Origin of the sequence: Streptomyces sp. NPDC017940, assembly GCF_044328435.1 — a bacterium.
Taxonomy (GTDB): Bacteria; Actinomycetota; Actinomycetes; order Streptomycetales; family Streptomycetaceae; genus Streptomyces.
In genome coordinates this window covers 360,474-475,816 of the sequence record NZ_JBIRHJ010000009.1, presented here as the reverse complement: position 1 = coordinate 475,816, position 115,343 = coordinate 360,474, and the positions used below count along the sequence as shown (strand labels likewise).

Annotated in this window: 96 protein-coding genes, 3 pseudogenes and 1 riboswitch (1 of these 100 only partly in view); of the genes and pseudogenes, 37 read left to right on the top strand and 62 right to left on the bottom strand. The window is 72.7% G+C overall.

Annotated elements, in window-relative coordinates:
* From ACH4DX_RS30675 to glpK, 4 genes are all read left to right on the top strand, one after another.
* Positions 1-57: the final stretch of a Zn-ribbon domain-containing OB-fold protein gene (locus ACH4DX_RS30675; protein ID WP_398157521.1), read on the top strand. The gene continues 369 nt to the left of window position 1, outside the view; 57 of the gene's 426 nt are visible here — the last part of the coding sequence; its start codon lies beyond the left edge, outside the window; it ends in the stop codon at positions 55-57.
* Entirely contained in the window at positions 54-1,244 is a 1,191-nt protein-coding gene (locus ACH4DX_RS30670) for a lipid-transfer protein (protein ID WP_398157520.1), read from the top strand. The genes ACH4DX_RS30675 and ACH4DX_RS30670 overlap by 4 nt, the downstream gene beginning before the upstream one ends.
* Before the next feature lie 530 nt (positions 1,245-1,774).
* Entirely contained in the window at positions 1,775-2,527 is a 753-nt protein-coding gene (locus ACH4DX_RS30665) for an MIP/aquaporin family protein (RefSeq protein WP_398121882.1), read from the top strand.
* Between the two features lie 96 nt (positions 2,528-2,623).
* Positions 2,624-4,141: a glycerol kinase GlpK gene (gene glpK / locus ACH4DX_RS30660; protein WP_398157493.1), complete on the top strand. Its 1,518-nt coding sequence runs from the start codon at positions 2,624-2,626 to the stop codon at positions 4,139-4,141.
* 62 nt (positions 4,142-4,203) lie between these two features.
* Here glpK and ACH4DX_RS30655 read toward each other — a convergent pair whose 3' ends face one another.
* From ACH4DX_RS30655 to ACH4DX_RS30635, 5 genes and pseudogenes are all read right to left on the bottom strand, one after another.
* Entirely contained in the window at positions 4,204-4,809 is a 606-nt protein-coding gene (locus tag ACH4DX_RS30655) for a GTP-binding protein (protein WP_398121880.1), read from the bottom strand.
* Between the two features lie 272 nt (positions 4,810-5,081).
* Positions 5,082-5,345, bottom strand: a pseudogene (locus ACH4DX_RS30650) (hydantoinase/oxoprolinase N-terminal domain-containing protein); the annotation flags it as partial.
* A gap of 25 nt (positions 5,346-5,370) precedes the next feature.
* On the bottom strand, positions 5,371-5,772 hold the full coding sequence (locus ACH4DX_RS30645; protein WP_398121879.1) for a DUF742 domain-containing protein: 402 nt from the start codon (positions 5,770-5,772) through the stop codon (positions 5,371-5,373).
* 9 nt (positions 5,773-5,781) lie between these two features.
* Entirely contained in the window at positions 5,782-6,222 is a 441-nt protein-coding gene (locus ACH4DX_RS30640; protein WP_398121878.1) for a roadblock/LC7 domain-containing protein, read from the bottom strand.
* Entirely contained in the window at positions 6,219-9,329 is a 3,111-nt protein-coding gene (locus ACH4DX_RS30635) for a nitrate- and nitrite sensing domain-containing protein (RefSeq protein WP_398157492.1), read from the bottom strand. The genes ACH4DX_RS30640 and ACH4DX_RS30635 overlap by 4 nt, the downstream gene beginning before the upstream one ends.
* A gap of 787 nt (positions 9,330-10,116) precedes the next feature.
* Between ACH4DX_RS30635 and ACH4DX_RS30630 the strand changes: the two genes are divergently transcribed.
* Positions 10,117-10,704 carry a hypothetical protein gene (locus tag ACH4DX_RS30630; RefSeq protein WP_398157519.1) on the top strand — a complete coding sequence of 196 codons (588 nt, stop codon included), beginning with the start codon at positions 10,117-10,119 and terminating at the stop codon, positions 10,702-10,704.
* Here ACH4DX_RS30630 and ACH4DX_RS30625 read toward each other — a convergent pair.
* The 3 genes from ACH4DX_RS30625 to ACH4DX_RS30615 all read right to left on the bottom strand — a co-directional run bounded on the left by ACH4DX_RS30625 (position 10,679) and on the right by ACH4DX_RS30615 (position 11,914).
* Positions 10,679-11,131, bottom strand: a complete 453-nt coding sequence (locus ACH4DX_RS30625; protein ID WP_398157491.1) for an oxidoreductase C-terminal domain-containing protein — start codon at positions 11,129-11,131, stop codon at positions 10,679-10,681. The two genes, ACH4DX_RS30630 and ACH4DX_RS30625, sit on opposite strands and share 26 nt — an antisense overlap.
* A gap of 109 nt (positions 11,132-11,240) precedes the next feature.
* Positions 11,241-11,519, bottom strand: coding sequence for an FAD-dependent oxidoreductase (locus tag ACH4DX_RS30620; RefSeq protein ID WP_398157490.1), 279 nt, complete (start codon positions 11,517-11,519; stop codon positions 11,241-11,243).
* Entirely contained in the window at positions 11,516-11,914 is a 399-nt protein-coding gene (locus ACH4DX_RS30615) for a bifunctional 3-phenylpropionate/cinnamic acid dioxygenase ferredoxin subunit (protein ID WP_398157489.1), read from the bottom strand. The genes ACH4DX_RS30620 and ACH4DX_RS30615 overlap by 4 nt, the downstream gene beginning before the upstream one ends.
* A 188-nt stretch (positions 11,915-12,102) precedes the next feature.
* On the opposite strand from ACH4DX_RS30615, the gene ACH4DX_RS30610 reads away from it, so the two are divergent.
* From ACH4DX_RS30610 to ACH4DX_RS30590, 5 genes are all read left to right on the top strand, one after another.
* Positions 12,103-12,975: an IclR family transcriptional regulator gene (locus ACH4DX_RS30610; protein ID WP_398157488.1), complete on the top strand. Its 873-nt coding sequence runs from the start codon at positions 12,103-12,105 to the stop codon at positions 12,973-12,975.
* A gap of 531 nt (positions 12,976-13,506) precedes the next feature.
* A complete protein-coding gene (locus tag ACH4DX_RS30605) occupies positions 13,507-14,592 on the top strand; it encodes an S-(hydroxymethyl)mycothiol dehydrogenase (protein WP_398157487.1) in 1,086 nt (361 codons plus the stop codon).
* Positions 14,589-17,078, top strand: a complete 2,490-nt coding sequence (locus ACH4DX_RS30600) for an FAD-dependent oxidoreductase (RefSeq protein ID WP_398157486.1) — start codon at positions 14,589-14,591, stop codon at positions 17,076-17,078. Before ACH4DX_RS30605 ends, ACH4DX_RS30600 begins: the two co-directional genes overlap by 4 nt.
* Positions 17,079-17,193: 115 nt before the next feature.
* Positions 17,194-18,396: an N-methyl-L-tryptophan oxidase gene (solA, locus tag ACH4DX_RS30595; protein ID WP_398157485.1), complete on the top strand. Its 1,203-nt coding sequence runs from the start codon at positions 17,194-17,196 to the stop codon at positions 18,394-18,396.
* The gene (locus ACH4DX_RS30590) at positions 18,393-19,511 is read left to right on the top strand and encodes an aromatic ring-hydroxylating dioxygenase subunit alpha (RefSeq protein WP_398157484.1); all 1,119 of its coding nucleotides are present in this window, start codon (positions 18,393-18,395) and stop codon (positions 19,509-19,511) included. The genes solA and ACH4DX_RS30590 overlap by 4 nt, the downstream gene beginning before the upstream one ends.
* Before the next feature lie 52 nt (positions 19,512-19,563).
* On the opposite strand, the gene ACH4DX_RS30585 is transcribed toward ACH4DX_RS30590, so the two are convergent.
* The 5 genes from ACH4DX_RS30585 to ACH4DX_RS30565 all read right to left on the bottom strand — a co-directional run bounded on the left by ACH4DX_RS30585 (position 19,564) and on the right by ACH4DX_RS30565 (position 28,144).
* Positions 19,564-24,426: a hypothetical protein gene (locus tag ACH4DX_RS30585; protein WP_398157483.1), complete on the bottom strand. Its 4,863-nt coding sequence runs from the start codon at positions 24,424-24,426 to the stop codon at positions 19,564-19,566.
* Positions 24,427-24,574: 148 nt separating this feature from the next.
* On the bottom strand, positions 24,575-25,486 hold the full coding sequence (locus ACH4DX_RS30580) for a hypothetical protein (protein ID WP_398121868.1): 912 nt from the start codon (positions 25,484-25,486) through the stop codon (positions 24,575-24,577).
* On the bottom strand, positions 25,483-25,821 hold the full coding sequence (locus tag ACH4DX_RS30575) for a hypothetical protein (RefSeq protein WP_398157482.1): 339 nt from the start codon (positions 25,819-25,821) through the stop codon (positions 25,483-25,485). Before ACH4DX_RS30575 ends, ACH4DX_RS30580 begins: the two co-directional genes overlap by 4 nt.
* Positions 25,821-27,347 (bottom strand): hypothetical protein, encoded by a 1,527-nt coding sequence (locus ACH4DX_RS30570; protein ID WP_398157481.1) that lies wholly within the window; start codon positions 27,345-27,347, stop codon positions 25,821-25,823. Before ACH4DX_RS30570 ends, ACH4DX_RS30575 begins: the two co-directional genes overlap by 1 nt.
* Before the next feature lie 86 nt (positions 27,348-27,433).
* Positions 27,434-28,144 (bottom strand): GntR family transcriptional regulator, encoded by a 711-nt coding sequence (locus ACH4DX_RS30565; RefSeq protein WP_398121865.1) that lies wholly within the window; start codon positions 28,142-28,144, stop codon positions 27,434-27,436.
* Between the two features lie 247 nt (positions 28,145-28,391).
* On the opposite strand from ACH4DX_RS30565, the gene ACH4DX_RS30560 reads away from it, so the two are divergent.
* From ACH4DX_RS30560 to ACH4DX_RS30540, 5 genes are all read left to right on the top strand, one after another.
* Positions 28,392-29,693, top strand: a complete 1,302-nt coding sequence (locus ACH4DX_RS30560) for an MFS transporter (protein WP_398121864.1) — start codon at positions 28,392-28,394, stop codon at positions 29,691-29,693.
* 56 nt (positions 29,694-29,749) lie between these two features.
* Positions 29,750-30,517 carry a putative hydro-lyase gene (locus ACH4DX_RS30555; RefSeq protein ID WP_398157518.1) on the top strand — a complete coding sequence of 256 codons (768 nt, stop codon included), beginning with the start codon at positions 29,750-29,752 and terminating at the stop codon, positions 30,515-30,517.
* 107 nt (positions 30,518-30,624) lie between these two features.
* Positions 30,625-31,389: a LamB/YcsF family protein gene (locus ACH4DX_RS30550; protein ID WP_398157480.1), complete on the top strand. Its 765-nt coding sequence runs from the start codon at positions 30,625-30,627 to the stop codon at positions 31,387-31,389.
* Positions 31,386-32,009 carry an allophanate hydrolase subunit 1 gene (locus ACH4DX_RS30545; RefSeq protein WP_398157479.1) on the top strand — a complete coding sequence of 208 codons (624 nt, stop codon included), beginning with the start codon at positions 31,386-31,388 and terminating at the stop codon, positions 32,007-32,009. Before ACH4DX_RS30550 ends, ACH4DX_RS30545 begins: the two co-directional genes overlap by 4 nt.
* Positions 32,006-32,884, top strand: a complete 879-nt coding sequence (locus ACH4DX_RS30540; RefSeq protein WP_398157478.1) for a biotin-dependent carboxyltransferase family protein — start codon at positions 32,006-32,008, stop codon at positions 32,882-32,884. The genes ACH4DX_RS30545 and ACH4DX_RS30540 overlap by 4 nt, the downstream gene beginning before the upstream one ends.
* 194 nt (positions 32,885-33,078) lie before the next feature.
* Here ACH4DX_RS30540 and ACH4DX_RS30535 read toward each other — a convergent pair.
* The 4 genes and pseudogenes from ACH4DX_RS30535 to ACH4DX_RS30520 all read right to left on the bottom strand — a co-directional run.
* A pseudogene (locus tag ACH4DX_RS30535) lies at positions 33,079-34,341 on the bottom strand (glycosyltransferase); the annotation flags it as partial.
* A 239-nt stretch (positions 34,342-34,580) separates the two neighbouring features.
* Positions 34,581-35,705, bottom strand: coding sequence for a glycosyltransferase family 4 protein (locus ACH4DX_RS30530; protein ID WP_398157477.1), 1,125 nt, complete (start codon positions 35,703-35,705; stop codon positions 34,581-34,583).
* 302 nt (positions 35,706-36,007) lie between these two features.
* Complete coding sequence (locus ACH4DX_RS30525; RefSeq protein ID WP_398157476.1) at positions 36,008-37,426, bottom strand: HEAT repeat domain-containing protein; 1,419 nt, start codon at positions 37,424-37,426, stop codon at positions 36,008-36,010.
* 302 nt (positions 37,427-37,728) lie between these two features.
* Positions 37,729-38,121 (bottom strand): ankyrin repeat domain-containing protein, encoded by a 393-nt coding sequence (locus tag ACH4DX_RS30520; protein ID WP_398121857.1) that lies wholly within the window; start codon positions 38,119-38,121, stop codon positions 37,729-37,731.
* Between the two features lie 323 nt (positions 38,122-38,444).
* Between ACH4DX_RS30520 and ACH4DX_RS30515 the strand changes: the two genes are divergently transcribed.
* Positions 38,445-38,639 carry a hypothetical protein gene (locus tag ACH4DX_RS30515; RefSeq protein ID WP_030560547.1) on the top strand — a complete coding sequence of 65 codons (195 nt, stop codon included), beginning with the start codon at positions 38,445-38,447 and terminating at the stop codon, positions 38,637-38,639.
* A gap of 37 nt (positions 38,640-38,676) precedes the next feature.
* A complete protein-coding gene (locus ACH4DX_RS30510) occupies positions 38,677-40,251 on the top strand; it encodes a hypothetical protein (protein WP_398157475.1) in 1,575 nt (524 codons plus the stop codon).
* A 411-nt stretch (positions 40,252-40,662) separates the two neighbouring features.
* On the opposite strand, the gene ACH4DX_RS30505 is transcribed toward ACH4DX_RS30510, so the two are convergent.
* Positions 40,663-42,168, bottom strand: coding sequence for a PLP-dependent aminotransferase family protein (locus tag ACH4DX_RS30505; protein ID WP_398157474.1), 1,506 nt, complete (start codon positions 42,166-42,168; stop codon positions 40,663-40,665).
* Between the two features lie 97 nt (positions 42,169-42,265).
* Here ACH4DX_RS30505 and ACH4DX_RS30500 point away from each other — a divergent pair, with 97 nt between their 5' ends.
* The 3 genes from ACH4DX_RS30500 (at position 42,266) to ACH4DX_RS30490 (ending at position 44,398) form a co-directional block, all read left to right on the top strand.
* Positions 42,266-42,943: a YitT family protein gene (locus ACH4DX_RS30500; protein WP_398157473.1), complete on the top strand. Its 678-nt coding sequence runs from the start codon at positions 42,266-42,268 to the stop codon at positions 42,941-42,943.
* Complete coding sequence (locus ACH4DX_RS30495; protein ID WP_398157472.1) at positions 42,940-43,707, top strand: glycerophosphodiester phosphodiesterase; 768 nt, start codon at positions 42,940-42,942, stop codon at positions 43,705-43,707. The genes ACH4DX_RS30500 and ACH4DX_RS30495 overlap by 4 nt, the downstream gene beginning before the upstream one ends.
* A 316-nt stretch (positions 43,708-44,023) precedes the next feature.
* Positions 44,024-44,398 (top strand): RNA polymerase-binding protein RbpA, encoded by a 375-nt coding sequence (locus ACH4DX_RS30490; protein ID WP_030360404.1) that lies wholly within the window; start codon positions 44,024-44,026, stop codon positions 44,396-44,398.
* Between the two features lie 296 nt (positions 44,399-44,694).
* Here the strand turns inward: ACH4DX_RS30490 and fxsA are convergent, their stop codons facing one another.
* The 4 genes from fxsA to ACH4DX_RS30470 form a co-directional block, all read right to left on the bottom strand.
* Positions 44,695-45,291 (bottom strand): FxsA family membrane protein, encoded by a 597-nt coding sequence (fxsA, locus tag ACH4DX_RS30485; protein WP_398157471.1) that lies wholly within the window; start codon positions 45,289-45,291, stop codon positions 44,695-44,697.
* Positions 45,292-45,340: 49 nt separating this feature from the next.
* Complete coding sequence (locus ACH4DX_RS30480) at positions 45,341-46,171, bottom strand: polyprenol monophosphomannose synthase (RefSeq protein ID WP_398157470.1); 831 nt, start codon at positions 46,169-46,171, stop codon at positions 45,341-45,343.
* Positions 46,172-46,690: 519 nt separating this feature from the next.
* Positions 46,691-48,388 (bottom strand): amidohydrolase, encoded by a 1,698-nt coding sequence (locus ACH4DX_RS30475; protein WP_398157469.1) that lies wholly within the window; start codon positions 48,386-48,388, stop codon positions 46,691-46,693.
* A 64-nt stretch (positions 48,389-48,452) separates the two neighbouring features.
* Positions 48,453-48,893 carry an Lrp/AsnC family transcriptional regulator gene (locus ACH4DX_RS30470; RefSeq protein ID WP_030560539.1) on the bottom strand — a complete coding sequence of 147 codons (441 nt, stop codon included), beginning with the start codon at positions 48,891-48,893 and terminating at the stop codon, positions 48,453-48,455.
* Positions 48,894-49,171: 278 nt separating this feature from the next.
* On the opposite strand from ACH4DX_RS30470, the gene ACH4DX_RS30465 reads away from it, so the two are divergent.
* Both ACH4DX_RS30465 and ACH4DX_RS30460 read left to right on the top strand, forming a co-directional pair.
* Complete coding sequence (locus ACH4DX_RS30465) at positions 49,172-49,615, top strand: hypothetical protein (protein WP_398157468.1); 444 nt, start codon at positions 49,172-49,174, stop codon at positions 49,613-49,615.
* Positions 49,616-50,274: 659 nt separating this feature from the next.
* Positions 50,275-51,243, top strand: a complete 969-nt coding sequence (locus ACH4DX_RS30460) for a hypothetical protein (RefSeq protein ID WP_398157467.1) — start codon at positions 50,275-50,277, stop codon at positions 51,241-51,243.
* Here ACH4DX_RS30460 and ACH4DX_RS30455 read toward each other — a convergent pair.
* Positions 51,206-52,378, bottom strand: coding sequence for an acyl-CoA dehydrogenase family protein (locus tag ACH4DX_RS30455; RefSeq protein WP_398157466.1), 1,173 nt, complete (start codon positions 52,376-52,378; stop codon positions 51,206-51,208). The two genes, ACH4DX_RS30460 and ACH4DX_RS30455, sit on opposite strands and share 38 nt — an antisense overlap.
* Positions 52,379-52,829: 451 nt before the next feature.
* On the opposite strand from ACH4DX_RS30455, the gene ACH4DX_RS30450 reads away from it, so the two are divergent.
* Positions 52,830-54,092 carry a glycoside hydrolase family 18 protein gene (locus ACH4DX_RS30450; protein ID WP_398121847.1) on the top strand — a complete coding sequence of 421 codons (1,263 nt, stop codon included), beginning with the start codon at positions 52,830-52,832 and terminating at the stop codon, positions 54,090-54,092.
* 54 nt (positions 54,093-54,146) lie between these two features.
* Here ACH4DX_RS30450 and ACH4DX_RS30445 read toward each other — a convergent pair whose 3' ends face one another.
* Complete coding sequence (locus ACH4DX_RS30445; protein WP_398157465.1) at positions 54,147-54,926, bottom strand: TetR/AcrR family transcriptional regulator; 780 nt, start codon at positions 54,924-54,926, stop codon at positions 54,147-54,149.
* A gap of 187 nt (positions 54,927-55,113) precedes the next feature.
* On the opposite strand from ACH4DX_RS30445, the gene ACH4DX_RS30440 reads away from it, so the two are divergent.
* Genes ACH4DX_RS30440 through ACH4DX_RS30430 form a run of 3 tightly spaced genes read left to right on the top strand, consistent with a single transcriptional unit; the run spans position 55,114 to position 57,619 of the window.
* The gene (locus tag ACH4DX_RS30440; RefSeq protein WP_398121845.1) at positions 55,114-55,728 is read left to right on the top strand and encodes a DUF6230 family protein; all 615 of its coding nucleotides are present in this window, start codon (positions 55,114-55,116) and stop codon (positions 55,726-55,728) included.
* Positions 55,719-56,681 (top strand): DUF6114 domain-containing protein, encoded by a 963-nt coding sequence (locus tag ACH4DX_RS30435; RefSeq protein WP_398121844.1) that lies wholly within the window; start codon positions 55,719-55,721, stop codon positions 56,679-56,681. The genes ACH4DX_RS30440 and ACH4DX_RS30435 overlap by 10 nt, the downstream gene beginning before the upstream one ends.
* Positions 56,678-57,619, top strand: coding sequence for a hypothetical protein (locus ACH4DX_RS30430; RefSeq protein WP_398121843.1), 942 nt, complete (start codon positions 56,678-56,680; stop codon positions 57,617-57,619). The genes ACH4DX_RS30435 and ACH4DX_RS30430 overlap by 4 nt, the downstream gene beginning before the upstream one ends.
* Here ACH4DX_RS30430 and ACH4DX_RS30425 read toward each other — a convergent pair.
* Entirely contained in the window at positions 57,597-57,740 is a 144-nt protein-coding gene (locus tag ACH4DX_RS30425; protein ID WP_398121842.1) for an SCO1431 family membrane protein, read from the bottom strand. The two genes, ACH4DX_RS30430 and ACH4DX_RS30425, sit on opposite strands and share 23 nt — an antisense overlap.
* Before the next feature lie 207 nt (positions 57,741-57,947).
* Between ACH4DX_RS30425 and ACH4DX_RS30420 the strand changes: the two genes are divergently transcribed.
* Entirely contained in the window at positions 57,948-59,423 is a 1,476-nt protein-coding gene (locus ACH4DX_RS30420; protein WP_398121841.1) for a M1 family metallopeptidase, read from the top strand.
* Between the two features lie 63 nt (positions 59,424-59,486).
* Here the strand turns inward: ACH4DX_RS30420 and ACH4DX_RS30415 are convergent, their stop codons facing one another.
* The gene (locus ACH4DX_RS30415) at positions 59,487-60,899 is read right to left on the bottom strand and encodes a peptidase C39 family protein (protein ID WP_398157464.1); all 1,413 of its coding nucleotides are present in this window, start codon (positions 60,897-60,899) and stop codon (positions 59,487-59,489) included.
* A 231-nt stretch (positions 60,900-61,130) separates the two neighbouring features.
* Here ACH4DX_RS30415 and ACH4DX_RS30410 point away from each other — a divergent pair, with 231 nt between their 5' ends.
* The gene (locus ACH4DX_RS30410) at positions 61,131-61,799 is read left to right on the top strand and encodes a uridine kinase (protein ID WP_398157463.1); all 669 of its coding nucleotides are present in this window, start codon (positions 61,131-61,133) and stop codon (positions 61,797-61,799) included.
* Between the two features lie 452 nt (positions 61,800-62,251).
* Positions 62,252-64,123 carry an AAA family ATPase gene (locus ACH4DX_RS30405; RefSeq protein WP_398157462.1) on the top strand — a complete coding sequence of 624 codons (1,872 nt, stop codon included), beginning with the start codon at positions 62,252-62,254 and terminating at the stop codon, positions 64,121-64,123.
* A 110-nt stretch (positions 64,124-64,233) separates the two neighbouring features.
* On the opposite strand, the gene ACH4DX_RS30400 is transcribed toward ACH4DX_RS30405, so the two are convergent.
* The 10 genes from ACH4DX_RS30400 to ribD all read right to left on the bottom strand — a co-directional run bounded on the left by ACH4DX_RS30400 (position 64,234) and on the right by ribD (position 73,358).
* Positions 64,234-65,322 (bottom strand): hemolysin family protein, encoded by a 1,089-nt coding sequence (locus tag ACH4DX_RS30400; RefSeq protein ID WP_398121838.1) that lies wholly within the window; start codon positions 65,320-65,322, stop codon positions 64,234-64,236.
* The gene (locus ACH4DX_RS30395; RefSeq protein ID WP_398157461.1) at positions 65,319-66,797 is read right to left on the bottom strand and encodes a hemolysin family protein; all 1,479 of its coding nucleotides are present in this window, start codon (positions 66,795-66,797) and stop codon (positions 65,319-65,321) included. The genes ACH4DX_RS30400 and ACH4DX_RS30395 overlap by 4 nt, the downstream gene beginning before the upstream one ends.
* Positions 66,798-67,071: 274 nt before the next feature.
* Complete coding sequence (locus tag ACH4DX_RS30390; RefSeq protein WP_398157460.1) at positions 67,072-67,575, bottom strand: PH domain-containing protein; 504 nt, start codon at positions 67,573-67,575, stop codon at positions 67,072-67,074.
* 20 nt (positions 67,576-67,595) lie between these two features.
* The gene (hisG, locus tag ACH4DX_RS30385) at positions 67,596-68,444 is read right to left on the bottom strand and encodes an ATP phosphoribosyltransferase (protein WP_398121835.1); all 849 of its coding nucleotides are present in this window, start codon (positions 68,442-68,444) and stop codon (positions 67,596-67,598) included.
* 67 nt (positions 68,445-68,511) lie between these two features.
* A complete protein-coding gene (locus ACH4DX_RS30380) occupies positions 68,512-68,784 on the bottom strand; it encodes a phosphoribosyl-ATP diphosphatase (RefSeq protein ID WP_030951748.1) in 273 nt (90 codons plus the stop codon).
* 34 nt (positions 68,785-68,818) lie between these two features.
* The gene (ribH, locus tag ACH4DX_RS30375; protein ID WP_398121834.1) at positions 68,819-69,304 is read right to left on the bottom strand and encodes a 6,7-dimethyl-8-ribityllumazine synthase; all 486 of its coding nucleotides are present in this window, start codon (positions 69,302-69,304) and stop codon (positions 68,819-68,821) included.
* Between the two features lie 78 nt (positions 69,305-69,382).
* Entirely contained in the window at positions 69,383-70,606 is a 1,224-nt protein-coding gene (locus ACH4DX_RS30370) for a bifunctional 3,4-dihydroxy-2-butanone-4-phosphate synthase/GTP cyclohydrolase II (protein ID WP_398157517.1), read from the bottom strand.
* Positions 70,607-70,710: 104 nt separating this feature from the next.
* The gene (locus tag ACH4DX_RS30365; RefSeq protein ID WP_398157459.1) at positions 70,711-71,373 is read right to left on the bottom strand and encodes a nicotinamide riboside transporter PnuC; all 663 of its coding nucleotides are present in this window, start codon (positions 71,371-71,373) and stop codon (positions 70,711-70,713) included.
* Positions 71,370-72,020 carry a riboflavin synthase gene (locus ACH4DX_RS30360; RefSeq protein ID WP_398157458.1) on the bottom strand — a complete coding sequence of 217 codons (651 nt, stop codon included), beginning with the start codon at positions 72,018-72,020 and terminating at the stop codon, positions 71,370-71,372. Before ACH4DX_RS30360 ends, ACH4DX_RS30365 begins: the two co-directional genes overlap by 4 nt.
* Complete coding sequence (gene ribD / locus ACH4DX_RS30355; RefSeq protein WP_398157516.1) at positions 72,021-73,358, bottom strand: bifunctional diaminohydroxyphosphoribosylaminopyrimidine deaminase/5-amino-6-(5-phosphoribosylamino)uracil reductase RibD; 1,338 nt, start codon at positions 73,356-73,358, stop codon at positions 72,021-72,023. It abuts the gene before it with no gap.
* Between the two features lie 232 nt (positions 73,359-73,590).
* A riboswitch (FMN riboswitch) is annotated at positions 73,591-73,721 on the bottom strand.
* A gap of 243 nt (positions 73,722-73,964) precedes the next feature.
* On the opposite strand from ribD, the gene ACH4DX_RS30350 reads away from it, so the two are divergent.
* Positions 73,965-76,295, top strand: coding sequence for a chitinase C-terminal domain-containing protein (locus ACH4DX_RS30350; protein ID WP_398157457.1), 2,331 nt, complete (start codon positions 73,965-73,967; stop codon positions 76,293-76,295).
* Positions 76,296-76,552: 257 nt separating this feature from the next.
* Here the strand turns inward: ACH4DX_RS30350 and ACH4DX_RS30345 are convergent, their stop codons facing one another.
* Positions 76,553-77,722, bottom strand: a complete 1,170-nt coding sequence (locus tag ACH4DX_RS30345) for an ROK family protein (protein WP_398157456.1) — start codon at positions 77,720-77,722, stop codon at positions 76,553-76,555.
* A gap of 167 nt (positions 77,723-77,889) precedes the next feature.
* On the opposite strand from ACH4DX_RS30345, the gene ACH4DX_RS30340 reads away from it, so the two are divergent.
* From ACH4DX_RS30340 to ACH4DX_RS30330, 3 genes are all read left to right on the top strand, one after another.
* On the top strand, positions 77,890-79,122 hold the full coding sequence (locus ACH4DX_RS30340; protein ID WP_398121829.1) for an MFS transporter: 1,233 nt from the start codon (positions 77,890-77,892) through the stop codon (positions 79,120-79,122).
* Between the two features lie 217 nt (positions 79,123-79,339).
* Complete coding sequence (locus tag ACH4DX_RS30335) at positions 79,340-80,734, top strand: uracil-xanthine permease family protein (protein ID WP_398121828.1); 1,395 nt, start codon at positions 79,340-79,342, stop codon at positions 80,732-80,734.
* A gap of 89 nt (positions 80,735-80,823) precedes the next feature.
* Positions 80,824-81,558: a DUF5995 family protein gene (locus ACH4DX_RS30330; RefSeq protein ID WP_398121827.1), complete on the top strand. Its 735-nt coding sequence runs from the start codon at positions 80,824-80,826 to the stop codon at positions 81,556-81,558.
* A gap of 41 nt (positions 81,559-81,599) precedes the next feature.
* Here ACH4DX_RS30330 and ACH4DX_RS30325 read toward each other — a convergent pair whose 3' ends face one another.
* The 9 genes from ACH4DX_RS30325 to rpe all read right to left on the bottom strand — a co-directional run bounded on the left by ACH4DX_RS30325 (position 81,600) and on the right by rpe (position 91,141).
* Entirely contained in the window at positions 81,600-83,294 is a 1,695-nt protein-coding gene (locus ACH4DX_RS30325; RefSeq protein ID WP_398121826.1) for a flavin monoamine oxidase family protein, read from the bottom strand.
* Positions 83,295-83,373: 79 nt separating this feature from the next.
* Positions 83,374-84,177 (bottom strand): carbon-nitrogen hydrolase family protein, encoded by an 804-nt coding sequence (locus tag ACH4DX_RS30320; protein ID WP_398157455.1) that lies wholly within the window; start codon positions 84,175-84,177, stop codon positions 83,374-83,376.
* Between the two features lie 229 nt (positions 84,178-84,406).
* On the bottom strand, positions 84,407-84,862 hold the full coding sequence (locus ACH4DX_RS30315; RefSeq protein ID WP_030360443.1) for an Lrp/AsnC family transcriptional regulator: 456 nt from the start codon (positions 84,860-84,862) through the stop codon (positions 84,407-84,409).
* A 25-nt stretch (positions 84,863-84,887) separates the two neighbouring features.
* Positions 84,888-86,381, bottom strand: coding sequence for an amino acid permease (locus tag ACH4DX_RS30310; protein ID WP_398121824.1), 1,494 nt, complete (start codon positions 86,379-86,381; stop codon positions 84,888-84,890).
* Positions 86,382-86,705: 324 nt separating this feature from the next.
* Positions 86,706-88,148 (bottom strand): GuaB1 family IMP dehydrogenase-related protein, encoded by a 1,443-nt coding sequence (locus tag ACH4DX_RS30305; RefSeq protein ID WP_398121823.1) that lies wholly within the window; start codon positions 88,146-88,148, stop codon positions 86,706-86,708.
* Between the two features lie 210 nt (positions 88,149-88,358).
* Positions 88,359-88,775, bottom strand: a complete 417-nt coding sequence (locus ACH4DX_RS30300; protein WP_398121822.1) for a barstar family protein — start codon at positions 88,773-88,775, stop codon at positions 88,359-88,361.
* Entirely contained in the window at positions 88,772-89,188 is a 417-nt protein-coding gene (locus tag ACH4DX_RS30295) for a ribonuclease domain-containing protein (RefSeq protein WP_398157454.1), read from the bottom strand. The genes ACH4DX_RS30300 and ACH4DX_RS30295 overlap by 4 nt, the downstream gene beginning before the upstream one ends.
* A 66-nt stretch (positions 89,189-89,254) precedes the next feature.
* Positions 89,255-90,307 carry a sugar-binding transcriptional regulator gene (locus ACH4DX_RS30290; RefSeq protein ID WP_398121908.1) on the bottom strand — a complete coding sequence of 351 codons (1,053 nt, stop codon included), beginning with the start codon at positions 90,305-90,307 and terminating at the stop codon, positions 89,255-89,257.
* Between the two features lie 147 nt (positions 90,308-90,454).
* Positions 90,455-91,141: a ribulose-phosphate 3-epimerase gene (rpe, locus tag ACH4DX_RS30285; protein WP_398157453.1), complete on the bottom strand. Its 687-nt coding sequence runs from the start codon at positions 91,139-91,141 to the stop codon at positions 90,455-90,457.
* 210 nt (positions 91,142-91,351) lie between these two features.
* Between rpe and ACH4DX_RS30280 the strand changes: the two are divergent.
* Both ACH4DX_RS30280 and ACH4DX_RS30275 read left to right on the top strand, forming a co-directional pair.
* Positions 91,352-92,764, top strand: a pseudogene (locus tag ACH4DX_RS30280) (MMPL family transporter); the annotation flags it as partial.
* Positions 92,765-92,778: 14 nt separating this feature from the next.
* Complete coding sequence (locus ACH4DX_RS30275; protein ID WP_398157515.1) at positions 92,779-92,928, top strand: MMPL family transporter; 150 nt, start codon at positions 92,779-92,781, stop codon at positions 92,926-92,928.
* A gap of 414 nt (positions 92,929-93,342) precedes the next feature.
* Here ACH4DX_RS30275 and ACH4DX_RS30270 read toward each other — a convergent pair whose 3' ends face one another.
* Positions 93,343-94,887 (bottom strand): transcription antitermination factor NusB, encoded by a 1,545-nt coding sequence (locus ACH4DX_RS30270; protein ID WP_398157452.1) that lies wholly within the window; start codon positions 94,885-94,887, stop codon positions 93,343-93,345.
* 87 nt (positions 94,888-94,974) lie between these two features.
* The gene (gene fmt / locus ACH4DX_RS30265; RefSeq protein ID WP_398157451.1) at positions 94,975-95,907 is read right to left on the bottom strand and encodes a methionyl-tRNA formyltransferase; all 933 of its coding nucleotides are present in this window, start codon (positions 95,905-95,907) and stop codon (positions 94,975-94,977) included.
* Between the two features lie 527 nt (positions 95,908-96,434).
* On the opposite strand from fmt, the gene ACH4DX_RS30260 reads away from it, so the two are divergent.
* Complete coding sequence (locus tag ACH4DX_RS30260) at positions 96,435-96,977, top strand: hypothetical protein (protein ID WP_398121817.1); 543 nt, start codon at positions 96,435-96,437, stop codon at positions 96,975-96,977.
* 386 nt (positions 96,978-97,363) lie between these two features.
* Here the strand turns inward: ACH4DX_RS30260 and ACH4DX_RS30255 are convergent, their stop codons facing one another.
* From ACH4DX_RS30255 to pyrR, 14 genes are all read right to left on the bottom strand, one after another.
* Positions 97,364-99,514, bottom strand: a complete 2,151-nt coding sequence (locus ACH4DX_RS30255) for a primosomal protein N' (RefSeq protein ID WP_398157450.1) — start codon at positions 99,512-99,514, stop codon at positions 97,364-97,366.
* Positions 99,515-99,716: 202 nt separating this feature from the next.
* Positions 99,717-100,925, bottom strand: coding sequence for a methionine adenosyltransferase (metK, locus tag ACH4DX_RS30250; RefSeq protein ID WP_398121815.1), 1,209 nt, complete (start codon positions 100,923-100,925; stop codon positions 99,717-99,719).
* A 289-nt stretch (positions 100,926-101,214) separates the two neighbouring features.
* Positions 101,215-102,420 (bottom strand): bifunctional phosphopantothenoylcysteine decarboxylase/phosphopantothenate--cysteine ligase CoaBC, encoded by a 1,206-nt coding sequence (gene coaBC, locus ACH4DX_RS30245; RefSeq protein WP_398157449.1) that lies wholly within the window; start codon positions 102,418-102,420, stop codon positions 101,215-101,217.
* 189 nt (positions 102,421-102,609) lie between these two features.
* On the bottom strand, positions 102,610-102,882 hold the full coding sequence (gene rpoZ / locus ACH4DX_RS30240; protein ID WP_003982715.1) for a DNA-directed RNA polymerase subunit omega: 273 nt from the start codon (positions 102,880-102,882) through the stop codon (positions 102,610-102,612).
* Positions 102,883-102,921: 39 nt separating this feature from the next.
* Positions 102,922-103,515, bottom strand: a complete 594-nt coding sequence (gene gmk / locus ACH4DX_RS30235) for a guanylate kinase (RefSeq protein WP_398121814.1) — start codon at positions 103,513-103,515, stop codon at positions 102,922-102,924.
* Positions 103,516-103,553: 38 nt separating this feature from the next.
* Positions 103,554-103,877, bottom strand: coding sequence for an integration host factor (locus ACH4DX_RS30230; RefSeq protein WP_030560492.1), 324 nt, complete (start codon positions 103,875-103,877; stop codon positions 103,554-103,556).
* A 381-nt stretch (positions 103,878-104,258) separates the two neighbouring features.
* Complete coding sequence (gene pyrF / locus ACH4DX_RS30225; protein ID WP_398157448.1) at positions 104,259-105,104, bottom strand: orotidine-5'-phosphate decarboxylase; 846 nt, start codon at positions 105,102-105,104, stop codon at positions 104,259-104,261.
* Positions 105,101-106,213 carry a quinone-dependent dihydroorotate dehydrogenase gene (locus ACH4DX_RS30220; protein WP_398121812.1) on the bottom strand — a complete coding sequence of 371 codons (1,113 nt, stop codon included), beginning with the start codon at positions 106,211-106,213 and terminating at the stop codon, positions 105,101-105,103. Before ACH4DX_RS30220 ends, pyrF begins: the two co-directional genes overlap by 4 nt.
* 65 nt (positions 106,214-106,278) lie before the next feature.
* Positions 106,279-109,587 (bottom strand): carbamoyl-phosphate synthase large subunit, encoded by a 3,309-nt coding sequence (carB, locus tag ACH4DX_RS30215; protein WP_398121811.1) that lies wholly within the window; start codon positions 109,585-109,587, stop codon positions 106,279-106,281.
* On the bottom strand, positions 109,580-110,764 hold the full coding sequence (gene carA / locus ACH4DX_RS30210; protein ID WP_398121810.1) for a glutamine-hydrolyzing carbamoyl-phosphate synthase small subunit: 1,185 nt from the start codon (positions 110,762-110,764) through the stop codon (positions 109,580-109,582). The genes carB and carA overlap by 8 nt, the downstream gene beginning before the upstream one ends.
* Positions 110,761-111,402 (bottom strand): hypothetical protein, encoded by a 642-nt coding sequence (locus tag ACH4DX_RS30205; protein ID WP_398121809.1) that lies wholly within the window; start codon positions 111,400-111,402, stop codon positions 110,761-110,763. Before ACH4DX_RS30205 ends, carA begins: the two co-directional genes overlap by 4 nt.
* Positions 111,399-112,685 (bottom strand): dihydroorotase, encoded by a 1,287-nt coding sequence (locus tag ACH4DX_RS30200; RefSeq protein WP_398121808.1) that lies wholly within the window; start codon positions 112,683-112,685, stop codon positions 111,399-111,401. Before ACH4DX_RS30200 ends, ACH4DX_RS30205 begins: the two co-directional genes overlap by 4 nt.
* Positions 112,686-112,689: 4 nt before the next feature.
* Complete coding sequence (locus tag ACH4DX_RS30195; RefSeq protein WP_398121807.1) at positions 112,690-113,721, bottom strand: aspartate carbamoyltransferase catalytic subunit; 1,032 nt, start codon at positions 113,719-113,721, stop codon at positions 112,690-112,692.
* Between the two features lie 134 nt (positions 113,722-113,855).
* Positions 113,856-114,458 carry a bifunctional pyr operon transcriptional regulator/uracil phosphoribosyltransferase PyrR gene (gene pyrR, locus ACH4DX_RS30190; RefSeq protein ID WP_398121806.1) on the bottom strand — a complete coding sequence of 201 codons (603 nt, stop codon included), beginning with the start codon at positions 114,456-114,458 and terminating at the stop codon, positions 113,856-113,858.
* Between the two features lie 232 nt (positions 114,459-114,690).
* On the opposite strand from pyrR, the gene bldD reads away from it, so the two are divergent.
* Positions 114,691-115,191, top strand: coding sequence for a transcriptional regulator BldD (bldD, locus tag ACH4DX_RS30185; protein ID WP_016638847.1), 501 nt, complete (start codon positions 114,691-114,693; stop codon positions 115,189-115,191).
* Positions 115,192-115,343 lie beyond the last annotated feature (152 nt).

The following is a 115,343-nucleotide window of genomic DNA, read 5'->3' as shown; positions in this document are numbered from 1 at the left end:
GACGCGGAGACGACGTGGACGACGTGGCACTGGCGACCGGTGGGGGTGACGGCGTGACGGGCGATGTGGCGGTCATCGGTACGGGCATGCACCCCTGGGGCAAGTGGGGCCGCGGTTTCGTCGAGTACGGGACGGTCGCGGCACGCGCGGCCCTCGCGGACGCCGGGGTCGACTGGCGGGACATCACGTCCGTGGTGGGCGCGGACACCGTGCGCGGCGGCTACCCCGGGTACGTGGCAGGAGCGACGTTCGCCAAGGCTCTGGGCTGGCAGGGCGCACGCGTGTCGAGTGTGTACGCGGCATGCGCCTCCGGGGCCCAGGCGATCGGCACGGCACGCGCCCAGCTGCTCGCGGGCCTCGCCGACGTGGTCCTGGTGGTGGGTGCCGACGCCGCCCCCAAGGGGTTCTTCCGGCCCGCGGGAGGCGAGCGGCCCGACGACCCGGACTGGCTGCGCTTCCGCGTCCTCGGTGCCACGAACCCCACCTACTTCGGCCTGTACGCCCGCCGCAGAATGGCCGTGCACGGTGAGACCCTGGAGGATTTCGCCCAGGTCAAGGTGAAGAACGCGGCCCAGGGAGCACTGAACCCGTACGCCCGCTACCGCAGAGCCGTGACCGCCGGGGAGGTCGCCGCGTCCGCCGTGGTCGCCGACCCGCTGCGGCTGCTCGACATCTGCGCGACGTCCGACGGTGCCGCGGCGCTCGTGCTGTCCACCCTGGAATTCGCCCGCCGGCACGGCGCGAGCGCCCCGGTGCGCATCCGCGCTGTCGCCACGGTCACGCCCACGTACCCGAACACGGTCCTGGACCTGCCGGACATCGCGACGGACTCCGCGACGGCCGTGCCGCCCGCCGAGCACACCTTCCGGGAGTCCGTCGCCCGCGCCGCGTACGAGGAGGCGGGCATCGGCCCCGAGGACCTCTCCGTGGCGGAGGTGTACGACCTGTCGACGGCCCTGGAGCTCCAGTGGTACGAGGATCTCGGCCTGTGCGGCGCGGGCGAGGGAGCCAAGCTCCTGCGGGAGGGTGCCACCGCGCCCGGCGGACGCATACCGGTGAACACCAGTGGCGGCCTGGCCTCCTTCGGCGAGGCCGTCCCGGCACAGGCCATCGCCCAGGTCTGCGAGCTGACGTGGCAGTTGCGCGGCAGCGCGGGCGCACGGCAGATCGACGGGGCCCGCGTCGGGATCACCGCGAACCAGGGGCTCTTCGGGCACGGGTCGTCGGTGGTGGTGGTGCGCTGACCGCGACCTCCGCGACACGGTAGGCCCCGCGGGCTCGGGTGTTAGCTCCGGTGCGTCCTCCTGCTGAGCGCAAGCCGCGGCGGCGGCGCGGGGCCGCGGGACGGTGAACACGGCAGCGCGTGCTGCCGGGCTGGGGAACACGGTGGGTACACGCTGCCGCGGGGCGGGGAACGGCGCGTGGAGGCGAGGGGGACGGAAGGCGTCGCGCCGGTTGAGCCGGTGCCGTCCGCGACCTTGACGCTCCATCACCACCGGTGAACACTTCCCGGTGTCAGTCGGCATCGCCGCTCCTCGGCACTTGGCCGCTCAGGACCCGTGTGCTCCGAGGCTCCGCACAAAGGGCCAGTTCAACGGGTCGTCCCCCACAGGCGATGCGACTGTGACGGCACGCTCGTCGCCGCGCCCGGGCGGGGTACCGGACTCCCCCGCCCACAGCCGACGTGACAGGCAGTCGCCGGTCAGTAGTCGTGGGAACGCACCCTGCACGGAGTACCGGGGCCCACCACCCCGGCAAAGGCCTAGGAGCCGCCATGTACTCGAATGGGGACATCTTCGTCGGTGAGATCATCGGCACCGCGATCCTGATTCTCTTCGGCGCCGGCGTGTGCGCCGCCGTCACCTTGAACCACTCGAAGGCGAAGGCCTCGGGGTGGCTCGTCATCGCGTTCGGCTGGGGCTTCGGTGTGATGGCGGGCGCGTACACCGCCGCGCCGCTGTCCGGCGGGCATCTCAACCCCGCCGTCACCCTCGGCATCGCCATCGACACCGGCGAGTGGGACAAGACCTGGATCTATGTGGCGGGCCAGCTGATCGGCGCCATGCTGGGCGCGGTCCTCGCGTACCTGGTGTACCTCGCGCAGTTCAACGCCAACGTTCCGGGCGGTGCCAAGGACGCACCGGGGGCGCAGAGCCCCGTACCGACGCTCGGCGTCTTCTCCACCGTTCCGGAGATCAGGAACCCGGTCGCGAACGTCCTCACCGAAGTGATCGGGACCATCGGCCTGGTGCTTCCCATCCTCGCGTTCGGGCTCACCGAGGGCCTCGGCAAGTCCGGCACCCAGACCCTGATCGTGGCGTTCCTCGTGGTCGGCATCGGCCTTTCGCTCGGCGGCCCCACCGGCTATGCCATCAACCCCGCGCGCGACCTCGGTCCGCGCGTCGTGCACCACTTCCTCCCGATCCCCAACAAGGGTACGTCCGACTGGGGTTACGCATGGGTGCCGGTCGCGGGACCGCTGATCGGCGGGCTCCTCGCGGGTCTCATCTACAACGCAGCCTTCTGATCCACCGCAGTCTCCTGATCCACCGCAGTCTTGTGATCCACCACAGCCTTCCGATCCACCGCAGTCTTCTGAAGCGCCATCCTCCAAGGGGTAGCCATGACGGACAGCTCCGAGAAATTCGTCGCCGCGATCGACCAGGGCACCACCTCGAGCCGCTGCATCGTCTTCGACCAGGACGGCGCGATCGTCGCCGTGGACCAGCGCGAGCACCGGCAGATCTTCCCGAAGCCCGGCTGGGTGGAGCACGACGCCACCGAGATCTGGTCCAAGGTGCAGGCAGTGGTGGCGGGCGCGCTCGCCAAGGCGGGGTTGCGCGCCGACCAGCTGAGCGCCCTCGGCATCACCAATCAGCGGGAGACCACGGTCCTGTGGGACCGCTCCACGGGCAAGCCGGTGCACAACGCCATCGTCTGGCAGGACACGCGGACGTCGGCGCTCTGCAACGAACTGGGCGGCGCGGACGGCCAGGACCGCTTCCGCGAGCAGACCGGTCTGCCACTGGCCAGCTACTTCTCCGGGCCGAAGGCGTCCTGGCTCCTCGACAACGTCCCGGGCCTGCGGGCGCGTGCCGAACGCGGCGACATCGCTTTCGGCACCATCGACTCCTGGCTGATCTGGAACCTCACGGGTGGCACGGACGGAGGCGTGCACGTCACCGACGTCACCAACGCCGGGCGCACGATGCTGATGAACCTGGAGACCCTCCAGTGGGACCCCGCGATCCTGTCGGCGATGAACGTCCCGGAGGCGGTCCTGCCGGAGATCAGGTCGTCGGCCGAGGTCTACGGCACGGCCGTCGGACAGCTCTCGGGGGTGCCCGTGGCCTCCGCGCTCGGCGACCAGCAGGCCGCGGTCTTCGGGCAGGCCTGCTACGACACAGGGACGGCCAAGAACACCTACGGGACGGGCAGTTTCCTGCTCCTGAACACCGGCAACCGGCCCGTGCCCTCCAAGAGCGGCCTGCTCACGACCATGGGCTACAAGATCGGCTCCGAGGCTCCGGTCTACTGCCTCGAGGGCTCGATCGCGATCACCGGGGCGCTCGTGCAGTGGTTCCGCGACCAGCTCGGCATCATCCGTACGGCCGACGAGATCGAGACGCTCGCGGCGAGCGTGGACGACAACGGCGGCGCGTACATCGTGCCGGCGTTCTCCGGGCTGTTCGCGCCGTACTGGCGCTCCGACGCGCGGGGTGTCGTCACCGGCCTCACCCGGTACGTCACCAAGGCGCACCTCGCGCGTGCGGTCCTGGAGGCGACGAGCTGGCAGACGCGTGAGGTCGTGGACGCGATGTACCAGGACTCCGGAGTGCGCATCACCACGCTGAAGGTCGACGGCGGGATGACCAAGAACGGTCTGCTGATGCAGCACCAGGCGGATGTGCTCGGGGTGCCGGTGATCAGGCCGCGCGTGTCCGAGACGACGTGTCTGGGCGCCGCGTACGCCGCCGGGCTCGCGACAGGTGTGTGGAGCGACCTGGAGGAACTGAAGTCCCACTGGCGGCGCGACGTCGAGTGGACGCCGCGGATGGCGGAGGACGAGCGGGAGCGCGAGTACCGCAGTTGGCGCAAGGCCGTGGAGCGCAGCTTCGGCTGGCACGACGACGAGGGCTGACACACCCGCCCCTGAGCCCCGGCCCCTGTCCCGGCCGGGGCCACGCGCGCCGGTCGGCGGCGTCAGGTGGTGACCGGTTCCCTGGCCGCGGCCCCGATGGCCATCGCGTGTTCGACCACGTCGATCAGGACCTCCTTGACGGACTCCTTCCCGCGCGCGTCGCACAGCACGACGGGAGTGTTCTCGTCGAGGTCCAGGGCGTGGCGTACCGCGTCGGACGGGTAGCGGGTCGCCCCCTCGAAGCAGTTGACGCCGACGACGAAGGGTATGGAGCGGCGCTCGAAGTAGTCGACTGCGGCGAAGCAGTCCTCCAGGCGGCGGGTGTCGGCGAGCACGACGGCGCCGAGCGCCCCGGTCGCCAACTCGTCCCACAGGAACCAGAAGCGGTCCTGTCCGGGGGTGCCGAAGAGGTAGAGCACCAGGTCCTCGCGGAGGGTGATCCGGCCGAAGTCCATGGCGACGGTGGTGGTGTGCTTGCCCGGGACGCCGTCGGTGTCGTCGACGGGTCGCCCGGCCTCGCTGAGGGTCTCCTCCGTGCGCAGCGGTTTGATCTCGCTGACCGCGCCGACGAGGGTCGTCTTGCCCACGCCGAATCCGCCCGCCACCAGGATCTTCAGCGTGACCGGCTCTACGGGGGCCGTACCGCGCTCAGAACGCTTGAAGATCATTCGCCTTCTTCTCCTGCATCAGTCATCAGTGGTGTCGCCCGGGTGGGTCGGACGTGCCGCGCGGAGTGCGAGGCGGGTGGTGCGGCGGGGGCGGCGGACGGTGGCGGTCCGTATCCGCCGCCGCCAGGTGTTTCGATCACGAGTACGTCGCCGGGGCCCGCGTCGGCGCGGTCGCTGCCCGCGAGCCGCACGACGCCGCCGTCGGCACGCTCGACGCGACCCGGGCCGAGGCCGCCGGGCGCCGCCCGCCATGCCGACGGTGGGCTCGGCGTGCGCTCCAGGAGGGCGATGTTGGCGACGGTGGTGCCCATGCGGGCGGTGTCGATCGGTGCGCCGCCGAGTCCCGGGGGTATGTCTGTGCATGTGGCCGCGTCGGCCCGGGCGAGGGGTTCCCGGATGACGGTGACCGCGGCGTCCGCGTAGCAGGGCGGGTTGTCGGACAGGAGCTTGTGCGTGCACAGAGTGCCGTTCGGGCGGCGGGCGACGACGTTCGTGAACGTGCCGCCCCCGTCGACCCGGAACTGCCAGCCTGTCACGTCTCAATCCCCGCTCTCGCGCTGTTCAGAGCGCCCGGAGGCCGTTGATCACGTCGCGCAGAATACTCTCGTCCGGCAGTTCGGCGGGGGGAACGGGCCGGGTCACGTGCACCAGTCGGTCGTCGACCAGGTCACCGATGAGGACACGGACCACGCCGATCGGAAGGTCCAGTTCCGCCGCGAGTTCCGCGACGGACTGCGGGGTGTCGCGGCACAGGTCGACGATGTCCACGTGTTCCGGTGACAGCGTCTGGTCGGCCTCCGTCTCCTCGGCCCGCGACTCCGCGATCACGACCGCGATCAGGTCGAGGCGGTGCTGGGCCGCGCTGGTCGTGCGGCCGCGTGTCATCGCGTACGGGCGCACCACCGGGCCCGCGTCGTCGTCGAACCAGTGCGGCATCTCGACCTGACCGTCGTCGTCGCTCATGCCCTCCCACTACCCTCCCGCGGGCAGGTCGGTGCGCGGCGCCGACCCCAGGTGCACACCCACCCTCTTGACGAGCAGCGTCATCTCGTACGCCACCAGGCCGACGTCGGAGTCCGCGTCCGCGAGCACGGCGAGACAGCTGCCGTCGCCCGCGGCCGTCACGAAGAGGAAGGCGTCGTCCAGTTCGACGACCGTCTGCCGGACCTTGCCCGCTTCGAAGTGGCGTCCCACGCCCTTGGCGAGGCTGTGGAACCCGGACGCGACGGCGGCCAGGTGCTCGCTGTCCTCACGCGTCAGGTTCTTCGACACGCCCGTGGGCAGCCCGTCCCCGGACAGCACGAGCGCTTTGCGGATGCTGGCGACGCGCTCCACCAGGTCGTCGAGGAGCCAGTTCAGCTCTCCCGACCCCCCGGTCGCGGTGGTGCGTGCGTCGGCCTTCGGTGCGGTCATCGACCGTCCCCCTCAGATGTCGTTCCTGGTGCTGCGCCGTCCTGGACGTCGTCGCCCTCGGCGTTCTCTTCGCGACCGCGCTGCCAGCCACGCTGGAGCGAAGCCATCCGGCTGCGGACCTCGTCGGCGTCGCGCTCCTCCGTCCCGGCCCCGGCGGGAGCGGGGTCCGGCTCCGTACGGCGGTCCGGTCCATCCTTCAGCTGGGGGGCGAGGCTTGCCTGCCTGACCCGGCGCGGCAGCCCGCCCGGGGCGGGTGCGACGGGGTCGTCGGCGGCCGCGCGGAGCGGCGTTCCCGTGCTGCCTGCGGCCCGGTCCATGGATCCTCTGTCCGTCCTTGCCGCCCGGTCCGCACCGGGCGCCGTCTCCGTGCGGGTGGTGGCAGGCGGCACGTCCGTGACCGGGCGGCGCCGGGGCAGCAGCGGCTGCGTGCCGACCGCTGGGTCCGTGCTCAGCGGGCGCGGCGGGGTGAGGTCGGGCCAGCCGGTGTCCGAGCGTGGGCGGCGCGGCAGGTCGAGGCCCGCGCCTTCGGAGGAGTCGACGGTGTCCCGCGCGGGGGCGCCGAGACCGTCCCGTACGCGCCGGTCGGGGGTGCCGCGGGCGGGACCGAGGTCCTGACGGGGGTCCGCGGGTGCCCGGCCCGTGGCCCTGGTGTCCCGCGCGGGCCCGCGGCCGGGCCGTCCCGCGCCGGGCTCGCGGCGGGTGAAGGAGCCGTCGTCCGGGTCGTCCGCGTCCGTGTCGCGCGTCCGCGCGGGGCCCACGCGGCGTCCGTGCGAGGAGACCAGTTTCGGGGTGCGGCGGCGCGCGAGCGGGACCGTGCCGCCCGGCGTCAGTCCGTCGTCGAGTATCTCTTCGGAGTGCGGTGCCTCGTGTGCGGCGGAGTCGGTGGCGCGTACCGGTTCGACGAGGTCGGGCTCGCGCGTGTCACGTGCCTGCTGGTGCTGCTCCTTGGTGGTGTCCGTGGCGCGGCGGCGGGGGCGGAACAGGCCGCCGCGTTCGCTGTCCTCGTCCTCCAGGGCGCCCGGGAAACCGTCGAGCCCGGCCATGCCGACCGGTGCTTCCAGCTCGACCGGGCCGTCGAGGACGGACGCGGGCAGTCCGGGCAGTTCGACGGCCGTGCGGGCGAGGGCCGCCGACCGCTCCTTCGCCGGGTCGCCGCCGAGGGACTTCTGCGGGAGCGGCCGGTCGAGGCGGAAACCGACGCCTCCGGTGTCGGGAACGTCGTCGGTGAGCAGCGTGTCCGGTATGAACACGACGGCGGTGGTGCCACCGTACGGGGAGGGCTGGAGGGAAACCCGGACGCGCTGGCGCTGGGCCAGTCGGCTCACTACGAAGAGGCCGAGGCGGTCGGTGTCGGACAGTTCGAACTCGGGGGTCTCCGCGAGGCGGAGGTTGGCGTCCAGGAGGGCTTCGGAGGCCATGCCGAGGCCGCGGTCGTGGATCTCCAGGGTGAAGCCGTTGGCGACGTGCTCTCCGAGGACCTGCACCGCGGTGTGCGGGGGCGAGAACACCGTGGCGTTCTCCAGGAGTTCGGCGAGCAGGTGGGTGAGGTCGGCGACCGCGGGTCCCGTGACGGCGATGCGCGGCAGGCGGCGTACCTCGATGCGTTCGTAGTCCTCGACCTCGGCGACGGCGGCGCGGACGACGTCCATGAGCTGGACGGGCTTGCGCCACTGGCGTGACGGGGCGGCACCGGAGAGGATGACGAGGCCTTCGGCGTGCCGCCGCATGCGGGTCGTGAGGTGGTCGAGTCGGAACAGGTCCGCCAGCTCGTCGGTGTCCTCGGTCCTGCGTTCCATGGTGTCGAGGAGCGTGAGCTGCTTGTGCAGCAGCACCTGGCTGCGGCGCGCGAGGTTGACGAACACCTCGGAGACGCCGCGGCGCAGGTCGGCCTGCTTGACGGTGGCTTCGACGGCGGCGCGCTGCAAGGTGTTGAGCGCCTGGCCGACCTGGCCGATCTCGTCCTTGTCGTAGCTCAGGCGCGGGGCCTCGGTCTCCACGTCGACCTGTTCGCCCGCCGCGAGGCGGCGCAGCAGGCCGGGCAGCCGCACACCGGAGGCCTCGTGGGCCTCCAGACGCAGCCTGCGCAGGTCACGGATCAGGCTGCGGCCGACCCGGATGGAGAGGAAGAGGGAGAAGATCACCGCGAGCAGGCCGAGGACGCCGATGACGGCCAACTGGACGATGACGCTGACGGCTTCGGGGCGCGCCCGCTCGCGCAGGCGGTCGATGGCGGCGTCGCTGCGGTCGGCGAGGCCCGCGAGGACCTTGCGGGCCTCGCGGTTCCAGTCGCCGGTGCTGATCCCGCGCGGGGTACCGGAACCCGACTCCACCAGGGACTCCTCGGCGTCGCGCAGCCGGCTGGTCTCGGCGCCGTTCCAATAGCGCTCGAAGCGGGCGCGCTCGTCGTCGGGGAGCTGCGCGAGGCTGTTGTCCAGGAGCAGGCTGCGCTGCGCGGCCATATCGGTGACCTGGCGGATCTCTCCCCTGGTGACACTGCCCGCGACGAGGGCGGAGCCGATCAACGCGTCCTCGCGGGAGAGCAGTTCGCGTGCCTGCCCGACACCGACGAGCGCGCGGCCCTCCGCGGTGACACCCACGTCGTCGAGGGCGTTGAGCGTCATCAGGAAGCCGAAGCAGGGATCGGTCAGGCGCGTGTACATCTTCAGCGCCTTCTCGCGGCTGATCGTGCCTTCCTCGACCGTGCGGCGCAGCGCGTCGAGGCCCTTGAAGGCGTCGAGGGCCACGCTCAGCCGCTCCTCGGACTGGCCGTCGAGCGACCCGCGCGAGTCGGAGTGCTTGGCCCGGTACTCGACCCTGGCGACGCTCTTGTCGGTGGCCTCACGGCTGCGCCGCAGGGCGGCGAGTGCGTCGGAGGCCCGCGGGTCCGCCAGATAGACGAGGGTCTGGCGACGCTCCTCCTGGACCACTTCGGCGGCGTCCTGGACGGGGAAGGCCAGCTCATCGATGATCTTGGCGGTGCCGACCAGCTTGTTCGCCTCGCGTCCCGTGAGGAACGTGGCAAAGCCCCAGATCGCCGTGAGGGACACGAGCGGCACGAGCAGCAATGCCACGATCTTCCGGCGGATTGACTTCCCGCGAAAGCGCATGGCCTCCCCCAGATCGGGCCCCTCGCAGCCAGGTTTTGACCGGGGGCACGCATGTGCGTCAACAAACGGCGCGAGCCTACTACTGACACACGGGCAACTCGAAGGCACGTCCGGACGCTTTTCAGCCGTGACGCGAAAGAGGCGTCACCAGTTGTCCGGGCATTGGGGGAGATTGCCTCCCGCATGCGGCTCCTGCGCGGCGCGCCCATCCTCCGTACCGGAGTGCCCAGTTGGCCTGAAGTGTTCGCCACGTGGATCCCCTCGCGGCAGGAGGGGATCTCTGCCGCCGGGCGGGAATCTTTCGGGGCGGCCGTTCGTCCCTCAGTACGAGAGCAGTTGCCTGCGGGGATGTGGGGTAACCGGGGCCGTACAGGGGACGCGAAAGACAGTTGGGCACGCGTGGAACCCCCTGCACCGCCGCGTGAAGCGGCGTAAAGCGGGCAGCAAGTGGGGAGTCGGACATGAGAGCTCTCGACCGGCCGACCGCGCGGCACCCGGCAGGACGGCGGCGGCACCGGTGGAACAGCAGGTGCACGGGCACGGCAGCGGGGCGGGGAGTGACGAGTTGATGGGTACGAAGGAGTGCCGACGGACGTCGGACGACGAGCGGACGCCGGGCACCGGGGCGGTGCGCGGCGCGGGGTCGGTGGGCGGCGTGGAGCCGGTGCGCGGCGGCGGGCGGCCGTCGGACGGCGCGCGGGCTGCGGGCGGCGCGCGAGTGCCGGACGGCAGCCGGGCTTCCGGCACCGAGTTGGCTTCGGTCAGCGGGGCGGCTGCGAGCACCGAGATGGCCTCGGACAGCAGAGCGGCCGCGGGCGGCGAGGTGGCCTCGGGCGGCAGGGTGGCTGCGGGCGGCGCGCAGGGTTCGGGTAGCGGGGCGGGTAAGCGGGTCAGTGCGTACGCGGGTGTCGGCGCGGCGGGACCACGAGCCGCGGCATCCGTCGGGTACGACGACGGCGACGAGGACGACGGGCACTTCGAGCGGCGGGAGCTGTGGGTCGAGGAGGCCGCGACCCGGCGCAGACTGCCGGACCCCGTGCGGACGGCGGCGGTGCGGGCGGTGCTCATCGTGTCGCTGACGCTCATCCAGGCGATGACGGCGTTCTTCTGCGCGATGGCCGAGTCCTGGCTCGCCTTCCCCATGGTGCTGAGCAGTGTGGCCGGCACGATCGTGGCCACCTGGAGCGTGTGCGACGTCTGGGTGACCCGCCAGGTGTGGAACCAGCGCAACGGCGTGGTGTCGATGCCCAGCAGCTCGGCGCGTCAACTGCGCCGGGAGCGGCGCAGGGCCCGACGCGACGCCCGCGCCACCACCCGTTCGCAGGAGGACATACGGAGCCGCGGAGGGGCTAGGGGACAGCTGTCGCACTCCTAATGCCGAACGGCTCCGCCGACAGCCGTGCCCGCAGTTGCCGCCGTACCTTCATGAACGGCCGTGGACGATTGACGGCAAGAGCAGCCCGCACCCGGCCCGTCTGCTCGTAGACGGTCAGGAAGCTGCCGCTGTCGGGGTTGCCCTCCTCGATGCGTACGGTGGCGTCCGCGGGGCGGTGTCCGGCGAACTGGATGCGGGAGCCGTACTGGTCGGACCAGAAGTAGGGAAGTTCGCTGAAGGTCTCCACGGTCCGGGCGGCGAGCAGGTTGCGTACGGCCACGCGGGGTTGCCGCGTCGCGCCCGTCCAGTGCTCGGTGCGGACGCCGTCGACACGGGCCACGTCTCCCACGGCGACCACTTGGGGCAGGCTCGTGACGCAGCCGCCGTCGCAGCGGACACCGTCACGGTCGGCGAGTGGGCCGTCCACGGCGTCGCTAAGGAGTGCCCTGCCATGGGTTGCCGATCCAGAGGGTGCCCCGCCAGGGGATGCCGAGCCAGGGATCGCCTCACTAGGCGTCGCCCCGCTAGGCGTCGCTTCAACCAGCGACCGCCCCGCCGAGCATTGTCGAGCCAGGAGATGCCCCGCCCGGGGTCGCCCTGCCCGGGGTCGCCCCACCCGGGGCCCCGCCAGGAGACGCCGTCCCGACGGCTGCGCCCGCATTAGTCGGGAAGCCCTTCGTCAACGGAGGGCGGCCGTACGGAGGATGAGGCTCCGCTCCGATGATCACGAGGCGGCCGTCGTAGCCCTGGGCGCGCAGTTCGCGTGCCGCGTGGAGACCGGCGAGGGAGGCGCCCACGACGGTGACGGTCTTCATGCGGCGGAGCCTTCAGCGGTGAGGGGACCCGGTCCCACGGCGGCCGATGCGGTCTCGGCGGCGGGGGTCCGGGCGGACACCGGAACGGCGGTCGGCTCGGTCAGGTGGACATGGACCGTTCCGTCGACCACGCTCACGCGGTGGGTGCGCACCGCGCGACGGGCGGGCAGACACGTCGGCTCGCCGGTGCGGAGATCGAAGGTGGCCGCGTGCAGGGGGCATTCGACCAGGCAGCCCTCCAGCCAGCCCTCGGACAGGGAGGCGTCCTGGTGAGTGCAGGTGTCGTCGACGGCGTACAGCGTGCCGTCCGCGTTGAACACCGCGACGGGCGGTGTGGTGTCGAGACGGACGGACTCGCCCGCGGGGAGGTCTTCGATGCGGCAGACGGGAATCACGTGCCCTCCTCTGGATCGGTCGGCCGGTTCATCGGCACGGTTTGGGCGAGGGACTCTTCGCTAGCATGCAGTTTCATATGGCGCACCAGAGAGCGCTACGCGCAACAGAATCCGGTGGGAAGCCCATCGCGTCAAGGGCCTCCCAGGGACGCGGCTTCGAGTGGCCGCCGAGTGGTGAGAGTTGAGATATGACCCGCACGCGGAAAGAGCCTGGCCAGAGCGGGGAGCCCCGCCAGGGAGCACCCCGGGAGCAGCGCCGTGGGGCGCAGCGGGACGAGCCGGAAAAGCCGCGCGAGGCGAAGGCGCCCGCCGGTTCCGTCCAGTCCGTGGACCGCGCGGTGAGCGTCCTCGAGATCCTCGCCCGGCTCGGCGAGGCGGGCGTCACCGAGATCGCCGACGAGCTCGGGGTGCACAAGTCGACGGCCTTCCGGCTGCTCGGGGTCCTGGAGAACCGCGGGCTCGTCGGTCAGGCGAAGGACCGCGGCAAGTACTTCCTCGGCGCGGGCGTGCTGCGTCTCGCCGGGGCCGCGGCCGTGCGCATGGACATCTCCCAGGAGGGCGGCCCCGTCTGCCGCGAACTCGCCGACGAACTCGGCGAGACGGTCAACATCGCCGTGCTCGACGACGACGCCGCGGTCAACATCATGCAGGCCCGCGGGCCCGCCTCCGTGACGGCCCAGAACTGGCTCGGCCGACGCACTCCGCTGCACGCCACGTCCAGCGGAAAGGTGCTCCTCGCGCACCTTCCGACGACCCTGCGCGAAGGCCTGCTCGCACGCACGCTGCCGCGCATCACCGACCACACGGTCACCGGGACGGTGGCGCTGCGCCGCGATCTGGAGGCCGTCGTGCACCAGGGCTTCGCGATCGCCGTGGAGGAGCTGGAGGTGGGCCTTGCCGCGGTGGCGGCGCCGGTGCGCGCGCACGACGGCAAGGTCATCGGCGCGCTGAGCGCCTCCGGTCCCGTGTACCGGCTGACCGAGGACCGGCTCACCGAACTGGCCAAGCGCACGGTCGCGGCGGCGGTGGAGCTGTCGCGGCGGATGGGCTACGGCTTCTGAGCCCCCGGGGCGCCGATCGACAGCCCCCCGTCCACGCTCCCCCGTCCCCCGTCCCCCGTCCCCCGTCCCCCGTCCGTGCCGCGTCGTCCACGCTCCTCCATCCCCCATCCCCCATCCCCCATCTCCCGTCCGCGCCGTCCACGCTCCCCCACGCCCCGTCCGCGCCGCCCCATCCACGCTCCCCGTTCCCCCACCCCTGTCCCCACGCCTCAGCGCCACGCCCCACGCGTCACGCCTCGGGTCCGGGACCGCGTCCACCAGCGGAGCCGGGGACCGGACTCGCCTCGGGTCTCCGGAGCCGGGGTGCGCCCCGGGGCTCCGGAGCCGGGCCCACCCCGAGATCCAGCGCGGAACCCCCCGCTCCCACCTCCGCGCTCGCCGGTTGCCAGGCCCTTTCGCGACTTCCGGAGCGTTTTGCCGGTGTCCACTCCGGCCCCTTGACGGCTCGTTGATGCGACTTCCACGATGTCTCTCATAGCGCAACAGACCGTGGATTACGCAACAGACGGCCCAAAGTCGAGGAGCCTTGCCGTGCCACACGAGGTCCGTGGCGTCGTCGCCGCGAAGAAGGGCGCACCCGTCGAGGTGCAGACGATCGTCGTGCCGGATCCCGGACCGGGAGAGGCACTTGTCTCCGTGGGGGCCTGCGGGGTCTGCCACACCGATCTGCACTACCGGGAGGGCGCGGTCTCCGACGACTTCCCGTTCCTGCTCGGACACGAGGCCGCCGGTACCGTCGAGGCGGTCGGCCCCGACGCCGGCGGGCTGCGGCCCGGCGACTACGTGGTCATCGCCTGGCGCGCACCCTGCGGCACGTGCCGCTCCTGTCTTCGCGGCCGGCCCTGGTACTGCTTCGACTCCCGCAACGCGGCACAGCCCATGACGCTTGTCGACGGCACTCCGCTCAGCACCGCCCTCGGGATCGGCGCGTTCGCGGAGAAGACGCTCGTCGCCGCGGGGCAGGCCGTGAAGGTCGATCCGGCGGCCCGCCCGGAAGCGGCGGGTCTGATCGGCTGCGGCGTCATGGCCGGGTACGGGGCGGCCGTGAACACCGGAGACGTGGGCCGCGGTGACACGGTCGCCGTCATCGGCTGCGGCGGCGTCGGCTGTGCCGCGATCGCCGGGGCCTCGCACGCCGGGGCGCGGCGCGTGATCGCCGTCGACATCGACGACGCGAAACTCGACGGCGCGACCCGGTTCGGGGCGACCCACACGGTCAACTCCCGTGGCACCGAACCCGTCGCGGCGGTCCGCGGCCTCACCGGGGGCTTCGGCGTCGACGTCGCCATCGACGCGGTCGGCGTACCGGAGACCTACAAGCAGGCCTTCTACATGCGCGACCACGCCGGTGTGCTCGTCCAGGTCGGTGTGCCCGACCCGGCGATGTCCGTCGAACTCCCGTTGCTCGACCTGTTCTCGCGCGGCGGCGCCCTCAAGTCGTCCTGGTACGGCGACTGCCTGCCGACCCGGGACTTTCCGCTCCTGGTCGACCAGTACCTCAGCCGCAGGCTCGACCTCGGTGCCTTCGTGACCGAGAAGATCGCGCTCGCCGACGTCGAGGAGGCGTTCGCCCGGATGCGCCGCGGCGAAGTGCTGCGATCGGTGGTGGTCCTGTGACCGGCCACCTGCCCGCCGCCACGGCCGGAACCTCCCCTCGCGTCGTCATCGTCGGGGCGGGCATCGTCGGGTGTTCCCTCGCCGACGAACTGACCGCCCGCGGCTGGACCGATGTCACCGTCCTCGAACAGGGCCCGCTGCCCGCACCGGGCGGCTCCACCTCCCACGCTCCGGGGCTCGTCTTCCAGACCGGTCCGTCGAGGACGCTCAGTGAGTTCGCTGCCTACACCGTGCGGAAATTCGCTTCCCTGTCCGTGGACGGGCTGCCGTGCTTCCACCCGGTCGGCGGCCTGGAACTCGCCACCACCCAGGAACGCTGGGCCGACCTGCACCGCAGGGCGGGGCTCGCCGCGTCCTGGGGCGTCCGGGCCGAACTCGTCGACGCCGTGCGTTGCAAGGAGCTGTGGCCCCTGCTCGACTCCGGTCAGGTCCTCGGCGGTCTGTACACCCCCGACGACGGTCTGGCCCGGGCCGTGCTCGCCTGCCGTGCCCAGCTCGACCGGGCCACCCGTCGCGGCGCCCGGTTCCTCGACCGGCACACGGTCACCGGCATCGAGCGCGCCGAGGACCGCGTCACCGGAGTCGTCACCGACCGCGGAACCTTCCCCGCCGACCACGTCGTGTCGGCGGCGGGCTTCTGGGGGCCTGTGATCGGGCGCATGGCGGGCGTCGACGTACCGCTGCAACCCCTCGCCCACCAGTACGCGCTGACCCGGCCGCTGCCCGAGCTCGCCGGGGCGAACGACCCGCGCACCGAGGCGTCCCGGCCCGTCCTCCGCTTCCAGGACCGCGACCTGTACTTCCGCGAGCACACCGACCGCGTCGGTATCGGCTCCTACGCCCACCGTCCCCTTCCCGTCGACCCGTTCACCGTGCCCTCGTACGACGAGGCCGTCGCCGAGGGCCTTGCCATGCCGTCCTCCTGTCCGTTCACCGAGGAGGACTTCGCGCCCAGCTGGCAGGACTGCTGCGGACTGCTGCCCGCCCTCAAGGAGTCCGCCGTCGAGGAGGGCTTCAACGGCGTCTTCTCCTTCACCCCCGACGGCATGCCGCTGCTCGGTGAAACCCCCGCGCTGCGCGGCTTCTGGCTCGCCGAGGCCGTCTGGGTCACGCACTCCGCGGGTGTGGCCAAGGCGGTCGCCGAGTGGATGGTCGACGGCAGGCCCACCACCGACGTCCACGACTGCGACCCCACCCGCTTCGAGGACGCCCAGCGCTCCCCCGCGTACATCGCCGAACGCGGGGTGAGGCAGTTCGTCGAGGTGTACGACGTCATTCATCCGTTGCAGCCCGTCGCCGAGCCGCGTCCGCTGCGCGTCAGCCCCTTCTACGCCCGCCAGCGCGAGCTGGGCGCGGTGTTCCTGGAGAGCGGCGGCTGGGAACGGCCCCACTGGTACGAGGCCAACGCCGCGCTCACCACCGGCCTGGACGTGCCCCCGCGGGACGAGTGGTCGGGCCGCCACTGGTCGCCCGTCGCCGCCGCCGAGGCGCGGGCCACCCGGGAGCGGGTCGCGCTGTACGACATGACGCCCCTGCGCCGCCTCGAGGTCACCGGCCCCGGCGCCCTGGGGTTCCTTCAGCGCATGACCAGCAACAATCTGCGCAAGAAGCCCGGCTCGGTCACCTACACCCTCCTTCTCGACGAGGCGGGCGGCGTCCGCTCCGACCTGACCGTGGCGCGGCTCGCCCCCGGCCACTTCCAGATCGGCGCCAACTCCCCCGCCGATCTCACCTGGCTACAGTCGCACGCTCCCGACGACGTCCACATCAGGGAGATCACCCAAGGGACATGCTGCGTCGGTGTCTGGGGGCCGCTCGCCCGCGCGCTCGTCCAGCCGCTGACCCGCGACGACTTCTCCCACGAGGCGTTCGGGTACTTCAAGGCACGGCGGACCCACCTCGGCCATGTGCCGGTGACGGCGATGCGTCTGAGCTATGTGGGCGAGCTCGGATGGGAGCTGTACACCAGTGCCGACCTGGGGCTTCGGCTGTGGGACACGCTGTGGGACGCGGGACGGGACCTCGGGGTGATCGCCGCGGGCCGCAGCGCCTTCAACAGCCTGCGCCTGGAGAAGGGATATCGCGCCTGGGGCCAGGACATGACAGCGGAACACGATCCGTACGAGGCGGGCGTCGGATTCGCCGTGCGCATGGACAAGGGCGACTTCGTGGGCCGCGAGGCGCTCGCGCGACGCGGCCCCGCCACCCGGAAGCTCACCGCCCTCCTCCTCGACGACCCCGCCGCCGTCGTCCTCGGCAAGGAGCCGGTGTACGCGAGCGGCGCCGCCACAGCCCCCGGATTCCCGGCGGGATACGTGACCAGCGCCGCGTACGGCTACACCCTGGGCCGCTGTGTCGCGTACGCCTGGCTGCCACCGCTGGCCGCCGGTACGGGCGTCGCCATCGAGTACTTCGGCGAGAAGGTGCCAGCGACCGTCGCCGACGAACCGCTCTTCGACCCGCAGATGACGCGCATCAGGTGCTAGCCCCGCGCCTCGTCGGGCGCCGACCCCGTGCCCCGTCGAGCGCCGGCCCCCCGCCCCATCGAGTGCTGCTCCCGTTGCCCCATCAGGTCCTGGTCCCGTGCCCGAGGAGGCCACAGTGTCCCCCGTAACCCCCACCTACGACGTGATCGTGATCGGCCTGGGCGGCATGGGCAGTGCCGCCGCCCACCATCTGTCCGCGCGCGGGGCCCGCGTCCTCGGCCTGGAGAAGTTCGGGCCCGTGCACCAGCGCGGCTCCAGTCACGGCGGCTCGCGCGTCACCCGGCAGTCGTACTTCGAGGACCCCGCCTACGTACCGCTGCTCCTGCGCGCGTACGAACTCTACGCAAAGCTCGAACAGGACACCGGCCGCGACATCGCCACCCTGTGCGGCGGAGTCATGGTCGGCAGACCGGACGGACGCGTGGTCTCCGGGGCACGCCTCTCGGCAGAGACCTGGGGGCTGCCGCACGAGATGCTCGACGCCCGGGAGATCCGCCGCCGCTTCCCGACGCTCACACCGCGCGACGACGAAGTGGCCCTCTACGAAGAGCGCGCCGGTCTCGTCCGCCCCGAGAACACGGTCGCCGCACACCTCCAGTGCGCCACCCGCCAAGGCGCTGACCTCCACTTCGAGGAGCCGCTCACGCGGTGGGAGCCGTGCGGCGGCGGCGTGCGCGTGCACACCGCCGACGACACCTACACGGCGGGACAGTTGGTGATCTGCCCGGGAGCCTGGGCGCCGGGGCTGCTCGCGGACCTCGGGGTGCCGTTCACCATCGAGCGGCAGATCATGTACTGGTTCCAGCCGAAGGGCGGCGTCGGCCCGTTCCTGCCGGAGCACCATCCGATCTACGTCTGGGAGAACGCGGCAGGCGTCCAGGCCTACGGCTTCCCCTCGATCGACGGCCCCGACCTCGGTGTGAAGGTCGCCTTCTTCAGGAAGGGCGACGTCTGCACTCCGGAGACCATCGACCGCACGGTCCACGCGCACGAGGTCGCGGCGATGGCCGACCACATGTCGCGGCACATACCGCTGCTGCCCGGACGCCTCCTGAAGGCCGCGACCTGCATGTACACAACGACCCCCGACGAGCACTTCGTCATCACGCGCCATCCCGCGCACCCGGAGTCGGTGACGGTGGCCTGCGGGTTCTCCGGGCACGGCTTCAAGTTCGTACCGGTGGTCGGTGAGATCGTGGCCGATCTGGCGCTCGACGGCACCACCGCGCACCCCATCGGCCTGTTCGACCCCGCCCGCATCACCGGCCCGCTCGGCCCCGCGCCCGCCGCGGCGCCCGTTCCAGGAGTACGGACGTGACGACAGAGGTCTCCGCGAGCCTCATCGCGACGCTGCCCGGCCACTACTACACCGACCCCGGCGTCTTCGGACAGGAGCAGGAGCGCCTCTTCGAAGCCCTGTGGTGCTGCGCCGTGCGCGCCGCCGACCTCGACGGGCCCGGCGCGTACCGCACCGTCCAGGTCGGCCGCGAGAGCGTACTGGTCACCCGCGCCAGGGACGGTGCCCTGCGCGCCTTCCTCAACGTGTGCCGCCACCGGGGCGCCCGGCTGTGCACCGAGGAGGCCGGTACGGTCCGGCGCGGCCTCCAGTGCCCGTACCACGCCTGGACGTACGGCCTGGACGGCCGCCTGATCGCGGCGCCGAACCTGACGCGGATGCCGGACGTCGACCGCTCCGCGTACGGGCTGGTCGAGGTCGCGCTGCGGGAGTGGCTCGGCTACGCATGGGTGTGCCTGGCCGACGAACCGCCGTCCTTCGAGGACACGGTGATCGGCGAGGCCGTGGAGCGCCTCGGCGACCCCGCGTCCATCGAGCGCTACCGCACCGAGGACCTCGCCCTCGGCCACCGCGTCCGCTACGACGTGCGGGCCAACTGGAAGCTGATCGTCGAGAACTTCATGGAGTGCTACCACTGCGCGACCATCCACCCCGAACTGACGGAGGTGCTCCCGGAGTTCGCCGAGGGCTTCGCCGCGCAGTACTACGTGGGTCACGGCGCCGCGTTCGGGGACGAGGTCGACGGCTTCACGGTGGACGGCAGCGCGGGCTTCGGCCGGCTCCCGGGGGTCTCCGACGACCAGGACCGCCGCTACTACGCGATCACCGTGAAACCGGCCGTGTTCGTCAACCTCGTACCGGACCACGTGATCCTGCACCGGATGTTCCCGCTGGCGGTCGACCGCACGGTCGTCGAGTGCGACTGGCTGTACGCACCCGACGTCGTCGCGGCCGGGGCCGACGTGTCGAAGTCGGCGGAGCTGTTCCACCGGGTCAACGAGCAGGACTTCGCGGCCTGTGAGCGCACCCAGCCCGCGATGGGCTCACGCGCGTACCGCACCGGCGGGGTCCTGGTGCCGACGGAGCACCACATCGGGATCTTCCACGACTGGCTCGTCCGGCACCTGGCCGCGTGAGCGGCCCCGTCGCGGCTCGCGCGGCCGCCCAGGGACCGCGCCAGCCGCCGCTTCACCCCGCGGCGGCAGGCTTCTTGAACATCCGTGTCGCTGTGATCTCCCCGTGCACCGTCTCCCCGGCCGGCGCCTGCTGCTCCTGCGGCAGGCCCGGCCGCAGGTGCTCCTCGACACTGATGTACTTCAGGCCCGCGCGCAGGTCCGCGTCGTTGCGGAGCCTGATCACCAGCGGGAACTCCGCGAGCGCCGTCGTGTCGAACAGGCCGGTCGTGTACAGGAGCTGCACGCCGAGGGCGTCCGAGACGGCGCGCTGGAGCTCCAGGAGGTACGTCGCGTTGGCGCGGCCGATGGGGTTGTCCAGGAACAGCGTGCCGGCGTGCCGGTGCTTGTCGCGGCCGCGGTCGTTCGAGCGCAGGGCCGCCATCGTGCAGTACAGGGCGATGGCCGCGGTGAGCAGCTGGCCTCCGGAGAACACGTCGCCCATCTGCCCCACCGGCACCCGCTCGGCGCGCAGCACCGCGTCCGGCTTGAGGATCTCCACGGCCACCCCGCGCGGCTCCAGGGCGGCTTGAACGCTTCTGAGCAGCAACGACATGCCGTCCCTTCGGAGGTCGGAGTTCTTCTTGACGGCCGCGCGGGTGGCGTCGTCGATGACCTCGCCGAGGCGCTCGGCGAGCGTCGCCTGGTCCGGCTCCTCGAAGCGGACGCGCAGGAACTCCTGGCCCGACCACTCGCCGAGGCCCTCGGGCAGCCGGGAGAGCCGCTGCGCGGAGCGGAGCGTGGCGAGGGAGGACTCGACAAGGCCGCGCAGCCGGTCGACGATGCTGTCGCGGTTGCGCTCCAGCTGTTCGAGCTCGTCGGTGAGCACGCGCAGGCGGGGTGCGAAGGCGTCGGCCCACTTCTTGGCGTGCTCGGGCAGCGCGGAGGCGGGCAGTTCGCGGATCTGCTGGCGGGCGGGGGTGCGGACCTGCTCGTACCGGGTGGCGTTGGCGTGCCGGACGAGGATGTCCGAGGCCTCGCGGACGGCCGACTCGGCGGTGGACAGGTCGGCGGCGCAGCCGCGCAGGGAGCGGCGGGCCTCGGCGGCGGCCCGGCGGGCCTCCTCCAGGGCACCCGGGTAGGACGCGGGCTGCTTCTCGTCCTCGGCGGCGTCGTGGTGCTCGCGCAGCAGGTCGCGCAGGAGCGCCGCCGTCTCCTCGAAGCCTCCCGCCGCGTCCTCCGTGACGCGGTGGGTGCGCAGGAGCGCGGCGTGCGCCTCCTTGGCCCGGCCGAGGGCCTCGGTGCGCTCGGCGAGTTCGGTCGTCGCGGTACGCAGCAGCACCTGGGCCTGCTCGGCGTCGACGGGCACGAGTTCTTCGGGCAGGTCGGTGTGCGCGTCGCCGTCCTCGGGGGCGAGCCGCTCGGCCTCGCCGCGCAGCCTGCCGAGCTGTTCGCTGGCGTTGGAGGCCCGCGTCTCGATGAGCTGGACCTGGGCCTCCGCGCGGGCCGCCGCGGCCTGCCGTGAGGGTCCGTCGGCGCCGTCGGTGCCTTCGAGGAGCTGGGCCGCGCGGGTGCGCACCTTGTTGCTGAGCCGGTCGAGCTCGGCGAGCGCGGCGCTCTCGTCGCTCTCGGCGCGCGCCTGCTCGGCGCGCAGGTCGGCGCCGACACCGACCTTCTCGTAGAGCTGCGACGCCGCGCGGTAGGCCTCGCGGAGTGCGGGCAGCGACGTCTTGGGGCCTTCCTGGTCCAGGGCGACGTCTTCGGGGGCGCCCGCGATCTCGGCGCGCTCGGCGCGCAGGGCGCGCGCCGTACGGCGGGCGTCGTCGGCTGCGCGCTGGGCGGCGCGCCGGTCCTCGTCCGCGGCGCGGGCCCGGTCGAGGCAGGTCTGGGCGCGGGCCTCCGACTCGGCGGCGTCGTCGGCCAGTTCCCGCAGTTGCGCCCCCCAGCGGGAGCGCTCGCGCAGACGGAAGGCGAGTCCGGCGAGCGCGTCGGCGGCGCGGCGGGCGCGCTGGGCGGCGTCCTGGCGTTCGTCGCGTACGCGGGCGGCGTCGGCGGCGGCCTCGTCGGCCTCGGCGCGCGCGGTGCGAGCCTCGGTCAGTTCGGCCTCCGCCTCCTCGGCAAAGGCACGCGCATCGCGCGCGGCGTCGGCGAGCTCGGCGAGGCGCCCCGCGGGGCACCCTGCCCGCCAGGAGGCGAGCCGCGCGGCCAGCTCCCGGTCCTTGGCGAGGCGCTGGGCCAGGGCGCGGATCTCGTCGTCGCGGCTGGTGGCGCGGGCGCGCAGGGCCCGGCGCTCCTCGTCGGCCGCGTGCTCGTCGTGCATGGCCGGGTTCGGCGGTACGAGGAAGACGGCGCCGTCCTCGGAGGCCTCGCCCGGTGTCGGTGCGAGGAGCGCGGCCGCCGTGCCCACGGCCACGGTCGAACGCGGCAGGAGCGCGGCACCGGCGAGTGCCTCACGCGCGCGGGCGTGCGTGTCCGGGTCGGTGATGACGACGCCGTCGACGAGCTCGGGACGGGCCGCGAGCACGCGCGCGTGGTCCGCGGGGTCGACGGCCTGCGCCAGGTACCGCCAGCCGGGGAGGGCCGGAATGCCCTGCTCGCCGAGGAACTCGACGGTGGCGAGGACGTCGGGGCCCGGCGGCAGCAGGCCACCGTCGCCCAGCGCGGCGAGGATGCGGGAGTCGTCGGCGGCGGCCGTCCGCAGCTCGAACAGCTGCCGTTCGGCGGCGGCCACTCCGTCGTCGAGGAGCGTCTTCAGGTCGTCGGCGCCGCGGTCGAGCTCCGCGGAGGTGAGAGGGGTCTGGCTCGCCGGGCCTACGGCGGCCGAGGCGTACGAGCCGTCCGGGTGGGCGCCTTCGCGCGCGGTGTGCCCGCCCGCGGGGCCCACCGACGCGGGCACGGCCTGCGGCCCGGCGCCGACGCCCGTCCCGGTGCCTCCGGCCGTCCCGGTGCCACTGCCAGTGCCTGCGGCCGTACCGGAGTCCTGCGCGCCGATGCCCGCGAAGCCGCTCCCCGCAGGGCTACCGCCCCGCTCCGCCCCGGCATCCGCGTGGCGGGGCCCCGGCACACCGGCCGCCGTGCTCCGGGCCCCGTACGCGCCCGGCAGGCCGAGGAGTTCGGCGAGCCGCTCCTCGCGTGCGAGGGACTCGGCGGTGCGCTGCTCCGCGTCGTACGCCTGCTCGGCGGCGGTCGCCGCGTCCGCCGCGCGGGCTGCCGTCAGCTCGGCACGGGCCTCGACCCCGGCGGCCTCCTTGGCGTGGTCGGCGGCGCGGCGGGCGGCCTCCCGCGCCTCGTCCCAGGCGGCGACCGCCGACTTCTCGGCGTCGCTCGCGGCGAGGGCGGCGCGGGCCGGGTCGGCGTCGGGCGCGCTGTCGTCGAGCCAGCCCGCGCGGACGGCTTCGTCGGTCTCCTGCTCGACCTCGGCCAGGCGCTGGCGCAGGTGCCCGGACTCGCTGCGGACGCGCTGTGCCTCGGTCGCGGCGGCGGTGGCGTCGCGGTGCGCACTCTCGCCGGACTCCTGGAGCGCGGCGGAGCGCTCCTCCTCCTCGTTGGCCAGGGACTCGGCGCCCTCGGCCGCGGTGTGCAGGGCGTGGACGAGGTCGGCGGCGGCCTTGGCTCGGGCGGCGAGCGCGGGGGCGGCGTCCCGCTCGGCCTCGCGGATCGCGACGGCCACGCGCGCGGAGCGGTCGGCGGCGGCACGGTGGCGCAGGACGGCTTCGGCGGCCTGCCAGGCGGAGTGCAGGGTGCGCGCGTCGGCGAGCTCCCTGCGCTGGGCGGCGGCGGCCTTCTCGGCGACGGTGAGCGCCAGGGAGGCGTGCCGGTAGGCGAGTTCGGCGGCGATCAGCGCGGACCGGCCGCGGGACTGCTCGGCGGCGGTGACCGTGTGGGCGGCCGTTGTGACCTGTTCGGCCAGTTCGGCGGCGCGGCCCCGCTCCTCGACGGCGCGGGCGGAGAGACGGCGGGCCAGGCTGCGGGTGCGGCGCTCGGCGCCCGCGTGCACGTCACGCGCGCGTGCCCGGGTGTCGGCTGCGTCGACGATGCGGCCGAGCAGGTCCACGGAGCCCGCGGTGAAGTCGCGTTCGGCGATCAGCTCGGCGCGGCGGCCCAGCTTGTTGCCGAAGCCGTGCACGAGGTCGGCGAGGCCGTCCGTGTCGCGCGTGTCGGTGACCGCGCGCAGCAGCAGGTCGGTGAAGTCGGAGTCCTTCTTGACGGCGAAGAGGCCGGCGGCCTCGCCCTCGTCGGCGTTCATCTCCCGCTGGTAGCGGAACAGTTCGGGGTCGAGTCCCAGGTCCCCGAGGTGTTCGTTCCAGCGGTCGTGGATCTCCTCCCAGTGCACTTCGAGGTGCGGGTACGCCTTCACGGCGTCCGTCAGGGCGTCCCGGAAGCCCTTCATGGTGCGCCGCCTCCCCTGGGCGCCGGACGCGCCCTCGACGGGTGCCCGCACCGCGGTGGACTCGGCGACCGGCAGCGAGTCCAGGCTCAGGCCGGGGCCCGGCCGGAAGGAGTACCAGGCCTCCGCGAACTTGCGCGGGTCGTTGGAGACCTGCCGTCCGCGCCACTCGCTCACCTTGCCGACGACGACGCACTCGCCCGTCAGCGTGTGCTGCCACTCCAGGGCGACGTGTCCGCAGTCGTCGGCCAGGAGGAACTTGCGCAGCACGCCGGAGCTGGCGCCGCCCAGCGTGTTCCGGTGGCCGGGCAGCATCACGGAGAAGATCAGCTTGAGCAGGACGGACTTGCCGCCGCCGTTCTCCAGGAAGAGCACGCCCGCGGGCGCCGGGCGGCGGGGCGGCCCCACGGGCTCCTCCTCGAAGAACTCCGCCTGCGCGGGCGCGGGGTCGGGCACCACGTCACCGACACCGCGCAGGTCCAGCACGGTGTCGGCGTAGCGCGCACCGGCAGGGCCGATGGAGTAGAGGCGGACCCGGGACAGCTCGTACATGGCGGCGGACTCTCGTCGTAAGTCGTGCGGACTTAGGGGGACTCAGGGGTGGTGCGGGGGTGGTGCGGGGGTGGTGCGGGGTGCTGCTCACTCGGCGGTGCGTGCCGGGTGGTCAGGCGTGCCAGGCGTATCAGGTGCGTCAGGTGCGTCAGGAGTGGAACGGCAGTCCCGCGTCGGCGGCCAGCTCCAGGTCGTCGGTGTCGTCGGGTGGCAGCAGGGTCGCGGAGCCGTCGGTGACGGGGACGACGCCGAGTTCGAGGAGTTCGGCCATGGCGGCGGTGCCCGCCATGTCGCGGACCTGGAGCTGGTATCTCGCCGTGGTGCGGTAGGTGCCTCCGGAGTCGTCGCCGGTGCGCTGGAGGAAGCCGGAGTCGGTGAGGAAGGCGGCGGCCTTGCCGACGATGCCCGTGGTCGAACCGGCGAGCCTGCGCGCGTCCTTGGTGGCCCCCGTGGAGCTGCGGCGGGACCAGATCCGCCAGGCCGACTCGAGCCCCGGCGCGTCCGTCGCGGGGTCGGTGTTCTCGCCCTGCTCCTCGGCGCGCTCCTCCAGGCGGCGGCAGGCCTGCCGTACGAAGGCGTCGACGCCGTTGACCGTGACGCGGCCGATGTAGCCGTCGTCGGCGAGGTCCTCCGGGCGCGGGAAGGCCATGGCGGCGACGGCGAGGTGGGCGAGGCCGTGCAGGAAGCGGTCGGTGGAGTCGGCGGCGGCGCGGCGGGCGTAGTCGCCCATGCGGACGGCGAACACGGAGTCCTCGTCGGCGGTCACCGCCATGCCCGCGCGGGGGGACACCTCCAGGACGACGAGCCCGAGCCCGGTGGCGACGGCGTCGGCGAGCCGGGCGAAGGGCGGGTCCTCGCGGTACCTGCGCAGAAGTTCGCCGTACTCCTGATCGCGCGCGGGCTGGAGCTTGGGCTGGAGCCCGAACGCGACCAGGCGGGCCGCGTCGGCGGCGTCCGCGGGGGTGACGGCGGGGGCGGTGGCTCCGGTGGGCGCTGCCCCCGGTGCCGCGGTGACGTCCGGCTCGCCCCACGCGGCGTGCTCTGCGGGGTGATCGGTCACGGCTGGGACTCCTTGATGCGGTCAGGGTGTCGTACGGGGTGCTGCTGTACGGGGTACTTCCATGCGGGGTGCTGCTGTGCGAGGTGCTTCCGTACGGGGTGCTCCCGTACGGGGTGCTCCCGTACGGGGTGCTCCCGTACGGGGTGCTCCCGTACGGGGTGCTCCCGTACGGGGTGCTCCCGTACGGGGCGCTGCTGTGCGAGGTACTTCCGTACGGGGTGGTCCCCTACGGGGTGCCGCCGTACGAGGGGCCGCCGTACGCGCTGCTGCCGTGGGAGGCGTCCCGCACGTCGTACGACGGGGCGGGCGGCACGGGACGCGGGCGGCGCGGGCATCACGCCGCCTCCGTCCGGTCGGCCGCCATCCCCGCGGCGTCCAGGAGCGCCGTCCCGACGATGAGGTCGGCACCGCCGAACTCCTGGTCGTCCAGTTCGGTGCCGTCGTCCACCGCGAACAGCAGTCGCTGCTCGCCCTGGCGGTAGGCCGTGCCCACCGGCGGGCTCGCGGCGTGGACGGCCAGGAGGGCCACCAGATACGGCAGTTCGGGGTCGCGGCGGCGGGCGTCGGCGAGCAGCCCGGAGAGCCGCCGCGGCGCGTCCGGCGGCAGCGCGAGCAGTTCCATGGCGCTCGCCAGCTGCTCCTCGCTGAAGCGGCTGTCGTCGGGGGTGGCGACGAGGTCGGGCTCGGGCATCTCCGCGCCCAGGTGCTCGCGCTCCTGCGGGGGCGTGAGCAGTATGTCCACGAGGTCGGCGACCCGCACCGAGACCGGTGTGCGCAGGCCCGTCCCGCGGGCGAAGAAGGCGTCCGTCACCCGGGTCGCCTGCTCGGCGGGCAGCGGCAGGAGGGGCGCGACCAGCTGGCCGTACAGATCGAGCCCCGCGCGGGCGGTGGGGGTCGCGAAGGCCTGCCGGTCCTGCTCCGCGCGGAACAGCGGGCCCGCTTCGAGGAGCCGGGACTGCAACTGGGTGTGGCGGCGGATGCAGTCCTTGACGATGTCGACGAGCTCGGCGGCGCGGCGCTTCTGCTCGGGGTCCTCGGACTCGTCGCGCGCCTTGCGGATGTTGGTCAGGATCGCGTTCTCGTGGCGATAGCGGTCGGCCACGTGGTCGAGGGCCTCGGCGATCATGTCGGGGACGGCCTTGAGCCAGTCCACCGCGCGGACGTTGCGCCGGGTGGCGTCCAGGGCCTTGCGGAGCGTCTCCGAATACTGCACCGTGCGGTACCGCGCCTGCTCGGCTGCGAGCTGGGCGTCGGCGAGGCGGCCCCGGCTGATCAGGACCTCCAGTTTGACCTCGGCGGCGATCTGGGCGCTCGTGACGTCCGTGTCGAGGGCGCCCACGAGGACGTTCACCGCCTCGTCGGTGGTGCGCAGACACACTCCGCCGCCGTAGCCCGGCACTTCTTCGATCAGCTTGAAGTCGTAGTCACGCCGTACGTAGGTGCCGTCCGCGCCGAATGTGCCGTACACCGCGCGGAAGCCGCGGTCGACACTGCCCACGTTGATCAGGTTCTCCAGGACCCAGCGGGCGACGCGCTCGTGCTCGGTGGCCGGGCGCCGCGGGGCCTGGGCGGCGACGCGCGGCAGGAGCCTCGCCACGATCTGCTCGTGGTCGGCGCCCGTGTCGAAGTCCATGTTCAGCGTGACGAGGTCGATGGCGGACAGGGCGACCTCCGCCATCGCGTACACCGCATACTCCCCCGCCAGGTTCACCTTGCGGGCGTCGAGGTCGTGCAGTGGGGCCGTGCACGCGAGCGCGCGCAGGCGCCGCGCCAGGCCCTCGTCGGCGGCCGGGCCCGGAGCGGGCCGCGGCCCCGCGCTGAGCTGGGACGGAACGGGGTCCGGTACGGCAGGCGAAGTCACGGTGCACAGACTAGGTCCTCGGTCTGACAACGGTCGAAACGACGCAGATGCCCCGCCCGCCCCGACGCTCCCGCGGCGCCTGTGCCTCAGCCCGCCCCGCCGCCGCTACCGCTCCCCGCCACCCGACCCGCATACGTGTCGACAAGCCCCTTGAGCGAGTCGTCCAGGTACACGGCGAGCAGCCGTTCCGCCTTCGGACCGAGGCCGGACCGCAGGGCCTGAAGGATCTCCTGGTTGCGTACGAGATAGGGCTCGTGGAGGAGGCGCGGGTCGTCCACCACGTGGAAGGCGAGCCGCAGTTCGGCGAAGACGCTGCGCATCAGCTCGTCGGTGCGGGCGCTGCCGGCGAGTGCGACGAGTTCCCGGTGGAAGTGGATGTTGGCCGTGGAGACGCCCTTCCAGTCCTGTCTGCTCGCGGCGGCCCTGCCCTCGGCGACCGCGGCTGCGAGCCCGTCCACGGCGTACGGCGGGCGTCCGAGGCCGTGCACCACGGCGCACTCGACGAGGCGCCGGGTGCGGTAGATGTCCTCGACGTCGTCGACGCTCAGGACCCGCACGAAGACGCCGCGGTTGAGTTCGTGGACGAGCAGCCGCTCATGGGTGAGCAGCCGGAACGCTTCGCGCAGGGTGTTGCGGGAGACCCCGAGCGCACCGCCGATGCTGTCCTCCGAAAGACGGGTGCCGGGCGGGAAGTACCCCTCCGCGATGCGGCTCCGGAGGATGTCCGCGACGCGTTCCGCGGTGCTCGTGCGCCCGAGCAGCGCGCGATCGTCGGCGAGACCGTTCAGTTCAGCCATGGTCAGCAGTCATCCCCTCAACCAAGCCAGGCCCTGAGCCGAACCCGAGCCCCCAGCCGGGCCCGGGCCCTCAGCCATGCCCGGATTCAATCGCAGATACAAGAACGAGACAACATGGGTATTGAGGGATCGTTGAACGATCCTCTACGTTGTCCGGCAGGCGTCGCCCACTCCCCCACCGGGGCCCGCCCTGTGCTCAGATCCCGCAAGCACCCTCCAGCACCGCCGACTCCTCTGTGAGGTGCCCATGAGTACGACCCCACCGCCCTCCGCCGTCGAGGCGGACGACCAGCCGCACGGTGACCGGCCCCCCGACGACGACGGCGCGTTCGGCTGGCTGCGGGCGCTCGGGCCGCGCGGCCGCCGGGCCTTCGCGGGCGCCTTCGGCGGGTACGCCCTCGACTCCTACGACTACTTCACGCTGCCGCTCAGCATGGTCGCGCTGTCCGCCTACTTCGGCCTGAACAGCGGCCAGACCGGCCTCTTCACGACCGTCACCCTGGTGGTCTCGGCGGTGGGCGGCGCCGTCGCGGGCGTCGTGGCGGACCGGATCGGCCGGGTCAAGGCCCTGATGATCACCGTGATCACGTACGCGGTGTTCACCGTCGCCTGCGGCTTCGCGCCCAACTACGAGACGCTGCTCGTCTTCCGCGCCCTCCAGGGCCTCGGTTTCGGCGGCGAGTGGGCGGTCGGCGCGATCCTGGTCGCCGAGTACGCGACCGCCAAGAACCGCGGCCGTACGCTCGGTGCGATCCAGAGCTCCTGGGCCGTGGGCTGGGGCCTCGCGGTGGTCGTCTACACCCTGGTGTTCCAGTTCATGGACGACGACATCGCCTGGCGCGTGATGTTCTTCACCGGTGCACTGCCCGCGCTGCTCGTCATCTACGTACGCCGCCACGTGCACGACGCCCCGGAGGCAGCCGCCGAGCGGGAACGCAGCACGGAGAAGGGCTCGTTCACGGCCATCTTCAAGCCGGACCTGCTGCGCACGACCCTCTTCGCGGTGCTCCTCTCGACCGGCGTCCAGGGCGGCTACTACACGCTGGCCACCTGGGTACCCACCTACCTCAAGGAGGACCGCGGGCTGACCGTGGTCGGCACCGGCGGCTACCTGACGTTCCTCATCACCGGTGCCTTCCTCGGCTATCTGACGGGCGGCTATCTGACGGACAAGCTGGGGCGGAAGCGCAACATCACCCTCTTCGCCTTCCTGTCCGCCGCGTGCATCGCCGCCTACACCAACATCCCGGACGGCGCCAACGGCCTCCTCCTGGTGCTCGGTTTCCCGTTGGGCTTCTGCATGTCGGCGATCTTCAGCGGCTTCGGTTCCTTCCTGAGCGAGCTGTACCCGGCCGCCGTGCGCGGCACCGGGCAGGGCTTCACGTACAACACCGGCCGCGCGGTGGGCGCCGTCTTCCCGACGACCGTAGGCTTCCTCGCGGACAGCTGGGGCGTGGGCGGTGCCCTGATCTTCGGCGCGTTCGGCTACGCACTGGCCGTGATCGCCCTGTTCGGGCTGCCCGAGACACGCGGGAGGGAACTGCTGTGAGCGCCGGGACCACGTACGACGGAGGCACCGGAAGCCCCCGTGACGCCCGCGCGTCGCTGGGCCCGCGGGAGGCGCGCGCCGCCTTCCGCGCGGGCCGCAGCGGCCCGACCACCGGCTGGGCGCCGGGGCACACCCAGGCGAACCTGGTGTCCGTCCCCGCCGACTGGGCGTACGACATGCTCCTGTTCTGCCAGCGCAACCCGAAGCCGTGCCCGGTCCTCGACGTCACCGACGCGGGTTCCTGGACGACGCCGCTGGCTCCGGACGCCGATCTGCGCACGGATCTGCCGCGCTACCGCGTGTGGGCGGACGGTGAGCTCGCCGACGAGCCGACCGACGTCCTCGCGCACTGGCGCGAGGACCTGGTGTCGTTCCTCATCGGTTGCAGCTTCACCTTCGAGTGGGCCCTCTCGGCGGCCGGTGTGCCGCTGCGCCACGTCGAGCAGGGCCGCAACGTCGCCATGTACGTCACCGACCGCCAGTGCCGGGCCGCCGGGCGCCTCAGCGGGCCCATGGTGGTGTCCATGCGCCCGGTGCCGCCCGGGGACCTCGCCGCGGCGATCCGGGAGACCTCGCTGCTGCCCGCGGTGCACGGCGCCCCGGTCCACTGCGGCGACCCGGCGGGCCTCGGCATCGCCGACCTGGCGGAGCCGGACTTCGGCGATCCGGTGACCGCCGAGCCCGGCGACATCCCGGTGTTCTGGGCGTGCGGGGTGACTCCGCAGGCGGCCGTCATGGCGTCGCGGCCACCGTTCGCGATCACGCACGCGCCGGGCCAGATGTTCCTCACCGACGCCCGCGACGAGCAGTACCGCGTCGCCTGAACCGGGCGGCGAGCAGCAGCACCGCGTCGCCCGGACCGGCGGCGGACAATTCATGGAGAACCCCATGGAACCCCATGGAGCACCCCATCCACAGGAGCGATACGTTCATGACCTGGGCCTCGATCGACCTCAACGCCGACCTGGGCGAGGGCTTCGGGCGCTGGCGGCTCACCGACGACGAGGAGCTGCTCTCCGTCGTCACCAGCGCCAATGTGGCCTGCGGCTTCCACGCGGGCGACGCGGCGACGATGCGGCGCGTGTGCGCGCAGGCGGCGGAGCGCGGGGTACGGATCGGCGCCCAGGTCTCGTACCGCGACCTGGCGGGCTTCGGCCGGCGCGCGATGGACGTGCCGGCCGCCGAACTCGCCGCCGAGGTGGCCTACCAGATCGGTGCCCTGGAGGTGTTCGCGCGGGCGGCCGGCGCGGCGGTGGCGTACGTGAAGCCGCACGGCGCGCTGTACAACCGCGTGGTCCACGACGGGGAGCAGGCGGCCGCCGTCGTGGAGGGGGTGCGGCTCGCCGGGGCGGGGCTGCCCGTGCTCGGGCTGCCCGGGTCGCGGCTCCTGGAGGCAGCGGCCGAGGCCGGGCTCCCGGTGGTGACGGAGGCGTTCGCGGACCGGGCGTACACCGACGGGGGAACGCTGGTGCCGCGCGGCACCGAAGGCGCCGTGGTCACGGCGGCGGACACGGTCGTCGAACGGTCCCTCGGGCTCGCGACATCCGGCACGGTCCTCGCGCACAGCGGGCGGCGGATCTCCGTCCGGGCGCGTTCGCTGTGCCTGCACGGCGACACGCCGGGGGCGGTGGAACTCGCCCGCCAGGTCCGGTCGGGCCTGGAGGCGGCGGGCGTACGGGTGGAGGCCTTCGCGTGAGGGTCCTGCCCATGGGTGAGCGGGCTCTGCTCGTCGAGGTGGCCGACGGCACCGCCGCGGCGGCCCTGCACGCCGAGCTGCTGCGGCGCCGCGCCGCGGGGGACCTCCAGGTGCGCGAGATCGTGCCCGCCGCGCGCACGGTGCTCCTCGACGGCCTCCCCGGCCACGACGAGGTGCGTCGGCTGGCCGCCCGCCTGCCCTCCTGGGAGATCCCGCCGCTGACCGCGCGCGCGGAGGACGTCCTGGCGCTCCCCGTGCGCTACGACGGCCCCGACCTGGCCGATGTGGCGGCGCTGTGGGGTGTGCCGGTGCCGGAGGTGGCCCGGATCCACTCGGCGGCCGAGTTCCGCGTCGCCTTCTGCGGGTTCGCCCCGGGGTTCGGCTATCTGACCGGCCTCGCAGGCGTGCCGGAGGTGCCGCGCCGGGCGACTCCGCGTACGGCGGTGCCCGCGGGCTCCGTCGGCCTCGCCGGGCCCTACACCGGCGTGTACCCGCGCGCCTCGCCCGGCGGCTGGCAGCTGATCGGCACCACGGAGGCCGTGCTGTGGGACCACGCGCGCGTACCGGCCGCGCTGCTCACGCCGGGCACACGGGTCCGCTTCGTCCCGGAGGCCCGATGACCGACCGGGCCTTCGCGGTCGTACGTGCCGGTGCGCTGACCACCGTGCAGGACGGAGGGCGGCCAGGACACGCCCACCTCGGGGTGCCGCGCTCGGGCGCCCTCGACCGTCCCGCCGCCGCACTGGTGAACCGCCTCGTCGGCAATCCGCCCGGCGCCGCGGCCCTGGAGACCACCCTCGACGGCTGTGCGCTGCGCCCCCGTTGCGCGGTCACCGTCGCCGTGGGCGGGGCGCCCTGCGCGGTGACGGTGGACGGGTGCGCGGCGGCCTGGGGCACGGCCGTGCGGGTACCCGCGGGCGCGCTCCTGGAGGTGGGGCCCGCCGTCTACGGAGTACGCAGTTACCTCGCCCTCAGCGGTGGCGTGGCCGTCGAGGCGGTCCTCGGAAGTCGCGCCACCGACCTGCTCTCCGGGCTCGGTCCGCCGCCGCTCGCGGACGGCGCGGTCCTGCCGCTGGGTGTCGCACCCCTCGGCCACGCGCGCGTGGACACCGTTCCGCAGCCCGGGCCCCCGCGCGAGCTGATCCTCCGTACGACGCCGGGGCCGCGCGCCGACTGGTTCACCACCGCGGCACTGCGCACGCTCCTCACGCGCCCGTACCGCGTGTCGTCCGCCAGCAACCGCATCGGCCTGCGCACCGAGGGTCCTCCGCTGGAACGCGCCACGACCGGTGAACTGCCCAGCGAGGGCATGGTCCTCGGCGCCGTCCAGGTCCCCCCGGACGGGCACCCCGTGGTCTTCCTGGCCGACCACCCGACCACGGGCGGCTACCCGGTGGTGGGCGTCGTCGGGGAAGCGGACCTCACGACCGCGGCACAGGCGGTGCCGGGGACCGTGGTGCGGTTCGTGGGGGCGGGGCTCTGGGCGGGGGCGTGACCGGACGGGACATTCCGGACGGAACTCGAAGGCTCGGCCGGTTCGGCCGTTTCGATCGGTTCGACCGGTCCGACGGTTTCGACCGGTCGGACCGGTCCGACCGGTTCGACCGGTCCGGCAGATGCGAACGGTTCGCGCACCGCCGCCGCGGCGACCCCGCCGAACCGGGGAACGGCCGCCGCGGGGACCGGGCCTCCGGGCCCGGCCTCCACCTCGTGCGCGGTCAGGAACGCCCCCACGGCCGCATCCCAGCCGAAGCACTCCGCACGCGCGCGTGCCCTCGCCCGCCGGGCGGGTTCCGGGCGTTCGAGGACCGCCCGTACCGCGTGGGCGAAGGTACGGGGCGTGTCGGCGGCCGCCGCGCCTGCGCCGCCCACGATCTCGGGCAGCGCGGACGACGCGCTGGCCACCACCGGTGTCCCGCACGCGAGGGCTTCGAGTGCCGCGAGTCCGAAGGTCTCGCAGGGCCCCGGCGCCAGGCACACGTCGGCCGTGGCCTGGAGGGCGCCGAGCACGGCGCGGTCGGCGACGTGGCCGAGGAACGTCACGGGCAGGCGCCGCTCACGTGCCCGCTGTTCGAGCCGGGCCCGCAGCGGCCCGTCGCCCGCGACGACGAGCACCGCCGGTACCCCGCGCCCGCGCAGCGCCTCCAGCGTGTCGAGCGCCGTACCGGGCCGCTTCTCCACGGAGAGCCGTGAACACAGGAGGAGCAGCACGTCGTCCACGCGCGCGTAGCGTGCGCGTGTCCACGGGTCCCGCAGGCCCGGGTGCCGGTCGGCCAGATCCACTCCCAGTGGGGCGCGTACGACATTGCCCGCGCCGACGCGTACGAACTCGCGCTCCGCCCAGGCCGTCGTGCACACCACGCGCGCGTAGGCGTGCGCGGAACGGGAGTTGAGCGCGTCGGCGGCACGGCGGGCCAGGCGCGGCGGCAGCCCCCAGGTCCGCATGACCGCGTCCGCCGCCTCGTGGGAGACCATCACGGCGGGGACCCGCGCGCGGCGCGCCCACTCCCCCGTCCAGCGCAGGGTGGTGCGGTCGGACACTTCGAGACGGTCGGGGGCGAGGCGCTCCAGGAGCCGTGTCACCCGGCGCCGGTCGGCGAGGACGCGGTAGCCGCCCGTGCCGGGGAGCACGGTTCCCGGCAGCGTGATGACGCGCCCCTGCTCGGTGTCGGCGACCCCGGCCCGCTCCCCGGGTACGACGAGCACCGGCTCGTGCCCGGCGGCCAGGTAGCCGCGCCCCAGCTCCCGCAGCGCGGTGCGGAGTCCGCCCGAGGAGGGCGTGACGAAGTTCGCGAGACGCACGATCCGCAAGGGGCCCGTGTTCCGCACGGGGCGAAAGGGGTTTGCGTTCCGCACGGGCCGGAGGGAGTCTGCGTTCCGCACGGGCCGGACGGAACCTGTGTTCCGCACGGGCTGTGCCGGCCGCGCGGGTACGGGCGGTACGGTCCGCATCGGCGCGTCCGAGCGGTTCGTACGAAGGCCTGTGCCGCTGGTGGGAGCCATGCCCGTGCCGGGGGCCATGCCCGTGCCGGGGGCCATGCCCGTGCCGGGGGCCATGCCCGTGCCGGGGGCCATGCCCGTGCCGGGGGACACACCCACGTCGGGATCCGGACCCACGTCGGGATCCGGACCGGCACCGAACCCCCCACCGGCACCAGCGCCAAGAACCCCGTCCATACCGCCACCCCCGCTCATGCCGCCACCGCCGTCCGCCCGGCGAGCACGTCCTCGTAGTGCCCGATCAGCTGATCCCCCACGGCGTCCCAGGTCCGCGTCCGGACGGCTTCCCGGCCCGCGGCGCCGTACGCGGCCCGCAGGCGGGGGTCGGCGGCCATGGACCAGACGGCGTCGCGTACGGCGTCGGCGTCGCCGGGTGCGACAAGGCTGCCGGTGCGGCCGGGGACCACCAGGTCGAGCGGGCCGCCGACCGCGGGCGCGATCACGGGCACGCCGCTGGCCATGGCTTCCTGCACGGTCTGGCAGAAGGTCTCCAGGGGCCCGGTGTGCACGAAGACGTCGAGCGAGGCGAAGATGCGGGCGAGTTCGTCGCCGGTGCGGCGCCCGAGCAGCGTCGCCTCCGGCAGCGCCGTACGCAGGGCACCCGCGCTCGGCCCGTCGCCGACGACCACGACGCGTACGCCGTCGAGGCCGCACACCCCGGCCAGGAGCTCGATGTGCTTCTCGGGGGCGAGGCGGCCGACGTAGCCCACGATGAGTTCGCCGTCGGGGGCCAGTGCGCGCCGCAGTGCCGGGTCCCGTGCCTCGGGCCTGAAGCGTCCCGTGTCCACGCCGCGCGGCCACAGCCGTACCCGCGGCACACCGTGGGCGACCAGGTCGGTGAGGGCCGCGGTGGACGGGGCGAGCGTGCGGTCCGCGGCGGCGTGCACCGCGCGGATGCGCCGCCAGGCGGCGGCCTCGCCCATGCCCATGTACGTGCGCGCGTAGCCGCCGATGTCGGTCTGGTAGACAGCGACCGTGGGGATGCCCTTGCGCGCGGCGGCGGCCATTCCGCGTACGCCGAGGACGAACGGGCTGGCGAGATGGACGAGGTCGGCCCGGTGCGCACTCAGCGCCGAGGCCAGGCGGCGGCTCGGCAGCGCGACCCTGACCTGCGGGTATCCGGGGAGGGGCAGGGAGGGGACGCGGACGACGGGGCATGGGGAGAGGAGGTCCGCGTCGGCTGCGGCGGCCGTGGCCGGGGCGAGAACGAGGGGTTCGTGGCCGCGGGCGACGAGCTGGCGCGCGGTCTGTAGGGCGCAGTGCGACACGCCGTTGATGTCCGGCGGGAAGGATTCGGTGACGATGGCGACACGCATACGGGTGTTGTCGTCAGGCGGGGCGTGCCCACGTCAACGTGGATCTTTCCGGACGAGGAACGTCCCATGAGCGTTCCGCTCCGCGAGGCCCGCCCCCCGGCCGAACAGGCCCACGCCGGCGGACCTGGCCGCCCCCGGCCGAAGAGGCCCACCCCGGGTGGACCCTCGCTGCCCCCGGCCGAAACGGCCACCCCAGGCGAACCCCGCCACCCCGACCGACGCCGCCACACCCCGAACGGGCCCTCGGGGCCACCCCCGCGGCGCGGCGCGAAAACCCATCACCCGCGCCGCGGAAGACGTACTCACACAGCCGGCGCGTCCGGACCGATCCGGCCCCGCACCGCCGACTGCACGTCGTCCTCCTCCGCGGGATCCGCGGCGAGCCGCCGCAGGCGGTTGACGACGCGGGCGTCACCGGTCTCGGCGTGCCGGGCGGCGACCTCGCGGGTGGACTCCTCGCAGTCCCACAGGCACTCGACGGCGAATCCCGCGGCGAACGAGGGATCGGTCGCGGCCAGCGCCCGGGCGGCACGGCCCCTGAGATGGGAGGAGGCGGTCTCGCGGTAGATGTGGCGCAGGACGGGCGCCGCGCAGCCGATGCCGAGGCGGCCCGTGCCGTCGACGAGCGGCCACAGGGTGGGTGCGTCGGGGCCCTCGCCGCGCACTTCCTCCCGCAGCGCGGCCAGTACGAACCTGTTGTCCTGGGCGCCGCCGCGGCAGGCGAGCAGGCGTCCGGCGGCGGCGCCGAGCGCGTCGGGGCGCCCCGCCCACTGCCGGGCCCGCTCGACGGCGGCGCCGGACCGCATCCGCTCGAACGTCTCGGCCGCGATGTCGGCGACGACCCGCGAGGGGCTCTGCGCCGCCTCTTCGATGAGGTCGAGCACGTCGGGGTCGTGCACGTCGGCCAGGTAGCGCAAGGCCGTGCCGCGCGCCCCGTCCGTGCCGTACCGCGCCGCCTCCAGTATGTCGGCGCGGTCGTCGGGCCCCGCGACGGCGGAAAGGCAGCGGGCGGCCGGTACGTGCAGTGCGGCACCGCGCTCAAGGCCCTCCTGTGCCCAGGCGAGCACGGCCTTGACGCTCCAGCCGGGGCGTGGCCCCGAGGGGGCGAGCTGCCGCTGCCAGCGGTCGAAGGAGCCCCGTTCGGCGGCGGCGCGCACGCGGTCGCCGACCCCGGGGCGCGGATCCTCCGCCCACAGGCGCCAGGGCCTTGGTTCGAAGGCGTCGCGGACGGCGACGGCGAGCTCGGCCTCGCCCTCGGCGTCGGTGGGGAATCTGGCGAGCACGGGTCGCGCGAGGGCGCGCAGCCCGGCGTCGTCGTCGCGCAGGGCCAGCTCGTCGAGCGCCCAGGCCCAGTTCGCGCCGTGCTCGGCGTACCTGCGCAGCAGGTGCAGCGCGTCCGCCCTGTCGTACGAGGCGAGGTGGCCGAGCACGGACAAGGCGAGCCCCGTGCGGGTGTCGTCGGGGTCGTGCGCGTCGTCGGGGTCGAAGAGATGGCGCTCGATGGCGCCGAGCTCGCCGTTCAGGTCGAGATAGAGCCGCGCGTAGTACAGGGAGCGGTTCTCCACCTGCCAGTCGTGCCGCGGATCGTGCAGCACGCAGTGGTCGAGGGCGGAGAGCGCCTCCGTCCGCGGTGCGGTGAGCGCGTGCAGCGTGCCGTCGCCGCGGCCCCGCTGCAACAGGCCGAGCAGCGTACCGCTGGGCGCTATGACCGGTTCGAACATGGGAAACAGCCTCACATCAAGCGTCGACGCAACCGGGGAATCCGCACTACCTGGCCGTGCGCCAACACGTCGGGCCGCCCGCCGTCTCCTGCTTGCTGTAGACCATCTTCCTCTGCCTCTCGTCGGTGACCCGGGAGGGTCCCGGACGGGGGGTCCGGGGCCGGGCCGCTCACGGTCCGCGCGCTGCGGCAACACCTGCCCCGACGTCGCGTCCGTGAATCACGTCGTCATGATGACCCAGCGGTTCAGCCCGCCGCGACCACATTTCCGGCGCCCCCGTCCCGCCGGGTCGCGTACCGGGCTCAGCCGGCCCCGAACAGCGCGAGCAGCTCCGCCTTGCCGAACATGCGTGCGGTGTCGATCGCGGACGGCGTTCCGGCGGCCGGGTCGGCGCCGCCGTCGAGGAGCGCGCGGACGACGTCGTCGGCGCCCTTGAAGACGGCGCCCGCGAGCGGCGTCTGCCCCTTGTCGTTGGCGCGGTCGGCGTCCGCGCCCCGCTCCACCAGGGCCCGTACCGCTTCCGCGTGACCGTGGTAGGCGGCCAGCATCAGGAGCGTGTCGCCGTTGTCGTTGGTGAGGTTCACGGGCACACCCGCGTCCACGTAGCCGACGAGTGCGTCGGTGTCGCCGGTGCGCGCCAGATCGAAGATCCTGCCCGCCAGCTCCACGACCTCGGGGTCGAGGGCCTCGCTCATGGTGGTGACCGCCTTTCGCGCTCGGTGTGACTCGTCCGACGGATCCCCCCGGCCGCGTGGGCTGCTCCTGCCGTGCAGCCGTACGAGTGAATCGACAGGGTACTGCCCGTCGCGGCACATGGCAGACCGAGCGCACGGCAAAGATCGGCGGGGGACGGACACCGGCACCGACGCCACCCGTACGCGCACGGTCGGCCCACTAGGCCATGCCATTCGAGTGAAATATAGGAAATTTACCTCAATTGCAGCCTTTATCGTATGGATACATGCTGTGAGCCTGGAAGAACTCATGGTGACTGTCCCCCTCGATCAGGAGAACTCTCATGGTCCTGTCCATTTCCGGTGTCGTCCTCCTCGGCATCATCGTCTTCCTCTTCTTCCGCAAGGACGGACTCAAGGCGTCCCACGCCCTGGTCTGCGCCCTCTTCGGCTTCTTCCTGGCCGGTACCGCCATCGCGCCGAGCATCAAGGCGGGCAGCGCGAGCCTCGCCAGCCTGCTCGGCGGCATCAAGTTCTGACGGCCCCGCCCCGCACCCCCACCCCCAGGAGACCGACGTGGCCCGGCGCCCCCTCCCCCGCATCCTGAGCAACGGCGGCGACCGGATCGCCCGGGGCCGGGAACACCTCGCGCGCGGTCGCGAGCTGGCCCGGTCGGCCACCGACGGCGCCACCGACGTCCTCCACCCGCTGATCACGATCACCCGCGGGTTGCGCCGCCTCGCAGGAGCCGGGCGGCGCAAGTGGACCGGGACCCCCAAGGACCGGCGCGGCCCCCTGCTGTTCCTGGTGGCGTCCGTGTTCCTGGTGGTGGTCCTGATGCCGTACGGTCCGCTGCTTGCTGCCGTCTGCCTGATGGGGGCGGCCGCCTGGACGGGCCGCGAACACGCCGATGCGGCCCCCGCGGGGCCGGACGACGCGCAGGCCCAGCGCCTCCAGTCCCTCTACGAGGCGCTCGTACCGTACTTCTCCGTCCCCGACGACCCGAGTCCGCTGTTCGCCCACGGCGGCGCGTGGGACCAGGCCTTCACCGCGTACGAGTTCGACGACGACGGCCGCGTCGCGCGCCTGGAGGTGCGCTACCCCGCGTACTTCACCGACGGCGAGCCCGACGCGCGGGCGCGGATCGAGCAGGTCCTGCACGCCAAGTCGGGGCGTGGCCGCGAGTACCACTTCGCCTGGGACGAGGAGGGCAACACCCTCACCGTGACCGTGCTGCCGCCGCTGCCCACCGACATCGCCGCGCAGCGCTTCGTCACCGCGCCCGGCGAGACCGTGCTCGGCTTCACCGACCCGAGCGGTGTGCAGCGCACCCTGCCCGTGACCAACGGCGCCGCACAGCGCGACGTGCCGCCCGTCGTGTGGCGCACCGGCATCCGTTCCACCGAGCCGCACCTGCTGGTCCTCGGGCAGCCCGGCAGCGGCACCACGAGCCTGCTGCGCTCCATCGTCCTCCAGGCCCTCCAGTACGGCGACGCCGTCGTCATCGAGGGCAGCGGCACCGCCGACTACGCGTGCCTGGCCGGGCGTCACGGCGTGCTCGCCGTGGAGTGCGGGCTCGCCGGGGCGCTCGCCGGCCTCGAGTGGGCGGCGCACGAGACCGAGCGGCGGCTCATCGCGGTGAACCGTGCCCGGCAGGCCGGTCATCCGCCGCCCGAGGACGTCGGACGGCCGCTGTGGATCGTCCTCGACCGGCCGAGCGCCCTGGGCCATCTGGCCGCGGCGGACGGCCGGCAGGATCCGCAGGCGCTGCTCCAGGTGCCGCTGCGGCACGGGCGCGCCGCGGGTGTCACCGTCGTCGTGGCCGACCAGCTCGACTGCCTGGACGCCCTCAGCGACGTCGTGCACCGGCACACCCGCGCGCGCGTGGTGCTCGGTCCCGCCACGCTCGGCCAGGTCCAGGCCGTTCTGGGGGCGGCCCCCCACACCACTCCCGCGGTGGACATGCCCCCGGGGCGCGGCTACGCCCGGCTCGGTACCGGGCCTGTGCACCGCCTCCAGGTTCCGGCCACGCCCGACCCGTACGACGACGCCACCAGCGACGCCCATCGGCGCGCCGTCCTCGACCTGCTGCCCGGCCGTGCCGCCTCGGCCGATCCGGCCTTGACACCGGCGGCGGTCGCCGAGGGGTGAGCCCCGGCTCGTCCCTCGCGGTGCGCCCCAGTCCCACCCCTTCCCGAACCAGGGGCGCTGCGCCCCCTGGGCCCCAGCCCCTTGTCGGCGCTCCGCGCCTCGTCCTCAATCGCCGGACGGGCTCATGCGAGCCCGTGCGCGTCAGCGCGGAGAGGAGCCGGGCGCGGAAGAGCCCGTCCGGCGATTGAGGACAAGCGCGTCACCGCGGAAAAGGGCGGGCGCGGAAGAGCCCGTCCGGCGATTGAGGACAAGCGCGTCACCGCGGAAAAGGGCGGGCGGGGAAGAGCCCGTCCGGCGATTGAGGACAAGCGCGTCAGCGCGGAAAAGGGCGGGCGGGTGGGGAAGAGCCTGTCCGGCGATTGAGGACGAGCGCGGAGCGCGAGGGGAGGGCGGGCGGGTGGGGGAAGACGCTCAGGCCACGAACGTGTGTGGGCCCTCCGCCCCGGAGGAGCCCCCCGTGCCCGACTCCACCAGCCGCGCCGCCGCAGCGAGACGTGCCGCCGCCTCCTCCGCCACCGCGCCGCCGACGGTGAAGGGAAGACGCACATAGCCCTCGAAGGCGCCGTCCACGCCGAAGCGGGGACCGGAGGGCACGCGTACGCCCACGCGCTCGCCGACCTCGGCCAGGCGGGAGCCGGAGAGGCCGCCGGTGCGGACCCACAGCGTCAGACCGCCGCGCGGGACGTCGAACTCCCAGCCGGGCAGCTCCCGGCGCACCGCGGCGACGAGGGCGTCACGGTTGTCGCGGGCCTGCTCCCTGCGCACGTCCACCGCCTGCTGCCAACCGCCGGTGCTGAGCAGCCAGTTCAGGGCGAGCTGTTCGAGGACGGGGGTGCCGAGGTCGGCGTACGCGCGGGCCGCCACCAGGCTGCGGATGACATCGGGTGCGGCGCGCACCCAGCCGATGCGCATACCGGCCCAGAACGCCTTGCTCGCCGAGCCGACGGTGATGACGGTCGATCCGGCGGGGTCGAACCCGCAGACGGGGCGGGGCATCTCCAGGCCCTCGTCGAGGCGGAGTTCGCTCATCGTCTCGTCCACGACGAGGACCGTGCCCGCGTGCCGGGCAGCGTCGACCAGGCGGCGGCGCTGGTCGTCGTCGGCGAGCGCCCCCGTGGGGTTGTGGAAGTCGGCGACGACGTACGCGAGGCGCGGCGCCGCGTCGCGCAGGACCTGGCGCCAGCGGTCCATGTCCCAGCCGCCGAGGCCCTCGGCCATCGCCACGGGCACCAGGCGCGCGCCCGCCTCCCGCATGAGCTGGAGGATGTTGGCGTACGACGGGGACTCCACCGCGATGCGCTCGCCGCGGCCCGCGAAGAGGTGGCAGATCGCGTCGATGGCCCCCATCGCACCGGTGGTGACCATGATCTGTTCCGGCATGGTCGGTATCTCGCGCGCGGTGTAGCGCTCGGCGAGCATGGCGCGCAGCGCGGGCAGCCCCGCCGGGTAGTCGCCGTGGGTGTGGGCGTAGGGCGGCAGTTCCTCCAGGGCGCCCTGGACGGAGCGGGTGAGCCAGGGTTCGGGTGCGGGCAGCGCCGCGCAGCCGAGGTCGATCATCGAGCCGAGCGCTTCCGGAGGCAGGGGTTCGAGGCCGCGTGCGGGCAGCGGGTTCCCCGCCGGTACGGCGGTCCAGCTGCCCGCTCCCCTGCGGGACTCCAGGAACCCCTCGGTACGCAACGCCTCGTACGCCGCGGCGACCGTGGTCCTGCTGACGGCCAGCGCGACGGCCAGTTCGCGCTCGGCGGGCAGCCGGGCGGCCACGGGAACGCGCCCCTCCAGGACCAGGAGGCGGATACCGTCGGCGAGGGCGCGGTACGCGGGCGGGCGGCGGGTGCCTGCGCCCGCGGGGCGCGCCTGCTGGGAAGCGAGCAGCCGAGCGAGCTGGGTCGAGCCCACCGCTGATGTCCACTGAGCCATGATTCCAGTCCACCTTCATCGAATTGGCCATGGTTGGCGCCTTACGCCACGCCACAGAGTGTCATGAGTCAGGCCACTACCACCACGGGGGCTTCTTTTGTCCAGGACGACCACTCCAGAGGGGGCCACTCCGCGGCACCTCTCCCGCCGTCTCGTCCAGCTGTACGTCGGCCTCGCGCTGTTCGGCGCGAGCTCCGCGCTCCTGGTCCGTTCGGGCCTCGGCGTGGAGCCGTGGAACGTGCTCCACCAGGGCCTGGCGGAGCGGACCTCGTTGTCGATCGGCGTCGTGTCGATCTTCGTGGGCGTCCTGGTACTGCTCCTGTGGGTACCGCTGCGGCAGCGCCCCGGCCTCGGTACGGTGTCGAACGTCTTCGTCGTCGGCCTCGCGATGGACGGCACGCTCGCCCTGATGCCCGACGCGCACGGCCTCGGCGTCCGCATCCCGCTGATGGTCGCGGGGATCGTGCTCAACGGCGTGGCGACGGGCCTCTACATCGCGGCAAGGTTCGGCCCCGGCCCCCGCGACGGCCTGATGACGGGCCTGAACGCCCGCACCGGCCGCTCCATCCGCCTCATGCGCACCATGGTGGAGGTGGTGGTCGTGGTCACCGGCTTCCTGCTCGGCGGCACCGTCGGCGTGGGGACCGTCGCGTACGCCCTGGGCATCGGCCCGCTCGCCCAGTTCTTCCTGCGCCTCTTCGCCGTGCCCGCTCCGTCCGCGAGCCGTGCGGTGGCCACCGGCGAGCCGTCGGAGCGGGCAATACTGCAACGGTGACCACGCGCGTACGCCACCCCTACCTCGACCACCCGGGCCCCCTCGCCTTCGCCCACCGCGGCGGCGCGGCCGACGGCCTGGAGAACACCGCGACCGCCTTCCGGCGCGCCGTGGACGCGGGCTACCGCTACCTCGAGACGGATGTGCACGCCACGTCGGACGGCAGGCTGGCCGCCCTCCACGACGCGACGCTCGACCGGGTCACGGACGCCGCGGGGCGGATCGCGGACTTGCCCTGGAGCGAGGTGAGCCGCGCACGGGTCGCGGGCAGCGAACCGGTGCCCCTCTTCGAAGACCTGCTCCAGGAGTTCCCCGACGCCCGCTGGAACGTGGACGTCAAGGCGGAACCCGCCCTGCTGCCCCTCCTCGATCTTCTGGAACGCACCCGCGCCTGGGACCGGGTCTGCGTCGGCTCGTTCTCGGAGGCCCGCGTGGCCCGTGCCCAGCGCCTCGCCGGGCCGCGGCTCGCCACGTCCTTCGGTACGCGCGGCGTCCTCGGCCTGCGGCTGCGCTCCCTGGGGGTGCCCGCCATCCCCAGGATCTCGGCGGTGTGCGCCCAGGTGCCGGAGGCGCAGTCGGGCGTCCGGGTCGTCGACCACCGCTTCGTGCGCACCGCCCACGCGCGCGGACTCCAGGTCCACGTATGGACGGTCAACGACGCCGACCGTATGCACGCCCTGCTCGACCTGGGCGTCGACGGCATCATGACGGACCGCATCGAGACGCTGCGCGACGTGCTGAAGGACCGCGGGACCTGGGTCTGAGCCGGTACCCGTACGGCGTTCGGCGCGCGACGCGGGACACTCGGTGCGCGACCGGATTTAGCTTCTGGCGGCGAAGGCGGTAGTGTACGCGTTTGGCCTGCCAGGCGGACCGTTACTGCGCGCTGAGGAATCAGAGACGCTGGGTGACATCTGCTGCCAGATGTGACAAACCGGGCGCTGGTGGGTACAACAAGGGGCGGCATACGACGGCGACGCATGACCCTGAACGGGAATCTTTACCGCCGACCGGACGTTGACCGGATGACGACGACAGCGACACCTGTCCTGTGGGCGACAAGCCCGGGAGGCACGATTCATGAGTGAGCGAGCTCTTCGCGGCACGCGCCTCGTGGTGACCAGCTACGAGACCGACCGCGGCATCGACCTGGCTCCGCGCCAGGCCGTGGAGTACGCATGCCAGAACGGACATCGTTTCGAGATGCCGTTCTCGGTGGAGGCGGAGATCCCGCCGGAGTGGGAGTGCAAGGTCTGCGGGGCCCAAGCACTTCTCGTGGACGGCGACGGACCTGAGGAGAAGAAGGGCAAGCCCGCGCGTACGCACTGGGACATGCTCATGGAGCGCCGCACTCGTGAGGAACTCGAAGAGGTCCTCGAAGAGCGCTTGGCGGTTCTGCGGTCCGGTGCGATGAATATTGCGGTGCATCCGCGCGACAGCCGTAAGTCCGCGTAAGCGCGCTGGACCGCGGAGCGGAGACACGAGGGCGGGCCCACTGCTGTGCAGTGGGCCCGCCCTCGTGTTTGCCCTACCGCCGATGCGGCGCTGCCTTGCGGGGTTGCCGCGCGGCCTTGCCGCTTGTCGCGCTGCGCGCTCGTCCTCAAACGCCGGACGGGCTACAGATCCACCCCGAGCACTGCGCGCCTGTCCGCACGCGCCGAACGGCGGACAGGCCCCACGCGCCGCGCGCTCGTCCTCAAACGCCCGACGGGCTACAGATCCACCCCGAGCACTGCGTGCCGGGATTGGGGTCAGCGGGGTAGCTGGGGGTCGTCCGGGGTCCGGGAGGGTGTCGGCCCCGGCTCCGGGGGCTGGTCCTCGTGGATGACCTCGCCCTGGACCACCTTGCCGTCGGGGTGCCGCATCCGGGCCTGCTGGAAGGCGCCCCCGAACCCCCCGGGGGAAGCCGCCGCGGCCTCCCGCACCCTGCGCTCGAAGGCCCGCTCGGCACGGCGGCTGAGGACCTTCTGGAGCGGCGGCACGAGGAGGAGCAGACCGAGCGCGTCGGAGATGAGGCCGGGCAGGATCAGGAGCAGCCCGCCGAGCATGGTCCACGCGCCACCACCGCCGGAGTCCGCCGCGGGCTCGCCGCCGCTCTGCTGCTGCCGCAGCGCCTCGCTCAGGTTCTTGAAGGCGCGGCGTCCGGCCTGCTTGATGACGAGGGAACCCAGGACGAGCCCTGCCACCAGGAGCAGGAACACGGTCAGCCCGCCGGCGGCGCTCGCGACGACGGTCAGCAGCCAGATCTCCAGGACCAGCCACGCGACCAGGGCGAGCGGCAGGAACCTGAGGACCCGCGAGCGCCGGGGCCGGACGGGCTGAGTGGGAGGCGGTGCGCCAGTCGTCATGCTCCCAGTGTGCCTGGCCCCGCCTCAGGCCTGCATAAGAGGGTGATCGTTACCGGGGCTCGCCCGGGGGTCTGCCCTGCCGGGCGTCGGAGGACGGCTTGCCGCCGAGTACCTTGCCGACCCGCTCCCGCACACCCCAGGCGGTGACCCGCCACAGCGCCTCGGCGACGATGTCGCGGCTCATCTTGCTGTCGCCGAGCTCCCGCTCCACGAAGGTGATGGGCACCTCCACGACGTGGTAGCCCGCCTTGATCGCGCGGCGTGCCAGGTCGACCTGGAAGCAGTAGCCCTGGGACGCCACGTCGGCGAGGCCGAGCCCTTCCAGGGTCTCGCGGCGGAAGGCGCGGTAGCCGCCGGTGACGTCGCGCACCGGCACGTCGAGCAGCAGCCGCGAGTAGGTGGACCCGCCGCGGGAGAGGAACTCGCGGGACTTGGGCCAGTTCACGACCCGGCCGCCTGGCACCCAGCGCGACCCGAGCACCAGGTCGGCGCCCTTGAGGGCGGTGAGCAGCCGGGGCAGTTCCTCGGGCTGGTGGGAGCCGTCGGCGTCCATCTCGACCAGGACGCCGTAGCCGTGCTCGAGGCCCCAGGAGAAGCCCGCGAGGTAGGCGGCGCCGAGGCCCTCCTTGCCCTTGCGGTGCAGTACGTGGACGTGCTCGTCCTCGGCCGCGAGCTCGGCGGCGATCTTGCCGGTGCCGTCGGGGCTGTTGTCGTCGGCGACGAGGACGTGCGCCTCGGGCACGGCGGTGCGCACCCGGCCGACGATCGCCTGGATGTTCTCCGCCTCGTCGTAGGTCGGGATGATCACCAAGGCCTGGCCGAGCGGGCCGAACTGCCGCCCCGCATCCGCTGCTTCGCTGATCCCGCCGCCGTTGCTCACTACTGCCCCTTCGTTCGTACGCAGGGGACCACCATAGTGGCCCGGGCCTGGGGTGTTGCGACGGCGCGGTACGAAGGAGCGATCCTGCGGATCGGGCCCGGCGCCCTTCGGGCCGGCCTGGGACCCGCTGGCTGCGGATCGACCGAGAGCCGTTGTCTACTGAGCGTCCGGGCCCCACCCGGGTCGCACCTCCCCCGAGCTCCGGGGAGCAGGAGGGACGACCCCCTTCCGGCGGCTGCGTTCCCACGCCGAGGCGTCGAGGACGCTGGACCTGGCTCCCAGCGGCGGAGCGCTCGATGGCGCACCGCCCGTGATCCAGCGGCGTTCGACGCCTGCGGGCAGGGTCGCCGGTCGGACGTCCTGTGGTGGACGCGGCCGAAACTACCCGTCGACGGCGGCCGTCTGTCAATAGCCGTTTGACCTGCGGTGTTCGCGTAGATCAGCAGGTCAGTGGCGAGGCGGCCGGGGTCGGGCGACGCGCCGTGTGGCCCCGTTCGGAGCCGCGCCGCACCGCCGGCGTCACTCGTTGGGCCGTACGAACACCGTCCGCCCGCCGACCACGGTCCGCAGGCAGACGGGCAGTTCGGAGCCCGGGGTGAGGTCGGGCAGGCCGGGGGTGCCGGAGCGCGGATCGGTGGACCAGCGGGCGACCCGGTCGTCGGGGGCCTGGACGACGAGTTCGCCGGTGCGCCACACGGCGTAGTCGGCCGGTGCGCCGGGCACGAGGACGCCCGCGTCGTCGCGGCCGACGGCCCGCCAGCCACCGCGGGTGTGGGCGGTGAACGCGGCGCGTACCGACACCCGGTGCTCCGGGGTGCGGTGGAAGGCGGCCGCGCGGACGGTGCCCCAGGGGTCGAGCGGCGTGACGGGGCTGTCGGAGCCGAAGGCCAGCGGGACTCCGGCGCGCAGCAGGGCCGCGTACGGGTTGAGGGAACGCGCGCGCTCGGCACCGAGGCGCTGGGCGTACATGCCATCGTCGCCGCCCCACAGCGCGTCGAAGGCGGGCTGCACGGACGCGGTGAGGCCGAGTTCGGCGAACGCGGCGACGGTCTCGGGGGTCAGCATCTCGGCGTGCTCGACGCGGTGCCGTGCCGCGCGGATCCGGGCGAGCCCCACCGTCTCGGCCGCCGTGCGCATGCCGTCGACGACGGCCGCCACGGCGGCGTCCCCGATGGCGTGGAAGCCGGCCTGCATGCCCGCCTCCGTACAAGCCGTCACGTGGGCGGCGATGTCGCCCGCGGTCAGGTAGGAGTTCCCGCACGGGCCGTCGGCGGGACGCACCGCCGTCCCGGCGTCGCCGTGGGCGGCGCGCCCGGCCGCCCCCGCGCGGCCGTCCGCGTACCGCTCGCCGAGCCATGCCGTGTGCGAGCCGAGCGCCCCGTCCACGAAGAGGTCACCGGCCGCGCCCGCGGCGCCCAGCTCCCGGGCGCGGGCGACCCCTTCGGGCCCCTGTTCGGCCCAGTAGCCGACGACGCGCGGACCGGGCTCCGCCGCGGCGAGGGCGAGGAGCGCCGTGAAGTCGTCCTCGTCGGAGATGGTGGGCCCCCCGCACTCGTGCACCGATCCGATGCCGAGCGACGCGGCGTGCCGGAGCGCGGTCCGCTGGGCCTCGCGCCGCTGCGCGGGCGTCACGGCCGCGTGGGCGGCGGCGCGGACGGCGTGGTGCGCGTCGGCGGTCAGCGGCGCGTCCGCGTGGAACCCGGCCTTCTCGGTGATGCCGGGTACGAGGTCGAGGAGTGCGGTGGTGGCGACGGCGGAGTGCACGTCGATGCGCGTCAGATAGAGCGGGCGGCCGCCGGTGGCCTCGTCGAGCTCGACGCGCGTGGGCGGCCTGCCGCCGGGCCAGCGGGCGGCGTCCCAGCCGTGGCCGAGCAGCACACGGTCGTCGGGGCGTGCGGCGGCATGTTCGCGTACGAGAACGAGTGCCTCGGTCAGGCTCGCGGCGCGCGAGAGGTCGAGTCCCATGAGCGCGACACCGGTCGCCGTCGTGTGCACATGGGCATCGGTGAAGGCTGGGGTGACCAGGGCGCCTTCCAGGTCGACGGTTTCGTCGACGCCGTCGGAGAAGGCGTCGGCCGCACCCTCGGAACCGACCCAGGCGACATGCCCCCGCTCGATGACCATCGCGGTCGCGAAGGGGTCGGCGGGGCTGTGGACTTCTCCGCCGCGCAGCAGGACGGTGCGGTGCCCGCTCTCGGGCGTGGTGCGCTCGCTCATGGGGACCAGTCTCGCGCCTGGACGCGCACGGGCCGCCCGCGGGGTCCCCCGGGCTCCCGCCGGGTCAGATCCGCGGCGGCCGCGCCTCGTACGGCGTGGAGAGGCAGACGGTGGTGTGCGTGGAGACACCGGCGAGCGTACGCAGCCTCGCCAGCAGGTTCTCCAGTTCGTGCGGGGTCGCGACCCGCACCTTGAGCAGGTAGTTCTCCGCTCCGGCGACGCTGTGGCAGGCCTCGATCTCGGGGACTCCCGCGAGCCGCTCGGCGATGTCGTCGGGCGCGCTGGGGTCGAACGGCTTCACCGCGATGAACGCCGTGAGCGGCAGGCCGACGGCTTCGGGGTCGACGACCGCGGCGTACCCGCGGATCACCCCGCGCTGCTCCAGACGGCGCACCCGCTGGTGCACCGCTGACGTGGACAGGCCCGTGGCCTTGCCCAGGTCGGTGTAGCTCATCCGCCCGTCCTTGACGAGCAGCTGCACGATCTGTCGGTCCAGCTCCTCCATGCGCCGAACCTACAGGCCCCTTGATCCTCACCGATACCTGAACGGCGCGAGCAGCGCCGCCGCGCCCTCGCGGCTCGGTCGAGAAGCGCACGACCGCGCCCGTGCGCCCCGGCGCCCACCACCGCGCGGAGCGGCACCTTCGTCCGGCATGTGACGAACGCCACAGGCCTGTGGCCGTGTCCATCGGGCAGGAGCGATTACCCCCAGGACCGGGCGGGAAGTGCTTGCTGTGGTCGAGGCCGCAGTGCCTGGTCGGCCCACCCGAGGGGGAGATTCCCATGCAGAACCTGAAGCGCCCCGGTCGTTCCGCGCGCCGCAAGCAGGAGTCCGTCGAGCTCGAGCCCGCACCGGAGGGCGTCGAACAGACGGACGTCGCCGACGACGAGCTCGACGCGTACAACACCTTCGAGATGTACCGGGTGATCTGCCCGGACTGCGCCAAGACCATCGCGCTCCTGGCGGACGAGGACGTCCTGCCCGAGCACGCGCTGTGCGCCACACCGTGGAACCCGTTCGGACTCACCGTCTGTGCGGGCACCGGCCGCCCGGCGGCCGAGGCCGAGCCCGCCGACGAGTCCCTGGAGGCACAGGAGCAGGACACCTCACTGCTCCTGACGCTCCCTCAGGGCCTGGACTGGCGCACGCAGCCGTTCTCGCACGTGGGCGGCCCCGGCTCCCGCCCGATGCGCGTGCCCCGGCAGCCCGGCCGCGCGGCCGCCTGACACCCGGCGGCGGCCCCCACCCGAAGTCGCCCTGCACCATGGCCGCGAGCCGGTCTTGGTGCAGGATCAGGGGTGACGCCGAGGCCGAGGATCAGCAGTGCCCGGCCCCGGTGGTCGGACAGCTGGAAGATGCAGCGGTCGTACGCGTTGCGGTCGCCGGTCGCCACGTGCCGCATCGACAGCGGCACCTGGTGCACGGGGTACTCGTCGAGCGGTACGGGACGATCGGAGCGGTCGGGTGGCACGGCGCACCTCCCCTGCGCGCAGGGGAGTCGGCATCGGCCAGGCGGGCGGCAGGCCCCGGCGTGGAGGTGACGGTACGTCAGCCGCCGTGCGGGGGCCCGGCGCACGCCCGCCCGAATGCCACCGGAGGCGCCGGCACGTCGCGCCGTGTGCGCCGCGCCCGGACGGGGCATGAACGCACGCACGATTCGACCCGACGGTGACCTGGCCCCGGCGCGGCCCGTTGGCCCGGCATGACCACTCCCACGCACGCTCCGGCCAACTACCGCAGGCGCCCTCTGTCACCTGCGGGCACGCCCGGTCCCAGTACCGCAGAATCGGTTCCTCACCGGTCGGAATCGGCTCCGCATCGGCCTCAGTACACCCACTACACACAGCCGCCGCACTATGCGCCGCCGCCCCAGTACACGCAGCCGATGTCCTCGGTCCCTCCCCCTCCGGCGCCCGTCCCGCAGCAGGACCCGCCCATCTACCGCGCCCTGCTGCGCCACTGGGCCGAGGGCGGCCGGACGCTGCCGGGGCGCCACGACCCGGAGTGGGTCCGCCTCGCGGCGCCGACCGTCCGCAGCGGACAGTTCGGCGGGCAGTACCCACCCCGGCCGGGCGGACAGTACCCGTCAAGGCCCGGGGGGCAGTTCCCTTCGGGGCCCGGCGGAGAGTTCCCTTCGGGGCCCGGCAGGGAGGGCGGCTTCGGCGCGGCCCCGGGCGGTGGCTTCGGCCCGGGCCCCGACGGGAGCTTCGGGGCGGCGGGCGCGGACGCGCGGTTCGGGGTGTACGGAGGTACCGCGTTCGGGTCGGGCGGCGACGGGGGCGGCCGGTACGGCGGCAATGGAACCGACCGGTACGGCACCGGCGCCGACCGGTACGGCACCGGCGCCTTGGGAGACGTCACGCCCGGCCCGGACCGGGAGCACCGGTTCGCACCGGACGGAGGCCTGGTGTCCGCAGCGGACCGCGGCCAAGCATTCGCAGCGGACCACGGCCAAGCATTCGTACCGGACCGCAGCCAAGCATTCGCAGCGGGCCACGGCCAGGCATTCGTACCGGACCGCGGCCGGGCCTTCACCCCCGTCCGGGAGCAAGTCGTCACGCCGGTCCGGGGACAGGACCGCGCACCGATGCGTGCGCAGCCCCTCGGGTCCGACCGGAGACAGGCGCCGGCCGGGCACGATCTGAGCCAGGCGTTCGGGCAGGCCCGGGGGCAGGCGTCGCTCGGGCGGACCCGGGACCGGACGCGCGGGCAAACCCACGACCAGGCGTTCCGGCCGGTCCCCGCCGCGCCCGGCGCACCGGGCGCGACCCTCGTCCCCGGCGCCGTCGGCGCGCCCCGCGCCGCGACCCCCGGCCTCAGCGCGTCTCGGGCCCCGCGAGATGGCGTGCGATGACCATGCGCTGAATCTGGTTCGTGCCCTCGACGATCTGGAGCACCTTGGCCTCGCGCATATAGCGCTCCACGGCGAAGTCGACCGTGTAGCCGTAGCCGCCGAGCACCTGCACGGCGTCCGTGGTCACCTTCATCGCGGTGTCCGTGCACAGCAGCTTGGCCATCGCCGCCTGCTTGGAGAACGGCCTGCCGGCGTCCCGCAGCCGGGCCGCCGAGAGATACAGGGCCCGGCCCGCCTCGATCTGCGTCGCCATGTCCGCGAGCATGAAGCGCAGCCCCTGGAAGTCCGCGATGGGACGGCCGAACTGCCGCCGCTGCGTGGCGTACGTCAGCGCCTCGTCGAGCGCCGCCTGCGCCACGCCGATCGCGCACGCCGCGATGCCGAGCCGCCCCGAGTCGAGCGCCGAGAGCGCGATCGCGAAGCCCTGCCCCTCCTCGCCGATGCGCCGCGCGTCGGGCACCCGTACCCCGTCGAAGTGCAGCTGGGCCGTGGGCGAGCCCTTCATGCCCATCTTCTTCTCCGGCGCCGCGGCCGTGAGCCCCTCGGCGTCACCGGGCACCAGGAAGGCCGTCACGCCGTGCGCGCCCTCGCCGCCCGTACGGGCCAGGACGGTGTAGAAGTCGGCGATGCCGCCGTGGGTGATCCACGCCTTCGTACCCGTGATGATCCACTCGCCGCCGTCACGCACGGCCTTGGTGCGCAGCGAGGCGGCGTCGGAGCCGGAGGAAGGCTCGGAGAGACAGTAGGCGCCGAGCAGGCCGCCGCCCAGCATGTCGGGCAGGTGCTCCGTCCGCTGCTCCTTGGTGCCGTAACCGGCGAGCCCGTGGCAGGCGAGGGAGTGGACGCTGACGCCGAGGCCGACGGTCAGCCGCGCGGCGGCGAGTTCCTCGAGGACCTGGAGGTACACCTCGTAGGGCTGGTCACCGCCGCCGAACTCGGAGTCGTGGGTGAGGCCGAGCAGGCCGGACTCGGAGAGCAGTGCGAAGAGTTCGCGGGGGAAGCGTCCCGCTTCCTCCTCCTCGGCCGCACGGGGCACGATCTCGCCCTTGATCAGCTCACGCACGAGTGCGAACAGATCCCGGGCTTCTTCGGTGGGCAGATGACGCTCGACCGGCTGTGCGGATCCCTCAGGCATGGCGCTCTCCTCTCCCTGTCGGGCGCTTCAGCGGGCTCGCGCTCAGGGTGTGGCGCCGCCGCCGGGGACACTGCCACGCCGATGCTGTCCTTCCGGATCGCGGAAGCGGCTGACCAGCGACTGTGGCGCGTTGAGTATGCCCGATCGGCGGCATGGCGTCACGGGTTCACGAGCGGTCCGGCTGATCTTCATCGAGCTGTGTCCGGTTGCGCGGCCCTGCTCGACCGCCGCACGAGGGTTGGTCCGAACCATTGACGCATTGGTCTAGTCCTTCTAGAGTCCAGCGGCACAAGACGTCTTCGCGTTCATGCCAATGCACCACGCGACGGTCAGCGGCCCCTCGACGGGCCGCCACGACAGCCGCCCCGCTCCCGGCGCAGGGGCGCGAAGCCATCCGCAGGTCCGGCACCACCCCCACATGCTCCCCTCTCCCCCCCACGAGGAGACTGCGATGCCACAGTCCAACCGTCCCCGCGCCCGCTTCAGGGCGCTCCTGGCCACCACTTGTTGCGCCGTGCTCGGCGCGGGTCTGCTCGCCGGCGCGGGCACCGCGGCCGCCGACCAGAACGCCGGTGCCGCCAGGGCGACCACCGCCGAGGCCGACGCCAAGGCGGGCTCACGCGTGGTCGGCTACTTCACCGAATGGGGCGTCTACGGCCGGAACTACCACGTCAAGAACATCGCGACGTCCGGTTCCGCCGCCAAGCTGACGCACATCAACTACGCCTTCGGCAACGTCCAGGGCGGCAAGTGCACGATGGGCGACGCCTACGCCGCGACCGACAAGGCCTACTCCGCGGGCGACAGCGTCGACGGTGTCGCCGACACCTGGGACCAGCCCCTGCGCGGCAACTTCAACCAGCTGCGCAAGCTCAAGCAGAAGAACCCGAACCTGAAGGTCCTCTGGTCCTTCGGCGGCTGGACCTGGTCCGGCGGCTTCACCCAGGCCGCGCAGAACCCGGCGGCCTTCGCCCAGTCCTGCTACGACCTGGTCGAGAACTCCAAGTGGGCGGATGTCTTCGACGGCATCGACATCGACTGGGAGTACCCGAACGCCTGCGGCCTGAACTGCGACACCAGCGGGCGCGCCGCCTACAAGAACCTGATGTCCGCCGTACGCGCCAAGTTCGGCTCCAAGAACCTGGTGACCGCGGCCATCCCGGCCGACGCCGCCCCCGGCGGCAAGATCGACGCCGCGGACTACGCGGGGGCCGCCCAGTACGTCGACTGGTACAACCCGATGACGTACGACTTCTTCGGCGCCTGGGAGGCCAAGGGCCCGACGGCACCGCACTCGCCGCTGAGCTCCTACCCCGGCATCCCCAAGGCCGACTGGAACTCGCAGTCGACGATCGCCAAGCTCAAGGGCCTCGGCATCCCCTCCGACAAGCTGCTCCTCGGCATCGGCTTCTACGGCCGCGGCTGGACCGGCGTCACCCAGAAGGCGCCCGGCGGCACCGCGACCGGCCCCGCCGCGGGCAAGTACGAGCAGGGCATCGACGACTACAAGGAGCTGAAGACCAAGTGCCCGGCCAACGGCACGGTCGGCGGCACCGCGTACGCGCACTGCGGCAACAACTGGTGGAGCTACGACACCCCCGCGACCATCGCCGGGAAGATGAACTACAAGAACCAGCAGGGCCTGGGAGGCACGTTCTTCTGGGAGCTCAGCGGTGACACCGCCAACGGTGAGCTGATCAAGGCCATCAACTAGCGGTAGCCGCACGACAGTCGTGGGGGCGGGAGCCGGCGGGCTCCCGCCCCCTCGTCATGCCCGCGCGGCCGGTCGCGGAGCCCTGCCGTCCGGCGGCGGCGCGTCGTCGAACCGCGGCGGCGCGTCGTCGAGCGGCGGGGCGGGCAGCGACGGCTCGACCTCCTCGATGACGCCGAGCGTCGCCCGCAGCGTACGCACCAGGATGTCGCGGACGGTGTCGCGCTCCAGCGGTCCCGCCGGCTCCTGCGGCCCCTCCTGCACGCCGGTCCAGTCGGGTTTCGTACCGATCCAGTCGAGCGTGACCCCCTCGACACTGCACAGCCAACCGAGCAGGGCCAGCCGCACCAGGGGTGGGATGTCCCTGCGGCCGTAGGCCGTCTCGGCGATGGTGCCGATCATGGCTTCGCGCACGCCGTCGCGGATGGCGTGCACCTCGGTGTCGAAGCCGACGCCGCCGCTGACGATGGCGCGGTACGCCGCCTGATGGTGCTCGGCGTAGCGCAGATAGCCGTCGATGGTGCGGTGCGCCCGCTGCGTGGGCGGCAACTCGGTGTCGCTGCCCGCGCGTTCGACCAGGTCGGCGACGGAGTCCTCGATGATCGCGAGGTAGTAGCCGCGTTTGGACTTGAAGTAGTAGTAGATCAGCCCCTTGGCGACGCGCGCCTGTCTCGCGATGTCGTCCATCGACAGCGCGTCGTAGGACGTGTCGGCGAACAGCTTGCGGCCGATGACGATGAGTTCGGCGCGGCGCGCCACTGAGCGTTCGGTGCCGCGCGCCTGCGGGCGGCCCGCGTCGGGGGAACGATCGGTACCGCGCTGTTGACTATTATTCAATATCGGCCCTAGTCTCCAACTGCCTCAGGATCAGCCGCAGTATGGCAGACCGCTGCCGCCTGCCCGGCCGGGCCGGCTCCCGCCCGGGCCCCCGACGGCGCCCTGCCACGCACACTCCTTACGCACACGCACTCTCCTTACGCACACGCACTCCCCTTACGCACCGGACGACGTACGGGAGGACCCAGTGAGCACAGCGAAGAGATCCCTGCGCGAGGGCAGGACCAACTGGAGGAAGACAGCCGTCGTCGCGCTGCCCGCGGTCCTCGCGGTCGGAGCGATGGCGTCCGTGATGGCCGAGGGCGCGCTCGCCGCGTCCTTCGCGGTCAGCGGCACCAGCTTCCAGGTCTCGTCGGGCAAGCTGACCAGCCAGGGCCTGTCGAGCTTTGTACAGATCGACCGCGACGTCGACGGCAAGGGCCACCCCGTGGCGCTGCTCGGCATCGGTGACGCGACGCTCTCCGACATCTGCCAGGCCGCCGAGGTCAAGACGCCGATCGGCACGGTGGTGTTCAAGCTGATGGCGGGCGGCGACGCGGGCAACGTCACCGCGAGCAACCTGATCATCGACGGTGAGGACCTGGTGGGCGACGCCCGCTTCGGCACCGCGCAGATCGGCCGGGACGCCTCGACGCTCGACGAAGTGCCGGGCGTCAAGGGCGAGAGGGGCAAGTTCGGCCTCCAGGCCGGTGACATCGAGGTGGCGAAGGTACGGTCGCACGCCTGGTCGGCCACCGGTGGCAACTTCCGGCTCAAGGGCATGAAGCTGGACGTGAGCCTCGGCGGCGAGAAGTGCTTCTGAGCGGGCCGGGCGCCCCGCGCGCCGGGGGGTGGCTCGACGAGCGGCTGCCGCTGCGGGACGCGCGGCGCGTGCTGCGCAGATGGCGGCGCACCCGCCCCTTCTGGGGCGGACTGCTGCTGATCCTCGGCGGCGCCGAACTGCTGCTCGTCCCGCTGTCGCCGCTGACGGTCCTGGTGAGCCTCGGGCTCGGCGGGATCGCCGCGATCGGCATCGGGATCGCCCTGATGGTCGCAGGTCTCTTCCTGTGGCTGCTGCCGCACGCGCACCACTACGTGTCCGTGAACGCCCTGATCCTGTCGGTGCTCTCGTTCGCGGCGACGAATCTCGGCGGTTTCCTCATCGGCATGATCCTGGGCATCGCGGGCAGCGCGATGGGCTTCGGCTGGACACCCGTCGCCGACGACGCCCGGGACGGCGCCGGGCGCCCCCGGCTGCGCGACGGGCAGGGCACCCGGACCCTGGCCGTGCTGCTTCCCGTGGTGCTCGCAGGGACGGTCCTGTGGGGCGCCGTCCCGGCGAAGGCCGCGCCCGGCGACGCGGCGGTCGTGGCGGCACGGACGCCGCCCACGGTCACCACGACGCTGTTCGCGCCGCGCGGCTTCATCGTGGCGGGGGTGCGCGACATCCCGACCGCGGACGGGCCGATGAAGGTGATGGTGCTCCGGATGAACGCGGCCTCGCTCACCGACTACCGCCTGACGACCCGCGACGGCAGCCGTGAACTGTCCCTCGGCGCCGACACCCTGGACCTCAGCGGCAAGGTCACGCTCTATCTGACCAAGTTCAAGGGCTGCATCGAGGGCATCCTCTGTCTGACGTTCACGCCGGACCGGCTGCCGGTGCCGCCCCTCGTCCCGCCGTTCGTCTTCATGACGGAGGTGAGCGCCGAGCAGGCACTCGTCACCTCCGACTCCATCGTGGCAGGCGGCTTGCGACTGGGGGCGCGGGCGTGATCCAGATCCAGGCCGCGCTGTTCTGGGCGTACGCGGCGGGCGCGACGTTCGCTCTCGCCGCCGCCCGCCAGCTCCAGGTGTGGGAGCGGATCAACGCGGGTGAGGGCCCGCGCACCCGCAGCCGTGCCGCCAACCCCTATCTGGCCCTGACGGTGCTCTTCGCGGCCGTCCTGATGGTGCCGACCGGCCTGTTCCTGCTGTGGCAGAACCCGTCCTGGGCGACCATGCACGTCAGCGGCGGGCACGAGGGCGTGTGGGCGGGCTTCGTGCTCTTCTACGCGGGCGGCGTCCCGGTCGCCGCGATCCTCGGGTTCCTGGGGTCCCAGGTCCTCGTCCTCGTGGGCGCGGGCTACTGGGCGTACCTGAACTGCGTCGGCGGGTACTTCCTGCTGTTCGGGACGCTGGTGCACGGGTGGGACGGCAGGGGCTACGAGCGGTTCCTGTCCCCCGGCGCGCGCGACTGGGCGGACTGGCCGCAGGACAGCGTGGTCAACAACGCCCTGGACTTCCTGACGTCCGGCACGTTCCTCGCCCTCGTGGTGTTCGGCGCGGCAGTGATCGGCACCATGGTGATGACGGAGATCGGCTGGCTCCTCGAGGGCTGGTCGCTGCCCGGCGCGGAGGAGGACCGCAAGGTGCACCCCGTCCTGGCCGTGGCGATCGCGGCCGCCGGGGTCCACGGCCTGCCCTTCGTCGGCGCCGTCACCGCGAGCGTCCTGGTGCGGCTGCTCGGCGGCTGGCTCGGCCTGCCGCTGTTCGCGGTCGTCGCGGGGTTCGTGCTGCTCCCCGGGCGGTCGCCGGTGCGCAGGCTCTACGGCTCGGTGGGGCTCCCGCACCGGCACTGGCGCGCGGGCCAGGCCGTGGATCCGGCCGCGGGCACGGACGGCGCGTCCGGTCCCGGTGGTGGGACCGGGCTCACAGCAGACCGACCTGGCTGACCAGCATCGCGAGGACGACGACGAGGGTCCATCCGGCGAGGTGCTCAAGGACGTTCGGGCCGTCCTCGGGGCCACCCGTGCGGGCCTCGGTGCGGACTGCGGTGGCGGAGGTCGCGGTCATATGGCTACTCGCTGACGTATCTCGGCGGCGCCGGGCCTCTTCCGGCCGCGGCGGCAGTGGACGTTCCCCCCACTGGGTCCTACCACCATGCCAGCCGTACCCGGAATCGTGAGCGAGACGTTGGTCACGCACCACCACAACTGCGGCGGACCGCCGTGCGTCTAAGACGGCGTACGTCCCGCGCAGCATCCGACCGAAAGGTTTCCGATGAGCACGATCAGGACGCCCCGCGGAGCGCGGCTCGCCCTCGCGGCGGCCGTGACGGCGGCGGCCGCCCTCACCGGACCGGTCTCGTACGCCACGCCCGCGGCCGCGGAGAAGCCGACGCCCGGCGCACCCGGACTCGGCGACCCGATGTTCCCCCTGGACGGAAACGGCGGCTACACCGTCGACCGCTACCTCCTGGACTTCGACTGGCAGGCCCCGAGGACCCCGTTCGCGGCGACGGCCACCGTCAAGGCCACCGCGACCCAGTCGCTCTCCCGCTTCAACCTGGACTTCGGCGGCAACACCCTGCACCGGGTCACCGTCGACGGCAAGACGGCGGGCACCGCGCGCGAGGGCGACGAGCTGACGGTCACGCCCAAGTCCCCGCTGCCCGAGGGCCGCCCCTTCACGGTCAGGGTCAGCTACACCGCCGACCCCACCCAGACCCGGCACCGCGACGACGCCATCGAGGACTACGGCTGGATCCCCACCCCGGACGGCACGGTCGTCTATCCGCAGCCCAACGGCGCCCGCCTGATCTTCCCCGCCAACGACCACCCGAGCCGGCGCGCGCCGATCACCTTCCGGATCACCACGCCCAAGGGCCTGACGGCGGTCGCCAACGGCAAGCTGACGGCCAGGAACGAGGTGTCGGGCGACCGGGTGCGCTGGACGTACGACTCCGAGCAGCCGCTCTCCACCCAGCTGGTGCAACTGGCGGTCGGGAAGTTCACGACGGTCGAGAGCACGGGGCCCGGCGGCCTCCCGCTGCGCGACGTCGTCCCGGACCACCTGGTCGAGCCGACCGCGAAGTACCGCGCGCTCACACCCGGTCATCTGACCTGGCTGGAGAAGAAGCTCGGCACGTACCCCTTCCACCGCTACGGCGTCCTCGTCGGCGACACCGACCTCGCCGTCGCCCTGGAGACCCAGACCCTCTCCCTCGTCCCCAAGGCCGACCTGCTCGGCACGCGGGTGGACGCCGAGCGGAACCTCGTGCACGAGCTGGCCCACCAGTGGTTCGGGGACAGCGTCGCCCTCGCGGGCTGGTCCGACCTGTGGGTCAGCGAGGGCCACGCCCGGTTCTACGAGCGCATGTACTCCGAGGAGCACGGCGGCGACAGCTTCGAGGCCGCGATGAAGGCCGCGTACAAGGCCCACGACCAGTGGCGCCGCGACTTCGGCGCGCCCGCGGAGCCCACCGAGCCCAACCTGTTCAAGCGCATGCGCTACGACGGTTCGGCGCTGGTCCTCTACGCGCTGCGCGAGAAGGTCGGCGACGCCGCGTTCCAGAAGATCGAACGGGCCTGGGTCACCGAGTACCGCGGGCGGACCGCGAGCACCGAGGACTTCGTCGCGCTCTCCTCACGGGTCGCGGGCGAGGACCTGACCGGCTTCCTGAAGCCGTGGCTGTACGGGCCGAGGACACCGCCGATGCCGGGCCACCCGGACTGGGTGGTCGACCCGGCGACCTGAGCGGGAGCCCCGTCCCGCGCCGCCCTGCCGTGAACGGGCCCGCCGGGACGGGGCCCGCCCCCGTCAGCGCACGCCGACCGCGGCGAGCGCGCGCACCTGCTCCTTGCCCGGGTGCGCCGGGAAGTACAGGTAGCAGACCCCGCCGGTCCCGGAGACCACCGTGCCCTGGGAGTTCTTCCGCTTGGTGCGGAGCCAGACGTTCTCGAACTCCCGCCGCCGGTAGACGCGCCGGACCGCGGGGTTGCTGGGTGAGGCCGGGTCGTTGGCGATCACGTCGCCGCTCGCGGTGAAGCCGATGACGGTCATCAGATGGCCCGCGGTGCCGTAGCCGGCCCCGGTCAGCTCCTCCTTGAGGAAGGACTGCGAGGTGATGGCCGGGATGCCCGCCCGGATCAGCGTCTCCAGGTCGGTGAGCGAGCCGAGCCGGGTGACGACGGCCTGCATGTCCTTGTACGTGGCCGCGTAGGCGGCGTTGAACGGCCAGTTCCCGCAGCCGCCGTACTGGTGGTCGTAGGTGAACCGGGCCGCGTGGCACACCTGCGGGTCGGCGTACGCCGGGTCGACCCAGGCCAGTTCGCCGGCCGTCGGCTCGCGTCCCCAGTACTCCAGGATCATCTGCGACGACGTGGGACTGCACCAGGCCTCGCCCCCGTTGTCGTACTCGGGGTACTGGCCCTTGTGGATCTCCTGCGAATAGCGCGGCACCGTCAGCTCCCGCGCGAGGCCGGGCGCGGAGGCGGGCACCGTGAAGCGGTCGGGCACCGCGGAGGCCATCGCGCCGAGCCGCCACACGGTGGGGGTGCTCGTGCCGCCCGGCTCGCGGTACAGCGTCAGGCGCAGCCGGTACGCGACCACGCGCAGGGTGCCGGTCGTGTCGTCGACGGACAGGGTGTCCGTCCACACGCTGGTCCTGCCGTCGCTCTGGTCGTCGACGGAGGTGCGCCGTATCACCGGGGCCCGCGCGTCCTGCCGGTCGTCGCCGGAGTTCCAGCGGCCGAGGACGTACCAGGGCGAGGTGCCGCCGTCGGAGTACGACGCCTCGATCTCGACCTGGATCCAGGTGCCGGTGGGGGTGCGGGCGTTCCAGGAGGCGATGGCCTCCGTCGCGGGCACGGCGCACCGGTGCGTAGGCCCGGTCCACTCGGCGTACTCCCAGGTGGCGGTCCTGCCGGTGTGCGGGTCGGTGTACTCCCTCGTTCCCGCGGGGGCCGCGATCTCGATGCCCGGCCGGCCCTTGGCGACGGTGCGGGTGCCGTTCGCCGTACCGGCGCCCCAGTCCTTGCGCGAGGTCCAGAAGCGGTTGTCCACCGTGCGCTCGGCCCGGGACGTGCGGGGCGGGCGGCGGTGGGCCGCCGGGGCACCGCCGGACGGGGACGCGTGGGCGGCGGTGGCGGCGGTGGCCGTCGCGGCCACCGCCGCCGCGCCCGCCGCGGCGGCGAGGAGTCTTCTGCGGGACATGTCTTCAGCTCGGTCCATGGACGGGAACCCCCGGTCGATGGTTTCCGGTCGCAGCCGGACGTGGATGGTCAGGTGCACGACAGTGCGCCAACTATGGCCGTCGGCTGTCGGGTCCGCCAGCGTCGCGACCCCGTCGACGTCCACCAATATTGGCCTCTACCACTGGTATGACCTGGGACGGCGCGCTGAATCGCACACATGGACCACAGTGGGCACCGCCCGCACCCGCGGCCCGTAGGCTGACCGGCGATGACCGGAAAGCCCCGCCCCATGCCTCCCTCGTGCCCCACTCCACTCCCCCGGCTCGCCGGTGCCCTGCGCCGTCTGCCGCCGTCCTGCGGCCCGGTCCGCCTCGTCGCCGTCGACGGGCACGCGGGCTCCGGCAAGTCGACCTTCACCGCCCGGCTCGCCGAGGCGCTCGGCGGCGCCCCCGTGCTGCGACTCGACGACCTGGCGAGTCACGACGCGCTGTTCGACTGGACGGAACGGCTGCGGCGGCAGGTCCTGGAGCCGCTCTCCCGCGGCGAGACGGCGCGCTATGCGGCGTACGACTGGCACGAGCGCCGCTTCGGCCCCGCCGACCGCCCCCTGCCGGCCGCTCCCGTGGTCCTGATCGAGGGTGTCGGCTCGGGTCGGCGCGCACTGCGCCCGTCCCTGGCGGGGCTGCTGTGGATGGACCTCCCCGAGGACGCCTCCTGGGCGCGCGGGCGACGGCGCGACGGACCCGCCCAGAGCGCCTTCTGGGACGGCTGGGAAGCAGCGGAGCGACGACATTTCGCCGAAGACCCGTCCCGACGGCGCGCCCACTTGCTCGTACGGGAGTTGCCAGAGGGATACGAGGTACTGCCGGGACCCGCCGAGGGAGCGACGGGGCCCCAGATCGTCACTCAGGGTGAAGGCCCATCGGCAGTGCGCTGAACCTCCGGAAACTCACTTCCGGACGGTGTGGCCAGTTTCCGCAGGCGCCCCAACTCGGCTTGACCGGGGGGCCTTACAGGACTTACGTTCTCAATGTGCGGCCTTTCGGGTCGCCGACAGACGCGAAGCCCCCGGTTGTTCCCCCGTGATCGGGGGCTTCGTTCTGTCCCGCGGACCCTTTTTCCGAGCGCCGCGAGCCGTCGAACGCTCACCCTGGGTCACCGTCGGGCCCGGGCCCGAGAGACCCCCAGGGCGGCCCGCACCGACCATCCCGGGCTGCGGCACCCTACGGCCGAACCCCGCCACGCAGGTACGATGCCTCTCGGTGCGACTTCGGACGGCGGTTACGCGCACCGAACCAACTCCCGTCCACAGCACGGCGGTTCTGCTCAGTTGCCGGCGGGCACCGGCCCGGTGGTACACAAACGGGGGCACGGTTTGTGGGGGACGTGATGGACTTCGGCACGCAGGGCGCTCCGGCCCCGGCCGACCTCGCCTGGCTGCGCGGGGTCGACGCCTACACCATGGGCGCCTATCCGCAGGCCGAGGAGGAGTTCCGGGCCGCGGTGCGGATGGACCCGGGCATGGCCGACGGCTGGCTCGGGCTGCACGCGCTGCGCGTCGACACGACGACGGCGCTCCTGCGGATGTTCCAGCACCGGGACCGCTTCGGCGAGCAGCGCGCCCGCCACGCCCGCACCCTCAACTCCTGGTACTGGCTCGGCTGGTGGGTGCAGCCGGTCCTCGAGTCCACCCGTGACCTGCTGCTCGCGCACGCCTCGCACTGGCTGGACGGACGCCATGTGCCCGAGCTCGACCGGGCCCTCGCCGGACTTCCGCCCGTGGACGCCGACGTACAGGTGCGCTTCCTGCACGCCTGCCGCGCCTACCTGGTCAAGGACTGGGAGCAGCTGGTGCGGCACACCGAGCCGCTGATGGACGACCCGATGCTCGGCATCGAGGCGGGCCTCTTCGGCGGCATGGCCCGGGTGCGCCTGGAGATGTACGGCCAGGCCGAGCCGCTGATCTCCGCCGCCCTGATGCGGTGCCGCAGCGAGCAGCCGCAGCGCAAGGAGCTGCGCTACTGGCTGGCCCGCGCGCACGAGGGCACCGGCAGGACCGCCGCCGCGCTGCCCCTCTACCGCGCGGTGCACCGGGTCGACCCCGCGTTCATGGACACCTCCGCGCGCCTCGCCGCCATCGCCGAGGGCGACGGGTACGACGACGGCACCGACCTGGCCGCCCTCACGCTCACCGGGGTGGGCCAGGACGCGCTCGACGGGCCCGACGGCGTGGACGCGCTGTTCGGCACCGAGGGCCGCGACCTCAAGGTCACCGAGCCCGAACTGCCGTCGGGCGGCGGCCCCTCCGACGCCGACCGGGTGCGCGAGAAGGCCGTCATCCCCATCAAGCCCGCGTCCCCGCAGCTGCCGTCCGGGCCCACCGACCCCGCCCTCCTGGAGCAGGCGCTCGCCGAGCTGGAGCGCATGGTCGGCCTCGAACCCGTCAAGCGCCAGGTCAAGGCGTTGTCCGCGCAGCTGAACATGGCGCGGCTGCGGGCCGCCCAGGGGCTTCCGGTGCAACCGCCGAAACGACACTTCGTCTTCTCGGGGCCCTCCGGCACCGGCAAGACCACCGTGGCCAGGATCCTCGGCCGGGTCTTCTACGCCCTCGGGCTCCTCGGCGGCGACCACCTCGTGGAGGCGCAGCGGGCCGATCTGGTCGGCGAGTATCTGGGGCAGACCGCGGTGAAGGCCAACGAGCTGATCGACTCGGCCATCGGCGGTGTCCTGTTCGTCGACGAGGCGTACTCGCTGTCCAACACCGGGTACGGCAAGGGGGACGCGTACGGCGACGAGGCGCTTCAGGTGCTCCTCAAGCGCGCCGAGGACAACCGCGACCACCTCGTGGTCATCCTCGCCGGCTACCCCGAGGGCATGGACCGGCTGCTCGCCGCCAACCCCGGGCTCTCGTCCCGCTTCACCACGCGGGTCGACTTCCCCTCGTACCGACCGCTCGAACTCACGGCGATCGGGGAGGTGCTCGCCGCGGAGAACGGTGACGTGTGGGACGAGGAGGCGCTCGACGAGCTGCGCTCCATCAGCGGGCACGTGGTCGACCAGGCGTGGATCGACGAGCTGGGCAACGGGCGCTTCCTGCGGACGCTGTACGAGAAGAGCTGCGCGTACCGGGACCTGCGGCTCTCCGGCTATCCCGGTACGCCGACCCGGGCCGATCTGTCGACGCTGCGGCTGCCGGACCTCATGCAGGCGTACGGGGAAGTGCTCTCGGGGCGGGGCCCGACGGACCTGACGGGACCCTGACCCCGACGGACCTGACGGGGCCCTGATCCCGACGGACGCGGACGGCGGCCGGTCCGCCGGGCGGAAGCGTGCGCGCTCGCGCGGCGGCACGCCCCCGCCCGGCAGGCCCTTCAGCCCACCAGTTCCTTCCCGCGCACCGGCGGCGCGCCCGGCACGGGACGGGCCGACCGCGGCACCGTGACCCGGTGGGCCGGGTCACGGACCTCGCCGACCAGGAGTTCCAGGACGTCCTCCAGGGCGACGAGACCGAGCACCCTGCCGGACGCGTCGGCGACCTGGGCCAGGTGCGTCGCAGCGTGGCGCATCACGGTCAGGGCGTCGTCCAGGGGGAGTTCGGCACGCAGGGTCGTCATCTGGTGCCAGACGTGCTGGGGCACCGCGCGGTCGGTGTCCTCCAGGTCCAAGACGTCCTTCACGTGCAGGTATCCCATGAAGACCCCGTTCTCCGCGCGGACCGGGAACCGTGAGTAGCCCGTGCGGCCGGTGAGCTCCACCAGTTGCGCGGGAGTGACCGACGGGTCGACGGTGACGAGGGACGCGCCGTCGAGCAGGACGTCCGTGACCGGGTGCGAGGCCAGTTCCAGGGCGTCCTCCAGGCGTTCCTGGGCCCGTGGGTCGATGAGGCCCGCCTGGCCCGCGTCCTCCACGAGGCGGCCGAGCTGGACGCTGGTGAAGACCGCCTCCACCTCGTCCTTCGGCTCGACCCTGAAGAGCCGCAGGATCAACCGGGCGCAGGCGCCGAGCGCCGCCGTGACCGGACGGCACAGACGGGCGAAGGCGACCAGGGCCGGGCTGAGCCACAGCGCGGTCCGCTCGGGCGCGGCCATCGCGAGGTTCTTCGGGACCATCTCGCCGATGACGAGGTGGAGGAAGACGACGACGGCGAGCGCGAACGCGTACCCGAGGGGGTGGATCATGCCCTCGGGCAGCCGGACCGCGTGGAAGAGCGGCTCCAGGAGACGCGCCACGGTCGGTTCCGCGACGGCGCCGAGGGTCAGGGAGCAGACGGTGATGCCGAACTGGGCGGCGGCCATCATCTGCGGCAGGTGCTCCAAGCCGTACAGGACCTGTCCGGCCCGCTTCGAGCCCAGCGGTTCGATCTGGCTGCGTCGCACCGACACCAGGGCGAACTCGGCACCTACGAAGAAACCGTTGGCGAGCACCAGGAGCAGGGCGAAGAGAAGCTGGAGCAGGCTCACGACGCCACCTCCACGGCCCCGGCACCGACCGGGCCCCGCATCCCGCCGCCCCGGGCGGCCCCACCGTCCCGACCGGCCCCACCGGCCCCACCGGCCCTCAAGGCACCGGAGGGCCCGCGCGCGCCGACGACCGTGCGCACCGTCCCGCCCGCGCGGGCGCCCTCGGGGGCCCCGGTCCGCACCAGGCGCACCCGCTCCGCGCGGTAGTGCCCGACCTGGCGCACCGAGAGCCGCCAGCCGGGGAGTTCGGCGTGGTCGCCGGGGGCGGGGATGCGGCCGAGCAGGTCGGCGACCAGGCCCGCCACGGTCTCGTAGGGGCCTTCGGGCACGTCGAGGCCCATGCGCCGGAGGATGTCGACGCGGCAGCCGCCGTCGGCGTCCCAGGCGGGCCTGCCGTCCTCGGGCGGGGCGGCGGCGAGTTCGGGCAGGCCGTCGGCGTGGTCGTGCTCGTCGCGGACCTCGCCGACGAGTTCCTCGACGATGTCCTCCAGGGTGACGACGCCGGCCGTGCCGCCGTACTCGTCGACGACGACCGCGATCGGCTGCTCGCTGCGCAGCCGCTCCAGGAGGGGCTGCACGGGCAGCGTCTCCGGGACGAGCAGCGGCGGCTTGGCGACGCGTCCCACGGGGGCGCGCAGCCGTTCGTGCGCGGGGACCGCGAGGGCGTCCTTGAGGTGGACCATGCCGACGATCTCGTCGATGCGGTCCCGGTAGACCGGGAAGCGGGACAGGCCGGTGGCGCGGGTCAGGTTGACCACGTCCTCGGCGGTCGCCGACGACTGCAAGGCGCTGACCTTCACACGGGGCGTCATCACGTGCTGCGCGGTGAGTTCGCCGAGCGAGAGCGTGCGCACGAACAGGTCGGCGGTGTCCTGCTCCAGCGTGCCCGCGCGGGCCGAGTGCCGGGCCAGGGAGACGAGTTCGCCGGGGGTGCGGGCGGAGGCCAGCTCCTCGGCGGGCTCGACCCCGAAGGCCCGCACGAGGCGGTTCGCGACGGCGTTCAGCGAGGCGATCACCGGCCGGAACAGCCGTGCGAAGGCGTGCTGGGGGCCCACCACGAACCGCGCGACCTGCAACGGCCGCGACACCGCCCAGTTCTTGGGCACCAGCTCGCCGATCACCATCTGCACGGCGGACGCGAGCAGCATCCCGACGGCCACCGAGACGCCGGGGACCGCGCCGGGCGGCAGGCCCGCGGAGGTGAACGGGCCCGAAAGGACGTGCGCGAGGGCCGGTTCGGCGAGCATGCCGATGACGAGCGAGGTGAGGGTGATGCCGAGCTGGGTGCCCGACAGCTGGAAGGAGAGCTCCTTCAGGGCGGCGACCACCCGGTGTGCCCGGGCGTCGCCGTCGGCGGCGGCCTTCTCGGCGTCCGGCCGCTCCACGGTGACGAGGCCGAACTCGGCCGCCACGAAGAAGCCGTTGGCGAGGATCAGCAGGAAGGCCGCCGCGAGGAGCAGCAGGGGGATGGTCATGATGCCGCCGCCTCGTCCGGGAAGCGGATGCCCGGATGTAGGGAGGGGGCGGCGCAGGTACTACAGGACGATCCGTCCATCGCCGGAGGGTGTCACTCCTCGGATAGCAGGAGCCCCGGTCGGGCCGCGCCGGCCTTCGGGGGCGGGGCGGCCCGTCGTGCCTGCCCCGCCACCAGGTTAATCACGTCGGACGCCGGGGCGTCAGTTCGGGACGCCCCGAGTCCTCCCTGATTTTCGCCCCCGACGTCAGTCGGTGGTGGTGCCGCCCCCGACGTCAGTCGGTGGGGGTGCCGCCACGGCCCGTGCCGCCACCGCTCTCGCGGCCCGCGCGCTCCTCGGCGAGGGCCCGCAGCGCGCGGGCGTCGCTGACGGCGCGCTGCTTCGCGATGCCGGGCTGGATGCCGAGGGCGGGCAGGCTGGTGCCGTCGGTGAGGTCGAGGAACACCCAGGGGTCGCCGGGGCGCAGGTTGACCCGTACGATCTCGGCCCACTCCAGGCGGCGGCTCGTGGCGATGTTGACCACGGTCACGCCCGATTCGTCGGCGACCACCTTGGGCCTGCTCAGCAGGACGAGGACGCCGAGCAGCAGGGCGCCGGTGAACACGAAACTGGTCCGCTCCCCCGCGCTGAGGTTGGGGAGCAGCACGGCGATCACGGCGAGGACCGCGAGGATCGTGACCCCCGCGGTGAGCAGGACCGCCCGCGTCCGTGCGGGCCGGAACGTGACGGGCAGGGCGGGGCGGGCCGGCGGCCCGAGGTGCCCGGTCTTGTCGGACATGGCGGCGTTCTCCGGCGCGGTCAGAGGCGGCAGGCGTGGATGGCCGTGGTCAGGATGGCCCGCGCGCCGATGGAGTACAGGTCGTCCATGACCCGCTGGGCGTCCTTGGTGGGGACCATGGAGCGCACCGCGACCCAGCCTTCGTTGTGCAGCGGCGAGATGGTGGGCGACTCCAGGCCCGGGGTGAGGGCTACGGCCTGCTCCAGGTGCTCGGCACGGCAGTCGTAGTCCATCATCACGTACGTCCGGGCGACCAGGACGCCCTGGAGGCGGCGCAGGAACTGCTGCACCTTCGGGTCCTCGGTCCCGGCGCCGGTGCGCCGGATGACGACGGCCTCGGACTTCATGATCGGCTCGCCGAAGACTTCGAGGCCCGCGTTGCGCAGGCTCGTGCCGGTCTCGACGACGTCGGCGATGACCTCGGCGACACCCAGCTCGATGGCGGTCTCGACGGCGCCGTCGAGGTGGATCACGGAGGCGTCGACGCCGCTGTCGGCGAGGTGCTTGGCGACGATGCCCTCGTAGGAGGTGGCGACCGTGCGGCCCGCCAGGTCGTCGATGCCCTGCGCGGTGCCGGGCTTGGCGGCGAAGCGGAAGGTGGAGCGGGCGAAGCCGAGCGGCAGGATCTCCTCGGCGCCGGCGCCGGAGTCGATCAGGAGGTCGCGTCCGGTGATGCCGATGTCGAGCTTGCCGGACGAGACGTAGATCGCGATGTCGCGCGGGCGCAGGTAGAAGAACTCGACCTCGTTCCCGGGGTCGACGAGGACGAGTTCCTTGGACTCCTTGCGCTGCTGGTAGCCGGCCTCATGCAGCATCGCCGACGCAGGTCCGGACAGTGAACCCTTGTTGGGGACGGCGATGCGCAGCATGGGGACGGATTCCTTTGCGTGAGGAGTGACTGCGTGCGGAGCGACTGCGGTGGGGTGGGCGCACGCCCTAGAGGTGGGCGTACACGTCGTCGAGGGAGATGCCGCGGGCGACCATCATCACCTGTACGTGGTACAGGAGCTGCGAGATCTCCTCGGCGGCCGCTTCCTTGCCCTCGTACTCGGCGGCCATCCAGACCTCGGCGGCCTCCTCGACGACCTTCTTGCCGATGGCATGGACGCCCTTGTCCACCAGTTCCGCCGTGCGGGAGGTGGCGGGGTCGCCGTTGGCGGCCTTGTGCTGGAGCTCGGTGAAGAGCTCCTCGAAAGTCTTCTTGGACATGATGGGCCTTACTCTACGCGTCCGCGCCCGCCGCCTACCGCCAGGGCTCGGAGACGGTACGCAGCGTGGCCGCGGTCGCCACGGCGGCGGTGACCGCCTCGTGGCCCTTGTCCTCGGTGGAGCCCTCGATGCCCGCGCGGTCCAGCGCCTGCTCCTCGGTGTCGCAGGTCAGCACCCCGAAGCCGATGGGTACACCGGTGTCGACCGACACCTGGGTGAGGCCCTGCGCGACGCCCTGGCAGACGTACTCGAAGTGCGGGGTGCCGCCGCGGATGACGACGCCGAGGGCCACGATCGCGTCGTAGCCGCGGCCCGCGAGGACCTTGGCGACCACGGGCAGCTCGAAACTGCCCGGTACGCGAAGGAGGGTGGGCTCGTCGATGCCTAGCTCGTGCAGGGCGCGCAGCGCGCCGTCGACGAGGCCGTCCATGACCTTCTCGTGCCACAGGGCGGCGACGACGGCGACGCGCAGGTCACCACAGTTCTTCACACTCAGTTCGGGGGCACCCTTGCCGCTCACGCGCTTCTCCTAGAGGTCTGCTGAGGTCTGCTTGAGATGTCTGCTGAGGTCTGCTTCAGATGACGGACGGTGGTGTGGCTACTGGTTGCCGCAGGCCGACATGTCGGGGGTGTCGAGCCAGGGCAGGTCGTGGCCCATGCGGTCCCGCTTGGTGCGCAGGTAGCGCAGGTTGTGCTCGCCGACGGTGACCGGCATGGGTTCACGCGCGATGACCTTCAGGCCGTGCCGGGCGAGGGCATCGACCTTGTCCGGGTTGTTGGTGAGGAGCCGCAGGCCGCGTACGCCTAGGTCCTCCAGGATCTGGGCGCCCGCGCCGTAGTCGCGGGCGTCGGCGGGCAGGCCGAGTTCGAGGTTGGCGTCCAGGGTGTCGCTGCCGCGCTCCTGGAGTTCGTAGGCGCGCAGCTTGGAGAGCAGGCCGATACCGCGGCCCTCGTGGCCCCGCAGATAGACGACGACGCCGCGGCCCTCGTCGGTGATGCGCCGCATGGACTCGTCGAACTGCGGGCCGCAGTCGCAGCGAAGCGAGTGGAAGACGTCGCCGGTCAGGCACTCGGAGTGGACGCGTACGAGCACGTCGTCGCCGGTACCGATGTCGCCGTGGACCAGGGCGACGTGCTCGACGCCGTCGGCGGTGGAGCGGTAGCCGTACGCGATGAACTCGCCGAACGTCGTGGGCAGCCGGACCTCGGCCTCACGGCGCACGGTGGGCTCGGCGGTGCGGCGGTAGGCGATCAGGTCCTCGATGGAGATGATCGTCAGGCCGTGCCTGCGGGCGAACGGGACCAGCTCGGGAAGGCGCAGCATCCGGCCGTCCTCGCCCGCGATCTCCACGATCGCGCCCGCGGGGCGCAGTCCCGCGAGCCGGGCGAGGTCGACGGCTGCCTCGGTGTGGCCGTCGCGCACCAGGACGCCGCCCTCCTTGGCGCGCAGCGGGAAGATGTGTCCCGGCCGGACGAAGTCACCTGCGCCGGCCTTCCCGCTCGCCAGGAGCTGGAGGGTGGTGGCGCGGTCGGCGGCGGAGATGCCGGTGGTGACGCCGTGGGCGCCGCTCGCGTCGACGGAGACGGTGAAGGCCGTGCTCATCGACTCGGTGTTGTTCTCGACCATCTGCGGCAGCTGGAGCCGGTCGAGCTCGTCGCCCTCCATGGGCGCGCAGATCAGGCCGCGGCACTCGCTCATCATGAAGGCGACCACTTCCGGCGTCGCCTTCTCGGCGGCGATCACCAGGTCGCCCTCGTTCTCGCGGTCCTCGTCGTCGACGACCACGACGGGCCGTCCCGCTGCGATGTCGCGGATCGCCATCTCCACCGGGTCGAGGCGGAGGTCTTCGGTGTGGTCGGCCGTGTGGTGGGCCGGGTGCGCGGGGTGCCGCGCCTCGTGCAGGGGGGCGGGGGTCTGGTGGGCGGTCATGCCGGGGCTCCTTCCAGAGCGGGCTGCTGCTGCCGGGCGGTCTGCCGCGAGCGCAGCCACCAGTCGCGCATGCCCCACAGGACGAGGGCGAGATAGACGACGTACACGAGACCGGAGAAGGCGAGGCCGCTGGAGAACGCCAGGGGCACGCCCACGAGGTCGACGAGCAGCCAGGCGAACCAGAACTCGACGAGGCCGCGTGCCTGGGCGACCATCGCGGCGAGCGTGCCGACGAAGATGTAGGCGTCCGGCCAGGGGTTCCAGGACAGGTCGGGCACGGCGGTGAAGAGCGTGCCGACCGCGAGGGTGCCGACGGCGGTGCCGCCGAGCAGGACGCCGCGCTCCTTCCAGGTGGCGAAGCGCACGGCGATGGTGCCGTCCTGCGCGCGCCGCGTGCCCCGCGTCCACTGCTGCCAGCCCCAGGCGGCTACGACGATGACGAGGAGCTGCTTGCCGACTCCGCCGGACAGCTGCGCGGAGGCGTACGCGGCGACGAGGACGACGCCGGACAGGAACTGGGCGGGCCAGGTCCACACCGAGCGGCGCCAGCCGAGGGCGAGGGCGACCAGGCCGATGGTGTTGCCGACCATGTCGGACCACATGATGTGCTGCCCGAAGGCCGCGAAGGCCTCGGAGTTCAGCCAGTCGAACGTGCTCATCGCCCGGCCTCCCCGGCAACCGCCGCGGACCCGGCGGGGGCCTCGGCGGGGGCTTCGGCACGGGCGCCGAGCAGCCGCTCGACGTACTTGGCGACGATGTCGACCTCCAGGTTGACCGGGTCGCCGGGCTGCTTGCTGCCGAGCGTGGTCAGGGCGAGCGTCGTGGGGATCAGGCTGACGGTGAAGTAGTCGGGTCCGGCGTCGACGACGGTCAGGCTCACGCCGTCGACGGTGATGGAGCCCTTCTCGACGACGTAGCGGCCGAGTCCGCCCGGCAGCGAGACCTTGACGATCTCCCAGTTCTCTGAGGCCTTGCGGTCGACCATGGTGCCGGTGCCGTCGACGTGGCCCTGCACGATGTGTCCGCCGAGGCGGGCGCCGACGGCCGTCGGGCGTTCCAGGTTGACCTTCGAGCCGGGTACGAGGGCGCCGAGGCCGGACCGGTCGAGCGTCTCGGCCATGACGTCGGCGGTGAACTCGTCGCCGTCCAGCGTGACGACCGTCAGACACACACCGTTCACGGCGATGGAGTCGCCGTGCTTCGCGCCGTCGGTGACGACGGGCCCGCGCAGCCGGAAGCGGGACGCGTCGTGCAGGTTCTCCACCGCGGTGACTTCACCCAGCTCTTCGACGATTCCGGTGAACACTCAGTGCTCCTTCGTTCCATGGGCCGCGACGGTCGCGGTGATGCGCAGATCGGGTCCGAGCGCCACGCACTCGCGCACGTCGAGGCGCAACGCTTCGGTGAGGGTGGTGATTCCGCCGCCGGTCAGGGCCGCGGGGCCCGCGCCGAGCAGCGCGGGCGCGAGGTAGCCGACGACGCGGTCGACGGCGCCCGCGGCCACGAAGGCACCGGCGAGGGTCGGACCGCCTTCGAGCAGCACGGACCGCACTCCGCGGGCGTACAGGGCCGCGAGCAGCGCGTGCACGTCGAGACCGCCGCGACCGCGGGGGCCACGCGGGGCGCCGCTGCCCGTCGGGGCCGCTCCGGGGCCGCCGCGCCCTGCACTCGGGGATACGGCGTCGCCGCGGCCTCGGCGCGCGGATGCGGCGCCGTCACCGCCGGGCGGGGCTCCGGCGCCGCTGCCTCCGCCCGGGAGCCCGGCCTCGCCACCACTCCCGTACGGCGATCCGGCGTCGCCCAGCTCCCGGTACGGCAGCTCGGCGCCCGCCCGGTCGGCGTACGGGAGTTCGGGGGCGCCACGGTCCGCGTACGGCAGCCGCACGGTGTCCACGCCGGGCAGCGCCGGTGCGTCCCGTGCCACCGCCACCAGGGTGGGGGCCGCGTCGTCCAGGACGCGGGCGCCGGGGCGGACCGCGGTGCCGTGGGTGTCGACGACGACCCGCAGGGGCTGGGAGGCGCCCTCGGCGAGGAGGGGGCCGCGCACCGCCAGATGGGGGTCGTCGGCGCGCTGGGTGCCGGAGCCGACGACGACGGCGTCGCACTCGGCGCGCAGCCGGTGCACATCGGCGCGGGACGGGGCGGAGCTGATCCAGCGGCTGGTGCCGTCGGCGGCGGCGACGCGGCCGTCGAGCGTGGCCGCGTACTTCCAGGTGACGTGGGGGCGGCCGGTGCGCACCGAGGTCAGCCAGGCGGCGTTGACGGTTTCCGCGTCCTCGGCGAGCAGCCCGGACTCGACGTCGACGCCCGCCGCGCGCAGGGTGGCCGCGCCGCCGGTCGCGTCCGGCGTGGGGTCGCCGACGGCGAACACCACGCGGGCGATCCCGGCGTCCAGGAGGGCCTCGGCGCAGGGGCCGGTGCGGCCGGTGTGGTTGCAGGGTTCGAGGGTGACGACGGCGGTGCCGCCACGGGCCTTGTCACCGGCCGCGCGCAACGCGTGCACCTCGGCGTGGGGGCCGCCCGCCCGCTGGTGGTAGCCCTCGCCGACACTGGCTCCGGCGGCGTCGAGGACGACACAGCCGACGACCGGGTTGGGGCTGGTGAAGCCGAGTCCGCGCGCGGCGAGCGCGACAGCGCGCCGCATGGCGGTCGTTTCGGCTGCGGTGGCCACCGGGTCCTCCTGCCTCTTCGGGCACGGACTCCGGGGCTCGTCGATGACATGACACCGACACGTACGAGCGGGTAGGTCGGCGTCATCGCTGACGGCCGGGTCCACCGGATTCGCCGACGCCGAGAAGGGACCGGTCCCGCACGGAACCGAGCCACTACGACGAGGACGACGCACATACATGGACTTCCATGGATGTGCCCGCTCGCCGCGCACTGCCTCCCATCCGGACTTTCACCGTCGGTCCAGGAATTTCACCTGGTCAACCGACCGCTGGAGGCGGCCGGGTCGCGGACTGTAACCGCCGGTTCGGAATTGCACCGACCCCGGAGTGCGCTGCTACTGGTACGCAACCAGTGTGCCACGCCTGGTCACGGCCGTGCGGGCGAGGCCCTGTGGGCTGGATCACAGGATTTCGGCCACCCTCGCGAGGGAGCGGTTTGGTCCATACCTATTGACGCACTGGTCTAGTCCTTTTAACGTCTGCGTCACTCCGAGGAGAAGCCCGGCCGGTGTGCGCACACCGTGGGCCACCGTCCCCGTTCGCTGTGCGAGACCGAGCCCTCCCCAGGAGGAACCGACGTGCCCACCCCCACCCGAGCGAGAGCCACGCTCCTGGCAGCCGGCGCCGCGGTCGCCGGTCTCCTGATGAGCACCCTGGCCGCGACGACCTCCCACGCCGCCGACGACGCCTCCTGTAGGCCCGACGGCCTGTACCAGACCCCCGGCGTGGACGTCCCCTACTGCTCCGTGTACGACGCCGAGGGCCGCGAGAAGATGGGCGCCGACCACCAGCGCCGCGTCATCGGCTACTTCACCGGCTGGCGCACCGGCAAGAACGGCGAGCCCGCCTACCTCGCGTCCGACATCCCCTGGGACAAGGTCACCCACCTCAACTACGCCTTCGCACACATCGGGAGCGACAACAAGATCTCCGTGGGCGGTGACGGCGAGAAGAACGCCGCCACCGGCATGACCTGGCCGGGCGTCGCGGGCGCGGAGATGGACCCCGCGTACGCCTACAAGGGTCACTTCAATTTGTTGAATAAGTTCAAGAAGAAGCACCCGGACGTCAAGACGATGGTGTCGGTGGGCGGCTGGGCCGAGACCGGCGGCTACATCGGGGACGACGGCAAGCGCGTCGGCTCCGGCGGCTTCTACTCCATGGCCACCAACGCCGACGGCTCGGTGAACCGGGCGGGCATCGAGACCTTCGCGGACTCCACCGTCGCCTTCATCAAGAAGTACGGCTTCAACGGCGTCGACATCGACTACGAGTACCCGACGACGATGAAGGACGCGGGCAACCCGCTGGACTGGCAGTTCGCCAACGCCCGCCGCGCGGGCCTGGTCAAGGGCTACGCCGTCCTGATGAAGACGCTGCGCGAGAAGCTGGACCGGGCCGGTGCCGCCGACGGCAGGCACTACCTGCTGACCGTCGCCGCGCCGTCGTCCGGCTATCTGCTGCGCGGCATGGAGACGTTCCAGGTCCAGAAGTACCTGGACTACGTCAACATCATGTCGTACGACCTGCACGGCGCCTGGAACGAGTACGTCGGCCCGAACGCCTCCCTGTACGACGACGGCAAGGACGCCGAGCTGGCGGCCGCGGGGGTGTACGGCAGCCAGCAGTACGGGGGTGTCGGGTACCTCAACACCGACTGGGCCTACCACTACTTCCGCGGTTCGATGCCGGCGGGCCGGATCAACATCGGCCTGCCGTACTACACCCGCGGCTTCAAGAACGTGCAGGGCGGCACGGACGGCCTGTGGGGCAAGGCGGCAGCGACGAACTGCCCCGCCGGCTCCGGGCTCACCAAGTGCGGTGACGGTGCCGTCGGCATCGACAACCTCTGGCACGACAAGGACGACAACGGCAAGGAGTCCCCGGCGGGCTCCAACCCGATGTGGCACGCCAAGAACCTGGAGAAGGGCGTCGTCGGGGACTACGTCACCAAGTACGGCTTCCCCGCCGGCACCAAGCTCACCGGCTCCTACGCCCGCAAGTACGACTCGACGCTGGTGGCCCCCTGGCTGTGGAACGCCGAGAAGAAGGTCTTCCTGTCCACCGAGGACGAGCAGTCGGTGAAGGCCAAGGCCGACTACGTGGTCGACAAGGGCATCGGCGGCACGATGGTGTGGGAGCTCGCGGGCGACTACACGTACAACTCCGCCAAGGGCCAGTACGAGATCGGCGACACGCTGACGACGGCGATGTACGAGAAGTTCAAGTCGGCCGCCCCCTACGGCGCGAAGGTCGCGGGCAAGGACCTGCCCACGAAGGCCGTGGACATCGGCGTGGAGTTCGGCGACTTCAAGCTCGGCGACTCCAACTACCCGATCACTCCCAAGCTGAAGATCACCAACAACACCAAGGCGACGCTGCCCGGCGGCACGGAGTTCCAGTTCGACTACGGGACCTCGGCGCCCGCCAACGCCTCCGACCAGTCCGGCTTCGGCACAAAGGTGATCAGCACGGGGCACACCGGCGGCAACGTCGGCGGCCTGAAGGGCGACTTCCACCGTGTCTCGCTGAAGCTGCCCGCCTGGCAGACGCTGGCGCCCGGCGCGTCCGTCGACCTGTCGTTCAACTACTACCTGCCGGTGTCCACACCCTCCAACTGGACGGTGAACATCGGCGGTACGACGTACGCGCTCGCCGGTGACCTGGCCCGCGGCACGACCCTGGTCGAGCCGGGCACGGGCACGGGACCGGGACCCACCGACCCGCCGGGTCCGACGGACCCGCCCGGCAAGTGCACCGCGCCCGCCTGGAGCACGACGTCCGAGTACGGCTCGGGGACAACCGTGTCCCACAAGTCGCACACGTGGAAGTCCAAGTGGTGGACGAAGGGCGAGGAGCCCGGCTCCACCGGCCAGTGGGGTGTGTGGCAGGACCTCGGCGCCTGCTGACCCCGCTTCCCCCGGGGTGGTGACCGTCCGGCGCACCGAGCCGGTCACCACCCCCCACAAACGCCCGGCGGCGGGTTGACGTGCCCTTGCCCCGCCGCCGGGCTTCCCAACGAAGCAGCCAGAGCCCCACCGCCCGGCCCGGGACCACCCGGTTCCGGCGGTGGGGCGCGGCGCGTTCGGGGGGCGGCGCGTTCGGGGGCGGCGAGGGCGTACCCGGAGCGGCAGCCGGTCGCCGCACGCCCCCGGCGCCGATCGCCTCACGCCCCCGGCGCGAACACTTCTTCCTGAGCCGCGTCCTGCGCGGTGAGCAGGGCTCCGCGCAGGACCGCCGTGCCGCCGAGAGTGGTGGCGCGCACCTCCGTGCGCAGGGGGGACATCGCGGCCACCCGCGCCCCGACCCGGTGCGCGAGCGCCTCGCCCCCGGCGCGGCCCATCTCGCCGCCGAGGATCACGCAGCCGGGGTCCAGGACGGCGGCCACGGACGCCGCGGCGAGGGCCACGCGGTCGGCGAGGGCGTCGAGGAAGGGGGCGTGCCCGGACTCGGCGGCGAGGCGGACGAGGGCTGCGGCGGGGAGTTCGTGGCCCTCGGGCTCCGCCTTCAGGCCGTGGTCGGCGGCCAGCTCCTCGACGGCCGTCGACCCGGCGAGGGAGTGGAAGCCACCGTCGCACGCGGTCGCGGAGGGCAGTCCGGAGGTGCCGGGGACGGGCAGGAAGCCGATCTCGCCGGTGCCGCCGGAGGCGCCGCGGCGCAGGACGCCGTCCAGGACGACGGCGGCGCCCGTGCCCGCGCCGAGCCACAGCAGGACGAAGGTGTCCCGGTCGTGCGCGGCGCCGTCACGCTGTTCCGCGCGGGCGGCGAGGTTGGTCTCGTTCTCCACCAGGATGCGTGCGGGGAGCCGTTCGGTGAGGGCCGCGACCAGGCGCCGGTGCCAGGCCGGAAGGCCCGCCGAGTCGCGCAGGTCACCGGTCGCGGGGTCGACGAGGCCGGGGGCGCCGACGCCCACGGTGTGCAGCCTGCCCGCACCGCCCGCTCGGGCCGTGCGCTCGACGAGGGCCACGGCCCGCTCCACGGCGGCCCCGGTGCGGGTGCCGCCGCCTATCGGCAGGGACGCCTCCGCGAGCTGCGCGCCGAGCAGGTCGGTGACGACCACCGAGACACTCTCGGTGCGGACGTCCAGGGCGGCCAGGTGGGCCCGGTCGGCGACTATCCCGTACAGACGGGCGTTCGGGCCCCTGCGCCGCTCCCCCGCCTCGCCCACCACGGTGATCAGGCCGGAGCCCTGGAGGCGCTCGACGAGGTCGGCGACGGAGGGCCGGGACAGGCCGGTGAGCTGCTTCAACTGCCCCGCCGTCAGCGGCCCCGCACGCAGCAGACGCAGCGCGAGCCGGTCGTTGATGGCCCGTGCGGTGCTCGGTGATGCGGGCATGGCGGGATCCTTCCACAGCGCTCGCGCCGCCCGGGGCCGTCGGTCCGGTCGTCGGTCCGGACACTTCAGGCGCGCATATCGGTTCCCTGATCCTCTTTTATCAGGCAGGGTTCCTGATAGTTTACTGCGGCGGTCCGTGACGGGACCGTGTGAGGGGTGGAGAGCGGATGAGCGGACAGGGCCCGCAGGGCCAAGAGGTCTACGGCGAGCAGCAGGTGCGGCGGGCGCGGATCGCCGTCGCGGTCATCTTCTGCGTGCACGGAGCGGTCACGGGGTCGTTCGCGACCCGGGTGCCGTGGATCCAGGACCACGCGGGGGTCAGCGCGGGGCTGCTCGGCCTCGCCCTCGCCTTCCCCGCGATCGGCGCCTCGGTGGCGATGCCCCTGGCGGGCTGGGTGAGCCATCGCTTCGGCGCCCGCACGGCGCTGCGCGGACTGCTCGCGCTGTGGACGCTCTCGCTCACGCTCCCCGCGCTCGCACCGAACCTGGTCACGCTGTGCGCGGCCCTGTTCGTGTACGGGGCGACGTCGGGCATGTCCGACGTGGCGATGAACGCGCTCGGCGTGGAGATCGAGAACCGGATGGACAAGTCCATCATGTCGGGCCTGCACGGCATGTGGAGCGCGGGCGCCCTGATCGGCTCGGCGGGCGGCACCGTCGCCGCGCACCTGGGCACGGACGCCCGGGTGCACCACCTGTTCGCCGCCGCCGTCCTGACCGTCCTCGGCCTCCTGGCCTGCCGGCACGTCCTGGACCTGCGCAGCACCCCCGACGAGGAGCCGCCGCCGCGCTTCGCCCTGCCGCCCAGGTCGGCGCTGCTCATCGGCGCGGTCGGGTTCTGCGCCGTGTTCGCGGAGGGCGCGAGCCTGGACTGGTCGGCGGTGTACCTCAAGGACGTGCTCGACAGTTCGGCGGGGCTCGCGGCGGCGTGCACCACCGGGTTCACGCTGACGATGGCGATCGCCCGGTTCGCGGGCGACAAGGTGGTGGACCGGTTCGGCTCCGTGCGCACGGTGCGCGTGGGCGGCGGGCTCGCCGCGCTCGGCGGGCTGCTCGTGGTGGTGGCGCCGCACGCGGCCGTGGCCATGACCGGCTTCGCGCTGATGGGGCTGGGCATCGCGGTGGTCGTCCCGCTGGCGTTCGCCGCGGCCGGGCGCGCGGGCCCCAACCCCAGCCAGGCCATCGCGGGCGTCGCCACCATCACCTACACCTCCGGTCTGATCGCGCCGTCCGCGATCGGCACCCTCGCCGACGCGACCAGCCTGGTGGTGTCGTTCGGCCTGGTCACGGTCCTCGCGTGCGGGCTCGTCGCGTTCGCCGGCGTACTGCGCACGGACGGGCGGTCGGCGGTGCGGCCGGGCGCGGCGGACGAGGCGTCCCCGGTGAACCGCGAGGCCTGACGGGCGGGCGCGGGCCCCCGGTACGGCGTCTCGGCTTCGGCACGGGACGCCGTACCGGGGGGAGCAGGCGGGGAAGCGCACTTACGTCGCATTAACATGTCGACGCTGATCGTCGACATGACGACACAGCGCCCGCGCGAGGGCACGACGTCCTCGCGTCGGCACAGGCGTCCTTGCGACGGCACAGCTCGTCCCGCGCACAGAAAGCGAACTCACCATGGACCTCGGCGTGCGCTGGAGACTGCACGGAGACGGACGCACCCCCGCGCCCGGAGCCGTCGTCCGCCCCGACGAACGGCTCTCCTGGCCCCGGACATTCGGCCTCGGCGCCCAGCACGTGGTCGCGATGTTCGGGGCGTCGTTCGTCTCGCCGATCCTGATGGGTCTCGACCCGAACCTCGCGATCATGATGTCGGGCGTCGCGACCGCCATCTTCCTGCTCGCCACCCGCGGCCGGGTGCCCAGCTACCTCGGCTGTTCCCTGTCCTTCGTGGGCGTGGCCGCCGTGATCCGGGCGCAGGGCGGCTCCAGCGCGACGGTGACGGGCGCCGTGCTCGTGGTCGGCGCGGTGCTGTTCCTGGTGGGGCTCGCGGTGCAGCGGTTCGGGGCGCGGATCATCCACGCGGCGATGCCCCCGATCGTCACGGGCGCGGTCGTGATGCTGATCGGGTTCAACCTGGCGCCGGTCACGGCCGCCACCTACTGGCCGCAGGACCAGTGGACGGCGCTGTGCGTCATGCTGTTCACCGGTCTGGCCGTGGTCTGCCTGCGCGGCTTCTGGTCCCGGGTGGCGATCTTCCTCGGCCTGATCTTCGGGTACGCGTTCTCCTGGCTGCTCGACACGGTCTTCGGCAGGATCCACTCGGCGGACGGCTCCGGCCGGGTCACCGACCACTGGCGCCTTGACCTGTCCGGGGTCGGGCACGCGGACTGGATCGGGCTGCCGTCGTTCCACGGGCCGAGCTTCGAGTGGTCGGCGATCCTCGTGGCGCTGCCGGTCGTGATCGCACTGGTCGCGGAGAACGCGGGCCACGTGAAGGCCGTCGGCGAGATGACGGGCGACAACCTCGACGACAAGCTCGGTACGGCGATCTCCGCCGACGGTGCCGCCTCGGTGCTCTCCACCGCGGTCGGCGGCCCGCCCAACACCACGTACTCCGAGAACATCGGCGTGATGGCCGCGACCCGCGTCTACTCCACCGCCGCGTACTGGGCCGCCGCCGCGTTCGCCCTGCTCTTCGGCCTGTGCCCGAAGTTCGGCGCGGTCGTCGCCGCGATCCCCGGCGGGGTGCTCGGCGGCATCACCGTCATCCTGTACGGCATGATCGGCCTGCTCGGCGCGCAGATCTGGATCAACGCCGGAGTGGATCTGCGCAATCCGCTGCACCTGGTGCCCGCGGCCGCGGGCATCATCATCGGCGTCGGCAACGTCTCGCTGAAGTTCACCGACAACTTCTCGCTGAGCGGCATCGCGCTCGGCACGGTCGTCGTCATCACCGGCTACCACGTGCTGCGGGCGTTCGCCCCCGCCCACCTCAGGAGCCAGGAGCCGCTCCTCGACGCGGGCACGTCCTCGTACGACGAGGGACAGGATCCGCAAGTCAAGGGGTGACCGCACGGAGGATCGGGCCGTTCCCTCGTTCCGGTCAATCGCCCGCCCGGCGCGCACCCGCGCCGGGCGATGGCTGCGAACCTGCCCCCATGCCCCAGTCGCAGCCCATCGCCGAGCGCACCCACCCGGTGCCCGGTGACGGCGTCACCGGTTGCTCGCCAGGAAGCGTCCACGGCGTGATCGCGCGGATGCTCGCCCTCGACGCCTCCTGGCCGCGCGCGGACGGCGTCGCCGTGTTCAACCGCGTGTATCTCGCGGTCACCGAGGAGGTCGGCAGGAGCATCGCCGGGGGCCTGTTCCCCGACGTCCGCGCCGCCGTCACCCTGGACGTGCGCTTCGCGGAGCGCTATCTGGCGGCGGTGGACGCGGCGGCCGAGGACCGGCCGCCGCCCGCGTGCTGGCGTCCGCTGTTCCAGCTGCGCCGCCATCCCGGCATCCGCCCGGTGCAGTTCGCGCTCGCCGGCATGAACGCCCACATCGGCCACGACCTGGCGCTCGCCGTCGTGGACAGCTGCCACGAACTCGGCTGCGAACCGGGCGACCTGGAGGACGAGTTCGACCGCGTCGGCGACATCCTGGTCACGCTGGAGGAACGCGTCCGCGAGGAGCTGATGCCGGGCCCCGACCTCTTCCAGGTCGCCGACCCCCTCACCCATCTGCTCGGCTCCTGGAGCCTGGACCGGGCCCGCGACGGCGCCTGGTCGGCCGCGCGCGCCCTGTGGGCCCTGCGGGACTTCCCCTGCGTGGCGCGGGGCCTGCGGGGACGCCTCGACGACGCGGTGGGGCTCGCGGGCCGGATGCTGCTCACGCCGCTGCGCGACTGACCCCCGGGTGCGCCGGGGGCCGGTCGCGGCCGGGGCCGGGCTCAGTCCTCCGGCAGTTCCACCGGGGCGATCTCGTCGTACAGGTCGCCGGGGCCCGGGTTGGTCGCGTCCGTGGCGCCGCCGAAGTGGTGCATGACGCCCCACACGGCGTTCAGCGCGGTCTGCACCGCGCCCTCGGCCCAGCCCGCCGTCCAGGAGATGTCGTCGCCCGCGAGGAAGATGCCGCGCTTGTCCTCGGGCAGGCGGTCCTGCATGAAGTGGGTGAACAGGCGCCGCTGGTAGCGGTAGTGGCCCGGCAGGTTCGCCTTGAAGGCGCCCATGAAGTAGGGCTCGTTCTCCCAGGACACGGTCACCGGGTTGCCGATGATGTGCTTGCGGATGTCGACGTTCGGATAGATCTCGCCGAGCGACTTGAGCATGACCTCCATGCGCTCGTTCGCCGACAGCGGCAGCCACTTCAGGCTGTCGTCGCACCAGGTGTAGGAGAGGCAGATGACGGCGGGCTTGTCGGGGCCGTCGTCGAGCAGGTACGTGCCGCGCGTCATGCGGTCGGTGAGCGTCATCGACATCACGTCACGCCCGGTCCGCTCGTCCTTGTCCAGCCAGAACGGCCGGTCCACGGGCACGAAGAGCTTGCTGGACTCCATGTAGTGGGTCCGCTCCATCGCCGTCCAGTGGTCGATGGGGAACAGCGAGTCGTCGCACTCGATCTTGCTCAGGAGCATCCAGGACTGGGCGGTGAAGATCGCCGCCCGGTAGGTGCGGATGTCGCCGGACGCGTCGGTGACGGTGACGCGGTTGCCCGCGGTGCGGTGCAGCCGGGTCACGGCGGGCCTGGGCTCGCCGCCCTCGTGCAGCGCGCTCAGGGACGTGCCGAGCGGCCAGTGCACGATCTTCTGCGGCTCGCGGTCCCACAGGCGCAGCGGGAGCTGCTGCGAGCCGCCGACGATGCCGCGGTGGTGGTCGTCGGCCTCGGTGTAGACGACGCGCAGGATCTCCAGGATGGAGTTCGGGAAGTCGGTGTCCCAGCCGCCGGTGCCGAAGCCGACCTGGCCGAAGATCTCCCGGTGCCGGAAGGACTTGAAGGCCTGGGACTCGCACAGGAAGCCGTAGAAGGTCTGGTTGTCGAGCTTCTCGACGAGCTTCGCCCAGATCTCGCGGATCCTCGGCACGTCCCGCTCGCGCAGCGCGCGGTTCATGTCGGAGAAGTCGGCGCCCTCCTCGAGGCAGTCGCTCCACGCCTTCGCCACGTCGCGGTAGACCTGCGGCAGGTCGGCGACGGTCTCCGCGTAGTGCGACTCGCCCTTGAGGTCGACGACCGTGGACGGCGTCGACTCGGCGAGGGGGTTGGGGAACGGCTGGGTGGTGAGGCCCACCAGGTCGATGTAGTGCTGGAGCGCCGTCGAGGACGGCGGGAACCGCATCGCGCCCATCTCGGCGGTCAGCGAGGGGTCGCAGCCCTCGAAGCCGACGGTGCGCAGGCGCCCGCCGATCCGGTCGGCCTCGTACACGACGGGCTTGAGGCCCATCTTCATCAGCTCGTACGCGGCCACGATGCCGGAGAGACCGCCGCCGATGACGGCGACCTCGGTGCCGTGCTCGGTCGCCGGTACCTGGCCGAGGCCCGCCGGGTGCGCGAGGAAGTCGTCGTACGCGTAGGGGAAGTCCGGCCCGAACATGGTGATGGGCGGCTGGGCGTCGGTGTGCTGGATGGCGGTGGGCACCGTGGACGTCATGGGGTGGGGACTCCTTGCGCGGTACGAGGGTGGGGCGGGGCGAGGTCTCGGGCGGCGGGGCGCTGCGGCGGGGCGGGGATCAGCCCTCGCTGAGCGGGCCGTACAGACCGGGGCGGCGGTCGCTCAGATACGGGTTGCCGGCGCGCGAGGCGGCCAGGAAGCCGGGGTCGGCGTCGGCGAACACCAGTTCCTCGCCGCGGCCTGCCCGCGCCCTCGCGGTCCCGTCGGGGCCCGCGAGGGTGGAGAGGCCGACGAACTCGAAGTCGCCCTCGGGGCCGACGCGGTTGACGTACGCGACGTACAGCTGGTTCTCGAAGGCGCGCACCGGTACGACGGACTCGGCGACGAACTGGAACGGGTGCATCTGCGCCGTCGGTACGAGCAGGAGGTCCGTGCCCGCGAGGGCGTGCGCCCGGACGTTCTCCGGGAACTCCACGTCGTAGCAGATCATCAGGCCGACCTGGAGGCCGTCGAGGTCGGCCTGGACGACGGCGCTGTCGCCGGGCGTGAAGTGCTCGCGCTCGAAGCAGCCGAAGAGGTGGGTCTTGCGGTAGTTCGCGAGCCGGGTGCCGTCGGCGCCGATGAGCTGGACGGAGTTGTGGACCTGCTCGCCCGCGCGCTCGGGGTAGCCGTAGGCGACGGCCACGCCGTGCCGTACGGCGATGTCGGCGACCGCGTCCGCCGCCTCGCCGTCGGCCGCCTCGGCCAGGCGCGGCACGTCGTCGCCGATCGCGTAGCCGGTCAGGAACATCTCGGAGGTCACAAGGAGCCGGGCGCCCGCGGCGGCGGCGCGCTCGGCGGCCTCCTGGAGCACCTGAAGATTGGCGGCGACGGAACCCGGACGGCCGGAGCTCTGGAGCAGGGCTGTGCGCAGCGGGGGCATGGCGGACCTCGGGGCGTGCGAAGGGAGACGCGCGTCGGGAAACGCGGTGGCGTCAGGGGTTCGCAAAGACGGTACGTTCCGCGGCTGTGGCGCGACAAGGCACGACAGGTGCACCGCGGTGGGCGATCTGTTGCGCGTGGGGCCGGGGGGACGGCGATTCGTTGCACACGGCCCGTTGGCCGCCCGCCCGGGGGTTCAGCCCGCAGGCACGGCCTCGCGGCGCGGGGAACTAGGCGGGCGACCCGGACGAAAAGCGCCGCATGAGCGGCGAAAGCACCAGCACGGACTTCGTCCGTTCGACGAACGGCTCCCCGGCGATCCGCTCAAGAACCCGCTCGAAATGCCGCATGTCAGCGGCGAAGACCTGAACGATCGCGTCCGCCTCACCGGTGACGGTGGAGGCGGACGCGATCTCCGGGTACCGCTCGAGCCCCCGCTGGATCGCCTCCGGCGAGGTGTTGCGCCGGCAGTAGATCTCGATGAACCCCTCGGTCTCCCAGCCGAGCGCGGCCGGGTCGACCCTGACGGTGAACCCGGTGATGGCTCCGGTGGCCCGCAGCCTGTCCACGCGGCGTTTCACGGCGGGCGCGGACAGGCCGACGAGTTGGCCGATGTCGGCGTAGGAGCGGCGGGCGTCCTCGGCGAGGGCGTGCACGATGCGTTCGTCGAGATCGTTCAGTCGCACTGGGGGTCGTTCACTTCTCTGCGTGTCACTTCACCGGGGAGACCTTCCCTGCGGGCAGCTCGGTCTCCAGACGGGAGCGGCGCATCCCGTACAGGAAGTAGAACACGAGCCCGACGGCCATCCAGACACCGAAGACCACCCAGGTCACGGAGTCGAGGTTGAACATGTTGTAGGCGCAGAAGCCGAAGCCGAGCACCGGGAAGAGCCAGCCGAGCGGCACCCGGAAGGTGCGCGGCATGTCGGGCCGGGTGCGGCGCAGCACGATCACGGCGATGTTGACCAGCCCGAAGGCGAAGAGCGTACCGATGCTGGTGGCGTCGACGAGCTTGCCGAGCGGGATGACCGAGGCGAGGGCGCCGCAGAACAGCGACACGATCACGGTGTTCACGCGGGGCGTGCCGGTCTTGCCGCTGACCTTGGCGAACTGCTTGGGCACGAGGCCGTCGCGGGACATCGCGAAGAGGACCCGGGTCTGGCCGTAGAGGACGGTCAGGACGACGCTGGCGATGGAGATGACGGCCCCGGCCGCGAGCAGGGTGCCCCAGACGGTCTGGCCGGTGACATCGTTCATGATCGCGGTCAGCGACGCCGTGGAGTCCTCGAACTCCGTCCAGTTCCACGCGCCGACGGCGACGGCGGCGACCAGGACGTACAGCGCGGTGACGATGATCAGCGAGAGCATGATCGCGCGGGGCAGGTCGCGCTGCGGGTTCTTGGCCTCCTCACCGGCGGTGGAGGCGGCGTCGAAGCCGATGTAGGAGAAGAACAGGCTCGCTCCCGCGGCGCTGACGCCCGCCACGCCGAGCGGCATGAAGTCGGAGTAGTTGCCGGACTTGAAGCCGGTGAAGCCGACGGCGCAGAACAGCACCAGGGCCGCGATCTTCACGATCACCATGATCGTGTTGGCGCGGGCGGACTCCTTGGCGCCGCCGAGCAGGAAGACCATGGCGAGCAGCACCACGATCAGGCCCGGCAGGTTGATGAGGGCGCCGTCGACCTCGCCGGGCGCCGCGGACAGCGCGTCCGGGATGGTGACGCCGATGGTGCCGTCGAGCAGCTCGTTCAGGTACTCGCCCCAGCCGACGGCGACCGCCGCGACCGACACGCCGTACTCGAGGACCAGGCACCAGCCGCACACCCAGGCGACGAGTTCGCCCATGGTTGCGTATGCGTACGAGTACGAGGACCCGGCGACCGGGATGGAGCCGGCCAGCTCCGCGTACGACAAGGCTGAGAAGAGGGCGGTGAGTCCGGCGATGACGAACGACACCGTCACGGCGGGTCCCGCCTTGGGGACGCTCTCGCCGAGCACCACGAAGATGCCGGTGCCGAGCGTGGCACCGATACTGATCATGGTCAGCTGCCACATGCCGAGGGTGCGCCGAAGCGAGCCACCCTCGCCCTGGCCGCCCTCCGCGACCAGGCGTTCCACCGGCTTGCGCCGCATCAGTCGACTGCCGAGGCCGGCCGTTGCCGGGGGCCTCGGGCTGGTCTGCGGGGGTGCGCCCTGGTCGAGCACGCGCTGGCTCCTTCATCGCTGCCGGTAGAAGTGGCAGGGAGCCGCGGCAGCCCACGAGGGAAACGGGAGCCACCGAGCAGGCAGTCCCCGCCACGCCACGTACAGCGCATGACTCTATGGGTGTCGGTTCCCGCCCGTAATGCAGCAACGTTGCGCATCGGCGGAAGATCGTTGCGTGCGGCGCCGCTGAGCGCGTGTTCGTTGCGCCGTCCGTTTAGTCCGTTGCGTTCCAAGGGGTGACGCAGCACGGCGGGCCGCCCCCCGAAGGGGACGGCCCGCCGTTCTTCAGGGGCGCGGGGCTGTGTTCATGCCGCGGCGCGGTGTCTAGCTCCAGCTCGCGTGCAGCGGCTTGCCCTCGGCGTAACCGGCGGCGCTCTGGACGCCGACGGTCGCCCTCTCGGCGAACTCCGCGAGCGAGGCGGCGCCCGCGTAGGTGCAGGAGGAGCGGACGCCCGCGATGATCGAGTCGATCAGGTCCTCGACGCCGGGACGGGCCGGGTCGAGGAACATCCGGGAGGTGGAGATGCCCTCCTCGAACAGCGCCTTGCGGGCGCGGTCGTAGGCCGACTCCTCACTGGTGCGGTTGCGCACGGCGCGGGCCGACGCCATGCCGAACGACTCCTTGTACAGACGGCCGTTCGCGTCCTGCTGGAGGTCGCCCGGGGACTCGTACGTCCCCGCGAACCAGGAGCCGATCATGACGTTCGACGCGCCCGCGGCCAGCGCCATGGCGACGTCGCGCGGGTGCCGGACGCCGCCGTCCGCCCATACGTGCTTGCCGTACTTCGCGGCCTCCTCGGCGCACTCGAGCACCGCGGAGAACTGCGGGCGGCCCACGCCGGTCATCATGCGGGTGGTGCACATGGCGCCGGGGCCCACGCCCACCTTGATGATGTCCGCGCCGGCCTCGACGAGGTCGCGCACGCCCTCGGCGGCGACGATGTTGCCCGCCACGATCGGCACCTGGGGGTCGAGCCCGCGCACGGCCCGCACCGCGGCGATCATGGACTCCTGGTGGCCGTGCGCGGTGTCCACGACCAGGGTGTCGACGCCCGCGTCGAGGAGCTGCTTGGCCTTGCCCGCGACGTCGCCGTTGATGCCGACGGCGGCGGCGACGCGGAGCTTGCCCTGCGCGTCGACGGCCGGGGTGTACAGGGTGGCGCGCAGGGCGCCGGTGCGGGTGAGGATGCCGGCGAGGCGGCCTTCCTTGTCCACGGCGGGGGCGTAGCGGCGGTTGGCGCCGTCCAGCTTGTTGAACGCGTCGCGCGGGTCGATGTCCGCGTCGAGGAGCACCAGGTCCTTCGACATCACCTCGGACAGCTGGGTGAAGCGGTCCACGCCGGTGAGGTCGGCATCCGTGACCACGCCGACCGGCCTGCGGTCGCCGTCCACGACGACGCCCGCGTTGTGGGAGCGCTTGGGCAGCAGCGCGAGGGCGTCGGCGACGGTCTGCGTCGGGGCGAGGACGATGGGGGTGTCGAGCACGTGGTGGCGCGTCTTGACCCAGGAGACGACCTCGGTGACGACCTCTATCGGAATGTCCTGCGGAAGGACGACGAGGCCGCCGCGGCGGGCGACGGTCTCGGCCATGCGGCGGCCGGCGATCGCGGTCATGTTGGCGACGACCAGCGGGATCGTGGTGCCCGTGCCGTCGGGCGACGTGAGGTCGACGCCCTGGCGCGAACCCACGGCGGAGCGCCGCGGCACCATGAAGACGTCGTCGTACGTCAGGTCGTACGCGGGCTGGATGTCGTTGAGGAAGCGCACGTGCTGCTCATCCCAGTCGATCAGAGGTGGCCCCCGACAGGACAGCCGGGGGATAAGCACGTACTTCATTGTCCCATGCCCGGGGGCCCGCACCGCCTGGGACGATCACCCAGGCAGCTGTTCAGGGCCCTGGTCGGATCCTCCAAGGCGGCCACGCTCCGCTGCCGCCGTCCCGCGCTGCGTACGCGGGACGGCTCGGCCCGGCGTCCCTCAGGCGGTCCGCGTCGGCCCCACCGCGAGCACGATCTCCAGGCCGCGCTCCTGTTCCCGCCCGTACGCGACCGCGTCGGCGAACACCTCCTGCGCGGCGGCCCAGTCGTCCGGCGCCGCGTCGGCATACCCCCGCCATCCGGTGACGACGAGCAGCTGTCCGCGCGCGCCGTGCGTCAGGGCCGGGTCGGTCAGGCAGTCGGCGAGGGCGTCCCAGTTGCGCCCGAACCAGTCCGGCAGGGCCAGCGCGGCGGCACACCGGTCCATGAAGGCGGACTTGTCGCGTACGCCGTCCAGGTCGAGCGTGCGCGTGGTAAGGCCGGTGCCGCGCACGGCCTCCCACACGGGCCCGGGCAGCCCGCGGGCTGCGTCGTCCGTCGTCATGTCCCGGCCCTCCTCGTCCTTCGCCGCCGTCATCTGAGCACCGCCCTGAAGGACGCGTAGTGGTCGTCCGTGTAGTACGTCTCGTCCTCGCGGCCGGTGACCAGGCGGCGGGCCCCGCGGTCGCGCTCTCCGGGTGTGCGCACGGTGTACTCGCGGTAGTAGCCGCGTGCCTCGCGCGGCAGCTCGCCCTCGAGGTTGCGGAAGACGGTGCCGTCCTTGGCGTAGGGGAAGGGCCCGCCCTCGTCGATGAGCCGCAGCGTCCGCCGGGCCTCGGCGGGCAGCCGGTCCGCGCGGACGGTCTCCATGCCGCGCGCCCACGCGGGCGTGGACACCGCGTCGGCGGCGGCGCCGCTGCCGCTCCGCCGCTCCGAGCCGCAGCCGGTCAGCAGGACGGCGAGGCAGACGAGGAGTGCGCCGAGCAAGCGGCCTGACGACCGGAGGATCATGCGCTCGATGCTGCCACAGCTCGCGCGCACCGGCGCGCGAGCTGTGCCCGCTCGCCGGTCGGCCCCCTAGTCGCCGTCCGGGTTCGCCCGGTCGAGGGCGGGCCGCGGCGTCGAACCGGCCACCAGGAGCTGGTCCGCGGCCGCCGTGTCGGTGACCAGGCTCGTGACGAGTCCGGAGCGCAGCACGGCGTCGATGGCGGCGGCCTTGCGCTGGCCGCCCGCGATGGCGACGACCTCGGGGATCCGGCGCAGCCGGTCCGTCTCGACCGTGATGCAGCGCTCGCCCAGGTCGCGCCCGACCCTGCGGCCCTCGGCGTCGAAGAGGTGCGCCGACATCTCCGCCGCGACACCGAGCGAGGCATAGTGCGCGCGCTCCTCGTCGCTGAGCATGTCGTGGACCGTGGAGATGCCCGGCTCCCAGGAGCCGATGGACACCGCCGCGACCGTGACCTTGTCGAAGTACTCGAAGGCGCGCGCGATCCCGGTCTGGTTCCGCAGCGCGGCCGCGGTCGCCGCGTCGGGCAGCAGCATCGGGGCATAGATCGGGTGGGCGTCGCCGCCGGAGACCTGGGCGGCACGGCGCACCGCCTCCACCGAGCCGCGCTCCGCGGTCCCCGCGTCGTACACGCCCGTGAGCTGCACGACCGTGCACGGCGGCAGCACGTCGAGCGCCGCGGCCATGTGGATGGTCGAGCGGCCCCAGGCGAGGCCGAGCACATCGCCCTCGTTGACGAGTTCGCCGAGGAGACCCGCGGCGACCTCGCCGAGGTTCTCGGGATCGGGCGAATCGTCGGCGTCGTCCGTGGGGGCCGGGGACTCCACGACGACCGCGTGCCGCAGGCCGTAGCGGGCGCGCAGCGCGTCCGAGCGCTCCGCGTCCAGCTCGGCGGGCACACGGATCTCGATCCGTACAAGGTCACGCTCGAGAGCGGTCTCCAGGACCCGCGCCACCTTGAAGCGGCTCACACCGAACTCCTCGGCGATCTGGATCTTGGACTTGCCCTCGAGGTAGAAGCGGCGGGCCATGGCCGCCGCCTGCACCAGCTCCGCGGGACCCATCCGCATGGCTGACCGACCCGCCGACATGGCCGACACGGCGCTCTCCTCACTGCTGTTCACCACATACGTACACCTGGATACGTACACCTGGATTCGCTCTTCATCCTTGCAGATCCGGCGTACCTGATCAGCCCTGATGGGCTGCGTTCACGTTCCCTTGGCCAAGCCGTCGGCCGCTTCGGGGCCCCGGCGTGCCCGCGCGGCGCCTCAGTGGGCGCACGCCCACGCGGCGGCGGCGGTGGCCGATTCAGCCTGGGTGCGCAGTGCACGTACCGCTTCGGCAGGGTCGTCCGCGCCGTACACGGCCGAGCCCGCGACGAAGACGTCGGCACCGGCCTCGGCGCAGCGCTCGATGGTCGTGGCCGAGACCCCGCCGTCGACCTGGAGCCACAGTTCGAGGCCGTGCTTGCTGATGAGCTCGCGGGTGCGGCGGATCTTGGGGAGCATGATGTCGAGGAAGGCCTGGCCGCCGAAGCCGGGCTCCACGGTCATGACCAGGAGCATGTCCAGCTCCGGCAGCAGGTCCTCGTACGGCTCGATGGGCGTCGCCGGCTTCAGGGCCATGGCGGAGCGGGCGCCCTTGGCGCGGATCTCGCGGGCGAGGCGCACCGGCGCCGCGGCGGCCTCGGCGTGGAACGTGACCGATCCGGCGCCCGCTTCGACGTACTGCGGGGCCCAGCGATCGGGGTCCTCCATCATCAGGTGACAGTCCAGGGGCGTGTCCGTCGCCCGTGCCAGGGACTCTACGACCGGCACCCCGAGGGTGAGGTTCGGGACGAAGTGGTTGTCCATGACATCGACATGGAGCCAATCCGCGCCCTGAACGGCCCGCGCCTCGTCGGCGAGGCGGGCGAAGTCGGCGGAGAGGATGCTGGGGTTGATCTGCGCGGCCATGCCCCAAGACTGCCATGCCCGGCAGCCGTTGCCCGCCCCGGTCCCTGCAAGGTTCCGCGGGGACATGCGGAGGGCACGCGCAGGCTGCGCGGAGGGCACGCAGAGGGCACGCAGAGAAGGCGCGGAGGGTGCGCGGACGGCCTCCCCGGCCCCTCTCCCCCGTGCCATGCTGTCCGTCCACCGGCAGCTCGTTGGGCGGCAGGGAGAGCCATGCCTGAGACGCGGTCACGGACCAGGCCGGACGAGGGGCGGCGGGCACGCAGGGGCGTGGCCCGGCTGGTCTGCGGCCCCCGCACCAAGTGGCTGGTGCTCGTGCTGTGGCTGATCGTCCTGGTCCTCGCCGCGCCGCAGGCCCAGAAGCTCGGCGACGTACAGGACAACACCACCTCGTCCTGGGTGCCGCGGTCCGCCGAGTCGACCCGGGTGCTCGACGCCGCCGCCGGGTTCAGGCCCGAGACCCTGCCCATGGTCGTCGTGTACGCCCGTGAGGACGGCCCCCTGACCGGCGCCGACCGGGCCCGGATCGCGGACGGCGTCAGCGAGATCAGACAGCTGCGCTCGCACTGGATCCGCGGCGACGAGACCCGCGGCCCGGTCTTCGACAGGACGGGCGACACGGCGGACCAGGCACGGGCCGCGCAGGTGTACGTGCCGCTCACCATGGACAACGACACCTGGAACGACCTGCCGGACGCGGTCGACGACGTCAGGGAGCAGGTGGCGGACGGCGGTCGGGACGCGGACGGCCTGGAGGTGTACATCACCGGACCCGCGGGCGTCTCGGCCGACTTCGCCGAGGCCTTCGCCGACATCGACTCGACGCTGCTGCTCGCCACGGGCGCGGTCGTCGTGGTCGCCCTGCTGATCACCTATCGCAGCCCGCTGCTGCTGTTCGTCCCGCTGATCTCGGTCTTCGTGTCGTTGTACGGCGCGCAGGCGCTGATCCATCTCCTCGCCGCGCACGCGGATCTGACGGTCAACGGCCAGAGCGCGGGCATCCTGACCGTCCTCGTCTTCGGCGCTGGCACGGACTACGCGCTGCTCCTCGTCGCCCGGTACCGCGAGGAGCTGCGCAGGCACGAGGACCGGCACGAGGCGATGGCCCTGGCCCTGCACCGGGCGGGCCCCGCCGTGCTCGCGTCGGGCGCGACCGTCGTCCTGAGCATGCTGGTGCTGCTCACCGCCGAGATGAACTCCACGCGCGGGCTCGGCCCGGTGGCGGCGACCGGCGTGGCGGTGGGGCTCCTCGCCATGCTGTCGCTGTTCCCCGCCCTCCTGGTGGTCTGCGGCCGCTGGCTGTTCTGGCCGGTGATCCCCCGCATCGGCTCGTCCGACCTTGCCGAGCACGGCATGTGGGCGCGGACGGGCCGCCGGATCGCCGGGCGCCCCCGGACCACCTGGATCGCCACCTCGCTGGCGCTCGCGGTGCTCGCCCTCGGCCTGCTGCAACTGCGCGCGGCCGGGATCAGCAACGAGGACGCCTTCATCGACAAGCCGGACTCGGTGACCGGGCAGGAGGTGCAGGCCGAGCACTTCCCCGCGGGCAGCGGCGACCCGATGGTCGTCGTGGCGGACAAGGCGCGGGCCGACGACGTCCGCCGGGTCGTGGAGGGCACCCACGGCGCGCCTTCGCCGAACTGGGCTTCGCGGTAGCCCTGGGCGTCCTCCTGGACACCTTCATCGTCCGCTCGATCCTGGTCACGTCCCTGTTCCTGGACACGGGCCGGAGGGTGTGGTGGCCCCATGCGCTGTCCCGGGCGGGGCCGTCCGACGAGGATCGCAGCTAGTCCGGTAGTCCGGCGACGACTTCAGCCCGTCCGGCGACGCTGATAGCCCGTCCGGCGTTTGAGGACGAGACGACCTCGGCCTGCCCGACGACGATCCCAGCGCGACCGGCGACGACCTCAGCTCGACCGACGACGACCTCAGCCCGTCCGGCGTTTGAGGACGAAACGCGAGACGATGACAGCCCGCCCGACGACGATCCCAGCGCGACCTACGACGATCTCGGCCCGTCCGGCGACGCCAATAGCCCGTCCGGCGTTTGAGGACGAGACGCGAGACGATCTCAGCCCGCTAGACAACGATCTGCGCCCGACCGACGACGATCCCAGCCCGTCCGGCGCTTGAGGACGAGGCGCGAAGCGCCGAAAACCGGCACCCAAGGCCACCCCGAACGGGGCCCGAGGGGGGAAGCCCCCTCACCCAGTACGCCGAATGACCGCCAGATACATCGCATCGGTGCCATGCACATGCGGCCACAACTGCACATCGGGCCCGTCCCCCAACGCCGGAACCCCCGGCAGCAACTCCCGCGCGTCGAGAAGCTCCGCCGCCCCGAACTGCTTGAGGACGTCGTCCACGACGGCCCGAGTCTCGGCGAGGTGCGGCGAGCACGTGGCGTACCCGACGACGCCGCCGACCCGCACGGACTCCAACGCGGAACGCAACAGTCCACGTTGCAACGGAGCAAAGCCCTCCAAGTCCTCGGGCCGCCGCCGCCAACGCGCCTCGGGGCGCCGCCGCAGGGCGCCGAGTCCCGTGCAGGGCACGTCCATCAGGACACGGTCGAAGGTACCGGGCAGCCACGGCGGCCGGGTCCCGTCGGCGGCGATCACCTGGTAGGGACCGGGATTCCCGGTGAGGGCCCGGCCCACGAGCCGGGCCCGGTGCGGCTGCTTCTCAGCGGCGAGGAGCACGGCCCCGCGCTCGGCGGCGAGCCCGGCGAGCAGCGCGGCCTTGCCACCGGGACCGGCGCAGCCGTCCAGCCACTTCTCGTCGCGCCCCTCGATCGGCGCGTTCGCGAGTGCGAGCGCGACCAGTTGGCTGCCCTCGTCCTGCACTCCGGCCCTGCCCTCGCGCACCAACGGGACGGAGCCCGGCTCACCGCCCTCGCTGAGCCGCACCGCGTACGGCGACCAGCGCCCCGGAAGCACCGACTCCGCGTCGAAGGAGTCGAGCAGCTCGTCGGCGGTGGCCCGACCCGGCCGCGCCACCAGCGTCACCTCGGGCCGCTCGTTGTCGGCTTCGAGCAGGTCCTCGATGCCCGCGCGTCCACCCCCGAGGGAGTCCCACAGCGCCGACACCACCCACCGCGGATGCGAGTGGACGACGGCGAGATGGTCCTCGGCGTCCTCGTCGTAGGGCGGCGCGACCTTCTCCAGCCAACCGTCGAGGTCGTCCTTGGCGACCTTGCGCAGGACGGCGTTCACGAACTTGGCCCGCCCGTCACCGAGCACCACCCGCGCCAGCTCCACGGACGCGGACACGGCGGCGTGCGACGGGATCCGGGTGCCGAGCAACTGGTGGACGCCGAGGTTCAGTACGTCGAGGACCGGCGGGTCGACCTCGCGCAGCGGCCGGTCGATGCAGGCGGCGACGATCGCGTCGTACGTACCCTGACGGCGCAGCGTCCCGTACACCAGCTCGGTGGCGAACGCCGCGTCCCGCGCGTCGAACTTCTCGGGCCCTTCCTTCTCGCGGGCCTTGCGCAGCAGCGGCGGCAGCACGAGGTTCGCGTACGCGTCCCGCTCGTCGACGGCCCGCAGCACCTCGAAGGCTAGGAAGCGGACGGGGTCCTTCTGCGGTCGGCGGTGCGGCTTCCCGGGCTTCCCGGAGTTTCCTGGCTTGCCGGAGTTGCCGGGCTTGCCGTTTCTGGACTTCCCGGAGTTTGCGGGCTTGCCGGAGTTTGCGGGCTTGCCGGTCCTGCCCTGGGTGCCGGGACGCCGGTTCGGCTGGTCGTTCAAAGGTGCTCCGCTGCTGGTGGTGGGGCTAACCATGTCAGCGTACGACGCCCGCGCGCGGCCTCCCACCCGCCGGGGGGGGCAGGGCGGCTAGGCGCCGAGGCGCTCCCCGGAAGTGATCCGCACCCCGCGGGCCCAGTCCGCGGCGGCCATCGGCTTCTTGCCCTGCGCCTGCACCCAGAGGAGCTCCACGGCGTACGAGCCCGTACCCACGTACAGGTTCTTCTTGCCCGCGGCGATCTCACCGGGCGCGAGGTCGGTACGGTCCGGCACGGGCGTGGCCTGGATCAGCTTGAGGCGCTCGCCCCGGAACACCGTCCACGCCCCGGGCGCCGGCGTGCAGCCGCGCACGACGCGGTCGACCCGGAGACCGGGCGCCGACCAGTCGATGTGCGCGTCCTCCACGGTGATCTTCGGCGCGACGCTGACGCCGTCGGCGGGCTGCGGCACGGCGGACAGGGAGCCGTCCTCGATGCCGTCCATCGTGGCGGCGAGCAGCCCCGCGCCCGCGAACGCGAGACGGGTCAGGAGATCGCCGCTGGTGTCCGTGTGCCGGATCTCCTCGGTGACCGTGCCGTACACAGGACCGGAGTCCAGACCCTCCTCGATGAGGAACGTGGACGCACCGGTGATCTCGTCACCCGCCATGATCGAGTGCTGTACGGGGGCGGCGCCGCGCCAGGCGGGCAGCAGCGAGAAGTGCAGGTTGACCCAGCCGCGGGCCGGGATGTCCAGGGCCGACTTCGGCAGCAGCGCGCCGTAGGCCACCACCGGGCAGCAGTCGGGGGCGATCTCCCGCAGCCGGGCCTGGAACTCCTCGTCCCGCGGCTTCGCCGGCTTGAGCACCTCGATCCCGGCCTCCTCCGCGCGCTCGGCCACCGGACTCGCGACCAGCCTGCGGCCACGGCCCGCGGGCGCGTCGGGACGGGTGACGACGGCGGCCACCTCGTGCCTGCCGGAGGCGATCAGGGCGTCCAGGGCGGGGACGGCGACCTCGGGGGTCCCGGCGAAGACCAGTTTCACTGGGCGATACCTCGGTTCTCTGGGAGTCGGCGACGCACCAGTCTATGGGCCCCGCCCGCAGGAACGCCGGGGGCGTACGCAGAGGCGCGCGCCCTGTGCATATGCGCGTACGCCCCGGGACCGTGACCCCTCACGACGTGACGCGTTGGTCAAGAAGGAGTTGACCACGACGGGCCGCACACGCGGCCCGCTCCTCGTTCCCCGATTCCCCGTTCCCGCCACCACTACCGCTACCGCTACCGCTACCGCACGACACTCCCCCGCATACCGCACAACGCTCCCCGCACCATCCCCGCGCCACCGCACCACGCTCCCCCGACATCCCCTCCGCTCACACTCCACGCCAGCCGCACGGCTCCCCCGTCTTGCGGACTTCACTCCCCCTCTTCTCGCATTTCCACCCGAATACCGCAATCCCCGCACCTCCAGTACTCCCGGTACTCCCGGTACTCCCAGTACTCCCCGTACTCCCCGTTCTCTACCTCCTCCCATCCCGATCCCCCAACGCCGGTTCGAGAGGCTTGTTCATGGCCGACCACGCAACCCACGACGCCCAGGCCCGGGCCAGCCTGCATCTGCTGGTGCGGGACATCGAGCGGGTCCGCCGCCAGGTGGACGCACTGCGCACCCTCACCGCCCAGCTCGGCAACGTGTACCGCCCGCGCCGCTCCAGCCCCTCCGCGGGCTTCGTCGTGTACGGACGCGCTCCCGCCCCGACCGTCCGCCTCGCCCAGGAACTGCGGGACAGCGTCGAGACCCTTGTGACCGCGGCAGTCGACTTCGACCGGTCACTCGGCTTCTCGTGGGACGCCGTGGGCTCCGCGCTCGGCGTCACCAAGCAAGCGGTGCACCGCCGCTACGGCGCGCGCCGGGCCGCCACCCCGGCCACCGCCGAACCCGAGCACACGGCCGAGCCCACCCCCGCTGCGGCCACCCGCACGGTCCCCCTGAGCACACCGCTGCCGTCCGTCCCCGCGGCCCGTGCCATGCCGACCCAGCCGACGGCGGGCAGCCCCGGCCTCCGCGACGACCTGCGCCCCGGAGCCTTCCCCGGCCCCCGCAACGGCTGACCCCCTACCCGACCCCGTAAGGGGCGCGGGGAACTGCGCGACCAGCCACGAACAAGCCGCAGACGCATCTGCCGAGCACTGAGCAGACGCGTCTGCGGCTTTTCTGTGGCCGAGCGCGCAGTTCCCCGCGCCCCTTACGGGACCAGGCTCCCGGCCGAAGACCGGCACCGAATACGGGACGACCAGGCGCCGCCACAGGGGCAGGCGCCACACCGGCGAAGCGCTCGCCGAAGCCGGGCCGCACCAAGAGACACCGGGCGGCCAGGGGCCGCACCAGGGGACATCCGGCAGCCGGGGCCGCACCAGGAAACATCCGCAGCCAGGGGTCACACCAGAAGACACTGGCAAGCCGGGGGCCGGGGGCCACCGCAGCGCCGAATGCCCCGTCAGCCGATGTCGGCCGGATCGATCCGCACCCGGATCACCGCCTGCTGCCCCGCCCCCCGCGCCATCCGCGCGGCCTGCGCCGTCTTCAGGGCGCGGGCCAGAGCGGCGCCGCTCCCCGGAGGCACCCGCACCAGGGCCCGCTCCCCGTGCTCACCAGGGGGCGCGTCCCCGGGCCTACGGGGTCGGCCCGGCTCCGTGACGGCGGCCGGGACCGGGCCGAGCACCTCGGCGTCCGGGGGGAGTTCGACACCGCGCAGAAACTCCGCCAGGGCGTCCCGCGGCCCGGACACCGAGGCCATCCGGGAGACCGGCGGGAACCCCAGCTCCGCCCGCTCGGCCAGCTCCCGGACCGCGTGCCCCACGGGATCCCACCGCACAAGGGCCTGGACGGGCCGAAGCGTCGGCTCGGCCACGACGACGACCGTGCCGCCCGCACCCTGGTCCCGCACCAGGGCGGCCGCGCCGATCCAGCGCCGCAGCGCGTCCTCGCCCGCGCGCAGATCGGGGCGGCCGAGCATGGCCCAGCCGTCGAGCAGCAGGGCGGCGGCGTACCCGCCGTCGGCCACCGGCTCCGCGCCCGGTGTGCTCACCACGAGGGCGGGCGCGGCACCCACCGTGTCCAGGACCTGTTCGCGTCCCGACGTCCGCACCGGCACCGCGGGAAAGGCCCGGCCCAGCTCCTCGGCCGTACGCCGGGCGCCCACCACCTGGGCGCGCAACCGGAAGCCACCGCACTCCTGGCAGTGCCAGGACGCCTCCCCCCGCCCGCACCACCCGCAGCCGAGCCCACCGTCGTCGCGCGCCTCCAGCGGCCCGGCGCAGTGCCTGCACCGCGCGGGCACCCGGCACCGCTCGCACGCGAGCCGCGGCACATACCCGCGCCGGGGCACCTGCACCAGAACGGGCCCGTGCTTGAGGCCCTCGCGGGCGGCCTGCCAGGCCAGGGTGGGCAGCCGGGCGGCACGCGCGGCACCGTCACGCGCCAGGTCACCGTCACCGACGGTCCGTACCAGTGGAGCGGCACCCCGCACCTGCTCACGATCGGCGACCATGGGGGCCGCCCACCCGCTCTCCACCAGCTGGGCCGCCTCGACGGTGCAGCTCCAACCGCCCAGCAGGAAGCCGCACTTGTCCCGCGCGGCGCGCAGTTCGAGCACCTCACGCACCTGCGGAAACGGAGCGTTGTCGTCCGCATGGCTGGAGTCGCCGTCGTCCCACACCACGACGAGGCCGAGGTCGCGCACCGGGGCGAACATGGCCGCGCGGGTGCCGACGACGGCACGCACGGCACCGCGCCGCACGGAGAGCCACTCCCGATAGCGCCGCTCCTGCCCGGCGTCGGCGGTCAGGAGGGCGTGCCGCCCCTCGCCGAGCCGCTCGCGCAGCGCGGCGTCCACGCGCGCGGCGGGCCTGCCTGCCGGAACGACGACGAGGGCGCCACGGCCCGACGCGAGGGTGGCCTGCACGGCGACGGCGATCTCGTCGGCCCACTGTGGTCCTGGCAGCGCGGTCCAGACGGCGCGGGGGGCACCGCCGGCGGCGAGGGACGCCACGAACCGCGCACCGTGCCGGTACCGCTGCCACGACGCGGGTTCGGGCGCGGGCGGCGGCGGGGCGGGGGCGGGCGATGGCCGGCACTCGGCACGGGCATGCCGGGGCGGGACCGCGAGTTGCAGCACATCGGCGAGGCTGCCCGCGTACCGGTCGGCGACGGCGCGGGCGAGACCGAGCAGTTCGTCGTCGAGGACGGGCTCGGGCGAGACGACCTGGGCGAGGGCGGCGAGCGGCCCGTTGTAGTCCGACTCGGCGCACCGCTCGACGATGAACCCGTCGATGAGCCCGCCGCCCTCGCGCCGCCCCCCGCGCACGTTCCGCGCCCCGGCCCCGAACCGCACCCGCACCCGCACCCCGGGCTGCGCGGCCTCGTCGAGCTCCTGCGGCACGGCGTAGTCGAAGTACCGGTCGAGGTGCAGCACACCCTTGTCGACGACGACCCGCGCCACCGGCAGCCCCTCGGCGAGCGCGGCCCCCCGCCACGTACGCGGCTTCGCCTTGGGCGTCCTGGCCTTCCGCACACTCTCCCGAATGAGCGCAAGCTGCTCGGGCGCGGCACCCTCCGCACCACCCGACTGACCGTCCTCGCTGCTCACAGCCAAATTCCTACCAGACGGGTCTGACACCGCAGGTGGCGGCCGCCCCGGCCGCGAACGGGACGCACCGCCCCGGGTTTCGTCCGGTCCGCCAGGACACGCGTGACCGCCCGAGTTCCACGCACCCACGGAAAGGACCGAGGCCCGGCCCTCCCTCTGTCGAAGGAGTGCCGGGCCTCGAGCCCTTGCCGATGCGTCGCGACTACAGGCCGACAGCCTTCCGCAGCGCCTCCACGCGGTCCGTACGCTCCCACGTGAACTCGGGCGCCGAGCGGCCGAAGTGGCCGTACGCGGCGGTCTGGGAGTAGATGGGGCGCAGCAGGTCGAGGTCGCGGATGATCGCGGCCGGGCGGAGGTCGAAGACCTCGCTGATGGCGGTCTCGATGCGGTCCGTGTCGACCTTGGCGGTGCCGAAGGTCTCGACGAACAGGCCGACGGGCTCGGCCTTGCCGATCGCGTACGCGACCTGGACCTCGCAGCGGGAGGCGAGGCCCGCCGCGACGACGTTCTTGGCGACCCACCGCATGGCGTAGGCGGCGGAGCGGTCGACCTTGGACGGGTCCTTGCCGGAGAAGGCGCCGCCACCGTGGCGGGACATGCCGCCGTAGGTGTCGATGATGATCTTGCGGCCGGTGAGCCCGGCGTCGCCCATGGGGCCGCCGATCTCGAAACGGCCGGTGGGGTTCACCAGGAGGCGGTAGCCCTCGGTCTCCAGCTTGATGCCGTCGTCCAGGAGCGCCTTCAGCTCGGCCTCGACCACGAATTCGCGGATGTCGGGGGCGAGGAGCGAGTCCAGGTCGATGTCGCTCGCGTGCTGCGAGGACACCACGACGGTGTCGAGACGGACGGCCTTGTCGCCGTCGTACTCGATGGTGACCTGGGTCTTTCCGTCGGGGCGCAGATACGGGATGGTGCCGTTCTTGCGGACCTCGGACAGGCGGCGGGACAGGCGGTGCGCGAGGTGGATCGGGAGCGGCATGAGCTCCGGGGTCTCGTCGCAGGCGTAGCCGAACATCAGGCCCTGGTCGCCGGCGCCCTGCTTGTCGAGCTCGTCCTCGTCGCCCTCGACCCGCTTCTCGTAGGCGGTGTCGACTCCCTGCGCGATGTCGGGCGACTGGGCGCCGATGGACACCGAGACGCCGCAGGACGCGCCGTCGAAGCCCTTCTTCGACGAGTCGTACCCGATCTCGAGGATCTTGTCGCGCACCAGCTGCGCGATCGGCGCGTACGCCTTGGTCGTGACCTCACCGGCCACGTGCACGAGGCCGGTGGTGATGAGCGTTTCGACGGCGACCCTGGAGGTCGGGTCCTCGCGCAGGAGCGCGTCGAGGATGGTGTCGCTGATCTGGTCAGCGATCTTGTCGGGGTGACCTTCGGTCACAGACTCCGAGGTGAAGAGACGGCGGGACACATCGCTCCCTGTGGTTGCAGCGGCTGCTGGCTGATCATTGGTGGACGGGCCGAGAGCTGCGCTCGACGTCGTCCACGACCAGTTTATCGGTCACACTCCGCCGTGTGGTCACTTGTCTCGTCAGCTGAGCCCTGTGACCTGCGGCACTGCATTGTGCGTCACGGCGATCCGTCTCCACCAGAGGGCCCCTCGCCCTGTTTAGTCGGATTTGAGCCCTCCGGTGGGAGTGACGTGATGTTCACCGCACCCCGGCGCGGGACCCATGTCACACGAAACGCGCAGGACGGCGTCACGCGAGGCGCTGGACGACCAGGTCCCAGACCGTGTCCGCGAGGTCTTCCTTCGGCCCGTACGGCACGGGGGTCTCGCTGCCGTCGGCACCGAGCACCACCGCCTCGTTCTGTTCGGAGCCGAACGTCTTGCGCTCCCCGACCTCGTTCACGACGAGGAGGTCGCAGCCCTTGCGGGCGAGTTTCGCGCGCCCGTTGGCCAGCACGTCGTCCGTCTCGGCGGCGAAGCCGACGACGACCTGGTCCGCGCGGGGGCGCTCGCCCGCGATCTCGGCCAGGATGTCGGGGTTGCGGACGAGGGCGATCGGGGCGGGCTCCTCGCCGTCCTTCTTCTTGATCTTGCCGGTGGCGTACGTCCCGGGGCGGAAGTCGGCCACGGCGGCGGCCATCACCACCGCGTCGGCGTCGGCGGCGGCCTTGAGGACGGCCTCGCGCAGCTGCACGGCCGTGCCGACGGGCACGATGTCGACGCCCGCGGGGTCGGGCAGGGCGGTGTTCGCGGCGAGGAGGGTGACGCGGGCGCCACGGGCCGCGGCGCTGCGGGCGAGGGCGTAGCCCTGCTTGCCGGAAGAGCGGTTGCCGAGGAAGCGCACGGGGTCGAGGGGCTCACGGGTGCCGCCCGCGCTGACGACGACATGGCGTCCCGCGAGGTCCTGGGCGTGCCGGTCGCCGCGGGCCAGGACACGGCGTACGACCTCGAAGAGCTCGGCGGGGTCGGGGAAGCGGCCCTTGCCGGTGTCGACGCCGGTGAGGCGGCCGACCGCGGGCTCGACGACGAGGGCGCCGCGGCGCCGCAGGGTGGCCACGTTCTCCTGCGTCGCGGGGTGCTCCCACATCTCGGTGTGCATGGCCGGGGCGAAGACGACCGGACAGCGGGCGGTGAGGAGCGTGTTCGTGAGCAGGTCGTCGGCCAGGCCGTGGGCGGCCTTGGCGAGCATGTCGGCGGTGGCGGGCGCGACGATCACGAGGTCGGCGCCCTGTCCGATGCGTACGTGCGGTACTTCGTGGACGTCCGACCAGACCTCCGTGGAGACCGGGTGCCCGGACAGCGCCGACCAGGTCGCGGCGCCGACGAAGTGCAGCGCGGACGCGGTGGGGACGACGCGTACGTCGTGGCCCGACTCGGTGAGCCTGCGCAGCAGCTCGCACGCCTTGTAGGCGGCGATCCCACCGCTGACCCCCAGAACGACCTTCGGCTTGCCCACCGTGTCCACCGTGCCTCCCCGCACTCGGCCCCGCACTCCATCGCGTACGCCTCACCCGGACGGCGGGGCGTACGGCTCCATGACACACATGACACACCAAAGGCCCGGGAGGTGCTCTCCCGGCTGAAGCTGGGAGGCACCCGCTGCCGGGCCCGTGGTGAACGTACTGCTGCTGCTCTGTACGGCTCGTTACTGCGCCGGGCCCTCCACGGCCTCGGACGTCAGCAGGCCGGCGTTGATCTCGCGGAGCGCGATCGAGAGCGGCTTCTCGTGGACGTGGGTGTCCACGAGGGGGCCGACGTACTCGAGAAGGCCCTCGCCGAGCTGCGAGTAGTACGCGTTGATCTGGCGCGCGCGCTTGGCGGCGTAGATCACCAGGCTGTACTTCGAGTCGGTTGCCTCGAGCAGCTCATCAATCGGCGGGTTGATGATGCCCTCGGGCGCGGTGATGGAAGAGGACACTCTCTGCCTTCCGAAGGGGGTGTGAGTCAAGGGTGAAGATCAAACAACTTTCATCAAGGCTAGCAGCTCGCGGGCCACATCCTCGACGGAGGTGTTGACCAGGGTGGTGTCGAACTCGGCCTCGGCGGCCAGTTCGACGCGGGCGGCGGCGAGGCGGCGCTCGATGACCTCGGGCTGCTCGGTCCCGCGGCCGGTGAGCCGGCGGACCAGCTCTTCCCAGCTCGGCGGGGCGAGGAAGACCAGCTGGGCCTCGGGCATCGACTCGCGCACCAGTCGGGCGCCCTGAAGGTCGATCTCGAGCAGGACGGGGACACCCGCCTCCAGGTGCTCCATGACGGCCTGGCGCGGGGTGCCGTAGCGATTGCCCGCGAACTCCGCCCACTCCAGGAGCTCGCCGTTGGCGATCAGCTTGTCCATCTCGTCGTCGGCGACGAAGAAGTAGTGGACACCGTGACGCTCGCCGGGGCGCGGCTTGCGGGTCGTCGCCGACACCGAGAGCCAGACCTCGGGGTGTTCCTTGCGCATATGAGCGACGACCGTGCTCTTGCCGACCCCGGAGGGGCCGGAGAGCACGGTCAGCCGCGGACGTACGTCCGGGGGTACGGGGGACGTCCCCCGGGGTGTTGCAGCCATGCAGCGATTATCCAGGTTCTCAGGAGTGCCTGAGAACATCAGCCAGCGGCGCTGCCGAACTCACGCTCGAGCGACGCGATCTGGTTGGAGCCGAGCCCGCGCACGCGGCGGCTTTCGGAGATGCCAAGACGCTCCATGATCTGCTTGGCGCGGACCTTGCCCACGCCCGGCAGCGACTCCAGGAGGGCGGAGACCTTCATCTTGCCGATGACGTCGTTCTCCTGGCCCTGCTTGATGACCTCGTGCAAGGAGGCGCCGGAGTGCTTGAGTCGATTCTTGACCTCGGCCCGCTCCCGGCGAGCCGCGGCGGCCTTTTCGAGCGCGGCTGCGCGCTGTTCAGGGGTAAGGGGCGGAAGAGCCACGCCTACGTCACCTCGGATGTCGAACTGTCGGATACGGACCGGTGAGGAACCTAGTCGGCCCTCACCAGGGGAGCGACGCGCAACGCGCTTGCCCGTCGTCCCCCCACTACCTTTGAAAGGGTGTGGGGGTGCCCCCACTCGTCGGAGACTAGCGGCCATGGCCGCCGGAGTCAGCGAGAACAGACGAAAAGTCCTGGTCAGCCTCCACCGAGCCCGGCATATCGGTCATTTCACCCCTGTTTTGGCCGGGTGTCGCGTAAGCAACACGTCAGAACGACGCGTGCGCGCCACCCTCGGCGTCCGCCCGAAACGCGGGGTCCGCATCCAGAAACGCCTTTCTGTCCCCCCGACGTGCGCTCTCGTCGAAAGAAGTTCCGGGGCCTAGGCAGCGGTCACAGCCGACCGCACCTCGTCCGCGAACCGCGCCGCCGCGTCCCGCAGCGCACCCGCGTCGGGACCCGCCGTGAGGACGCCCCTGCTGACGTTCGGCACGACGTTGCGCACCGCGGCGCCGAAGACGCGGGGCAGGTCGGCCGGCGTCGCGCCCTGTGCCCCGATGCCGGGGGCGAGCAGCGGTCCGTTGACGTCGAGGTCGAACGTCGACAGATCGCCGAGCGTGGCCCCGACGACCGCTCCGTACGACCCCATGGGCGCCGCTCCCGCGTTCTCCGCGGCCAGGTGGCCCAGCATGGTCGCGCCGATGCTCCGGCCGTCGGCGCGCACCGCCCGCTGCACCTCGGCGCCCTCTGGGTTGGAGGTGAGGGCGAGCACGAACAGGCCCGCGCTGTTCTCCCGGGCCAGCTCGACCGCGGGTGCCAGGGAGCCGTAGCCGAGGTACGGCGAGACGGTCAGGGCGTCCGAGAACAGCGGCGCCTCCTTGCGCAGATAGGTCTCGGCGTACGCGGCCATGGTCGAGCCGATGTCGCCGCGCTTGGCGTCCATGACGACCAGGCCGCCCGCAGCCCGCAGGTCCGCGACCGCCCGCTCCAGGACCGCGACGCCCCGCGAACCGAAGCGCTCGAAGAACGCCGACTGCGGCTTGAAGACGGCCACCTGGTCGGCGAGGGCCTCGACGACGGTGCGGGTGAAGGACTCCAGGCCCTGCACGTCGTCGCCGAGCCCCCAGGCCCCGAGCAGCGCGGCGTGCGGGTCGATGCCCACGCACAGCGGGCCGCGGGTGTCCATGGCGCGGCGCAGCCGGGCGCCGAAGGGTTCCAGGGTGTTCATGCGGCGGAGGCCTTCCGGGTGTCGGCGCCGACGGCTTCGGCGAGCGTGGCGTACGGGGACGCGGCGAGGCGGGCGGCGAGTCCCTTGTGGACGGCGCGCTGCCAGAAGGGGCCTTCGTAGATGAAGGCGCTGTAGCCCTGCACCAGGGTGGCCCCGGCGAGGATGCGCTGCCAGGCGTCCTCCGCGCTCTCGATGCCGCCGACGCCCACCAGGGTGATCCGGTCGCCCACGCGCGCGTAGAGGCGGCGCAGCACCTCCAGGGAGCGCTCCTTGAGGGGCGCTCCCGACAGGCCGCCGGTCTCCGCGACCAGGTCGGGGGCGGAGGTGAGCCCGAGGCTCTCGCGCGCGACGGTGGTGTTCGTGGCGATGATGCCGTCGAGGCCCAGTTCCACGGCGAGGTCGGCGACGGCGTCCACGTCCTCGTCGGCGAGGTCCGGAGCGATCTTCACGAGCAGCGGGACGCGGCGGCCGTCGGCGCTGCGGTCGGCGGCCTCGCGCACGGCGCTGAGCAGCGGGCGCAGCGACTCGGTGGCCTGGAGGTTGCGCAGGCCCGGGGTGTTCGGCGAGGAGACGTTGACGACCAGGTAGTCGGCGTGGCGGGCCAGGCGCTCGGTGGACTTCACGTAGTCGGCGGCGGCGTCGGCCTCCGGTACGGCCTTCGTCTTGCCGATGTTGACGCCGACGACGGCCTTGAGGACGGGCTCGCGGGCCTCCAGGCGGGCCGCCACGGCGGCGGAGCCCTCGTTGTTGAAGCCCATGCGGTTGATCAGCGCGCGGTCCTGCACGAGGCGGAACAGGCGCTTCTTGGGGTTGCCCGGCTGCGGCTCGCCCGTGACCGTGCCGATCTCGACGTGGTCGAAGCCGAGCATCGCCATGCCGTCGATCGCGACGGCGTTCTTGTCGAATCCGGCCGCGAGCCCGAAGGGGCCGTGCATGCGCAGGCCGAACGCCTCGGTGCGCAGTTCCGCGAAGCGCGGGGCGAGGGCGGCGGCGACGAACGTGCGCAGGACCGGGACCCGCGCGGCGCCGCGGATCCAGCGGAAGGCGAGGTGGTGGGCCCGCTCCGGGTCCAGGCGCCGGAAGACCAGGCGGAAGAAGAGCTTGTACATCAGTGGTGTCCCCAGGGGAGGCATGAGGAGGGGGACACCGCATCCGGTGTCCCCCTCGTGGGCTGCTAGTCGCGGGCCGCGGTCAGTTGTTCCGCGTGTTCCTGGAGCGAGCGCACGCCCACTCCCCCGTGGTGGAGGGCGTCGATGCCCTGGACGGCGGCGGCGAGGCCCTGGACGGTCGTCAGACAGGGCACGGAGCGTGCCACCGCTGCCGTGCGGATGTCGTAGCCGTCGAGGCGGCCGCCGGTGCCGTACGGAGTGTTGACGATGAGGTCGACCTGGCCGTCGTGGATGAGCTGGACGATGGTCTTCTCGCCGTCCGGGCCCTCGCCCTCGGACTGCTTGCGCACGACCGTGGCGTTGATGCCGTTGCGCTTGAGGACCTCGGCCGTGCCGGAGGTGGCGAGCAGCTCGAAGCCGTGGGCGACCAGTTCCCGCGCCGGGAAGATCATCGAGCGCTTGTCGCGGTTGGCCACGGAGATGAAGGCGCGGCCCTTGGTGGGCAGCGGGCCGTACGCGCCGGCCTGCGACTTGGCGTACGCCGTGCCGAACACCGTGTCGATGCCCATGACCTCGCCCGTGGAGCGCATCTCCGGGCCGAGGACCGTGTCGACGCCGCGGCCCTGGATGTCGCGGAAGCGCGACCAGGGCATCACGGCCTCCTTGACGGAGATCGGCGCGTCGAGCGGCAGCTCGCCGCCGTCGCCGGTGGCCGGGAGCAGTCCTTCGGCGCGCAGCTCGGCGACGGTCGCGCCGAGCGAGATGCGGGCGGCGGCCTTGGCCAGCGGCACCGCGGTCGCCTTGGAGGTGAAGGGCACCGTGCGCGAGGCACGCGGGTTGGCCTCGAGGACGTACAGGATGTCCCCGGCCATCGCGAACTGGATGTTGATCAGCCCGCGCACGCCGACGCCCTTGGCGATGGCCTCCGTAGAGGCGCGCAGACGCTTGATGTCGTGGCCGCCGAGGGTGATGGGGGGCAGGGCGCACGCCGAGTCGCCGGAGTGGATGCCGGCTTCCTCGATGTGCTCCATGACGCCGCCGAGGTACAGCTCGTGGCCGTCGTAGAGCGCGTCCACGTCGATCTCGATCGCGTCGTCCAGGAACCGGTCGACGAGGACCGGGCGTGACGGGCTGATCTCCGTCGACTCCTCGATGTACGCGGAGAGCCGGGTCTCGTCGTACACGATCTCCATGCCGCGCCCGCCGAGCACGTAGGAGGGGCGTACGAGGACGGGGTAGCCGATCTCGTCGGCGATGGCCTTGGCCTCGGCGAAGGTGGTCGCGGTGCCGTGCTTGGGCGCGGGCAGGCCCGCCTCGGCGAGCACCCGGCCGAAGGCGCCGCGGTCCTCGGCGGCGTGGATGGCCTCGGGCGGGGTGCCGACGACCGGGACGCCGTTGTCCTTCAGGGCCTGGGAGAGGCCGAGCGGGGTCTGGCCGCCGAGCTGGACGACGACGCCCGCGACCGGTCCCGCCTGCTCCTCGGCGTGCACGATCTCCAGGACGTCCTCCAGGGTGAGCGGCTCGAAGTAGAGCCGGTCGGAGGTGTCGTAGTCCGTGGAGACGGTCTCGGGGTTGCAGTTGACCATGACGGTCTCGTAGCCCGCGTCGCTCAGCGCGAACGAGGCGTGCACGCAGGAGTAGTCGAACTCGATGCCCTGGCCGATGCGGTTCGGCCCCGAGCCGAGGATGATCACGGCGGGCTTCTCGCGCCGGGCGACCTCGGTCTCCTCGTCGTAGGAGGAGTAGAAGTACGGCGTCTTCGCGGCGAACTCGGCGGCGCAGGTGTCGACCGTCTTGTAGACGGGCCGGACGCCGAGGGCTTGCCGGACCTCGCGGACCACGTCCTCGCGCAGGCCGCGGATCTCGGCGATCTGGGCGTCGGAGAAGCCGTGCCGCTTGGCCTCGGCGAGCAGCTCGGGCTCCAGCTTCTCGGCGGCCGTCAGCTCGTCGGCGATCTCCTTGATGAGGAAGAGCTGGTCGACGAACCAGGGGTCGATCTTGGTCGCGTCGAAGACCTCCTGGGGCGTGGCGCCCGCGCGGATGGCCTGCATGACGGTGTTGATGCGGCCGTCGGTGGGCCGCACGGCGGCGCGCAGCAGCGTGTACTTGTCACCGGGCCTGCCGGTGAAGGTGAACTGGCTGCCCTTCTTCTCCAGGGAGCGCAGCGCCTTCTGGAGGGCCTCGGTGAAGTTGCGGCCGATGGCCATGGCCTCGCCGACCGACTTCATGGTGGTGGTCAGCGTGGAGTCCGCCTGCGGGAACTTCTCGAAGGCGAAGCGGGGGGCCTTGACGACGACATAGTCGAGGGTCGGCTCGAAGGAGGCCGGGGTCTTCTCGGTGATGTCGTTGGGGATCTCGTCGAGCGTGTAGCCGACGGCGAGTTTCGCCGCGATCTTCGCGATCGGGAAACCGGTGGCCTTCGAAGCGAGCGCGGAGGACCGGGAGACGCGCGGGTTCATCTCGATGACGATGACCCGGCCGTCCGCGGGGTCGACGGCGAACTGGATGTTGCAGCCACCGGTGTCGACGCCGACCTCGCGGATGATCGCGATGCCGACGTCCCGCAGGGTCTGGTACTCGCGGTCGGTGAGCGTCATGGCGGGCGCGACGGTGATCGAGTCACCGGTGTGCACGCCCATCGGGTCGAAGTTCTCGATGGAGCAGACGACCACGACGTTGTCGTTCTTGTCGCGCATCAGCTCCAGCTCGTACTCCTTCCAGCCGAGGATGGACTCCTCCAGGAGCACCTCGGTGGTCGGCGACAGCGTGAGGCCCTGACCCGCGATGCGACGCAGCTCGTCCTCGTTGTGCGCGAAGCCGGAGCCCGCGCCGCCCATGGTGAAGGACGGCCGCACGACGACCGGGTAGCCGCCGAGCTCGTCGACGCCGTTCAGCACGTCGTCCATGGAGTGGCAGATCACCGAGCGCGCGGACTCGCCGTGGCCGATCTTGGCGTTGACGGCCTCGACGACCTCCTTGAAGAGGTCGCGGTCCTCGCCCTTGTTGATGGCCTCGACGTTCGCGCCGATCAGCTCGACGCCGTACCTCTCCAGGACGCCGTTGCCGTGCAGGGAGATCGCGGTGTTGAGCGCGGTCTGGCCGCCGAGGGTGGGCAGGAGCGCGTCGGGACGCTCCTTGGCGATGATCTTCTCGACGAACTCCGGGGTGATCGGCTCGACGTACGTGGCGTCGGCGATCTCCGGGTCGGTCATGATCGTCGCGGGGTTCGAGTTGACGAGGACGACGCGCAGGCCCTCGGCCTTGAGGACGCGGCACGCCTGGGTCCCGGAGTAGTCGAACTCCGCGGCCTGACCGATGACGATCGGGCCGGAGCCGATGACCAGGACGGACTGGATATCGGTGCGCTTAGGCACGCTGGCCCTCCACGGGGACGGTGTTCATCAAGGACGTGAAGCGGTCGAAGAGGTACGCGGCGTCGTGCGGGCCCGCCGCCGCCTCGGGGTGGTACTGGACGCTGAACGCGGGCCGGTCGAGGAGCTGGAGGCCCTCGACGACCTGGTCGTTGAGGCACACGTGGGAGACCTCGGCGCGGCCGTAGGGGGTGTCGGAGACCCGGTCGAGCGGCGCGTCGACGGCGAAGCCGTGGTTGTGCGCGGTGACCTCGACCTTGCCCGTGGTGCGGTCCTGCACGGGCTGGTTGATGCCCCGGTGGCCGTACTTCAGCTTGTAGGTGCCGAAGCCGAGGGCGCGGCCGAGGATCTGGTTGCCGAAGCAGATGCCGAACAGCGGCGTGCCGCGCTCCAGGACCGCCCGCATCAGGGCGACGGGCCCGTCGGCGGTGGCCGGGTCGCCGGGGCCGTTGGAGAAGAACACGCCGTCGGGGTCGACGGCGTACACGTCGTCGGCGGTCGCGGTGGCCGGCAGGACGTGCACCTCGATGCCGCGCTCGGCCATGCGCTGCGGGGTCATGCCCTTGATGCCGAGGTCGACGGCGGCGACGGTGAGCTTCGCGGTGCCGAGGGGCAGGGCTTCGCCGTCGGGGCCGAGCGCGGGGACGACGTAGGTCTCCTTGGTGGCGACCTCCGCGGACAGGTCCGCGCCCTTCATCTGCGGGGCGTCCTGCACCTTGGCGAGCAGCTCGGCGTCGCCGCGGACGGCGTCCCCGGAGAAGATGCCGACGCGCATGGCGCCGCGCTCGCGCAGGTGGCGGGTCAGCGCGCGGGTGTCGATGCCGCTGATGCCGACGACGCCCTGGCGTTCGAGCTCCTCCTCCAGGGAGCGCCGGGAGCGCCAGTTGGAGGGCACGCGCGCGGGGTCGCGCACGACGTAGCCGGAGACCCAGATCCGCCGGGACTCGGGGTCCTCGTCGTTGACGCCGGTGTTGCCGACGTGCGGGGCGGTCATCACGACGACCTGGCGGTGGTACGACGGGTCGGTGAGGGTCTCCTGGTAGCCGGTCATGCCGGTGGAGAACACGGCCTCTCCGAAGGTCTCCCCCACCGCCCCGTAGGCACGTCCGCGGAAGATGCGGCCGTCCTCCAGGACGAGTACGGCGGGAGTCTTCACGGCTCCCCGAGTGGAGGTCGTCATCGTGCGCCTTCCGTTTCCGTCGTGCTGTCGGCCCCGGCGCCGGTACCGGCGCCGTGGGGGCTCGTGCTGGTGGTGTCGATCAAGTTGTTGACGGCCTCGACCCAGTGCGCCTGTTCGGCGGCGTGGTCCGAGCGGAAGCCGGAGTCCAGGAGCTTGTCGCCGTGCGCCCAGGTGACGATCAGGAGACCGCCCTCGGCGAGGACCTTGCCCGCGATGCCCTTGTCGAGCCGGGCCTCGCGCAGGGCCTCCTTCGGGATGAAGAAGTCCCTCGCCCCGGGGCGCACGACGTCGAGACCCGCGTCGCTGAGGGTCAGCTCCACCCTGCTGCGGGTACCCAGGCCGTGCGCCACGATCCGGTCGAGCCACTGGCCCGCGGTGGTCGAGCCGTGGTACCGGCCGGTCAGCTCAAGTTTCGCCGGACCGGGGTCGGACGGCGCGGCGGCGAGCTCCGGCAGGTCGGACTGGAGGGTGCCGCGCCACTTCCAGCCCTCGCGCATCAGCCAGTAGACGAGGGCGACGAAGAGCAGCAGGCCGACGACCCAGCCGACGCGGGCGGCCCAGTCGGTGACCTGCGCCGACTTCTCCTCGGCGGCCAGATGGGTCAGGTGGGGGCTGGCAAGAAGGTGCGTTGCAGTCACTGGAGCTTCCCGTCGACGAGCGTGGCCCGGCCCCGCAGCCACGTGTGCGTGACGCGTCCCGGCAGCTCACGACCCTCGTAGGGGGTGTTGCGGCTGCGGGAGGCGAATCCCGCGGGGTCCACGGATCCACGGTATGCCGGATCGAGGAGCGTGAGGTTCGCGGGCTCGCCCGCCGATACGGGACGCCCGTGCCCCGCGGCCCCGCCGATCCGCGCGGGCGCCCACGACATCCGCTCGGCGACGCCCTCCCAGGTGAGCAGGCCGGTGTCGACCATGGTGTGCTGCACGACCGACAGGGCGGTCTCCAGGCCGACCATGCCCATGGCGGCCGCGGCCCACTCGCAGTCCTTGTCCTCGTGCGGGTGCGGGGCGTGGTCGGTGGCGACGATGTCGATGGTGCCGTCGGCCAGGGCCTCGCGCAGCGCCATGACGTCGCGCTCGGTGCGCAGCGGCGGGTTGACCTTGTAGACCGGGTTGTAGGACCGCACCAGCTCGTCGGTGAGGAGCAGGTGGTGCGGGGTGACCTCGGCGGTGACGTCGATGCCGCGGGACTTTGCCCAGCGCACGATCTCCACGGAGCCCGCGGTCGACAGGTGGCAGATGTGCACGCGCGAGCCGACGTGCTCGGCGAGCAGCACGTCGCGGGCGATGATCGACTCCTCGGCGACGGCGGGCCAGCCGCCGAGCCCGAGCTCCGCGGAGACGACGCCCTCGTTCATCTGGGCGCCCTCGGTGAGCCGCGGCTCCTGCGCGTGCTGCGCGACGACGCCGCCGAACGCCTTCACGTACTCCAGGGCGCGTCGCATGATCACGGCGTCGTCGACGCACTTGCCGTCGTCGGAGAAGACGGTGACGCCGGCCGCGGACTCGTGCATGGCGCCCAGCTCGGCGAGCTTCTTGCCCTCCAGGCCGACGGTGACGGCGCCGATGGGCTGCACGTCGCAGTAGCCGGACTCCTTGCCGAGCCGGTAGACCTGCTCGACGACGCCCGCGGTGTCGGCGACCGGGAAGGTGTTGGCCATGGCGAACACGGAGGTGTAGCCGCCGCTGGCGGCGGCGCGGGTGCCGGTCAGGACCGTCTCGGAGTCCTCGCGGCCGGGCTCGCGCAGATGGGTGTGCAGGTCGACGAGGCCGGGCAGCAGGATCTTGCCTCCGGCCTCGACGACCTCGGCGCCGTCGGCGGCCAGGTCCCTGCCGACCGCGGCGATCTCGGAGCCGTCGATCAGGACGTCCTGCGGTTCGCCGCCGAGCACCTGCGCACCGCGGATCAGGATCTTGCTCATGGTGTTACTTCTCCTCGGATCCGGAGGGGCGCGCGAAGCGCTCGTCGGAGGGCTGGGGGTGGGAGGCGGGCGGGCGGGTGTGGGCGGCGGCGGGTTCGTTGCCGCCGAGCAGGAGGTACAGGACGGCCATGCGGATGGAGACGCCGTTGGCGACCTGCTCGACGACCGTGCAGCGCTCGGAGTCGGCCACCTCGGCGGTGATCTCCATGCCGCGGACCATCGGCCCGGGGTGCATCACGAGGGCGTGTCCCGGCATCCGCGCCATGCGGTCGCCGTCCAGGCCGTAGCGGCGGGAGTACTCGCGCTCGGTCGGGAAGAACGCGGCGTTCATGCGCTCGCGCTGCACCCGCAGCATCATCACGGCGTCGGACTTGGGGAGCGTGGAGTCGAGGTCGTAGCTCACCTCGCACGGCCAGTTCCCGACGCCGACGGGGATCAGGGTGGGCGGCGCGACCAGCGTGACCTCGGCGCCGAGGGTGTGCAGCAGGTCGACGTTGGAGCGGGCGACACGGCTGTGCAGGACGTCGCCGACGAGCGTGATGCGCTTGCCGTCGAGGCCCTGGCCGAGGCCCGCGTCCGGGCCGATCAGGCGGCGGCGCATGGTGAAGGCGTCCAGGAGCGCCTGCGTCGGGTGCTGGTGGGTGCCGTCGCCCGCGTTGATCACCGGGGCGTCGATCCACCCGGAGGTGGCGAGGCGGTACGGGGCGCCGGAGGCGCTGTGCCGGATGACGACGGCGTCCACGCCCATCGCCTCCAGGGTCTGGGCGGTGTCCTTCAGGGACTCGCCCTTGGAGACGCTCGACCCCTTGGCGGCGAAGTTGATGACGTCCGCGGAGAGGCGCTTCTCGGCGGCTTCGAAGGAGATCCGGGTGCGGGTGGAGTCCTCGAAGAAGAGGTTGCAGACCGTGCGGCCGCGCAGCGCGGGCAGCTTCTTGATCGGCCGGTCGGCGACGCGGGCCATCTCCTCCGCGGTGTCGAGGATGAGAACGGCGTCGTCGCGGGTGAGGTCGGCGGCCGAGATGAGGTGTCGCATCATCTGGTGGGCTCCGTAGGGAATTCAGGTGTGCGGGGGCCCGGGCGGGGTGCTCCCCGGGGGCACGGCGGGCATGCGGGCGCGTCGGCTCGCGCACGGACCGGGAGGGCCTGAGCGGTCGGCCGTGCGGGAAGGAGCTAGCGCTCGCCTGCCGGAGCGGTCGGCTTGGCACCGAGCAGCACGGCGTCGCGGCCGTCCTCCTCTGCGAGCTGGACCTTGACCGTCTCCCGCAACGACGTCGGGAGGTTCTTGCCGACGTAGTCGGCGCGGATGGGCAGTTCTCGGTGGCCGCGGTCGACGAGGACGGCGAGCTGCACGGCGCGCGGGCGGCCGATGTCGTTCAGGGCGTCGAGGGCGGCGCGGATGGTGCGGCCGGAGAAGAGCACGTCGTCGACGAGGACGACCAGACGGCCGTCGATGCCCTGGGAGGGGATGTCGGTGCGGGCGAGTGCGCGCGGCGGGTGCATGCGCAGATCGTCGCGGTACATCGTGATGTCCAGGGAGCCGACCGGGATCTCGCGGCCGGGGCCCGCGGGGTCGCCCGGGGCGTTGACGATCTCTTCCAGCTTGGCGGCGAGCCGCTGGGCGAGGAAGACGCCGCGGGTCGGAATGCCGAGGAGGACCACGTCCTCCGCGCCCTTGGCGCGCTCGACGATTTCGTGTGCGATACGGGTCAACACCCGCGCGATGTCCGGGCCTTCGAGAACAGGCCGGGCGACATCGGAGTCATGCGTGTCCATGAAAAACGGACCTCCTTCTCCGCCTCACGGGACGGACCTTAAAGGACGTCTAAATTGCGCCAACTGCGTCGTCCACGGTACCAGCAACGGCAACCCGTGCCGTCACCACCCCCTCGGAAGGGGCCCCAGGACCCATTCGGCTTGACGCAGACAGGTAACGCTGCGTAACCTCACAGTGAGTTACCAAGCCGCGCGGCGGAGCCGCACGTTGTCACAGCGTCCGGGGAGCTATATGTCCAGCGAATACGCCAAACAGCTCGGGGCCAAGCTCCGCGCCATCCGCACCCAGCAGGGCCTTTCCCTCCACGGCGTCGAGGAGAAGTCCCAGGGGCGCTGGAAGGCGGTCGTGGTCGGGTCGTACGAGCGCGGCGACCGCGCCGTGACCGTGCAGCGCCTCGCCGAGCTGGCGGACTTCTACGGCGTTCCGGTGCAGGAACTCCTCCCGGGCACCCCGCCCGGCGGTGCCGCCGAGCCCCCGCCCAAGCTGGTCCTGGACCTGGAGCGGCTCGCCCACGTCCCGGCCGAGAAGGCGGGCCCGCTCCAGCGTTATGCCGCCACGATCCAGTCCCAGCGCGGCGACTACAACGGCAAGGTCCTCTCCATCCGCCAGGACGATCTGCGCACCCTCGCCGTCATCTATGACCAGTCGCCCTCGGTGCTCACCGAACAGCTGATCAGCTGGGGTGTCCTCGACGCGGACGCGCGCCGCGCCGTGGCCCACGAAGAGGTCTGAATTATCCGCGGGGAGCATTGAGCAGAAACGTGGCGCCGGGGGGGGGGGGGCCCCCCCCGGGGGGGCCCCCCCCCCCCGGGGGGGGGGCGCCCGCCCCCCCCCCCGCGGCCCCACACAGGCCGGGACACCCCCGGCGGAGCGACCGCGGCGCC

Coding starts and splice junctions, on each gene's coding strand:
- ACH4DX_RS30340 (WP_398121829.1), top strand. CDS start 77,890: ATGAGCGGACAGGGCCCGCAGGGCCAAGAGGTCTACGGCGAGCAGCAG.
- ACH4DX_RS30330 (WP_398121827.1), top strand. CDS start 80,824: ATGCCCCAGTCGCAGCCCATCGCCGAGCGCACCCACCCGGTGCCCGGT.
- hisG (WP_398121835.1), bottom strand. CDS start 68,444: ATGCTGCGCATCGCCGTCCCCAACAAGGGTTCACTGTCCGGACCTGCG.
- carA (WP_398121810.1), bottom strand. CDS start 110,764: ATGACGACCTCCACTCGGGGAGCCGTGAAGACTCCCGCCGTACTCGTC.
- ACH4DX_RS30645 (WP_398121879.1), bottom strand. CDS start 5,772: ATGAGCGACGACGACGGTCAGGTCGAGATGCCGCACTGGTTCGACGAC.
- rpe (WP_398157453.1), bottom strand. CDS start 91,141: ATGGCCGCGCAGATCAACCCCAGCATCCTCTCCGCCGACTTCGCCCGC.
- ACH4DX_RS30490 (WP_030360404.1), top strand. CDS start 44,024: ATGAGTGAGCGAGCTCTTCGCGGCACGCGCCTCGTGGTGACCAGCTAC.
- ACH4DX_RS30370 (WP_398157517.1), bottom strand. CDS start 70,606: ATGGCGATCCGCGACATCGCAGCGGGACGGCCCGTCGTGGTCGTCGAC.
- fxsA (WP_398157471.1), bottom strand. CDS start 45,291: ATGACGACTGGCGCACCGCCTCCCACTCAGCCCGTCCGGCCCCGGCGC.
- ACH4DX_RS30320 (WP_398157455.1), bottom strand. CDS start 84,177: ATGCCCCCGCTGCGCACAGCCCTGCTCCAGAGCTCCGGCCGTCCGGGT.
- ACH4DX_RS30365 (WP_398157459.1), bottom strand. CDS start 71,373: ATGAGCACGTTCGACTGGCTGAACTCCGAGGCCTTCGCGGCCTTCGGG.
- ACH4DX_RS30530 (WP_398157477.1), bottom strand. CDS start 35,705: ATGCGTGTCGCCATCGTCACCGAATCCTTCCCGCCGGACATCAACGGC.
- ACH4DX_RS30460 (WP_398157467.1), top strand. CDS start 50,275: ATGTCCTCGGTCCCTCCCCCTCCGGCGCCCGTCCCGCAGCAGGACCCG.
- ACH4DX_RS30515 (WP_030560547.1), top strand. CDS start 38,445: ATGGTCCTGTCCATTTCCGGTGTCGTCCTCCTCGGCATCATCGTCTTC.
- ACH4DX_RS30455 (WP_398157466.1), bottom strand. CDS start 52,378: ATGCCTGAGGGATCCGCACAGCCGGTCGAGCGTCATCTGCCCACCGAA.
- ACH4DX_RS30425 (WP_398121842.1), bottom strand. CDS start 57,740: ATGACCGCGACCTCCGCCACCGCAGTCCGCACCGAGGCCCGCACGGGT.
- ACH4DX_RS30220 (WP_398121812.1), bottom strand. CDS start 106,213: ATGTACAAGCTCTTCTTCCGCCTGGTCTTCCGGCGCCTGGACCCGGAG.
- ACH4DX_RS30300 (WP_398121822.1), bottom strand. CDS start 88,775: ATGACGGCGGCGAAGGACGAGGAGGGCCGGGACATGACGACGGACGAC.
- ACH4DX_RS30415 (WP_398157464.1), bottom strand. CDS start 60,899: ATGGACCGAGCTGAAGACATGTCCCGCAGAAGACTCCTCGCCGCCGCG.
- ribD (WP_398157516.1), bottom strand. CDS start 73,358: ATGCGGCGCGCTGTCGCGCTCGCCGCGCGCGGACTCGGCTTCACCAGC.
- ACH4DX_RS30635 (WP_398157492.1), bottom strand. CDS start 9,329: ATGCGCTTTCGCGGGAAGTCAATCCGCCGGAAGATCGTGGCATTGCTG.
- ACH4DX_RS30405 (WP_398157462.1), top strand. CDS start 62,252: ATGGACTTCGGCACGCAGGGCGCTCCGGCCCCGGCCGACCTCGCCTGG.
- ACH4DX_RS30325 (WP_398121826.1), bottom strand. CDS start 83,294: ATGACGTCCACGGTGCCCACCGCCATCCAGCACACCGACGCCCAGCCG.
- ACH4DX_RS30550 (WP_398157480.1), top strand. CDS start 30,625: ATGACCTGGGCCTCGATCGACCTCAACGCCGACCTGGGCGAGGGCTTC.
- bldD (WP_016638847.1), top strand. CDS start 114,691: ATGTCCAGCGAATACGCCAAACAGCTCGGGGCCAAGCTCCGCGCCATC.
- ACH4DX_RS30195 (WP_398121807.1), bottom strand. CDS start 113,721: ATGATGCGACACCTCATCTCGGCCGCCGACCTCACCCGCGACGACGCC.
- ACH4DX_RS30380 (WP_030951748.1), bottom strand. CDS start 68,784: ATGTCCAAGAAGACTTTCGAGGAGCTCTTCACCGAGCTCCAGCACAAG.
- ACH4DX_RS30345 (WP_398157456.1), bottom strand. CDS start 77,722: ATGCCCGCATCACCGAGCACCGCACGGGCCATCAACGACCGGCTCGCG.
- ACH4DX_RS30465 (WP_398157468.1), top strand. CDS start 49,172: ATGCAGAACCTGAAGCGCCCCGGTCGTTCCGCGCGCCGCAAGCAGGAG.
- ACH4DX_RS30575 (WP_398157482.1), bottom strand. CDS start 25,821: ATGCCCGCGCCGCCCGCGTCCCGTGCCGCCCGCCCCGTCGTACGACGT.
- ACH4DX_RS30655 (WP_398121880.1), bottom strand. CDS start 4,809: ATGATCTTCAAGCGTTCTGAGCGCGGTACGGCCCCCGTAGAGCCGGTC.
- ACH4DX_RS30390 (WP_398157460.1), bottom strand. CDS start 67,575: ATGTCCGACAAGACCGGGCACCTCGGGCCGCCGGCCCGCCCCGCCCTG.
- ACH4DX_RS30520 (WP_398121857.1), bottom strand. CDS start 38,121: ATGAGCGAGGCCCTCGACCCCGAGGTCGTGGAGCTGGCGGGCAGGATC.
- ACH4DX_RS30585 (WP_398157483.1), bottom strand. CDS start 24,426: ATGTACGAGCTGTCCCGGGTCCGCCTCTACTCCATCGGCCCTGCCGGT.
- pyrR (WP_398121806.1), bottom strand. CDS start 114,458: ATGGACACGCATGACTCCGATGTCGCCCGGCCTGTTCTCGAAGGCCCG.
- ACH4DX_RS30630 (WP_398157519.1), top strand. CDS start 10,117: ATGGCCTCGGACAGCAGAGCGGCCGCGGGCGGCGAGGTGGCCTCGGGC.
- ACH4DX_RS30540 (WP_398157478.1), top strand. CDS start 32,006: ATGACCGACCGGGCCTTCGCGGTCGTACGTGCCGGTGCGCTGACCACC.
- ACH4DX_RS30560 (WP_398121864.1), top strand. CDS start 28,392: ATGAGTACGACCCCACCGCCCTCCGCCGTCGAGGCGGACGACCAGCCG.
- ACH4DX_RS30450 (WP_398121847.1), top strand. CDS start 52,830: ATGCCACAGTCCAACCGTCCCCGCGCCCGCTTCAGGGCGCTCCTGGCC.
- ACH4DX_RS30665 (WP_398121882.1), top strand. CDS start 1,775: ATGTACTCGAATGGGGACATCTTCGTCGGTGAGATCATCGGCACCGCG.
- ACH4DX_RS30470 (WP_030560539.1), bottom strand. CDS start 48,893: ATGGAGGAGCTGGACCGACAGATCGTGCAGCTGCTCGTCAAGGACGGG.
- ACH4DX_RS30335 (WP_398121828.1), top strand. CDS start 79,340: ATGGACCTCGGCGTGCGCTGGAGACTGCACGGAGACGGACGCACCCCC.
- ACH4DX_RS30525 (WP_398157476.1), bottom strand. CDS start 37,426: ATGTTCGAACCGGTCATAGCGCCCAGCGGTACGCTGCTCGGCCTGTTG.
- ACH4DX_RS30260 (WP_398121817.1), top strand. CDS start 96,435: ATGGCCGACCACGCAACCCACGACGCCCAGGCCCGGGCCAGCCTGCAT.
- ACH4DX_RS30610 (WP_398157488.1), top strand. CDS start 12,103: ATGACCCGCACGCGGAAAGAGCCTGGCCAGAGCGGGGAGCCCCGCCAG.
- ACH4DX_RS30475 (WP_398157469.1), bottom strand. CDS start 48,388: ATGAGCGAGCGCACCACGCCCGAGAGCGGGCACCGCACCGTCCTGCTG.
- glpK (WP_398157493.1), top strand. CDS start 2,624: ATGACGGACAGCTCCGAGAAATTCGTCGCCGCGATCGACCAGGGCACC.
- pyrF (WP_398157448.1), bottom strand. CDS start 105,104: ATGAACACCCTGGAACCCTTCGGCGCCCGGCTGCGCCGCGCCATGGAC.
- ACH4DX_RS30620 (WP_398157490.1), bottom strand. CDS start 11,519: ATGAAGACCGTCACCGTCGTGGGCGCCTCCCTCGCCGGTCTCCACGCG.
- ACH4DX_RS30505 (WP_398157474.1), bottom strand. CDS start 42,168: ATGGCTCAGTGGACATCAGCGGTGGGCTCGACCCAGCTCGCTCGGCTG.
- ACH4DX_RS30410 (WP_398157463.1), top strand. CDS start 61,131: ATGACCGGAAAGCCCCGCCCCATGCCTCCCTCGTGCCCCACTCCACTC.
- ACH4DX_RS30565 (WP_398121865.1), bottom strand. CDS start 28,144: ATGGCTGAACTGAACGGTCTCGCCGACGATCGCGCGCTGCTCGGGCGC.
- gmk (WP_398121814.1), bottom strand. CDS start 103,515: ATGGCTGCAACACCCCGGGGGACGTCCCCCGTACCCCCGGACGTACGT.
- ACH4DX_RS30420 (WP_398121841.1), top strand. CDS start 57,948: ATGAGCACGATCAGGACGCCCCGCGGAGCGCGGCTCGCCCTCGCGGCG.
- ACH4DX_RS30200 (WP_398121808.1), bottom strand. CDS start 112,685: ATGAGCAAGATCCTGATCCGCGGTGCGCAGGTGCTCGGCGGCGAACCG.
- ACH4DX_RS30395 (WP_398157461.1), bottom strand. CDS start 66,797: ATGACCATCCCCCTGCTGCTCCTCGCGGCGGCCTTCCTGCTGATCCTC.
- ACH4DX_RS30640 (WP_398121878.1), bottom strand. CDS start 6,222: ATGACCGCACCGAAGGCCGACGCACGCACCACCGCGACCGGGGGGTCG.
- ACH4DX_RS30295 (WP_398157454.1), bottom strand. CDS start 89,188: ATGATCCTCCGGTCGTCAGGCCGCTTGCTCGGCGCACTCCTCGTCTGC.